Source organism: Croceivirga sp. ABH4_376 (genome assembly GCF_056160685.1).
Map to the genome: position 1 here is coordinate 461,243 of NZ_JBSWXQ010000001.1, position 115,343 is coordinate 576,585.

Below are 115,343 nucleotides of genomic sequence, written 5' to 3' on the forward strand. Positions count from 1 at the left end.
CTAAGACCCATTAGGGAGGTTGTACCGTCTTCAGAAAACTTATTTGGATCTAAGAAGATTTCTTCAGCACCATCTTCTTTTTTTCTATACACCACATATTGGTTTTGTAGCCCATCGTTCTTGTAGAAATAAGTGTATTTGCCCTCTTTAAAAGGCGAACCTAATTTTTCATAATTCCACAATTTTTCAAGACGATTTTTTAAATCGGTACGGAAAGGAATTTGTTCTAAATATCCAAAGGTGGTTTTATTTTGTGTCTTAACCCACTCTTCCGTTTCTGGGCTTCTATCATCTTCTAACCAACGGTAGGGATCTTTAACTTCTTCTCCAAAATACATGTCTACCGTATCTACTTTCTTAGTTTCTGGGTATGTCACAACAATAGGTTCAGATTTTGATTCATTTTTACAGGCCACTGCAGCACCAATGGCCAAGAGATAAATTAGTTTTTTCATGGTTGTTTAAGCAATTAGTCTATCTAAAAATACCATGAATAAGTCAATCTAATGATTGGGCAAGAATCTCTTAACTTTTTTTAACGTTCTAATAGTATTTATAATTAAAAAGGGACATGATTTAAAAACCACGCCCCTCATAATTTTTTGGATGTTAAACTTTTATACCAGTTTATTTGCTACTAAGTACTCTGCTATTTGCACGGCGTTGGTAGCTGCTCCTTTTCTCAAGTTATCGGCAACAATCCACATATTTAGAGTGTTGGGTTGCGTTTCATCTCTACGCATACGGCCAACAAAAACCTCATCTTTGTCATGGGCATATATAGGCATGGGGTAACTGTTGGCAGCAGGGTTATCCTGTACAACTATTCCTGGTGTATTGCTAAGAATTTCTCTTACTTCATTTAAATCAAAATCATTGCGAAATTCTACATTAACACTTTCAGAATGTCCTCCGGCAGTAGGGATACGAACCGCAGTAGCCGTTATGCTAAACGTTCTATCGTCTAATATTTTTTGCGGTTCACGCGCCAATTTCATTTCTTCTTTAGTGTAACCGTTTTCCATGAAAACATCGCAATGTGGTAAAGCATTTTTATTGATTGGATAAGGATAGGCCATTTCGCCTTTTATACCTTGTGCCTCATTTTCCATTTGTTCAACGGCCTTAACTCCAGTACCAGAAACTGACTGGTAGGTAGAAACAATAACACGTTTCATCCCATATTTTTTATGCAATGGGTTTAACGCCATAACCAATTGTATGGTAGAACAATTAGGATTGGCTATAATTTTATCTTCCTTTGATAATACATTGGCATTGATTTCTGGAACTACTAATTTTTTAGCTGGGTCCATACGCCATGCGGAAGAATTATCTACTACAGTGGTACCAACTTCTGCAAATTTAGGTGCCCAGGTTAAAGAAGTGTCTCCACCAGCAGAAAAGATGGCTATATCCGGTTTAGATTCTACAGCGGTTTGTAGCCCTATTACCGTGTGTTCTTCACCTTTGTAGGTTAATTTTTTACCCACGGAACGCTCAGAAGCAACCAATAACAATTCTGAAATAGGAAAATTACGTTCTGCCAATACTTTAAGCATTACTTCGCCAACCATACCGGTTGCGCCAACTACAGCTACTTTCATCAGTTTCAATTTTAAGGCCGTAAAGTTAAGTTTAGTAAAGTAGTAAACAAGTGTTTTCGATTGAAATATATAAAAAACAACAAAAAGTTATAAATATAACATTCAACCTAAAGCACAAAAAAACCGCCAACAGGGATTCCTGAAGGCGGCTTAAAGTTAAAAAATAGGTGTAGCGGTTGTCCTTCCCTAAGTTGGGAACGGCTACGATTATTTTTTCAACGCATCTCTAATTTCCATCAACAAGTCTTTTTCAGACGGTCCTGGATCTGGAGCTGGCGCTTCTTCTTCTTTTTTCTTCATGTTGTTAACGCCTTTTACGATCATGAACATTACAAATGCCACAATGATAAAGTCGATCACGTTAGTTAAGAATTCTCCGTACAATACGGCAACCTCTCCTACTGTTTCTCCAGCCTCGTTCACGGTACCTTCATTAATAATGTATTTTAAATCTTTAAAGTCGGCATTAAATATTAAACCGATAAGTGGGGAAACTATGCCACCAGTAAATGAGGCTACTACTTTATTAAACGCAGCACCCATAACGAAACCTACAGCGATATCCACTAGGTTTCCTTTCATTGCAAAGTCTTTAAACTCTTTAAGCATTTTTACAGATTATAATGGTTAATAGATGGCGAAAGTACAAAATTCACAAAAATTAAGAAGTGTTTAACAAAAAAACACTATAAAATTTTGCGTTTTACCCTAGCGCCAATGCCAGTAAGTAACTCGTAAGAAATGGTTTTAGCCGTGCCAGCCATTTTATCCGCACTATGGTTGGCACCAAAAAGTAAAACTTCATCTCCTTCATGGCAAGGTATACCGGTTACATCTACCATAATCATATCCATACAAACATTACCGATTATAGGTGCCCAATGCTGATGTATTTGTACAGCGGTTTTACCGTTTCCGTATTGTCTGCCAATTCCATCTGCATGGCCTATGGGTAAAGTTGCGGTACGCATATGCTTATCTGCGATAAAGGCGCGGTTATAACCAATGCTTTCACCCTTTTTTATGGAATGTATTTGAGAAATGACCGTTTTTAATGTAGCAACAGGTTTTAGCTCTTTATCGTATTTGGCTTCATTGCCATAACCATACAGGCCAATACCACTTCTTACCATATCAAAATGTGCTTCCGGATAATTTAATATACCAGAGGTGTTGCACATGTGCATCATAGGCTTGTAACCAATAAGTTCTGATAAAACATTGGTGTCTTTTACAAATTTTTCTATTTGGCGGAAGCTAAAGTTTTGCTCATCTAAATCTTCTGATGCGGCCAAATGGGATAAAACACTTTTAATGAAAACGCTTTCCGTTTGATTTAACTTACTGGCGATATTCTCAATATTTTCTGCTGTAAGCCCCAATCTATTAAGTCCTGTATTAAATTTTAGATGAACAGGATAGTTATTTAATCCTTTTTGTTCCGCTAAAAGAATAAAGTCTGCAACTATTTTTTCGCTATACAGGTTGGGCTCTAAATTGTGTAGAATAACCTCTTCAAAATTGGCTTTTAAGGGGTGCAAGACCAATATGGGTAAGGTTACGCCCGCGTTTCTTAACAAAACGCCTTCTTTGGCATAAGCTACGGCTAAATAATCTGCCCCAAGTTCTTCTAGCTTTGTAGCAATGGCAACCATGTCACTACCATAAGCAAACGCCTTGACCACGCCAAGAAATTTAGTGCCGTTGTCTATTTTAGATTTTAAATAATGGTAATTATGGCTTAGCGCATCTAGGTCTAAGAACAAGGTGGTTTCCTCAACATTACTCATTCGCAGCTTTATTTTTCTTGGCTATCTCTTCTGCCTGCACGTCCATTTTTTTAACCTTTTCTCGCAACATTGCCTTAAAAAAAGCAGCCCTGCTAAGCGGTTCATATTCTTCGGTCTCTCCTAATAAGACCAATTTATCGTCACTGGATTTTCTAAAACTATAATTGGCCAAGTTACCGGTTCGGGTACAAACTGCATGTACTTTAGTAACATATTCTGCAGTGGCCATAAGCGCAGGCATAGGACCAAAAGGATTTCCCTTAAAATCCATATCCAGACCGGCCACTACAACGCGTATGCCTTTGTTTGCCAAATCATTACAAACCGCTACAATTTCATCATCAAAAAACTGGGCTTCATCTATACCTACCACATCACAGCCATCTGCCAAAAGTCTAATATTTGCAGCGGCCGGCACTGGGGTAGAACGTATCTCATTAGCATCGTGGGAAACTACCATTTCCTCATCGTAACGGGTGTCTACCTGAGGCTTAAAAATTTCTACCTTTTGTTTAGCAAATTGCGCACGTTTAAGTCGCCTTATAAGTTCCTCGGTCTTACCAGAGAACATGGAACCACAGATTACTTCAATCCATCCAAACTGTTCTTTGTGGTTTACGGTGTTTTCGAGAAACATGTTGTATTTTTAATGCTTAATTACGGAAATGCCCTTATGGCACAAGAAGAACAAAGCTACTAAAAATTTACAGCGGATTAAACGTTAAAATTTAACCTTTTGTTCTCAATACAAATTCCGTTTTGGTATTACATTTATAGTTAAAGAATTAGTGCGATGAAAAGAAAGTTAAGGGAAGAATTGATTAAGCTGGCAACAGAGATAATTACTAGCCGCGAAGACAAGGAATTAGCTGCATTGTACGATACGGCCAAAAATCTGTACGAAAAGGTTGCCGTATTAAAATTTATAGACGAAAAACTGAACGATCTTGAAGTAGATGTTTCTAAAAACGCTATTGCCGCCAAGTTTGAGACCTTGGCAACAGCTGTTTTAAACGACAACAAACAGGTGCCAGAAAATAATCCACACGAAGAGGATATTATTACACCCGGTATGGACACCATAAAAGATATGGTTTCTGAAATGCCCAATGAAGCCTTGGAATACATATTTGGCGACTTTATAGCCAAGCCCCAGACCATGAAGAACGAAAAGGAAATCTTGGCTCCGGAAACCGCAACGCCGACCACGGCAAAATCCTTGAACGATAAGTTGAATAAGGAGCTACAAATAGGTTTAAACGATCGCTTGGCATTTGTGAGCCAATTATTTGGTGGTAGTATGGAAGATTATACACGGGTTATATCTCAATTAAACACCATTGGTTCAGAGGCAAAATCCATAGAATTTATAGACAACATGGTTAAGCCAGAATACAATAATTGGGCGGGCAAAGAGGAATATGAAACACGTTTTAAGCAAGTTATTCAAAGACGGTTTGCTTAACCACCACTTATTGCAATAAACTGTAAATAAAACAGGTATACCGTAACTATGGGAAAATTGTACTTGGTGCCTACACCAATTGGTAATTTGGAAGACATGACCTTTAGGGCTATAAAGGTTTTGCAGTCCGTAGACTTAATTTTGGCAGAAGACACCCGTACCAGTGGCAAGCTATTGGGTCATTTTGAGATTGATACTCCAATGCAAAGCCACCATATGCACAACGAACATAAGACCGTAGACCAACTTTTGAAAAAGTTACAAGCGGGCGTAGTTATGGCATTAATTTCAGATGCGGGCACACCTGCTATTTCTGACCCGGGATTCTTACTAACCCGGGCTTGCGTTGAAAACAATATTGAAGTTGAGTGTTTACCAGGGGCCACTGCTTTTGTACCCGCCTTGGTTAATAGTGGTTTGCCCAATGATAAATTTGTTTTTGAAGGCTTTCTTCCGGTAAAAAAAGGAAGGCAAACACGCCTACAATTATTGGCAGAAGAAACCAGGACAATTATTTTTTATGAAAGTCCGCACAAGCTGGTAAAGACCTTATCACAGTTTGGGGAGTTTTTTGGTGCAGATAGGCCAATTTCTGTTTCTAGGGAATTGACCAAAATGTACGAAGAAACTGTTAGGGGAACCGTTACTCAAGTATTGGAGCATTTTAAAACCCACGCACCAAAAGGTGAATTTGTTTTAGTTGTTGGGGGTAAGAAATGATTGATTAGACCTAATATTTTTTATTTTAAAAATCTCTTCTTCATTTAATTTGAGTAAAAGTAAAGAGGGTTAAATAATTCTTCTAGTAATTGTTAATTACTAATATTTACCTCCATCATGCTTCCCTTTCTCCCAGCCGTATTTTCCCAAATATTGTTGTCCGCTTTCCATTGCACCTTCTTCTATATCCGTACCCATAGAATCATTCCATCGATTTAGATAACCAAAAAGAGAAATAACACCTAATATTTCAACTATCTCACCAGCTGTCCAATGTTGGTGCAAACGTTTTTTTATTTCTGCGTTTACGGTGTTAGGTACTTGTGAGGCCGCTAAAGAAAAGTCTAGAGCCGCACGTTCGGCTTCAGAAAAAGCTGGATGGCTACGGTATTCCCATATATTATCTAATTGCTCCTGTTCTGCACCATAGCGCTCCGCGGCACGTATGGCATGCGCTTGGCAATACCTGCAACCAGTGGCATTACTGCTTACCCAAGCAATCATACGTTTTAGGGCCGAGGTAACCTTACCTTCATTGGCCATTACCGCTTTGTTCAGGTTTATAAATGCTTTAGAAATGGCAGGTCTGTGTTGCATGGTTAGGACCGAATTTGGGCAAAAACCCAAAGTCTCATTAAAAAAAGCTGCTAACTCCTTAGTTTCTTGATCGTGTTCTGGGTTTAGGGGATTAACTAATGCCATGTGCTTTTATTTAGTTTTGTTGCCGTATTTTTATTCTTTAACAAGAAACGAAATCTTATGGCAAATACAAATCATATTATTACAACTTGGTTAGGCAACATGGCGTTTGAAAGTACCAATCCGTCTGGGCATACCCTAAAAATAGACGCAGGACCAGATGATGGGGGCGAGGGTAGTGGTTTACGCCCAAAAGCTTTAATGCTTTCCGGTTTGGCCGGTTGCTCTGGTTTAGATGTTGCTTCCTTAATTAAGAAAATGAAATTAGAGGTTAAGGATTTTAGGATACACACCATTGCCAATTTAACTGATGAACACCCTAAGTATTACGATAAGGTGGTTATTGAATATCATTTTACGGGCAATAATCTAAACGAAGCTAAATTACAACGCGCCGTAGATTTAAGCGTTGAAAAATATTGTGGTGTAATGGAAATGTTTAGACGATTTGCAGATTTGGAAATCAAAACGGTTTTTACAAAAGGTTAATTTTATATGCGGTGGACCATTAAGCCCAAACCAGAACAAAAAATGGTCGATGCCTTGGCAACAGCATTAAATGTTGATGGTTTGGTAGCGCATTTACTGGTGCAACGAGGCATTACTAACTACGAGGAAGCCAAAAAATTCTTTAGACCAGAGCTAATACATCTACACGATCCATATTTAATGAAAGATATGGATAAAGCGGTGCATAGGATAATAAATGCTATGGAGCAAGGCGAGAATATTTTGGTTTATGGAGATTATGACGTGGATGGAACTACCGCAGTAGCTTTAATGAGTAGCTTTTTGCTAGAAAGATATCCTAAGGTGGCTACCTACATTCCAGACCGGTATACAGAAGGTTATGGGGTTTCTTTTAAGGGTATTGATTTTGCAGAGGATAATGAATTTACATTGATTATTGCTTTAGACTGTGGTATTAAAGCCTTAGATAAAGTAGCTTATGCAAAGGAAAAGGGCATTGATTTTATTATTTGTGATCACCACAGACCCGGAGCGAAAGTACCCACTGCAGTAGCGGTATTAGACCCTAAACAAGAAGATTGTGTATACCCCTACAAAGAACTATGCGGTTGCGGAGTAGGTTTTAAGCTAATACAAGCACTGGCTGCAGAAGAAGGTTTGGGTATAGAAGCCTTGCTACCTTATTTAGATTTAGTGGCAACAGCAATAGCTGCAGATATTGTACCTATGACCGGAGAAAACCGGGTTTTGGCATATTATGGGTTAGAAGTAATTAACAACCAACCTAGAACGGGAATTAAGGCCATAATTAATCAGCTTAAAAAGAATAAACTCACAATAACAGATGTGGTTTTTGTTATTGCTCCGCGCATAAATGCCGCTGGGCGTATGGAACATGGACAGCACGCAGTTAATTTATTGGTAGAGACAAACTATGGGCAAGCAGAGAAATTTGCAAAAGAAATAGAAGAATTCAATACAGAACGTAAAGGTTTGGATAGAACCATTACCGAAGAGGCGCTGCAGCAAATAGTAGCGAACAAGGAAGAAGAAAAGTATACTTCTGTAGTATATCAAGAAGACTGGCATAAGGGTGTAATTGGCATAGTTGCATCTAGGCTTACCGAGATTTACTACAGGCCTACACTAGTTTTTACAAAAAGTGGTAATAAACTGGCGGCATCTGCAAGGTCTGTCAAAGGTTTTGATGTGTATAACGCATTGGAAGCTTGTGCCGATTGTATTGAGCAATTTGGAGGTCATAAGTACGCGGCGGGCTTAACCTTGTTAGAAGCGCAATATGCAGAATTCAAAAGGAAATTTGAAGAAGTGGTAGCAACTAGTATAGATGCCAAATTACTAACCCCAGAGTTACATATAGATGCTATGCTGGAATTGAATCAAATAACGCCTAAACTAATGCGGATATTAAAACAGTTTGCTCCTTTTGGACCAGGAAATATGACGCCGGTTTTTATGACAGAGAATGTTAAGGATACCGGTTATGCTAAGGGAGTTGGGCAAGAAGAAGCCCATCTTAAGATGGCGGTCACAAAAAATGGAGTTGGGCCAATTAACGCAATTGGTTTTAATCTAGGAAAAAAGTTATCGCTGTTAAAAAATCAAAATTCTGTTGCTATTGCCTACACTTTAGACGAAAACGAATGGAACGGAATCGTAAGTTTGCAGTTAAAAATCAAGGATATTAAGTAATGCTATTTTTCTTTTATGTCTAAAAAATTAGACCCTTACGCAGCCCTTCGTTTTAAGGAGTTCAACATTTTTTTATTGGTGCGTTTTGCTATGGTATTTGCTTGGTCTATGCAGTTTATAGTTATAGAATGGCAAGTTTATAGTTTAACCAAAGACCCATTGGCCCTAGGTATAATTGGTTTAATGGAAATTATACCCGCTATTAGTATTGCATTGTTTGCAGGGCACTTTGTAGATCAAAATGAGAAACGAAACTTACTGGTAAAGTGTATTTTAGGCTTTACACTGGTAAGTCTAGGGTTATTTTTAATTAGCGCTCCTAGTGTGGCAGAAAAGTATGATCAAAAATCTATTTTATATGGCATATATGCCTTGGTGTTTGTTGGTGGTTTGGTACGTGCTTTTATAGGTCCAACCATTTTTTCCTTAATAGCTTTGATTGTACCCAAACGGATTTATCCAAATGCAGCCACTTGGAGTAGTTCTACTTGGCAATTTGCATCGGTTTTAGGGCCAGCCTTGGCAGGGTTTTCCATTAGTTGGATAGGTGTACACTGGTCTATGTGCGTTATTTTTGGTTTTAGTGTATTGGCTTTGCTATTCTTATCGCAAATCAAGAAAAAGCCAATTTTAAATCCAAAACTAGGAGAGCCCGTTTTACAAAGCCTTAAAGACGGACTCAAATTTGTTTTTAGTACCAAAGCCATACTAGGCGCTTTGAGTTTAGATATGATTGCAGTATTATTTGGAGGTGCGGTGGCCTTGCTGCCCATATTTGCCCAAGATATTTTAAAGGTAGGTTCAGAGGGTTTTGGTATTCTAAGGGCTGCACCTGCGGTAGGTGCATCTATTACCATGCTGGCAAGTACTCGTTTTCCTTTACATAAAAATGCGGGCAAGAAACTGTTATGGGCCGTTTTTGGATTTGGACTTTGTATCTTAATATTTGGTCTTTCCAAACTATTCTGGTTGTCTGTTTTAGCTTTATTCTTAAGTGGTGCGGTAGATGGTGTTAGCATGATTATACGGCAAACTATTTTGCAATTAAAAACACCGGACAATATGCGGGGTAGGGTGGCCTCCGTAAATTCTATCTTTGTTGGGTCTAGTAATGAGCTGGGTGCATTTGAGAGTGGGGTTACCGCAAAATTATTTGGTACGGTAAGAGCCGTAATATTTGGGGGTACTATGACGTTACTTACCGTTGGAGGCATGGCTGTTTTTTCACCTAGTTTTAGAAAACTAGACTTGTCTAAAGATGTTGAGGAACAAGAGGCAGAAAAATAAAAAAAATCTCTTTCTAGAAAGAGATTTTTTTCAGTAGGTAATTAAGATTTGGTTGCACCTTAATCCAAGAATTGGGGGATAGATCGTAGTGCTGTAGGTTAGTTCAAAAATTTGGTTTAACCATGTGTATAAGCTTATAGATTTGGAACTATTTCTAATTTGTTATACCAAAACTACAGCGTTAAAGAATTTTAAAGAATTTATTGTTGTGAAAGCATGGAAATAAGTTGTAAGATAATACTTACAATGATGTTTCAAGTTTATTGAGGAATAGTTCTTTGCCGTCAAATACCGCGTAGGTGTAATATTTAATCCAGTCTCCTAGATTTATATAGGTAGAATTACCATTTAATTCAATTTTCATGGGTAAATGTCGGTGGCCAAAAACAAAATAATCATAGTGTTGGGTTTCCAATTTACGTTTGGCATATTGAATGAGCCATTCTTTATCCTCGCCTAAAAAATTAGCATCTGCATCCCCAGAAATAACTTTATTGTTAACAGATAGGTATTGTGCAAGTTTAACACCCAAGTCTGGATGCAGCCACCTAAAGAACCATTTAGAAACCGGATTTACAAATACTTTTTTCATCAACTTAAAACCAGTATCTCCAGGTCCCAGACCATCGCCATGCCCTATAAAAAAAGAAGTATTGTTAATTACAAACTGCTTAGGCTTATGATAAACGGGTATATTAAGCTCTTCTTCAAAGTATCCATTCATCCAAAGGTCATGGTTGCCTACAAAATAATGGATTTGAATACCAGCATCTGAAAGCTCTGCAAGTTTGCCCAAAGTGCGTGTAAACCCCTTAGGGACCACTTTTTTATACTCAAACCAAAAGTCAAATAAATCACCCATTAAGAAAATAGCTGCCGCATCCTTTTTTATATGGTCTAGCCAAGCAACAAAACGCTTTTCTCTGGGTAGACTTTCTTTAAAGTTGGGGGCTCCCAAATGGTTATCACTGGCAAAGTAAACTTTTTTCCCTTCTGCTAAGTTTTTAATATCCATTGGAGGCAAAGATAGGATTTCTAGTTATGCCTTAACCAAGCCTGTAGGCCAAATAGGAAAATCCTATGACCAATAACGGCGATGCTATCATAAAAGTTATTACGCTACCGCGATACAAATCCCAAAAGGATAACACTTTCATTTTTGAAGTGTTCTTTTTATCATAAATAATGGATACCGTTTCATTAATTTCAAAAGGTGGCGGATAGGAATCTATTTTGCTGGTATACGTTTGTTTTTGGTTACGGTGGTCTGTATACTCAAACACTGGGCTGTAAAGCGTATTGTTTTCGCCACGTGAAGTTTCATATCCAATTATAGTTGCCTTAGTTTTAATGCCTGTTGCCAAAAGCTGTTTGGAATGCATAAATTGGGTATAGGCCATATAACTTAAACCAAGGCCTAGCAGCAGTAATAAACCATAAAAGAATACCCACCCCATTGATTTTGCCATTAAATTATATTTATCGCTTGTATTTTTTGTTATTCCTATATCTGGTAAAAATATAGACACCAATTACCAGTAGGGCCAAAAAAGGCATTACTAAGTCGCTATTTAATATATCTAATAGTTCCATTTATTTTTTCTTTAAAAATAGGGCTACAATGGCAGAAGTTACAACTCCCATAATTATAGCACCCAAAGCACTTTGAAATAGATAGCTGTTTAAATTAAAATAAGCTTCCATTTGGCCCCTATCTTGTCCTTGAGAAACAGCATGTTCAATAGCGTTAGAAAAATAATCTGGTGTTATAAAGCTATGTGTAAGATACTGACTTAACGGAGTTAATAATGCAACGAACAGGGATATAACAACTCCAGCAACAAAACCTTGTACCCAAGTCATGCGGCCATTAAGATCCTTGTCTCTTTTCTCTTTTAAGGCAAAAACGAATATGATTATGGCAGGTATGGCAAACAGGTTGGTATAAATTGCGTGTTTGGCAATCTGTTCATCATGCCAACCCAAAGCTTTTTCCAGCACCATCCATAGCAAGGCGGTTAGGGTAAAGATTATACCCCATTTAATTTCAGTTTTAATGGTTTTCATATGGTTTAGGTATTGGTTACCAACAAGGTAATACTATTTTTTAAATTTATCCAGCGCCTTTTTAGTAGCCTTGGATAAGGCAAGTTCACCGGTAATTTCCGCTCTTTGTAGCAGTAAGGAATCCCAGTTGCTCGTTCCTTCCCAAAGTATTTTCTTCATTTGTATTAAGGCATCCGGATTATATTTAGCAAGGTTTTGACTATGGAAGTCTAGTTCTTTATCCATTTCTGTAATAGTTTCAAAAACGCGTGCAAACAACCCTTTTTCTTTGGCCCAATAAGCATTTTTCCATTCGGTTGGTGCTAATGACAGTTCTGCTAAACCAACTTTACCAATTTTACGTTCTACCGCCGGTGCAATAACAAAGGGACCAATGCCAATAGAAAGCTCTGATAATTTTATAGAGGCCGCTTCCGTGGCATAAACATAATCACATGCAGCAACCAAACCAACGCCACCACCAACGGTTTTGCCTTGAACCCGACCTATTATTGGTTGCTTACAAACCCGCATAGCATTGATAACTTTAGCAAACCTACTGAAAAAAGTTTTGCCTTCTTCTAAATTAGAAACAGCAACAAGCTCTTCAAAAGATGCCCCTGCGCAAAAGGCACGTTCCCCTTCAGACTTTAGAATTATTAAGTGTACAGATGTATTAGCGGAAAGTTCTTTGAAAGATTTAGCCAAACGGTCTAATAATTCAGATACAAAAGAATTACTGGCAGGATGCCCAAACTCTATTGTGGCTAAATGGTTTTCTATGGTAACATATAAACTTCCGTTTTCTCTAGTGGTGCCCATGGTTTACTTTTCTTGTAAAATTAAGGGTTTTGCACTAGGGGTTTAAATTTCTTTCTAAATTGAAAAACTAAGGCCCCTCCTCTAATAGCCATCCAAACTACAAAGGCTATCCAAATAGCATAAAACCCACCTCCTAGAAATTTACCTATGTACAGTGTAGGGAAAAAACCTAAAAGGGTGGCTGCTAGTAATACGTTTCTTAGGTATTTCATTTGTCCCATTCCCTTAAAAATTCCATCGTAAATAAAAGCGATGGCATTCATTGGTAAGCCTAAGATTACAATAAAAAAGACACTGTAAAAGGCCGTTAGTACGGGTTGGTCATTGGAAAACAACCTTCCAAGCTGTTTGTAGAAAATAAAACCTAAGCCCATAAGAACAATGCTTATGATCCACCCATACAGAAATACTTTTTTGGCCAACTTCCATAGGCCTTTATAATCCTTAGCCCCCAATAGCTTACCGGCCATACTATTGCCTGCCGCAGCGTAGCCATCAATAAAAAAGGCAGAAAACATCCAAAGGTTAATAGCTATAGTATGTGCTCCAATGTAATTATTGCCTAGTAAAGTAGCCTCTCTAACGGCAACTATTAATGCTGCATTTAGAGCCAAGGTGCGTACAAATAGATTAAGGCTCATCCCTATTAAGTTTTTAATTTCTTTATTAAAGGGGAATCTAAGACTTAAAGAAATATTGGTTTTTAAGCGAAACAAGATTAGAACGGCAATAGCCATAACCGCTTGGGAAATTAGACTGGCGTATGCTGCTCCTTCTAAATAGAGAGCAGGTATAAAACCCTCTACTCCATAAACAAGCGCAAAATCTAAAACTATATTTAAAGCGGCGCCTGTAATGGCGATAACCATTGGATAAAATGTATTTTGTAAACCCCTAAAAATACCAAATAGGGCAAAGGTAAAAAGCGTTAAAGGTAGCCCCCAAACCCTAATGCGAAAATAGGATACACAATATTCTAATATTTGGCCAGACGCTTCAAAAAGACTAAAAATCTCTTCTGCAAAAATCAGACTTGTTAATAATAGTAATACACTCAGCGAAATGTTCAAAAAGATGGCTTGTGCGGGCATATCGGCAATTTTATTTAGCTGGTTAGCACCTAAATATTGAGAAATTAATGCAGAAATTGCACTCCTTGTTTGCCCTAAAACCCAAACCAGCATGGATAAGAAAGAACCCACTATACCAGCGGCAGCCAAGGACGCTACCCCATTCACGGGTATATTGCCCACAATTGCCGTATCTGTAATAGACAATAACGGTTCAGCTATGCCTGCAATAGTTGCTGGTATGGCTAGTTTATTGATCGTTTTAAAAGAAACGATGGTTTTGCTGTGCATGTTTACAAAACTAACTCATAACAGTAGAATGGAAAATTACTTTGTTTTGGAAAATAGATATTGCCTAGTTTTTGATAACCTCTTGCTTCATAAAACTTTTGATTTCTTTGGTTTTTAGAGAAGGTGTCTAAACGAACCGAGATAAAATTCTTTTGTTTGGCTAGATTTTCTGCAAAATCCATAAGCTTTTTTGCGTAACCTTTTTTTTGATACTCCGGATGTACGCTTAATCTATGTATATAAATGTTGTTGTTATTGGGCGTTAACCATTTAATGGGTTCGTATTCGTGGTCCATTAACGTAGAAATAACAATGGTACCTATTATTTTATCTTTTTCTGTAAGAACTAATAATTCTCCCCGTTCAATATCATTTAAAAAAGCTGTTGTGTTAGGATAATGATCATTCCATTGATAAATGCCGTTGGCTATCATGTGGTTAGCGCAGGCCCGGCAATTTTCCATGATTTTAGGTACATCGTTCTTGGTTGCTAATCGTATCATGTTAAGATATAATGTGTAAATTTAAACTATATTAAAATCAACCTAATTATGAAAAATATCTTGGTCCCGATGGGCACGTCCCCAAATGCAGTTAAAACCTTAGAATACGCAGTAGGATTTGCTGCGGATATGGGTGCCAAAGTATTTGTTATGGATGTATTTACAGTAGCAACGGTTGCTGGAAGTTTGTCCAATGTTACAGAAAAGGTTGCGTCTACAGGTAGAGAGCAAATAAAGGAATATATTAACCAAATAGATACTAAAGGCGTCTCTGTTAGTATAGCCTCTTATAATGGTGATATAATTGATGGCCTTAATCAAATAAACAAAGAGCTGGGAATAGATTTACTAATTCTTGCCCCTAAAAGTAATGATGTTAATGAAGAGTATTATTTAGGAAACACTACCGGTAGAATTATTAAGCAAACCAATATTCCTGCATTGATTGTACCTAAGGAATATGAATACATTACAGTAAAGAGCGTATTGGTAGCCTTTAAATCTGGTGTTTTAAAACGTAGCCGAATTTTACACCCTTTATTAGAAGTAGTAAACAATTTTAAGGCAAGCGTAAACCTGCTAATGGTGAAAACACCGGGTTATACAGATGACGATTTACAGATAAATACAGCCCTTTTAGATTTAAGCAAAAATCTAACAATTACGGAAAACCAGACTACTTATCACGGGGTGTTAGAACATTTTCAAGATAAGAAACCAGATTTGTTGTGTGTTTTTAGGCGTAAACGTGGGTTTTTTAAAAAGCTATGGGAAAAAAGCACCATTTTAAAGTCAGAATTTTATGCCCCGGTTCCGGTTTTAGTACTGAGCGTAAAAAAATATTAAACCAAAAAACTATTTTGATACTTATACAAAATGTAGTTCCTTTGCGAACTGCAATGGGGGATTAGCTCAGTTGGCTAGAGCGCTTGCCTGGCAGGCAAGAGGCCACCGGTTCGAATCCGGTATTCTCCACGGAAGCATATAATGTAAAAAGCCACATGTACATGTGGCTTTTTTCTTTTTGCTTTGTTGTAGTTTAAAGATTGCTCAAAATCTCGTTGAGGTCTTCTTCTGTAATGGGTTTTACAAAATAGTTGCTAACAATGTTAAGTTCTTTAGCCCTTTGGTGATCCCTTGCATCAATAGAGGAGCTTACCACGTAAACCCTTACCGTTTCTCTGTTGTGATTGGGTATTTTTACAAAATCTTCTAAAAATTCCCAGCCATCCATGATAGGCATGTTTAAATCTAGAAAAATAACCTGAGGTAGTTGCTCTTTGTTTTTTAAACGTTCTAGAAGACCATCAATTGCTTCTTGTCCATTTTTGAACACTAATAACTCATCGCTAAACCCAATTTTTTTAAGTAGAATTTTCATTCCAAAAATAAATATTGGGTCATCATCAACCACACAGGAAACCGCTAATTTGCTCATTATTTGTTGTTGTAAAATGTTAAATGAAACGTAGACCCAACCCCTTCTTTGCTTTCTACGCTTATCTCTCCATTCATTGATTCCATTTGGTTTTTAGAAATAAATAGTCCTATACCCCTTGCTTCTGAATGGTCATGGAACGTTTTATACATCCCAAATAATTTCTTTCTATGTTTTTTTAAATTAATTCCAATACCGTTGTCCTTAACACTTAAAATTTTACTGTCCTTGTTGGTTGTGTATTCTATGTTCAATTTTAAATCGCGTTCAGGGTGTTTATATCTAATGGAGTTGGAAATTAAATTTAATAATATGCTATCTAGGTATGCAGCAACTGCAGGAACCTTTGTGTTATCTGTTAAATTATGTGTCAACTTTGTGTTAGCGCCTTTTACGCTAACATCTATACTCTCTAAAACATTATCTAAAATAGGTTTTACCGCAATATTTTTCAGCTTTTCTGTGGCATTTGTTTTAACTTCTACAACCTCGTTAAGGTGTACAATGGTTTCGTTAAGATTTTTAGCTGCCGTTTTTAATAAATCAAGGGATTCTGAATTCGCACCAGAATCCTTCAAATCATCATCTAAAAAATTAGACAACATGGCAATATTGCTAGCATGCGATCTTAAATTATGAGAAACAATATGTGCAAAATTCAATAAGCCTTCATTTTGGCTGGTGGTTACCTTTAAAAGCTGTTTTAGGCGCGCTTCATTTTCTTTACTTTCTGTAATATCCCAATTGGAGCCAATCATTTTTGTGGGTTCACCTTTTCCGCCATAGACAATTGTACCTTGTGCTTTTAAATGTCTAACCCTGTTATATTTTGCTATTATTCTGTATTCTGTATTAAAGGGTTTAATACCCTGTTTGGCAAGTTGTAAATCTTTAACAACGCGCTCTTTGTCCTCTGGATGTAGCGTGTTTTCCCATGTAGTGTAATTGGGAACAAAGCTTTTTGGATTAATGCCAAAAAGTGAATACATGTTTTTATCCCAAATTATTTTCTCCGTATCAAATTCGTATTCCCAAATTCCAATTCTACCAGAGGTTGTAGCGGTTTGCAATCTGTTAGAGGTGCGTTCCATGGCAATCTCAGAACGCTTTTCTTTGTCTATGTCTTGAAAAGTCCCAAAAATTCGTACACATTCTCCGTTTACAAAGTCGGTCTCGCCCTTAGCTCTTACCCATTTTTCATTGCCCTTTGCCGTTACAATAATTAGTTCTTCGTTGTAAGATATCCCATACTTAATGGCGTTGTCTACCAATTGTTGTATTCTATGCCTATGTTCCCCCTCTTTATAGAACTTTAAACCCTCTTTTAGTTGTGGTACATAATGGTTTGGTACCTCATGAATTAATTTGGTAACGTCTGTCCAAAAAAGTTCGCTGGTTTTAATGTTTAGTTGCCACCCACCAACCAAAGCAACTTCTTCTACACGTGTAAAGAAGTCTTCCATTTGTTTTTGCTTGGAAACCTCTTCTAAATAAATAAGAAGCTTAATGGTTTTATCTTCCTTTATTCTAGGGGTAATACGCCATTTTAACCATTGTATATCATTCCGGTAGTTCACGTATTGCACGGCCGGGTTTTCATCGCCACACTTGTATACAAAACAATCGTTTATTGCCGTAAAAAATAAAGAAGGTAAAAAGGGAATGGCTTCTGCTACGTGCTTTCCCGTTAACTCCGTCTTTTTAGGCAAAAACTCATGCAACAAGTGTTCTGAGTAAGACTCAATTTCAAACCGATCATTTAATATAAGGGCAGAAATAGGTAGGTCTTTAAATAGGGTATTTTGGGTTTTTACTTGCAACTTTATGCGTAATTTCTTCCAAAATTATAACTTAATATTAATACAGGAAGGTTTAGTTATTAATTAATTATTTATCAATTTAATAAATCAAATTTTAAAATTGAGATATGTCGGTGAATAAAGTAGCATATATTACTGGAGGTAGTAAAGGAATAGGTTTAGGAATTGCACAAGTTTTGGTTAAGAATAATTACCGAGTGGCCATTAGTGGTAGACACAAGGATACCGTTGAAAAGGCAGCAAAATCGTTAGGAGATAGTAACGTGGCATTGGCCTTGGTGTCTGATGTAACCAAACTGGAAGACGAAAAAAATGCTGTTAAAAAGATATTGGAGCACTTTGGTCAATTAGACATTGTGCTAGCTAATGCGGGAGTTGGTATTTTTTCGCCTGTAGATGAAATGGCGGATGAAGAATGGCATACAATGATAAATACCAATTTAAATGGTGTTTTCCATACTTTAAAAGCTTCTGTAGATGCCTTAAAAAAATCTGAAGGATATTACATAACACTAGCGAGTTTGGCTGGGACCAATTTTTTTGCCCAAGGAGCAGGTTATAATGCCACAAAATTTGGAGTGGTTGGTTTTACGCAGGCGGCTATGTTAGACCTTAGAAAGTTTAATATAAAAGTTAGTACAATTATGCCTGGCTCAGTAGCTACGCATTTCAATGGTAACATACCATCTGAAGAAGATTCTTGGAAAATACAACCAGAGGATATTGGCAAATTGGTGTTGGATTTGTTAACCATGCATCCGCGAACCTTACCAAGTAAAATTGAGGTTAGGCCCACAAGACCGGACTTAAAATAACTAGGTTTCGTCCAAATCTATAAAAGGTACATCTGGGTCTAAAATAGCGCTTATTAAGGCATTTAGTTGTTGCTCAAAAGAGGTTAATAGTTCCAAATCTATATTTGGGTTACTTTTTTGGGCCCTGGGTGTGTCTTTTACCCCAAAAAGCATAGTGCCAAGTTTTAGGTTTTTTATGGGTAATATACCGGCTTTAAATTGGTTTATACTTTTTTCTTTGTGATACATTAGAGCATAACATAGTAATTGAAAAGCCTTTAAAGTAGTATCTGATGTAGTAATAGTATCAAAGTCTGCTGTTTTAACCTCAGAGGTAGTAACATTACCGGTTTTGTAATCCAAAATGTGTATCTCTCCGTTCACAGATTCAACCCTATCAATCTTGCCTCTCAAATACACAGGAAAGTCTTTAAAATGGGCTAAGGATAATTTTAGGTCTAACTCTAGACCTAGTATTATTACTTGATTGTTTTTAATTCGGTTTAAATCAAATTCAATTTGTTTAAAAACGTATTGTTCTACCACATGCAGCGCAATAAGGTTCTGCCCGCTTTTTAAATCTGTATCCGTGTAAAACTTTAAAAACTGCGTTTTAACAACCGCTTTAATTTTTGGTAACAGGGCTTGTAATAGTTCTTTGGTTAGGATTGAATTTACCAGGGGCAAATACAATTCTTCTAAACTATCATGAATAATGGTACCAAAGGTATTATGTGCAATTTGTTCTTCTACATGTTCTACATCTCTAATACGTAAAACGGATTGCAAGTAAAAGCTGTACGGGTTTTTAATGTAATTGGATAAAGATGAGGGAGAAAAACCACTTGCGGCAATTTCTTTAAGACAATGTATTAATAGTTCAGTCTTCTCTACTGAACGTTTTTCTTTTTTAAACGATGTAATTTTGGGTGTTCCCAACACTTCTTTCAGTTCAAATTGAAGAGAATCGTCGGTTAAAAGTTGTGAAATAAAGCGGCTTTTTTCATTGCCCAACAAAACGTCTGGTTCTGTGTTATAAGTAATATAAGCACTGTTACAGCGTTGTAACAAACGGTAAAAATGATAGGCGTATACGGCATCTTTTTCTTTATAAGTGGGTAGACCAAACTCCTTTTTTATCTCAAACGGGATAAAAGAGTTGTTACTTTTTCCTGCTGGTAAAATACCTTCATTAACAGAAACCAAAATCACCGTTTCAAAATCTAGATTTCTACTTTCTAACATGCCCATAATTTGTAATCCGTCCGTTGGGCTTCCTTTAAAATCTATTTGCTCGGTATCTATAAGTTCTAGATACAAGCTTTCTAAGGTTTTTAAATCTTTTATGTAAGATTTTCTAGTTTGGAGTAGGCCCAATTGGTTTACAACTTGTATAAAGCGCTTTAAGCTTTGAAGTTCATAAGTGTTTTCTGTAGCTATATAGATTTGCCTCAGCTTTTCCAACACTTCCTGTAAGTTCTCCACAAAAAGTTTAGGTGTATTGTTCTCAGAATTAAGGAAAAGATGTACGGTGCTTTCTTTATCAAACTGTTCCGCTATGGTAGCTACGGGCAAGAACAATATATTCTGTTCTTTAATATTTTTAATTAGCGAACTTAATTTGGTTTTTTCGTTAGGCTTTAGTAGCGTTTTAAAGTAGGTGTTAGAGGTTAACTGCATAACATCTTTATAATACCATCCTTTTTGGTTTTTGGTTTGATGCGTGCGTAGAAAGGTGCCAATAAAAGCATTTAACGCTGTTTTGGCCAGTGGAAGTCCCATTGTAATATTAGTTTGTGGTACTTCTTTAGGTAGGGCGTTTAAAACCGCTGGTAATAATGTTTCATCGCTCAACACTAAAGCAACGGGTGCTGTTTTCCTTGCAGGGTGGGTATAGATTTCTTTTAATAAGTTACCCACGTATTTTGCTTGAGCAATATTTTTTGGGGTACCGGTAACCGTTATTTTTTTAGATGTGGTATTGTAAAGGTTACTCGGTTCTATTGGGTTTTCTTTTAAAAATTTCCAGTTATGTTGATGCGAGCGAATAAAATAGCCGGCTTCATGTTGTTTGTCATTGTAAAAATGAGCGTCAATATCCCAGAATATTTTTGCGGTACCAGAATCTAGTAAGCACTTTATAATTTCTGACTCTGCCGTGTTCAAGGCGTTAAAACCAATGAAAAAATAATGCTGTACGGCTTTTTCGCTTATAAATAATTCTATTTTTTGGTAAGCGGTTCTATAGATAAGCCCTTGATAGCCAGTTTTGGAATTTAGTAGGGTCTTTTGGTATCTTGGATATAGTTCTGAGAGTCTGTTTATGAACTTTAAATTGCCTTTAATTAAATCTGTGGGTTCTTGGTTAGGATTCCATTGTTGAATTCTGGTTACAGCTGTAATGTAATTGAATAGTTCATCAGCATTACCTAGGTGTCTATCTATCTCATTAAAGTCTCCCAAAAGCGTAGTACCCCAGGTTAGAAAATCCGCTAAAGTTTCTTTTGGTTCTATTTCTAAATAACACTCATAAAGTTTAAGAAGAAGATCAAAGTTTGTTGTCTCGTTTAGTTCTGAAACTTCTAGTATAAACTCCTCAATACTTACAATTTTTGGACTTATTATGGGCTTGTTAAGCTGTTGTGCCAAATGTTTTTTAAGATAAAGCCCCGCTCTTCTACTTGGTAGAATAAAATACGATTGCCCTAGGTTGGGAGATTCTGCTACTATTTTTAGAACGGTTTCTTGAAGAAAAGATATCATGTCTAAAAATAAAAAAGCCCCGGCAAATGCCGAGGCTTTAATGTAGTTTAATTGCTTAAACTTATTTTACCAAGTTGATTTCAACTCTTCTGTTTTGTGTTCTACCTGCTCTTGTGTTGTTAGTAGCGATAGGCTTATCTTCACCGTAACCAATTGCAGTTAATCTGTCAGAACCAATACCTTTATCGATTAAGAAGTTTCTAACAGAGTTAGCTCTTTCTTCAGATAATTTTTGGTTCAATTTAGCACTACCTACACTATCAGTATGACCTTCAACTGTAAATTTAGCAGTTGGGTACTCGTTCAAGATTTGGATAATGTCTACCATTACAGAAGTAGATTCTGCTTTAATAGAAGATTTACCAGTATCGAACAAGATAGTTCTAGCGTAGTCATTTAATTGTTTTTGTACTTCTTCAGTAACTTCTGGACAACCGCTGTTTGCAACAGTACCAGCAACTTCTGGACACTGATCGTCCTTGTCTAGTACACCATCGTTGTCAGAATCTGGCCATGGGCATCCTTTGTTCTCAGCAGGACCTGCTTCGTTTGGACACTCATCTTTGTTATCAGCAACACCGTCACCATCAGCATCAGGACAACCAGCTAAAGCAGGAAGACCAGCAGTGTTAGGACAAGCGTCATCTTTATCAGCAACACCGTCACCATCAGCATCAGGACAACCGTTCATTTCTTTAGAACCGGCTTGATCAGGACAGCTATCTTTGCTATCTTCGATACCATCACCGTCAGAATCAGGACAACCGTTGAATGCTTCTAAACCAGCAACTTCTGGACAAGCATCATCTTTGTCATAAACACCATCACCGTCAGTATCAGTACCACCAAATTTGATGCTAATACCACCTAAGTGCTGGAAATGTTTTACACCGTAATCTTCAAATGCGTGCTTGTATTGAGTCTGTAAAGTTAAACCTACGTTTTCTGAGAACCAGTAGCTTAAACCGATACCACCATTAACAGTACCAGCGCCGATTTCATCAACCCAAGTGTAACCACCACCAATCTCTACGAAAGGATCAAGTTTGGTGTTTTTTAGGATGTTGTACTTAATAGTACCGTCAATAGCGTAGTGAGATAAATCGTCTACACTAACATCCCCTAACTTTTCGATTCTGTTTAAAGAACCTCTAGCTCCTACAGAGAAACCATCACCAACGTATCTAGATACAGATACATAAGAAATAGATGGGATGATGTTCCAGTGATCGGATACGTTGAAATACTCGTCAAACAAAGAGCTTGTCATAACACCGTCCGCAGGATCGGCATTGGTTGGGTAAACGTCTATCGCGTTCGCACCGAAACTAACCTGCCATGGGTTGTTCTCGTCTTGCGCGTGTAGGTTGTTTAACCCTAAAGCAAGTAAGGCAACAACTAAAAATTTGCTTAGATGTTTCATGTTCAAAATTTTAAGTTTAAGTGTTTATCAGCTGCAAATGTAAGTTGTTAGTAGTTATTAACAAAATATACCCAACATTTTTTTTTGAAGCTTTTTATACCGTTTTTAAGGGCTTATACTATTTTTAAATCTTTGCCAACCTTAGTAAATGCGGCTATTGCTTTATCTAAGTGCACTTTTTCATGGGCCGCACTTAATTGTACCCGTATACGGGCTTTGCCCTTTGGCACCACGGGATAAAAGAAGCCTATAACATAAATACCCTCTTTTAATAACGCGTTGGCCATTTCTTGTGATAATTTAGCATCATACAACATTACCGGCACAATGGCAGAGTCTCCATCTATTATGTCAAAACCTGCAGCCTTCATCCCTTTTTTAAAATAAGCGGTATTTTCTTCGAGTTTATCCCTTAGACTGGTGTCGTTTTTTAATAAATCGAACACTTTAATAGAGGCGCCCACAATAGCAGGTGCCAATGAGTTAGAAAAAAGATAGGGTCTAGAACGTTGTCTTAAAAGCTCAATAATCTCTTTTTTACCTGTAGTATAGCCGCCCATTGCTCCGCCCAATGCTTTGCCCAACGTACCTGTAATTATATCTATTCGGTCTAAAACACCTTTTTCTTCTAAAGTTCCCCTGCCCGTTTCGCCAATAAAACCGGCGGCATGGCATTCATCTATCATGACTAAGGCATCGTACTGTTCTGCCAGGTCACATATTTTATCTAGCGGTGCCAACAAACCATCCATTGAAAACACACCGTCTGTTACAATAATTTTAAAACGTGCTCCGTCTGTATTGGCCTGTTTTAAACTTTCTTCAAGTGCTGCCATATCATTATTAGCGTAACGGTATCTTTTTGCTTTGCATAGCCGTACACCATCAATGATTGAAGCATGGTTAAGTGAGTCTGATATTATGGCGTCCTCTGCCGTTAGCAAAGGTTCAAAAACGCCACCATTGGCATCAAAAGCGGCAGCATACAATATGGTGTCTTCAGTTTGGTAAAAATCCGCAATTTTAGCTTCTAAGGTTTTATGGATGTCTTGTGTGCCACAAATAAAACGAACAGAAGACATGCCAAAACCATGGGTGTCCATAGTGTCTTTTGCAGCTTGTATTACTTCTGGATGCGAGGATAACCCTAAATAATTATTGGCACAAAAGTTAATTACTTCTTCTCCCGTATCAATTTTTATGACAGCGTCTTGTGGTCCGGTAATAATTCGTTCTTCTTTAAAAAGGCCATCTGCTTTGATTTGTTGAACTTCTTTTTCTAGATGTTCTTTAATTTTTCCGTACATACTTATAGGAATATAGGTTTTACAGTTTTGTTTAAGTAGATAAGTATTTTTTGCGATACAAAGTACCCCATTTTTGATAAGATAGCTTCGTATTTCTGCAATTGTTTTTGATGGTACAAGCTTTCTTTTCCTGTTTTGTAATCCATGATTATGGCATTTTTTCCTACTACTACCAAGCGATCCAACCTAACTATTTGTCCAGTAGTATCTAATAATTCAACCTCGTTATAACTAATAGTATCACTTGCATAGAAGGGGGCTAGTTTTGGATGGCTCACCAAATTTTCTAACAAGGATTTAATAGAAAGAGCATCTGTCTTACTAACTAGGCCAAGATTAATATTTTTTTGAAGGGCGGGCTCTATATCTTTTTGGGTGCGAATGTCTTCTAAAATGGCATGTATGTTGTTCCCTTTTTCTACACTACTCTGGGTGTCATCGTCCCAAAAAATTGTTTGGGAAATAGAATAGGTATATGGAGGTTCTTCAGACCTATAGAGATAGGGAATAAAATAGTTGTTTTCTGGTTCTTTTACCGCAGCACCTGCTGGTATGTTACCAAATTGATATGTATGCTTATCTGAAGACCATAGGTTCTGTTCTGCAAGGTAACTTTCAAAAAAAGTACCGTAGCCATCCTTTTCTTTTTGGTCCGTATAAATAAAAAGCCCCTTTATTGGTCTGGTCAAGGCTACATAAAGAACATTAATGTTGTCTAATTCTGATAATTGGTATTCCCGTTCTAATATTGCAGCGCTATAAGCAGAATGGTTTAGTAAGTCTTTGTTGCCATTTACCAATAGTTTTTCTAAATAGGGAATTGCATTTTCTTGGTCAGGAATCCAAAGTTTATCAGTTTTAGCTTTATCATTTAGTTTACTAGTAGCAAAAGGAAAAAGTACAAATGGAAATTCTAGACCTTTAGACCGGTGTATGGTCATAATACTTACAGCATCTAAATTGGTTGGCACGGTAATGGCTAAATTATTTTTAGAATTCCAATAAGCTATAAAACCATATAAATCTGTATTTTCTTTCTCTTGGTAATCCATTATAACATCCAAAAAATGTGTTAGATGGGCATGAGAGGTTGGTGCCAAATCAAAAGCGGCAATAAGTATTTCTGCTATGTCTAAAACACTAAAGTTGGTAAGTAGATTGCAATCTAATTGATGCTTTTCTTGCAGAAAAGCATAGAGGTTTTCTAGATGCGCAATTATAAAATCATAACCTAGTTTATGCTTAGTAGCCAGATAATTCAAGATTTCAAAAGCATACGCTCTTTCTTCTGGTTCTAGTAAAAATTTTAAGAACGACAGTATAAAGGAAACCTCTTCGTTATTATCTAGTAGTAACGCTTCATTAGAAATAATGGGTATTTCTCTTTCTACTAGAAAATTGGCCACCTCTACCGCATGTTTGTTATTCCGAACTAAAACGCAGATATCCTTGTATTGATGCCCTAGGTTTTTTATTTGATCAATATCCGCTAAAACATGTTCACAATACGCAATCTCGTCTTGATCAGTAGCTAAAAAGCTAATTTGAACATAACCTTCTTTATGCTTGGTTGGTTCTTGACTACTTTCTGAAAGGTAAATAGTCCTAAAATCCTCATTATTTAAATACTTGGAAACATGTTGGAAAAACGTATTATTGAAATTTACTATGGTTTTATAACTACGGTAATTAGAAGCTAACCGGTGCGTTTGCACTGGCACCGAAAAAGGGACAGCGGTACCATTTAGCAATTGTACAAACTGTTCTGGATTACCGCCACGCCAACGATAAATAGACTGTTTTACGTCTCCTACCAAAAGCACGGAACCAGTTTCACCTTTTTCATTTAAACTTTCTAATCCATTTGCCATTAATGGAATAAGGTTTTGCCATTGCATAGCAGAAGTGTCTTGAAACTCATCTACAAAGAAATGCCGGTAACGTTCTCCTAATCTTTCATAAATATAGGGTACGGGCTGGTCTTTTATTTGTAAAGCTATTAGCTTGTTAAATTCTGCAATGTGGAGTTTACGCTTATTAACGGTAATGTCTTGTAACTCTTTTGCAATTTCGTTTAGGACGGTAAGTGGTAAAATGTTTTTGTAAACATTGGTATAAAATTGTAAATGGTAAAAACCGGCTTCAATCTTTTTAAAGTTTTCTGCAATTTTTGGTTGTAGCCCGTCTATTATTTCTTGTTTGTGGGCTAAACATTTTTTAGGGTATAGCGGTGCAGTGTCAATATTCTGAATCCATTGCGTTGTAAAAGACAGGTTAAAATCTGCCGCAGCAACCTTTGTTAAGAATTTTGGAAGTGACCCTCTAGAAAAATCAGAATGCTCTAATTCATTTTGTTCAAAAAGCGCAAGCAGTTCTGTTGCAAGACTTTTTAGGCCATTTTCTTGGGTGGCTATCTTTTCTTTTAGGGCGGTTTTTACAGCTTCAAAGTTGGATATAGTTAGATCTTGTAATTTTTCAATTTCTATAAAATGGTTTTCATTGAACAGTAATTGGCCAATCTTTTTTAAATCGAAGGTTACGTTCCAACTTTTTTGGTTGTCTACTTTTTCCAAAGCAAAAGAAACCAAGGTTTTTGTTAGCTGCTCATCATTACCTATTCTATAATATAACTGCCCAATAGCTTCGTCTAACAATTGGTCTGTATCCATGACCACTTCAAAATTTTGGGCAATTTTAAGGTCTTTGGCAAACGTTCTAACTATTTTATGGGTAAACTTGTCTATGGTAGCAACCTCAAAAAAGGCATAATTGTGCAAAATTTCCTTTAAGGTGAATTTAGCTTTTTTTTGTAATGCCTCTGGTGTTATACCCAACTCTTGGGTTAATTCCAGAAACATTGAATTTTCTTGGGTAAGGATTAAGTCCTTAGAAAAGGTATGCAGACTGTTTAAGATCCTGTTTTTCATTTCTGCAACCGCTTTGTTGGTAAAGGTAATTGCCAGTAGTGACCTAAAGCCTCTTGTTGTGCTATCTGCCAAGATTTTTTTAAGGTAAATTTTTACCAGTTGATAGGTTTTACCAGACCCTGCAGATGCATCTAAAATTTTAAATCCGTTCGTATTCAAGATAGAATTGTTGTTTAGCTAGTAATCTTACAATCTTGTTAACATACAAAATATGGTTTTTGTTTGTTAAAACAGTATTTTTGATAAACAGTAATAACATATAAAACACATAATAACATGGCTTTTGAATTACCTAAGTTACCATATGCATATGATGCTTTGGAACCAAATATTGACGCCCGCACAATGGAAATACACCATACAAAACACCATAACGGGTATACTACAAAATTAAATGGTGCAATAGAAGGCACAGATTTAGAAGGTAAAGATATTGAAGAAATACTTACCAATCTGGATATGAGTAATGCTGCTGTTAGAAATAATGGTGGCGGTTTTTATAACCACTCTTTGTTCTGGGAAGTTATGTCGCCAAATGGCGGAGGTAACCCAAGTGGAGCTTTAGCCGATGCTATAGATGCAGCCTTTGGCTCTTTTGATGCTTTTAAGGAAAAATTTAGCGCTGCGGCCGGTAGTAGATTTGGTTCAGGTTGGGCTTGGCTTTGTGTTCATAAAGGAGGTAAAGTAGAAGTTTGCTCTACACCTAACCAAGACAACCCTTTAATGCCAGATACGGGTTGCGAGGGTTATCCTATTTTAGGTTTAGATGTTTGGGAACATGCATACTATTTAAACTATCAAAATAGAAGACCTGATTATGTTAGTGCATTTTTTAATGTAATCAACTGGGATAAAGTTTCAGAATTATACGAAGCAAATAAATAATAGATAGAACTATTAGTTAAGAATTGAAGCGCGGCCTTAAGCCGCGCTTTTTTTATGTTTATATGTTGAGTTTTAAAAATAGAAAAGGGCGGAAATTAATCCGCCCTTTTCGTCCCAAATCTTACCATAAACTTAACCTACTTATGCTATGGCAAGACTAAATTACTGGTATTAAGTAGAATAACAAAAGAAAATTGAGAAAAAATATCGATGAAATGCAGCTTTTATTCAAAACCGAGGGGTAAGTAGTTGTGATTCAAAATAATAAAGAAGGCGGGTGTTGCCCGCCTTCTTTCCCCAAATCTTACCATGAACTTAACCTACTTATGCTATGGTCCTCCAAATGTAAGTTTAGCTTGTGGTTTATTCTATTCTATTGGTCAAAAGACGAATTAAAACGTTAAAAGGTGTGTGATAGGATAATGTCTTATAGGTATATTAAGAAAAGCCTTACTCCGTAAAAGTGTAAAATAAAAAAGGTGGAGAAGTTTCCACCTTTTTTGCCCCAAATCTTACCATGAACTTAACCTACTTATGCTATGGTAGTTATAAATTTAACGTAGTATTTATCTTACTAATTTTAAATATCGACAAAAGGTAAAAAACATCGATGAACAACGTTTTTCTTTCGATAACTAACCTAAAATTTAATACGCACGTTCGTTTTTACCTTCATAAAAGTTCATAAATGCCTTATTAACAACTCGGTTACCGCCTGGGGTAGGGTAGTCTCCCGTAAAGTACCAATCACCTGGATTGTCTGGACAGGCCACATGTAAGTTCTCTATGGTTTGGTAGATGATCTCTACTTTAGTACCAATATCCTGTGGACTCAATAGCTCTGCTATCTTTTTAGAAATTTCTTCAGGAGTAAATGCTTCGTATAGTTCTTTTACAAAATTCTCCGATTGGTCTGTAGCCTTTTCTGCTTGGGCCACACACTTGTTATAAATCTTTTCTAAAATGGATAAGGTGTCTTGTTCTTTGTGTAATTCTACGGCAGCTCTAAAAGCAATAAAATCCTCTAGTTTGGCCATATCTATACCGTAACAATCTGGATATCTAATTTGCGGTGCAGAAGATACAACTACTATTTTCTTTGGACTTAACCTATCTAACATTCTAAGAATGCTCTTTTTAAGTGTGGTACCACGTACAATACTGTCGTCAATAATTACCAGGTTGTCTTCTTTGCCAACCGACCCATAGGTTATATCATAAACATGGGTTACCAAATCGTCCCTACTACTATCTTGGGTAATAAAGGTCCTTAACTTAGCATCCTTAATGGCTACTTTCTCTATTCTAGGCCTAACATCTATTATCTTGTGTAATTCTTCTCTGGTAATATTGGGCCCTAACGCTAAAATTTGCTCTTCTTTTTTCTTATTTAGATAATTCTGGGCTTCTTTTACCATACCAAAGAATGAAGTTTCTGCCGTATTTGGTATGTAAGAGAATACCGTATTGGTTAAATCATCTTCTATAGATCGCAATATTTCTGGAAATACCAGTTTTCCCAACGTCTTTCTTTCTTGATAAATTTCTTTATCACTACCTCTAGAGAAATAAATACGCTCAAAGGAACAAGCTTTTCTTTCTAAGGCAGGTAATATTTCTTCTGTAGTAACTTTGCCATTTTTCTTGATAATTATAGCATTACCAGGTGTAAGCTCCCTAACATCTTCGTATTTTACATTAAATACCGTTTGTATTGCTGGCCTTTCTGATGCTACCACAACAACCTCATCGTCCATGTAGTAATAAGCAGGTCTAATACCAGAAGGGTCCCTAAGTAAAAAAGCATCTCCATGGCCTAAAAGACCACCCATAGCATAACCACCGTCCCAGTTTTTTGCTGCTTTTCTAAGAATCTTGGCTACATCTAATCTTTCTGCAATATGTGGTGAAGCTTCTCTTTTACTATAACCTTCTTTTTTTACCTTTTTGTAAAGCTTTGCTACGGCATCGTCCAAAAAATGACCTATTTTTTCCATTACCGTAACGGTATCTGCCATTTCTTTAGGATGTTGCCCTAGTTCTACCAAATTGCCAAAGAGCTCCTTAACATTTGTCATATTAAAGTTACCGGCAACAATAAGGTTTCTGTGCATCCAATTATTTTGTCTTAAAAACGGATGTACGCTTTCTATACTGTTTTTACCAAAAGTACCGTACCTAACATGTCCTAAAAATAATTCGCCAATGTAGGGAACATGTTGTTTTTGGTAAGCCACATCATCATGGGTTTTTGGATCTAGCGCCATAGTGTTATTGATCCGCTGGTTAATTTGCGAAAAAATATCTTGTATGGGCTGTGGTTGTGCGGACCTTACTCTACTTATGTAACGTTCTCCAGGTTCCATATTAAGTTTAATACTGGCCAAACCAGCACCATCCTGTCCACGGTTGTGTTGCTTCTCCATCATTAGGTACATCTTGTTTACACCGTAAAAGGCAGTACCGTACTTTTCTTTATAATACTCTAAAGGTTTAAGTAACCTTAAAAGTGCTATCCCACATTCATGTTTTATTGGATCGCTCATGTATAGAAAAAAATAATGCCCTGTTTTCACAGGGCAGGGTTATTTATTGTAGTTCGATATTAAATTGTGTTAACTCTTTAAATTGAAGCAATCGTTGGTCTACTTCTTCTCTGGTTAGAGAAACCATTCTTTCTGTTCCAAATTTCTCTACACAGAACGATGCCAGATTTGAACCTTGGATTACTGCATTTTTCAAATTCTCAAAAGAAATATTTTCAGTTGCCGCCAAATAGCCCGCAAACCCACCAGCAAATGTGTCGCCGGCTCCTGTTGGGTCAAAAACCTCTTCTAGCGGAAGGGCAGGTGCAAAAAAGATACTTTGATCGTGGAACAACAATGCGCCATGCTCCCCTTTTTTGATTACCACATATTTTGGTCCCATTTTCTCGATCTCTTGTGCGGCTCTTACTAAAGAATATTCTCCGGTTAATTGTCTTGCCTCCTCATCATTTAAGGTAATAACATCAATATGTTTTATAACCTCTTTCAATTCTTCCAAACTATTATCCATCCAGAAATTCATGGTGTCCAGGATAATTAATTTTGGTCTTTTTTCCATCTGGTTAATAACACTTAATTGAATGCTTGGGTGCAAATTGCCGAGCATTACAATGTCTGCATCTTTAAAACCTTCTGGAACAACCGGATTAAAATCTGCTAGTGTATTAAGTTCTGTTGCCAAGGTATCCCTTGTGTTCATATCTAAGTGATATTTACCGCTCCAAAAAAACGTTTTACCGCCCTTTACCACTTCAACACCATCTAGGTTTATTCCTTTTTGGGAAAGTATGTCCATATATTCCTGTGGAAAATCATCACCTACAACAGAAACCAAACCAGTTTCTACTTTAAAATTTGCAGCGGCAAGACCAATATATGTGGCTGCTCCGCCTAAAATTTTGTCGGTTTTTCCAAAAGGAGATTCAATAGCGTCAAAGGCAAGTGTGCCTACTGCTAATAATTTGCCCATTTACGTTTCAATTTTGCTGCAAATATACCGCATTATTTTCTACCAAAATCAGCAGGTATTTCTCCCCAGGCTTTGGTCTCCCATTTTACAATAGTAGTAGTGTAAGAATTGTTATGTAGCCACTTTTCCGCACGTTCTATTAGATCAAACAATTCTTTGTTTTTGGCAGAGGGGTCTAATTTGGTATTGCACTTTTTCTTTCGCACCCAGCTCATTGCTGTTCTGGAATCTGTATAAATTAACCTATTGCTGTTCTTCTGTTTTAAAAAAGCCAAGCCGTGAACAATGGCTAAAAATTCGCCAATGTTGTTTGTTCCTTGTTTAAAGGGTCCTTGCTTAAATAATACTTTTTTGGTTTTGGTTTCTACCCCTTGGTATTCCATTACTCCCGGATTACCGCTAGAAGCAGCATCTACAGATATGCTATTGTAATTGGGTTGTCCAATTTTTAACAAAGCTTCAGGGCTTAGACTACTACTTTTAGCTTTTTTTCCTTTATAATCGGCATAGTTACCTTTGTAAGCTGTTTTTGCCTCATCAAAAGTTGGGAAAGACTTGTATTGGGCTCCTTCTACCCCTTGAATTTGACTTTTACAATCTTCCCATTTTTCATATATCCCCGGTCTTTTTCCTTTCCAGACAACGTAAAACTTTTTCTTGGCCATTATGCAAAAAGTATTTGTTCTATCACTTTTGGAAAATGCTCGTATTCCAAGCTATGTACTTTTGCGGCAATACGTTCTGGGGTGTCTGTTGGGTTTAGTTTGGTACTGGATTGATGAACTATAGCACCCTCATCATAATTTTCGTTAACATAATGTATGGTAATGCCTGTTTCTGATTCATTGTTGTTTTTTACCGCTTGGTGTACATGGGCACCGTACATGCCTTTGCCCCCGTATTTAGGCAGTAATGCAGGGTGTATGTTTAAAATCTTATTGGGGAAAGCTGTCACAAAAGATTCGGGTATTTTCCAAAGAAAACCGGCCAAAACAATTAAATCTGGTGAAAAAGCTTGTAGCAAAGTAAGTATGGTATCGCTTTTTGAAAAAGCGGTTCTGTTAAAATAAAGTACGGGAATTTTTAGTCTTTGGCACCTATCTATAACTTTTGCATCTTTATTATTGGTAAGTACACAACGAATCTTAACTTGTTCGTTGTTTTCAAAATATTTGACAATATTTTCAACATTAGAGCCTGATCCAGAGGCAAAAAGCACTAGTTGCTTCATCTTGTAAGGGGTTAATTTGCAGTGCAAAAATAGCCGTAAACACAGATAATGAGGTAATTTACAGCACATTTTAACGACAAATAGTGTATTTAAACCAAAGTTTTATATTTTTGCCATCAATAAAATTTAAAAACCGATATAACTATGTCAGACATTGCATCAAGAGTAAAGGCTATCATCGTTGATAAATTAGGTGTAGATGAAAACGAAGTAGTACCTGAGGCAAGTTTTACCAACGATTTGGGTGCAGATTCTTTGGATACCGTTGAGTTGATCATGGAGTTCGAAAAAGAATTCGACATTCAAATTCCAGACGACCAAGCTGAAAATATTGCAACCGTAGGTCAAGCAATAAGCTATATAGAAGAAGCGAAGTAATTTTTTATGATATCTTATTAACGATTTTAAATTATCCATGTGGTAATATACCACATGGATATTTTTTTTAATTTCAGGCTAAATATAGTTCTATGCAATTAAAACGAGTCGTAGTTACGGGATTAGGAGCCTTAACACCAATAGGTAATAATTTACAAGAATATTGGGAAGGCCTTAAAAACGGAAAAAGCGGAGCTGCTCCCATCACATATTTTGATACTGAAAAGTTCAAGACCAAATTTGCTTGTGAGTTAAAGGGATACAACCCAACAGACTTTTTTGACCGCAAAGAGGCCAGGAAATTGGACCGCTTTGCGCAATACGCGCTGGTATCTTCTGATGAGGCAATCGCAGATGCTAAATTGGATTTAGATGCCGTGGATAAATTTAGAGTTGGCGTGGTTTGGGGTGCCGGTATTGGGGGTCTAGAGACTTTCCAAAACGAAGTTATTGGCTATGCCAGTGGCGATGGAACCCCGCGTTTTAACCCATTCTTTATCCCTAAAATGATTGCAGATATAGCTCCGGGTAATATTTCCATAAAACATGGTTTTATGGGGCCAAATTATACAACGGTTTCTGCCTGTGCATCTTCTGCCAATGCCATAATCGATGCCCTTAATTATATTCGATTAGGTCATTGCGATGTTGTGGTTACCGGAGGTAGCGAGGCTGCAGTTACCATTGCAGGTATGGGCGGTTTCAATGCTATGCATGCCCTATCTACAAGAAACGAAAGCCCAGAGACCGCATCCAGACCTTTTGATGCAACTAGAGATGGTTTTGTGTTAGGTGAAGGTGCAGGTGCTCTTATACTAGAAGAATATGAGCATGCTAAAGCACGTGGTGCTAAAATATATGCAGAAGTATTAGGTGGTGGCCTATCTAGTGACGCCCACCACATGACAGCTCCCCACCCAGATGGTATTGGTGTGGTTAAAGTAATGGAAAACTGTTTAGAAAATGCAGGTTTAAAACCAGAGGACGTAGATGCTATAAATACGCACGGTACCTCTACTCCGCTTGGAGATGTTGCCGAATTAAAGGCTATTTCAAAGGTTTTTGGCGATCACGCAAAGAATATCAATATCAATTCTACCAAATCTATGACAGGACACTTACTAGGTGCTGCAGGGGCAATAGAGGCAATAGCTTCTATACTGGCCATGGAGCATAGTTTAGTGCCGCCTACAATTAATCATAGTGAAGTAGATGAAAACATAGACCCTACCTTAAACTTAACGCTTAACAAAGCACAAGAGAGAGAGGTTAACGTAGCAATGAGCAATACCTTTGGATTTGGTGGCCACAACGCTTGTATTTTATTTAAGAAATTAAGTTAGTTAGGTTTCCAATGAAGTTTGCTCCAAAAATATTTAATTCCCATCCTAAGGAGGATGGGGATTTTTTTTTGGGTATTAAAAGAATACTTGGTTTTAAGCCAAAAGGCCTTCAAATCTATAAACGTGCTTTTTTACACAGAAGCATGAATAAAAAAGATGAAGATGGCAACCCCATGAATTATGAGCGTCTAGAATTCTTAGGAGACGCTATGTTGGGTACAATAATCTCTAAACATCTTTACAATCAGGTACCGGAAGGAGACGAAGGTTACCTAACCAAAATGCGGTCTAAAATAGTAAGTAGAAAGCATTTAAACGAGCTGGGTAAAGACTTAGGTTTACTGCAATACGTAGAGAGTAGAATACCTAGGAGCCACTTTGGAGATAACATTCATGGTAATGTTTTTGAAGCATTGGTAGGTGCTATTTATCTGGACCGTGGTTACCGTTATTGCGAAAAATTTATAATGGATAGGGTGGTAGAGCCTTATGTAGACATAGAGCAGTTAGAAGGCAAGGTTATTAGCTACAAAAGCTTACTCATAGAATGGTGCCAAAAACAAAAAAAGCCATTTAACTACAATGTTTATGAAGACACCGGTAAAGATGAATTAAAACATTTTGCCGTAAAGCTTTCGATTGATGGTAGGGTTATGGCAAAAGCCCGGGCAACTTCCAAGAAAAAGGCAGAAGAAAAGGCATCCAAAAGAGCCTACTATGCCCTACAGGATAAAATAGACAACTAATACTGTTTTAAGAAATCGTAAATAAAACGATTTCGTAAAAAATTAATTTGCTAAGCATTAATAATCTATAGGCAGGTTAATGTATTAATCCTATATTTACAATTCGCAAAATTTTAATGGCAGCAGTTTATAAAATATCTGAAGAGTTCTTTGATGATTCTTTTAGGTTGATAGCTATACATACAAACTTAGAAGGGTATCAACTAGCTTATTTTATAAATAGTATTAGCCAATTAAGATTAAAACGATCTTTTAAAGATTTGAAAATAAAAGAAGTAACTTATCCGTATTATGAATGGTTAGATGAGTTTACCGAGACAGAGTGGCTACTGATTACTAATAAAGTACTACAAGATATAGCGGTAGATTCCTTAGGGTTGTTTGGGCAAGGGAGCGCCCAAGCCACTAATTTTTTGGTTGCGGAACGTAAAGACGTTGACTTTTTTCTTAAAATAAATCTTGAGAACGAAACGCAAGTTTCAGAAATTCTAGAGTGTATTAAAAGCATTCCGCGAGTAAGAATGGCCTATAACCTAGAAGCAGAAACCTTAAAATCAAAGCAAAACCTAATTTTTTAATAATGCCAACAAGAAAGAAAACTAAAATAGTAGCAACACTAGGACCAGCCACTAGTAAAAAAGAGGTTTTAAAACAAATGATGCTGGCAGGGGTTAATGTATTTAGAATTAACTTCTCTCATGCCAATTATGATGATGTAACGGAAAGAATTGCTCTAATTAGGGAGTTAAATGAAGAGCTAGAAATTAATACTGCAATCTTAGCGGATCTTCAAGGCCCAAAATTACGTGTTGGCGTTATGGGCGGTGAAGTTGTAGTTGCTCCCGGTGATGAAATAACTTTTGAGACAGGAGAGCCTTTTGAGGGTAACGCAGAACGCGTTTATATGAATTATGATAGTTTTCCTAAAGATGTAAAAGCAGGAGAACGTATCCTTTTGGATGACGGTAAACTTATTTTTGAAGTAGTTTCTACTAATGGTGAGAATGCCGTAAAGGCAAAAGTTATTCAAGGAGGGCCGTTAAAATCTAAGAAGGGCGTAAACTTACCAAACACAAACATTTCTTTACCGGCATTAACAGAAAAGGACATCAACGATGCAATTTTTGCCATTAAACAAGATGTGGATTGGATTGCCTTATCCTTTGTTCGTTTTAGTCAAGATTTAATAGATCTTCAAAACCTGATAAAGGAACATACCGAACATAAAATTCCAATTGTTGCAAAAATAGAAAAGCCAGAAGCGGTAGAGAACATTGACCAAATTGTGGCTTTCTGTGACGGACTAATGGTAGCACGTGGCGATTTAGGTGTAGAGGTGCCAGCACACGAGGTTCCATTAATTCAAAAGCAATTGGTATTACGTGCCAAAAAAGCTAGGATTCCGGTAATTATTGCCACACAAATGATGGAGACTATGATAACTAGCCTTACCCCTACAAGGGCAGAAGTTAACGATGTAGCCAACTCTGTTATGGATGGTGCAGATGCCGTAATGCTTTCTGGAGAAACATCTGTGGGTAATTATCCGGTTCAGGTTATAGAAAAGATGGCCAGCATATTAGAAAGTGTAGAAAATTCTGAGCTTATAAATGTGCCACAAACGCCGCCACATGTTAAAACAAAAAGATACATAACCAAATCGGTTTGCTACCATGCGGCAACTATGGCCAATGAAATTAAGGCAAAGGCAATTTCAACTTTGACCAATAGTGGTTACACCGCTTTTCAAATTTCGGCATGGAGGCCAAGTGCTCACATTTTGGTATTCACTTCCAACAGGAGAATATTAAATAGATTAAGCTTACTATGGGGGGTAAAAGCTTTTTATTATGATAAATACGTTTCTACGGACGAAACCATAGAAGACGTAAACAAGATAGCTTGCCAAAAAGGATTTTTAGAACAAGGAGATATGCTTATTAGCCTTGCAGCTATGCCAATAAAAGATAAAGGGATGGTTAATACCCTTAGGGTAACAGAAATAGAGAGTTGTAACTTTTAAGCAACCTCTTTTTCAAAAGCTATAAAATTTACCAAAAGGCCTTCTGTATTAAATATCGGGAGGCCTTTTATCCAACATTTATAAGTAGACTTATCTTTTCTGTAATTTAGTACAGTGGCTTCAAAAGGTTTTTGCTCAATAATTGCAGACCTAATTGCATCTGATGTTTCTTGGCACGTATCCGGGCCTTGGAACATTTTTGGTTTGTTGCCCAAAACTTCCGCAACGTCGTAACCATTCATTTGCTTCATATTTCTGGTAGCGTGTACAATTCGTAATTGCGCATCTGTTATCACAACCACATGTTCTTTGTCCAATATTTCTTTAGGTAGGTTAAAGCTAGATGTCCAATTATTAGTGGTGGCTATTTGTTTTATACCTTGTAGCTCTTCTAATCCGCCTTTTACCTTATCATATTTTAAGGAATATATATCCCAGGCAACTACTGGTATGCTTTGTAAGCTTAACGTTTCATAAAAGCGTTGTGCGGCTACATCGTACTCTCTAAATTCTTTCATGGCTTTTACATTCTATTAGACCAAAGTATACAAATACCTTTTACCTTATTCGTTTGTCCAATAAATAAAGGCATTTACGTGCAAAGTATAACTGTAAGCTTAAACACAAAGGCAAGACTAAAGAGGGTAAATAGCTAAAAACATGGAAACTACGCGGTATCAATTTTATGAAGCAAAAGCAAATGCTTTTTTAGGATTTAGTACCGATATAAAGAAAGATGCTGGCAATTTCAGCGTAAAAGATAATACTATTATGCTTTTATGGAACCTGAATCAGGAGGCCCTTGAAATACAAATAGATGGTTATGTTGTAACCTTACTACCAAGACAAATTGCTTCAATCACCTATTTACAAAAAGTAAGCTTTGATAAAACATATTTACCACTAACCGCTTTTTCTTTTAATCGGGAGTTTTATTGTATAATAGATCATGATGAAGAAGTAAGCTGTAATGGTATTTTGTTTTTTGGCACCCAAGACCTGCCAATAGTAACTATACCAGAGCCCTTGTATAATAGGTTTTTAACCTTATTAAATGTTTTTGTAGAAGAATTCTCCATGCCCGATAAAATACAAGGGCAAATGCTACAAATGCTTTTAAAACGCTTAATAATTATGTGTACAAGGCTTGCAAAGGACCAATTAATTGTTAGGACGTTAGATAATGAGCAAATAGACGTAATTCGAAAATTTAATGTTTTGGTAGATACACATTATAAAACAAAACGTAAAGTAAGTGACTACGCAGCGCTTTTACATAAATCGCCCAAAACATTATCTAATCTCTTTGCTCTGTATAATCAAAAATCTCCCCAACACATTATTTTAGAACGATTGGCTTTGGAAGCAAAACGTCTTATTCGCTTTACGGACAAACAAAATCAAGAAATAGCCTATGAATTGGGTTTTAACGACCCAGCTCACTTTAGTCGTTTTTTCAGAAAAATGACACACTTATCTCCTTCGGAATATCGGAATTCCCAGATAGCGCATGCATAAGGGAAAAAGTGGCAAGTGGTCGGGAAATTCATCATAACGCTTGCCTCTGTTGCTGCCGCATCTTTGTAGTGTTCAATTATAAAAGCATTACAAATGGCACAGAATAAATTATTTAATCTCATTAACATTTTTACAAGGGCAAGACGCCCACAGGTAAAAGAAATCAATGCCGTAGCGCATTGTGAGAACCATTACCATCATGATTTTTATTGTGATGCAAAGAAACCTTTTGCAACAAATTATTAATAACGAATAACAAAATAACATGAGTACATTTTCACCATTACAACGAGATGAAGTAAGCGAAGGCAACCAGGCAATTTTTGATAATTTAGAAAAAGCTTTGGGGTTTGTACCCAATTTATACGCTACTTACGCACATTCTACAAATGCCTTGGCCAACTATTTAAATTTTACGAATGCTAAAACTTCATTAAGTGCTAAGCAAAAAGAAGTAGTTAACCTTGTGGTTAGCCAAGTAAACAACTGTGAGTACTGTTTGGCCGCCCACACCGCTATCGGAAAAATGAACGGTTTTACAGATTCACAAATTCTTGAATTAAGAAGCGGTAGGGCTTCTTTTGATTCTAAGTTGGATGCCTTGGCAAAATTAGCCCAAAATGTTACTGAGAAAAGAGGAGCAACCGATGAAAAAGTAGTAAACAACTTTTTGAAAAGCGGTTGGACTAAAGAAAACCTTATCGATGTAATAGTCCTTGTAGGGGACAAAACCATTAGCAACTACATACACAGCACTACTAAGGTGCCAGTAGATTTTCCTTCGGCGCAACCTTTAGAAGCAACAGTTTAACCCCTTTAATTAATTATACTTTAAAATATTATTCAATGAAAAATCTAATTTTATTTTTAGCCGTAGTTCTAGGTATAAACACAGCAGCACTGGCACAAGATCAGATGGAGGGTCAAAAAATAAAAACCATCACTTTAGAGCAGACACCAGGTGAATTTACCAAAAAACAATTGACCGTACCGGGAGGTACCTATGTATTTGAAATTGTAAACAATGGTATTGACCATAACGTTGGTTTTGTTTTGGTAGCCAAAGGTAAAGATATAAGTAAACCAGAAAACCACATACAAACCGCATATGTTACCGCACCTGTAGGCACAGATTCCAAAGAAACATCTAAACCAACAAGGTTAACCAAGGGTGAGTATATTTATTTCTGTCCTTTGAACCCAACTGCTACGGATAACACTTTATTGGTACAGTAAAAAGGGTTGTTACTTTAAAATAAAAAGCCTCCTTTTAAGGGGGCTTGTTCATTTATAGCAACTTAACATCTTGTAAAGCTATGGGAGCCATGGTTCTTGCTAAATGTATAGGCCAGTCATTCTCGTGAATATAGGTTTCGGTAATAGCACTTTCGTATAACAGGTAAATGGTTCCAGAAATCTTTTCTACTTCTGCTTTGGAAACATGTGCTACCGTTCTACCTACTATTTCACCTAAGAAAAAAAGCAATTCTTTTTTTTGTTGTTGAACCGTATTCCAAATCTCTACGTCTTCCGGGGTAATTTCACTTATTATTTTCTGGCCCCAATCACCCTTTAATTCTCCTGTTCTGTATAATTCCCTTAGGTAATCAAAAATGGCCAAAAGTTGTTGTTTGCTTTCTTGTTTCTCTGCTACAAATTCGGATAGCCCCTGCATAAAACTGTTGTGTTTATGTATCAGATAGGCAATACAAATGGCATCTTTAGATTTAAAATGATGGTATAAGGTGGCCTTTGCAATTTCACACGCATCAATTATTTGGTTAATACCTGTTCTGTTAAATCCCTTTGTATAGAACAGTTCTCCGGCGGTGTTTATAATATGTTCCTTAATATTTTTTTTCATACCTATAATAGAGGCAAATGCCTTTTTACAAATCAAATTTTAGTTGATAGGTTATGCTTTTATCTTCGGTCTTGGTCTTGGTCTCGGTATTAAGATTGGCAAGCGATATACCCAAAAGCCTAACAGAGTTTTCTAGGGGGGATTGATACAATAACTCTTTGGCGTTGTCCAAAATAAGACTTTTATCCGCAATAAAAAAAGGAAGGGTTTTACTTCTGGTTTGCAGGGTAAAGTCGCTATACTTAATTTTTAGGGTAACGGTTTTGCCGGCCAATTTTGATTTTTTAAGTCGCCTTTCTAGTTCTTGGGCTATATTCTCTAGGCGTTCCAACATAAAAATCTCACTGCTTAAATTTTCACTAAACGTACGTTCTGCACCTACGGATTTTGGAGTCCTACTGGGTTTTACGGTGCTAAGGTGAATACCCCTTACCACATTATAATAGTGTTGGCCGCTTTTGCCAAATTCTTGATTTAAAAAATCTAACGATTTCTTTTTTAAATCGGCACCGGTAAAAATGCCCAGTTGGTACATTTTCTCAGCGGTTACCTTACCAACGCCATAGAATTTTCTAATATCCAATGCAGATAAAAATTCCAAGACCTCTTCTGGGTTCACTGTTTTTTGGCCATTGGGCTTGTTGTAATCGCTTGCAATTTTTGCAATAAATTTATTTATGCTTATACCGGCAGAAGCGGTAAGTCCTGTTTTGTCCAGTATTTTTTGCCTAATTTCTTGGGCAATTAATGTTGCAGATGGGTTGCCTTTTTTGTTTTGGGTAACATCTAAATAAGCCTCATCCAAAGATAGTGGTTCTACCAAATCTGTATATTCAAAAAAGACTTGTCTTATTTGTTGCGAAATTTCTTTATACCGATCAAACCTAGGTTTAACAAAAATCAATTCAGGGCAATTTTTCTGTGCCAAGTAACCAGACATGGCACTACGCACCCCATATTTACGGGCTTCGTAACTAGCGGCAGAAACAACCCCTCTTTTAGAACCACCACCTACGGCAATAGGTTTTCCCTTTAGCTCAGGATTATCTTTTTGCTCTACAGAGGCATAAAAGGCATCCATATCTACATGAATTATTTTTCTAAGCGGAAAATCAAATTGCATACTCAAAATTAACCTATATTTAGCTAGATGGAGCACTTAGAAATAGAACGTAAATTTTTAATCCTTTCCGAGGCTTTTAAAGAAGAGGCAAAGCAAAAAGATAGGCTGGTGCAAGGCTATCTTAATACCCACCCGGAGCGTACGGTAAGGGTACGTATTATGAACAATGAAGCTTTTATGACGGTTAAGGGGCCTACCAATGTGGCCGGAACTTCCAGATTTGAATGGGAAATTAACATTCCCGTAGAGGAAGCCACCAACCTTATAGATTTATGTGAGACTGGAATTTTAGAAAAATATAGATACCGAGTACCTGTTGGTAAACATATTTTTGAAGTAGATGAGTTTTTAGGGGAAAACAAAGGACTCATTGTTGCAGAAATTGAACTACAGCACGAAGATGAACCTTTTGTAAAGCCAAACTGGTTGGGTAAAGAGGTTACAGGGGACAAGCGCTATTATAACTCTGCATTAACTAAAAAACCTTTTACACAATGGTAAAATATTTTTGTCTTGGCTGTTTTTTTATGCTTCTGGCTATTAGTTGTAAGCAAGAACGGACTGTTGATGATACATTGCGAGATAAAGTAATAAAAGCTAAGGCTGCAGCAAAAAGTAAGGCAGAATTGAAAGATTCTTTAACCAAAGCGGGCTATCAAATTTTCGATTATGTAGATGAAAAAACAAAAGATACGGTATTGATGCAGCAATACTTCATCGCCTTTTTAAAAAGTGGGCCCAATAGATCTCAAAGCAAAACGGAAGCAGATAGTTTGCAAACCTTACATTTAGCGCATTTAGGTAAAATGTATGAGCTGGGTTATGCCGATATTTCTGGACCTTTTGGAGACGATGGCGCTATACGCGGCATTACCATTTATAACGTTCCTACCCAAGAAATGGCAGATAGTTTGGCCAAGGCAGACCCTATGGTAAAAGCAGGGCGTTTACAAATTGAGATTCACCCGTGGTGGGCCGCCAAAGGTTTTGGATTAAGGTAGTTGGGTGTTTAAGGTTGTTAGCTCTTATATTTTCAGCTATCAAGCCCTAATCCCTTGTAAAGGAACAATAACGAGATGCTCTAGTAATTCCTCGGTAGTATAATTGTCAAAAAATTCACTGTGGGGCAATATAATTTCATCGGTACGTAAAAGGAATAATTCGCATATCAATTTAAGATTAAACCCTTGCCTAATTAGTCCTTTGGTTTTTGCTTCTTGCAATAAATCTAGAATATAGGTCCAGACAATTCCCTGCCTAAAATCATTATACAATTTAAAAGCTTCTGGATAGTATTTTTTGAGGCCAAAAAGAAAGGTAGGACTCAAGTTTCTTAATTCCTTAAGTCCTACCCTATATATCTGGATAATACGTTTAAACGGGTCGTTTTGCCCTTCACTTATTTCAAAAAAGTTACTCATTTTTAGATGGGTACGCTGTAACAAGTGGGCCACACTTTCTAAAACCAGTTCATTCTTTGTTTTGAAATGGTTGTAGAGTGTTTTTTTAGAAATACCAAGTGCATGGGCAACATCGTCCATACGTACCCTTTTACAACCATATTTGGTAAAAAGAGAGAGTGCTTGTTCCAGTACCGCTGTTCTTTCTTGCACTACGGTATTTTTATTGCCAACCTCCACCAAGAGCACGGTATAACTCTACCGTTGCACTAAGTTGACCGTATTTAGAATCGATGAGGTTTAGTTCTGAGTTCAAGGCATTTTGCCTTGCCGTTAACACCTCTAGATAATTAGCCAAACCATTGTTCAATAATTCTTCGGAATAATCTTCGGCCAAGGCATAAGAATCCAATTCTTTTTCCCTTGCAGCAAGTTTTTTGGTTTCTGCCTTATAGTTATACAAAGCATTTGAAACTTCTTGCCCTGCGGTAAGCAAACTCTTTCTATAATTTAAAAGTGCTTGTTCCTGTTGTGCCTTTGCTGCTTCTAATTGGGTTCTTAGTTTACGCTGGTTAAACAATGGCTGGGTCAAGGAACCAACCAAGGAGGAAAATAGGGAACTGGCATCTATAAAATTGTCCAATTCCAAGCTTTGAAAGCCTCCCTGCGCTGTAAGTGTTAAACTAGGATACATGCTGCTGCGCGCTACATTGGTCAATTCAAAAGCACTTACCAATGCATATTCTGCCTGTATTACGTCTGGTCTATTGGCTAGTAATAAAGCAGGAACACCAGTATTTAAATCCGTATTTATTTCTTGGTCTTCAATAGAAGTTCTTGCAATGGAATGTGGAGCTTCCCCTAGCAATAAACTAAAACTGTTCTCTAACAATTTAATATTGTTCTCCAAATCAATAAGAATAATTTCCGTGGTGTGTACCTGAGCTTCGGTCTGTTTTACCGCAACTTCCGTAACCTGGCCAGCATCTTTTAAGGCCATTGTGGTTTCTAGACTACTTTTGCGTGCCTCAAGTGTTTCTTTGGCTACTAATTTTTGACGGTCTAAAGCCAATAGCTGATAATACAAATCGGCAATGCTGGCCACCAGTTGCGTCTTAACCGCTTGGTGTGCTGCAACACTTTGTAGATAGTTGGCATTCGCGGCGCGTTTATTACTACGAATTTTACCCCAAACATCGGCCTCCCAAGAAAGGGTTCCAGATAGTTGGTATTGCTCAATGGCTTCGCTAAAAATACTACCAAACTGACTGTTCTCTGAGTTTTTGGTACGTGTAGCACTGGCCGTGGCAGATAAAGTTGGAAAATAACCTGCCTTTCCTTGTTTTAAATAAGCTTCTGCACTAACAATACTTTGCAGGGCTATACGTATGTCCAAATTATTGATAAGTCCCTTTTCTATATGCGATTGCAATTGGGCATCGGTAAAAATATCCTTCCAAGAAACCTGGGCCATAGAAACACTATCTTGTGGTAATTGGTCCGTTCTATACAGTTTCTGGGTTTCCAAATCTGGTCTTTCATAATTCTTGGCCACAAAACAGGATTGCAGCACAAGCGGAAGTACCAAAACGGCTATGAATTTTATATTGTTTCTTTTTGTCATTGTTTTGGGCTTAAGCATTAAAGGCTTTTTCTTGATTTTCGGTTTTTGGTGCTCCGCTAAAACGTTCTTGTAGGGCTTGGAAAACCACAAATAGAACAGGAATAACAAAAACTCCCAGAATGGTACCTATAAGCATACCACCAACGGCACTCATACCAATAGAGCGGTTACCTATGGCACCTACACCAGAGGACAGTGCCAAAGGAAGCAAGCCGAAGATAAAAGCAAAGGACGTCATTAAAATAGGTCTAAAACGTGCTTTGGCACCGTCAATGGCCGCTTCCCACAATCCCATTCCTTCCTTACGACGTTGCAAGGCAAACTCTACAATAAGAATGGCATTTTTTGCTAACAGTCCTATAAGCATGATCAAAGCAATTTGGAAATAAATATTATTCTCCAATCCACCCAAATTCACGAACAGAATGGCGCCCGCCAATCCAAATGGTAAGGAAAGCAAGATGGCAAACGGTAAAATATAGCTTTCGTACTGTGCACTTAACAAGAAATACACAAACACCAGACTCAAAATAAATATTACGATTGTGGTACCGCCAGATTTGCTCTCTTCTCGTGTTAATCCAGAGTACTCATACGTATAATTGTTGGGTAAAACCTGCGCCGCAACTTCTTCAATGGCAGTAAGGGCATCACCTGTACTATAGCCAGGATTTGGTACCCCGGTAACCTTTACGGAACTTAAAAGGTTGAATCGTTCTACGGATTCTGGTCCATATATCTTTTTTAAGTTCACAAACTGGCTTACCGCAACAGATTCGCCATTGGTGTTACGGACATAGATTTTATTCAAGCTATTTTCATTGGCGCGATCTTCAGGTTTTGCCTGGATCATTACACGGTACTGTTTCCCGAACTTGTTAAAATCGGTTGAATATATTCCCCCGTAATAACCTTGTAAGGCATTAAAAATATCGGTGGTTGAGAAACCAGCCATTTTAATTTTCTCTACATCTACTTCCAGTTCGTATTGCGGAAAATTAGGACTAAACTGTGAAATGGCGTATTGTACTTCCGGTCTTTGATTTAGGGCTCCTAAAAATTGATTTTTCACTTCGTCTATCTCTGCCCAATCTGCGCCACCCTTACTTTGGAGTTGTACTTCAAAACCAGACGAAGTACCAAATCCTTGTATACTAGGAGGTGTAAAGTAAATAATCTGGGCATCTTTAAATTGTGCCGAAACCGCAAATAGTTTGGCCAAGGTAGCTTCTACGGAAAGGGAGTCGGCCTCACGCTCACTCCAATCCTGTAATTTCATGATAGAGAAACCGTATGAACCGGCACTAACCCGGTTTAACAAACTGAAACCAGAAACGGTAAGACGTTTATCAATCACATCCATAGATGCATATATAGAGTCCAATTTCATCAAGGTTTCTTCGGTTTTTTCCAAAGTGGTACTTGGTGGCATGCTCACGTTGGCAAAAATGATACCTCTATCCTCGTTAGGCACAAATCCGCTAGGAGTGCTTTTAAAAAGGTATACGGCGAGACCGGAAAAAATAACCAACAATCCAACGGCTAACCATTTTCTCTTAATCAGCGTGTTTACCGCACCGGTATATTTATCGGTAATTGCATTAAAACCTCTATTGAAGCCGTTAAAGAAACGGTCTTTTAGATTCTGCTTCTTACCTTCTTCATGCGTATGTGGCTTAAGAAACAAAGCAGCCAAAGCCGGACTCAATGTTAAGGCGTTTAATGCGGAAATTAAAATAGCTACCGCCAAGGTAATACCGAACTGTTGATAGAATACCCCAGAAGTACCTTGAATAAAGGAAACCGGGATAAATACCGCAGACATAACCAAGGTTATGGAAATAATGGCTCCAGAAATTTCGCTCATGGCCGATTTTGTAGCGGCTTTTCCACTTTCGGCACCCTCTTCTAATTTGGCATGTACTGCTTCTACCACTACAATGGCATCATCTACCACAATACCAATTGCCAAAATCATAGCAAATAAGGTGAGCATGTTTATAGAGTAGCCAAAAATTTGCAGGAAGAAAAAAGTTCCCACAATGGCCACGGGCACCGCAATGGCAGGAATTAAAGTGGACCTAAAATCCTGAAGGAACAAAAACACCACAATAAACACTAGGATAAAAGCCTCAATAAGGGTTTGTACCACATGGTCTATGGAAGCATCCAAGAAATCTTTAGTGTTAAATGGAATTACATAATCCAGACCTTCTGGAAATTCCGCTTTACTTTCCTCTAAAATACTTTCAACCTCTTTGATTATTTCGGTAGCATTGGATCCCGATGTTTGGTATACACCCACCGCAACACCAGGAGCACCCATCCCATAGTTTTTACGCGCGTAATTAAATGCACCGAGTTCAATATCCGCTACATCTTTCAAGCGTAGGAACCCGCCATCTTCCGTAGTTTTTAGGATGATGTTTTCATATTCGGATACTTCGTCCAATCGGCCTTTGTACTTTAAAACATACTCATACACACCATCTGCATTTTCGCCAATTTTACCGGTGGCGGCTTCACGGTTCTGCTCTGCCAATGCTGCTTGAATGTCTGAAGGAACAATGTTAAAAGAAGCCATTTTGTCCGGGTCTATCCAAATACGCATGGAGTAGTCCTTAGAGCCAAAAACGTTAACGTTACCAACTCCGTAAACCCGTTTTAATTTGGGTACAAGATTAATTTTGGCATAGTTTTCTACAAAGGTGGCATCATAATTTTCGTTCTCTGAGAATATGGAGAAGAACAGCAAGGAACTGTTCTGCGTTTTTTGGGTGGTAACACCAGTTGCAATTACTGATTCTGGTAATACACTATTGGCCCTAGAGACCCTGTTCTGTACGTTTACCGCTGCAATGTCAGGGTCTGTGCCCAATTCAAAATATACGCTAATACTGGCAGAACCATCATTACTTGCCGTGGACGTCATATAAGTCATGCCTTCCACACCATTTATTTGCTCTTCTAGCGGAATTACGACACTATTAAGTACCGTACCGGCATTTGCACCGGTGTAGGTAGCCGTAACCTGTACTGTTGGTGGCGCAATTTCAGGATACTGTTCTACCGGTAAGGTAGTAAGGCCAAGGACCCCTAGGATTACGATGATAACGGATATTACGGTAGAAAGTACCGGTCTATCTATAAATTTTTGAAACATATGTCTGTCTTTTTAGGGGCTTTTATTTTGTGATAGGGGCTATTTTTTGACCACTTTTTAGCTTAGAAACACCTTCTGTAACCAAGGTATCGCCCTCTTCAAAGCCTTCTGTAACAATGTAGTTTTCCTGGGTTTGGTCTATGATGGTAATTGGCTTGCTGGTCACGGTATTATCATCGCCAACCACATATACCATTTTGTTGCCCTGCAGATCTACCGTGGCCGTCATAGGAATAACAAAAACGTCTTTCCGTTCTGCGGGAATCTTTATTTCGCCGGTACTACCAGAGCTTAAAATAAGATCAGGGTTCTTAAAATCTGCACGTAAGGTAACGCTACCGGTAGTACTATTGATGATATTGTTAACCATGGCAATTTTACCCTTGTGTTCATAAGGCTCACCATTAACCATGATCAGTTCTACTTCTGGAGCCCGGTTAACATCAATGGTACGGCCTTCTTTGGCCACACGTTGTTTAATTTCCAATAATTCTTTTTCGTTTAAGGAGAAATACGCACGTACCTCACTAATGTCAGAGACTGTAGTTAAAGGCGTTGTGGTGGTGGCACTAACCAGCGTACCCACTTTAAAGGGAATGTTGCCAATGTATCCGTTTACAGGGCTGGTAACCCGGCTATACCCAATATTGGCCGTGACGCTTTGGTAGCTGCTCTTGGCTTGTTCCAATTGTGCTTTGGCAGTTTCTAACTGTACGTTGCTAATAATGTTTTTCTCTACTAGCGGCTTTAGTTTATCTACCTCTACTTGTGCGGCATTTACAGCTGCTTTTGCTGCATTGGCATCTTGGGTTAAGGATTCTGTTTCCAATTTAAAAAGTAACTGACCCTTTTTTACTTGCTGCCCTTCTTCCACATAAATTTCTTGTACAAAACCAGAAACTTTTGGTCTAATTTCTACGTTTTGCTTCCCTTCCAAAGAAGTGGAATAAAGGTCATAAGTAGTAACATCCTGTTTTTTAAGTTGGGTTACTTTTAATGACGGTGCACTTTGTTGTGGAGGAGCTCCTTTTTGATCTTCCTTGCAACTAACAAAAAGGACAAGGCTGGCCAGTACGGTGTATATGGTTCTTACATTCATGATATCTGTTGTTCTGCTTTAGTCTTCTTTAAATGATTTAAGTTTATCAATACTTTGATTGAGCAATTTTTCGCTTTCGGTAACAAAGTTTAAATAGACCGATGTTTTAGGTTGATTCTTTTTATGTTTTTCCGGATTGTATTGCTCGTGGTATTCATTGATTTTGTAGATAATTTCTTTTTCGGCCTGAAATAGCTTTAACCGTTCTTTTAGTTTATTTAAAAAGAACGTACCACTTTCTGAAACCTTAAAGTAGCGCTTGCGGTCTCCTGGTTTTGTAAAATAGGAGATGATTTCCATTTTCAATAACAGGTTAAGAGCGCTAGAAATAGAACTTTTACTGGCACCTCTTCTGTGTTGGCAGTCTTCAAAAGTCAACCCTTCTTGCTCCGTTAAAACCAAGCTGGCATATAACCTAGCGGCCAATGGTGGAATTTGGTACATGTTTTCAAAATGCACCCCTAGGTCTTCTATAAGTCGCTTTTTTACTTCTTCTCTGGACATAATTTATTTAAATGTTGAGCAAAAGTACGGTTGGTTCGGTAAAAACCGAACTAATCAAAACTAAAGTTTTGTTAAACACTGTTATAATAAAGATAATTCGCTAGAGCTAGTAATTAATTTTAAGGATTGGAAGTGTTAATTAACCTTCGTAAGCTGGTTTTTCTTTCCATGCTTGCTTTCTGGCTTTAAGCATTTTAAGTGTAGGAAAAATAGCTCCGGATAGGAAAAGGCCAAAGGCAATTAAGAATAGATACAACGGATTACTTAGTGTATTTCCACTATTTAAAACGGCCATAACCAAAATAGTGGATAACGGAAAAGAAAGGGCTAAAATAGAAATGGCGAAGTTGCCATTAAAGGTTTTTTTATGGTTGTCTACCGCTTTTTCCATAGCTTCTATTGCGGCTATATGGGCATAGGGCCAAAAGCTACAAGCACTTAAAGAAAATGCTAATGCGAGCAATAGGGTATTGGTTTCCATTTTAATGAAAACTGCTAATAGGCCAATTATTAAAAAACTTACGGCGGCTCTTAATAGTAAAAGTGAAAGGAGTTGAGCAAATTGTTTTTTTTGAATGTTTACGGCCAAACCTATAAAGAGCAACACCAACGGGGTCATGAGTAGGCTAATTCTAGATAAACTTTCGGAGAGCGCAAAAGGTAGGTTTTCCATATGTAGCCCCAAAACCATTAAGATTAATGCCGCAGCGATAAATAGATTTACCGGCTCAAAAGCCAATACCTTCACTAAATCTAAGAGCTTTTCTTTGTTAAACTTAGTGGTTTGGGCATGTTTTTTTAAATACCATTGCATAGCAATCAAGTATAATATAATTAGCACGAATACTTTGTTTCCAAGATCGGCCATTGCAGCTTGCGCCAAATACGAATCGCCTAAAAATTCTAGAACAAATGGAAAACAAGACAACCCTGGGGCCAGTGAAGGAAAAAGAAGTCTTGCGGTGTTATAATTGGCGCTATTTTTTTCAATACCAATAACAGGTAACAATAGGGGCGCGGTAAAATAAAGTGTGAAATTTAGGGCCAATGCAAGCACTGGCAAAAGGAGCAGTTCTCCTTTTATATCAACACTTAGTAAAGCAATAAAAATGGTAGCGGGTAAGGCAAGGTTAAGTATTATTTTTTTTAACCCCGTTATTTCAGATTTTGACTTAAACTTGGTCTTTAGAACCAGACCTATCCCTATAAAAATTAAAAAAACTAAAATTTTCTGTAACCCCACCTCCTACAAATTTTAATTAGACGATTACTTTCTGTAAAGCATCTATAAATAGTTGCATCTCTGGCATTGTACCCATACTTACACGGCACCAATTTTTACCCATAAAGTTAAATGCCCTTACACCAACTTCTTGTGCGGCCATTTTACTTAAAAATTCTTTCCCTTCTAACGCGATAGGAAAAATGACAAAAGAGGTATGGGAAGGCACGTAGTCTATATCCATAGCTTTAAGATTGTCACAAACAAATGTTCTGGCTTCAGCATTGTTGGCTCTTGAAGAAGTAATGAATTCTTCATCGTCCATTGCGGCAATTGCAGCATGTACGGATGGAAAGCTAATACCCATACCGCCTCTGGTTATGTTTTGTATTTTATCTAAAGTAGCTTCTGGTGCAACCCCATAACCCACTCGTATACCTGCCATACCATGTATTTTAGAGAAAGTACGGGCAACTATAATGTCTTTTCCTTGTGCTACAAGATTAACCATGCTATGTTTGGCACCATCATCTAAATACCATAAATAGGCCTCGTCTACAAATACGGTTACCTTATCGGCAACTCTAGAGCAGAAATCCAATAACTTTTTGCTATCGGTAATAGTGCCGGTTGGATTGTTGGGATTGCAGATATAGACTAGTTTAGTTTCAGCATCAATGGCTTTTTCCATGGCATCTAAATCATGCGACCAATCTTCTTTCAACGGAACCGGTTTCCAAGTAGCACCGCAGGCTTCTGCCACCTTTATTAAAGACATGTAAGCGGGGTCTGCAGAAACCACGTTGCCACCATTTTGAAAGTAAACCATGGCGGCCTTTTCTAATAAATCCGAAGACCCGGGACCCATGATTATATTTTTAGCTTCAACTCCTTCAAAGGTTGCAATTTTATCCATTAGCTGAAATAATTCTCGCCATGCATACCTGTTGGCACCACTCACTGCGTCTGTCATTGCCTGTACGGCCATGGGGGAAGGACCATACGGATTTTCATTGGCATTTAATTTAGCTTTTAGTGGTTTAAACTCCGTGTGTGTAGCTATAAGGTATTCTTTAAAAAAAGGACTGTATAAAATATTCCCTTCTTGGTCTAAAGTTAACGGAATATTGGTACTAGTTTTAGCGAAGCCCAAATACGGAGCAGCTATTAATCCACTAGCGGTGATAGCAGATTTTTTAAGCCAATTGCGTCGGTTTAAAATAGGAGTGTTCATTGGAAGTTATTTTTGTGATTGTCAGCCTTTTAAAAGTACTGTGATTTCACTTTACTTCCAATGTCAATACAACAAAAATAAGTATCTCAGATTATGAATATCAAAATTTAGACACTACTATTTTTTATTATTCTTATTGCGCAAACACATTTACAGCAAGTTTTTGCCAAAAACACCTTTCAATTACTTTAACCATAGTTTTTTATGGGGTATTTGATAAAAAACATCTAGTTTTTGAATTTTAACACCCATATTTATGAGGTGCGCTGGATTTAAAGATGTTTATTCTGGTATAACGCCATCTAGATTTAAGACTGGAATTGGTTTAAGGTTTTTTTCTGCTACAGTATGCTCTGGGAAAACAAAACGTTTTTCAAAAAGCTTGTTTTCTGCGAAGAAGGTGACAAAAAATTCGTTTTTCAGGGCCAATACATCTTCTTGTACTAATTCTATTTTGGCAAAAGACTTTGCTGCTAGGGTGCCTATTCCGTGCCGCATAGTAGATGTTTTTTTATCCTCTAAATAGCCTTTAGAAACAACGAGTACCATTTCTATGGCATCTTTTCTGTTATTGATGATGTAGGCATTCCAATCCTTAGCTAAAAACTCTTTGTTCCATTCTTGTGCAATAACCACATGCACATCTTTAGCTATGGGAATTTCTATGTCTTTTTTCATGATAATTTAAAGGGCGCTCTTAAATTGTTTTAAGAAACGAATATCGTTTTCACTCAACAACCTAATATCTGTAATTTGATGCAGCAGCATGGCAATACGGTCTATACCCATACCAAAAGCGAAACCAGAATATACCTCTGGGTCTATACCGCAATTTTTAAGAACGTTTGGGTCTACCATACCGCAACCCATAATTTCTAACCATCCCGTACCTTTAGTCATACGGTAATCTGCTTCTGTCTCTAAGCCCCAGTATACATCTACCTCTGCACTTGGTTCCGTAAATGGAAAGTAAGAAGGGCGTAAACGAATTTTACTTTTACCAAACATCTCTGTAGTAAAATATTGTAAGGTCTGTTTTAAGTCGGCAAAAGAAACATCCTTGTCCACATACAAACCTTCTACTTGGTGAAAAAAGCAATGCGAGCGTGCCGAAATTGCTTCATTTCTATACACACGTCCTGGAGAAATGGTTCTAATAGGTGGTTTATTGTTCTCCATGTAGCGCACCTGTACGGATGAGGTATGTGTACGCAACAAAATATCTGGATTGGTTTGTATAAAAAAAGTATCCTGCATATCTCTTGCAGGGTGGTATTCTGGTAAATTTAGTGCTGTAAAGTTGTGCCAATCATCTTCCACCTCTGGCCCTTCGGACACATTAAAGCCAATTCTAGAAAAAATATCTATAATTTGATTTTTAACAATAGAAATAGGATGTCTAGCGCCTAATTCCAAGGGTTGTCCTGGTCGGGTTAAATCGCCATAAACACCAGCGGTATCTTGTTGGTCTTCTAAAGCCTCTTTTAAGGCATTAACCTTTTCTGTAGCTGCCTGTTTTAATTGATTGATAACTTGGCCAAACTCTTTCTTTTGGTCATTAGGAATGGTTTTAAAAGCGGCAAAGAATTCATTCATCAACCCCTTTTTACCAAGGTATTTAATCCTGAAGTTTTCTATTTCTTCTGGAGATTGAGAACTAAAGTTTTCAACGGCTACCAAATGTTCCTTTAGGGTATCTATCATTGTTAGATGGCTTTTAGAGAGCGCAAATTTAGCAAATTGTCCTAGAATATATGGGCAATTGGCCAATGAACAGTTGTTCTAAGTATACTATTAATGCAACTTTTTATTTACAATTCGGTTTTTAACCAACTTAAGCAAGCTTCAAAATTTGGAAAAACCTGTGTTTCTGGCACCAATTCTGGAAAAATATTAATCTTTTCCATCATTAACTTTGGTTGCTCTCGTAGGCCTACAACGGCCAATTTTACCCCATTGGTACATAGATTGAGCATCACATCTTCCAAAACGTTTAATCCAGATTTGTCTAAGTAAGGCATGCGGTCCATTCTAAACACTACAATATTTGCGGTTTCTGGTATCTGTGCAGATAATTGCTGTATTTCATTGGTAGAGCCAAAGAACAACGGACCATTAATATGTTTAATGAAAATTTTCTGGTCTATCTCTGTAGGTATTTGTTGCTCATCTTCCCACGTTTCTTCTAACGGTAATTGCCGTACGGCAGAATTTTTAGCGGTAAGGTCCCCTATTTTCTTCATAAAAATTAAAGAAGCCATAACTAGACCAATGCCCACGGCGTAAACCAAATTCCAAACCGAAGAAAGCACCATGACCACAAGCATAATCACCATTTCTGAACTCATTTTTATGGGTCCCAGTTTTATGTCTTTAGGCAAGTAGGGAATAGCTTTTAAACCTTTGTAATCAATAACTCCAATACCTACGGTGACCAAAATACCAGCTAATACGGCAGCTGGGATTTTAGAGGCAATAGGCCCTAGGGCAAGTAAAATTATGAGCAATAAAACGCCGGCAATCATTCCACTTAAACGCGTTTTTCCACCAGATTTTATATTAATTACGGTTCTTATGGTGGCGCCAGCCCCAGGAATACCTCCAAAAAGGGCGCCAATGGTATTACCAATACCTTGTCCCATTAATTCCTTATTAGGTTTATGTTTGGTATTGGTCATGTTGTCCGCTACAACAGAAGTTAATAAGGAATCTATAGCGCCCAATAAAGCTAAGGTGAGTGCTGTAAAAATGTACGGACTTATCGCACTAAAACTAAATTGAGAAAATATCTCGAAATGCGGAGTGGGTAGCCCAGCGGGAATTTCTTGAATGGGAATGTAAGGTAATTTAAAGCCCACGGCTACACCAGAAACTAAAATCAATGCTACCAAAGTGCTGGGTACAGCAGTTGTAATTTTTTTAAACCCGTAAATGATAGCAATGGTAGCCAAGGCTAATCCAAATTCTAACCAATTAATATGTTGTAGGGCTTTTGGTAAAATTTTTAAGGTACCAATAACCCCAGATGCTTTTTTACCTGCCAAATTCTGCGCTTCTTTAGCAATGTCCGTGGTCTTAATGGAAGATGCTTCTTCTATGGTTTGCTTAAAATGATTGAGCTCTAAAACGCCTTCGCCTTGATTATCTTTAAGCGTTTTGGCTAATAACTCCGCCTCTGCTTGTTGGGTAAAGCCCTCCACGTAAGCATCATCTTGTTTTGGATAATAACCAATGGCCGGCAATATTTGTGTGATTAAGATAATGACGCCAATAGCGGTCATAAATCCGGAGACCACGGGGTAAGGTATGTATTTAATATAAACACCCAACTTTAAAAAACCAAGCGCTATTTGTAGCAAGCCAGCCAATAGAAATACGGCTAAGATTATGGGTAAGGCTTTGTCTAAATTACCATCGTTTGTAGCCATTATTCCCGCAATTACCACCATGCTCACTGCTGTCATAGGTGCAGTTGGGCCAGAAATTTGGGTGTTGGTACCACCAAATAATGCAGCAAAAAAACTAATAAAAATAGCACCGTATAGACCAGCCGTTGGGCCTAGGCCACTACTAACTCCAAATGCCAATGCTAATGGTAATGCAACAATACCTGCGGTTAACCCACCAAATAGGTCGCCCTTTAGATGTTTAAACATAATATGTTGGTTGTAAAAAAAGAAAGATAGCTAATATTTTACATAAAAAAGGCCAACCTATTAAAGTTGACCTTTTGTTTATTTAGGAAGTTACTCTTAGTAGAATTCTACTTCGCCACTGGCAATGTCATACATGGCGCCAACAATTTTTATTTCGCCTTTTTCTTCCATTTCTTTTAAAATAACGCTTTGGCTACGGATATTCTCCAAGGTAAGCTCCACGTTCTTTTTAGAAACGGCATCTACAAATTCTAGGTTTTTAGAGTTGCGTTTCTCTTCTTCTTTTGGCTCCTTAACCGCAAAAACGGCAGGTTCTATTTTATTTATTAGTGCTGTTAGGTTACCCATTCTTGCATGGTCGCAAGCACCTTTAACCGCACCACAAGAGGTATGGCCTAAAACTACAATAGTTTTAGTACCGGCCAATTTACAAGCAAATTCCATACTACCAAGAATGTCTTGGTTTACAAAATTACCTGCAATACGTACACTAAAGATATCGCCAAGACCTTGGTCAAAAACCAACTCGGCAGAGACTCTAGAATCTATACAACTTAGTATAGTGGCAAATGGGAATTGCCCGTCTTTAGTATCATTAACTTGTTCTAATAAATTTCTATTGGCCTTAAGGTTAGCTTGAAAACGCTGGTTACCTTCTTTTAAAAATTGTATAGCCTTATCAGGCGTCATGGTGGCCTGTGTTTCTGCAGTATGTGCTTTCATATCTATGCTGATTGTTTCTTTTTTAAATTGAAAAATTCGATATAACTAGGCGGATTTTCTACCTCGCCACGTTCTGATATAATTTTAATATTGATATTTCTGTTCTTGGCTTTTTCTGAAAAATCTTCCAAAATTTCGATAATATCATTGTCTAGATACCTGGTTTTGGTAACATCTAGTTCTAGATAAGAGTTTTCTTCTAAACTATCTAGTTCTTTTAGGATGGCTCCTTTGTTAAAGAAGGTTACTTCTTCTGCCAAGGTCATTTTAACCTTTTTGTGGTTTTCAGATTCTTCTATATGTAAGAAGTGCGAGTTTTGATAACTTTTGATAAGGATAACTACAATGCCTACAGCCAAACCTAAGCCAATACCTACCAATAAATCCGTAAAAATGATTCCTAATACAGTGACTATAAATGGAATAAACTGTTTCCAACCTAAGTTGTACATTTTTTTGAAAAGCGACGGCTTTGCTAATTTAAACCCTACAATGAATAACACTGCCGCCAATACAGAAAGCGGAATGTTATTTAGTAAAGTAGGGATTAAGATTACGGAAATTAACAAAAAGAAACCGTGTACAATAGCAGAAAGCTTGGTTTTACCGCCAGATTGTATGTTAGCAGAACTACGTACAATAACCTGCGTAATTGGCAAACCACCAATCATTCCAGAAATAATATTACCGGTACCCTGAGCCATTAACTCCCTGTTGGTAGGGGTAACACGTTTCATGGGGTCTATTTTATCTGTGGCTTCTACGCAAAGTAAGGTTTCTAAACTTGCTACCAAGGCAATAGTAAAACCGGTAATCCAAATCTGTGGGTCACCAATGGCACTAAAATTTGGGAAGCTAAACTGCCCTAAAAAAGAATCAAAAGAATCCGGTACGGGAACACTTACCAAATGATCTTTGGAAATGCCCAAAGTAGCATCATCCTTAGTTAACATGTAAAAGATAATACCAAGTGCAACAGCCACTAATGGGCCTTGAACTAATTGAAATATTTTTCCTTTTTTACTCAGAACCTTATCCCATAGAATAAGAATAGCCAAACTAACAATAGCTATTAAGGTGGCGCCCACACTTAAATTTCCTGCTACAATACCACTTATGGTATTGAATATTTCTGTAAAGGTATTTTCACCATCTATTTGAAAATAGGAGAAGTCGCCCTCGGGGTCGTTATCAAATCCAAAAAAGTGTGGAATTTGCTTTAATATTATAATGATTCCAATACCGGTGAGCATTCCTTTAATTACGGAAGAAGGAAAGTAGTATCCAATAACTCCCGCCTTTAGGATGCCAAATAGAATTTGGATAACACCTCCAATAACTACGGCCACCAAAAAGTTTTGGTATCCCCCTAGGGTGCTAATTGCTGCGAGTACAATTGCGGCTAAACCTGCAGCAGGGCCGCTTACGCCAATTTGCGAGCCACTTAAGGCACCTACGACAATACCTCCTACAATACCCGCTATTAAGCCAGCAAATAATGGGGCGCCACTGGCTAGCGCAATACCCAAACATAAAGGCAGGGCTACAAAAAATACGACAATACTTGCCGGTAAATCGTTTTTAATATACTTAAACATTGTTTTAAATTTTTATTATTGGTATAGGTAATGGTGTATTAGTTTACAGGTAGTTAACACCATTGTATTTTGGTTAAAACTTAAAACAAGTTTTCGGGTGGAGGTGATAATACCTCTATGGCAATGTTTAGATTAATTACCGATAAAATATTATTAAAATCCAGTTTGCGATGAAATACCCTAGCCATAATTGGTAAAGTACTATCCTTAAGTACAAACGGTTTAATTGAATCTTCGGTTTGGTTTTCTTGTTGTTCTTCTTCAGATAGGTTTTGTACAATTGGGCAATCCAAACTTGCTCTGATCACCGGTAAAAAAGATGAAGAGAGAAGGGTAAGGCAAAAGAAGAGCGCTAATTTATAATGCATAAAACCGTTAATATCCCAAATTTAATAGGATTGAATTGATATGTACTTAACGAATTTAAAAATCTTTTAGAGATTTCAAAACGTTCTGCTCTACCCAACCTGTTTGGCCGTCAGAAATTTTAATCTTTTTCCAACTATCCAATGTGGCTTCAATATTAACTTTAGTACCCTCATGTAAAGCAAATAAGGACTCACTTCTTTTATTGGGCTCTGCTTTAACGGTAATTTCTCTTTTTAAAATAATGGCCGGGTTATCCTTTTTGTAGTCTTGAAGATTTAAATAACCCAAAAATAAACTAGAAACACATAAAATTAAGGCAATAATACTAGTTACAAAGGCTATACGCTTTGGCATAGAGGCAGAAAGTAAATAGTAAACGATATAACACAAGACAAAAAGAATTACAAATACAATTGCGAAATAGCCCCACTGATTATAATTAAATAGTCCTACAACTTGATCGTGAACACGTGCCATAAAAGTTTTAGGCACCGTAGAAATTGCATCTAATCTCATGTTTTCCGCATAGGCCAAGTTATTCTTAATTTCTTGGTCCGTTGGGTTCAGTAACAAGGCTTTTTCATAATAATAGATACTTAAGCCTATTTCGTCCAATTTATAATAACAGTTACCTAGGTTAAAATAGAGCTCAGAAGAGTGCTTGCCGTTATTTAATATTTTGGTATAGAGTTCAATGGCATCACTATATTTAGCCTTGTTGTAAGCTTCTGTAGCTTTGCTAAAAAGAACCTCGTTTTGCGCGTTAGCTCCATGGCCAACCGCAAACAAAAACAATAGTATAACGATTAGTTTTTTCATAGTTGCTTATCTAGTTTTGAGATAACCATACTAGCTTTTTTGTAATCTTCTTGCATCTGTACGTTAGAACTTGGGCTATATCTAGCCAACTCACAACTTGTAAGTAGCGCATTAAATTCTAGAATTGTTTGTTCTTCTACAGTTTTTGACGCAAGTAGTTCATGTATTTTGTCTTTACTAAAATCTGACGTTTCTATTTTAAGCTTGGCTTTTAAATAGTTGTGTAAAGCCCTTTCCAAAGCATCATAAAAAGCTTCTTTATTGCCCAACTGTTTTTTAGCCTTGCCCAAATATTTACGGGCCAACCTATTGGCTGTGCGTAACCTATTGCCTTCTACATCTAGGGATTTTTCCTTTCTCTTTTTCCTAAAGAGAATAAATAGGGGTATAAGCGCTAATGGCCCCAACAATAGACCTAAGAAAAGCTTTGAGCCAAAGAATGGTTTCTGGCCAATAGCGACTAGATTGGGGTTTACTTTAATAAAATGAAATTGATTGGTATTGGTGTTTATCGCAATTTTTTGAGCTCCGTTGCTGGTTGTTGTATTGGAATCATTAGCTGTAGGACCTTCTACCACATTGATCATTATTTCATTGGAGGTAATGGTCTTATAACTTTTGGTTTCTGGATCAAAATAACTGAATTGAATTCCAGGAATAGGGTATTTACCTCGGTAAGCAGGTACAATGGTATAGTTGTTTTTTACGGTACCGCTCATTCCGCTAGATGTGGTACGAACGTTCTCGTCGTATTCTGGTTCATAAACCTCTAAAGCACTTGGAAGTTCTGGCTCTGGTAATTGAAACAACTTTAAATTTCCTTTTCCACTTACTTCAACGGTAGCTTGTAAGGATTCTGAAGCATTTAAGGAAGTTTTACTGGTTTTTACATTAAAGTCGAACTGGCCAACGGCACCACCAAAATTTTCTGGCTTTCCAGTTTCTGGCAAGGGCTTTACGTTTAGAATTCGTTTGCCGGCAGAGACGGTTTTGCTAGCTTGGGCATAGACCCTTCCGCCAAAAAAATCTCGTCTATTGGTTGGTACATCTACATAGACCTCTAAGGCTAAAGGTTCTATGTCTAATTTTCCTGTTTTCTGTGGATAAAGAACCACACGTTTTAGTACCACACTGCGGTACGGTTTACCATTGTAAGTGCTATTAACGGTATTGTACTTGGTTACCGGAATATCTTGGCTCCAAAAGTTATTGTATTTGGGGCTATCCAAGGGCCTAAAATTGGTTACGGAAATATCTGGGCTAATGTATAATTTATAGACAACCGTAACCGCTTCGTTAAGGTACGGGTTGTTTTGTGAAACTTCGGCAACCAAATGTAAGCTCTCATCGGCAACGTCATCTGCTGTTTTAGGTGCGTTAGGGTTGTCTACCGCTTCGGTAACCGTTATGGTTTTTTGTAATGTTTTATAGGTTTCACCATCTATTTGAATCGTGGCTTGGCCTATGTTAAATTTACCTTGGGCCGTGGGTTTTAAAACATAACTATAAGTTTTACTATAGCTTCTTTTGCCATTGATCCAGGACGATTTTATAGATTGGGACGGCCCCATCACTACCTGAAAATCTTCAAAGCTAGGAGGGTTAAAATTGTCTCCGTCTTTATTCATGGTAAACTCAACGCGTAGTCTCTCATTAAGCCCTAATTTTTCTTTGCTTAAGTTTACGGTAAAAGTAACTTCATCCTGCGCATAGCTAAAACCACTAAAAGCTATACAGCATAGTAAAAGAATAAACCTATATGTGTGTGTAACTAGTGCCATTACCAATCTTTCTCGTTCCTAACTTTTGCTCCTTTTACTTTTTTGGCATCTATTTTTTCCTGCACTTTCTTTTCTTCGTTTTGCATGGCTTCTAACAGATTTTGAATCTGTTGTTTAGAAAGTTGGTTGGGTCTAGGGCGTTCTTGTTTTTTGGGTTCCTCTCCTTGGTTAGGTTGTTTTTTCTGTTCTTCTTTTTTATCGCCTTCTCCTTCTTTATTTTCTTCGGGTTTTTGGTCGCCTTGATCTCCCTGATCGCCTTGGTCTTTATTTTGGTCGTCCTTTTGGTCACCTTCTTGATCTTTATTTTGATCGCCTTGGTCTTTGTTCTGGTCTTGGTTGTCCTTGTTTTGGTCCTTATTTTGATCTTTGTTCTGGTCTTGGTTGTCCTTGTTTTGGTCTTTGTTTTGCTCTTGTTCTTTTTTAAGCATTTCTTTGGCTAAAGCCAGATTATACCGTGTTTCATCGTCTGTAGGATTATTGCGTAAGGCCTCTTTATAGGCTTCTACCGCATTTTTATAATCTTTTTGACGCATAAAAACGTTACCTAAATTGTGATAAGATTTGTGCTTAGTTTCTTTGTCTATTGCTTTTTCACCTGCTTCCTTAAAGCGGGTAAATGCTTCTGTCATACCTTCCCTATTGTAATAGGCCCTACCTAAATTATAAGGTGCGGTCGCGTTTTTATCGCTTTTAGAAATAGCTTTTCTATAATCGGCCTCAGAGGCAATAAAATTGTTCTCTACGAGAGCCTTATTTGCTTCAAAAGTTAAATTTATGGAAGCATCTAGGTTTTCTTTAGTTAGTTCTGTTGTTTCCTTGTCCTGTTGGGCAGTTAACAAAACAGTTTGCCCAAGAACACTTAAAAGGAGTAATACTTTTATCTTATTCATGTTCTTTTTCATTAAAAAGATTCAACTTTTTAAGCCATTGTGTTTTTCTATCCAATAGAAAAATATCTAAAAATAGAAATAGTAGTCCTAAAGCCAAGAACCATTGAAACTGGTCTTTATATTCTGCAAATTGCTTGGCCTCAAATTCCTTTTTGTCCATTTTTGCCAATTCTTCTTTTATAAAGGTAACAGCATCTTCCGTGTTGGCCCCATTAATATATACACCGTTACCAACATTGGCTATTTCGGTTAAAACGGGTTCGTTTAGCTTGGTAATTACTACCTCACCTTCGTTATTTTTCTTTAAACTCTCTACAACTCCGTTACGTTTTATGGGTATTGGCGCCCCCTTGCTTTTACCCACACCTATGGTATAGATTTTAATACCGTTTTCTACGGCTTTTTCAAGGGCATCTATAGTATTGCCTTCAGAGTGGTCTTCACCGTCAGAAATAATAAATAAAACACGGTTGGTTTGTTCACTATCATTATAAAATGTACTTGCTAAATCTATTGCAGAATTGATAGCCGTTCCTTGAGAAGAAAGCATATCTGTATTCATGCTTTGCAAAAACATTTTTGCGGCCCCGTAGTCTGTTGTAATCGGCAATTGCGGATACGCCTGACCGGCATATGCTATAATACCAATACGATCACTTGCCAACTGGTTAATGATTTCAGAAACCAATCTTTTCCCTTTTTCTAAACGATTAGGGGCAATGTCTTCTGCCAACATACTTTTTGATACGTCTATGGCAAAAACAATATCTACCCCTTCTCTTTTAACGGTCTCTAGTTTGGTTCCTATCTTAGGATTTGCAAGAGCAATTACCAAGAACGAAATGCCAAGCAACAGAAAGACCAATTTTAGGGTAGATTTAAAGACAGAACGGTCTGGTGCTAGCCTTTTTAAAAGCCTTTTGTCCGCAAACTCTTTTTGTTTGCTTTTTTTCCATACCAAGACCAATAGATACAAAAGCACAAGAACCGGGATTATACCCAGCAAATAGAAATATAATTTTTCGTCAAACTGCACCATCCTTAAATAAAGCTTTTAAATATTGTTGCACGCAAAAGCCATTCTATTAATAGCAAAGCACCTGCCAAAAGCACCAAAGGCCTAAATTTTTCCTCGTATTTATAATATTTGAACTCCTCTATTTCGGTTTTTTCTAGTTTATTGATTTCGTTATAAATTTCTTCTAGCTCTTCATTGTCCGTGGCCCTAAAATATTTGCCGCCGGTAACCTCTGCTATATTTTGCAATAATGCTTCATCCAATTCTACAGGCCTCATACCATATTGAAAGGAGCCGTCTCTTTTGTAAGAAACAGGTGTTAGTGCGTTACCGTTGGTGCCCAAACCAATGGTATAGGTTTTAATTTCATATTCTACCGCTAAATCTGCCGCAGTTTGCGGTTCTATAAAGCCGCTATTATTTACCCCATCTGTTAGAAGAATTATGACTTTACTAATGGCTTTGCTCTCTTTTAATCTGTTAACGGAGGTGGCTAGGCCCATACCAATTGCAGTACCATCTTCTAACTGTCCGTAGCGTATGTCTTTAAGCGCAGAAAGTACAATAGATTTATCGCTGGTAATGGGTGTTTTGGTGTAACTCTCACCGGCATATGCAACTAAGCCAATACGATCATTGGGTCTTTTTTTAATAAACTCTGCCGCAACTTCTTTAAGTGCAGAAAGTCTATTAGGAGTAAGATCACGGGCCAACATACTAGAAGAAACGTCTATTGCCATAACAATGTCTATTCCTTTTGTTGTTTTGGTCCGTGTAGAAATATCTTCGGTTTGTGGTCTGGCCAATGCGGTAATAATACTTGCAAGGGCTAATAAGCGTAATGCCCAAAGTGAAGGTCTTAGTTTAGACCAAATACTTTTAGTTTTAAAGGCATTTGTACTGGATAATTTTAAAGACGCAGTTTGTTTTTTACGGGTTAGAACAAACCATAATAAGGCTACTGGGAGCACTAAAAGCAACCAGAAAAACTCAGGATTGGCAAATTCTATATTCTGTAACATTAACCTTGCGTATTAGTATCGACCGTGGCCAATATACGTTGTACAATTTGTTCTGCGTATTCATCACCTTCTTCCCAGGTAACAAATAATTGTTGTATAAAACCGTTACCCGCAAAAAGGATTACGGTGTATTTAATTCGTTTACCGTCTGTCTCCCCTTCTTTTGTATATAAACCAGACCCGTAAATTTTGGCGCCAGGCTTACCGGAGTTGGTATAAAATTCATCCTGTTTCGGGATGATGTTTTTTACGCCTTTACTTTCTAAATCTTTTAAGATGCCCGTAACGGCAGCCTCTGCATCTACTTCCTTTTTCTCTTTAAATGTAGTAACGTTTGCCCTTATATAAAGTTTGTCCGTTATACTGCCGTAGTCAAAAGTTTGAACGTTTTCAATTTGTGCTGCTTGCTCACCTGTTGTAGCGGTTTCTTTTCTAACCAATACCTCTGGTGTTTCTAAAACCAAGATTGGAAAGCCATATTCGCTTTTAACCCACTCTCCTTCTAAGAGCGTTTTGGTTGGGTAACCAAAAACCGTGTCTTTTACCGTTTTAAAACCAAAATAGGCTATGGAAACACTGGTGCCTAAAACCAAGATACCCGCTAATATTCCGCCAGCGATGAGTAAACGTTTTTTCTGTTTTTTAGCTTGTAATTCTTCTAAATAATCTTCATTGGAAAGTAGCTCTTCTTCCGTAGGTTCTGGTAGTGCTTCTTTGGTTTTTATTACTATTTTTTCTACTGCTTTTCTATCGTCTTCTGCTACGGAAATAGGAGGTTTGGACTTGGCAAATTTTACCAAATCTGCTGTCTTAAAAACTTTTTTGAACTGTTCTAAGGTTTCGTCGTCCAGACTAAGTTCTCCAGCGTCTTTTAATAACTCCAAGCGCTCCAACAACTGGTCCGTTGTGCTTTCCAAGGCGGAAATATGCACATCTTCTTCCAAATAAGACCTAACGATGTCCGTTAGTTCAGAATAGTATTTTTTGTATTCGTCTTGAATTAAATATCTAGAGTTCTCCAGTTCGTGCAATTGTTTAATGGCCCTTTCATATGGAGGTAGTAATGCAATTTTTTCTTCTTCTGTCAGGGGTTTGTTGCGTACCACAAAATAGTAGAGTAAACCAGCAATTATAAGAAGCGCCAAAAATGCCAAGAGAATTATTTTGAACAATTTGCCTCTTTGCTTTTCTACAGACACCAAGGCTTTTATATCATACATTTTTTGCTTGGTAGTATCTACGGCTACGTCTCCAACCTTAATGGAAAAAGAATCGGTCATAAAGGGTTGCTCATCTATGGCGATACGTTGTGGTGGAATTGTATATGAGCCACTGTCAAACTGGGTTAACGCATATATGCGTTGTAAGGTTATGCGGTCTTTGTTTTTGGTGGTATCTATTTTTAGGGCTTCAACCATTTCTAAAGGCGAAAAGGTTTGGTCTTCTGGAAAATACACAAGGTTTAAAGAATCGGTTTCTACCGTAATGGTATACTTTATTTGTTCTCCAATTTTTATTTGTGTTGTATCTATTTCTGCTTTTACCGTAGTGTTTTCTTGGCTATTGGCAAAAAAGCTCAAAAGCAAAACGAACAACAAAAGCGAAGCGTGGAACAGCTTATTTATTATATGTAAAAAGACCCTCTTCATGCTTACCCTCTTCTTTTAAAATAGCCCAACAGTTTCTTTACATAGCTTTCATCTACACGGCAACTAATGGTGCCACTACCAGATTTTGTAAAAGCATCTTTAAAATAATCTACACGCTCCAAGTGGTATTTCCAATACTCGTTTCTAATTTTTTTAGAACTGGTGTTTACCAATTGCAATTGGCCAGTTTCTGCATCCTCAACTTGAATCATCCCTAAATTTGGAATGTACTCTTCTTTCTCATCAAAAACACGAATACCGGTAACATCGTGTTTATTGCCCACTATTTTTAACGTATCGGAATAATTATCTGTTATAAAATCAGAAAGCACAAAAACGATTGCTTTCTTTTTCATAACGTTTATTAAAAATTTTAAGGCCTCTGAGATGTTGGTTTTGTTGCTTTTGGGTTCAAACTCTAGTAGCTCACGGATTATACGTAGGGCATGGCTTTTGCCTTTTTTAGGTGGAATAAACAATTCTACTTCGTCAGAAAAAAGAATCAATCCCACTTTATCATTATTCTGTAAAGCAGAAAAAGCCAAGGTGGCAGATATTTCTACCAGAATTTCTTTTTTAAATTGATTAGTGGTTCCAAAAAGTTCCGAGCCACTAACATCTACCATAAGCATCATGGTTAGCTCACGTTCCTCTTCAAAAACCTTAACATACGGTTCATTGTAGCGTGCGGTAACGTTCCAGTCTATGTTACGCACATCGTCTCCAAATTGGTACTGTCTTACTTCACTAAAAGTCATACCACGCCCCTTAAAGGTAGAGTGGTATTCTCCTCCAAAAATATGATCAGACAACCTACGTGTCTTAATTTCTATTTTACGTACTTTTTTTAGAAGCTCTTTTGTATTCATTTAAGTTGTAAACAGTTTGGGCCTAATTTGGTTTTTAGTTGGTTAACGTTATAGGTACATAAACCTAGTGTTTACCTACTAAGGCACTTCTACTTGGTTTACAATTTTATTTATAATCTCTTCAGAGGTAATATTTTCTGCTTCGGCCTCATAGGTTATACCAATTCTATGTCTAAGAATATCGTGTACTACGGCTCTAACATCTTCTGGTACCACATAGCCCCTTTGTTTTATAAATGCATAACATTTAGAAGCGGTTGCTAAGTTTATACTTCCCCTTGGAGATGCGCCAAAGCTTATTAAGGGCTTAAGGTTTTCTAAGTTGTACTTTTCTGGATAACGTGTGGCAAATATTAAATCTAGGATATATTTTTCAATTTTTTCATCCATATAAACCTCCTTAACCGCTTTTTGCGCACTAAGAATTTGTTCTGTTGTTACCACAGGGTTTACCACGGTCTTTGCCCCAGATAGATTTTGTCTTATGATTAACTGTTCTTCTGTAAGTTTAGGATAATCTATTACCGTTTTTAGCATAAACCGGTCTACCTGCGCTTCTGGTAGGGGGTAGGTACCTTCTTGTTCTACCGGGTTTTGGGTTGCCATTACTAAAAAGGGCGCATCTAACTTAAAGGTTTCGTCCCCAATGGTAACCTGTTTTTCTTGCATGGCCTCTAAAAGTGCAGATTGTACTTTGGCAGGAGCCCTATTGATCTCATCTGCTAATACAAAATTGGCAAAAATAGGTCCTTTTTTAATAGAGAAATCATTCTCTTTCATATTATAAATAAGGGTACCCACCACATCTGCCGGTAGTAAATCTGGTGTAAACTGTATTCTACTAAAAGAACCTTTTACCGCTTTACTAAGCGTATTAATTGCTAATGTTTTAGCCAAACCTGGCACACCTTCTAGCAAAATATGGCCTTGCCCCAACAAACCGATGAGCAAACGCTCTACCATGTGTTTTTGGCCTACGATAACCTTATTCATTTCCTGCCTAAGCAAATCTATGAATGCGCTTTCCTTGGCAATTTTTTCATTAACGGCAGCAATATCAATCGTAGTATTTTCTTCCATACGTTAGTCTATATTAACTAAAAAATAATCTAGAAATTTAACATTCTGCAAAATGAAAATTAATTGTAAATCGGTCTGTTAATTAATGGTTAAAATAAGTTGGCAAGCCTTAGTTTTGTGAAGGTTTTAAGGTAATTATCTTTAATTTTCTAACCCTATGACAAATAAACTGAGATATTCTAAAATTGCGGCGGGCACCATGACCTGGGGTAGTTGGGGCAAAGGTTTAAATACAAGCCAAATGGTAGATTTAATGCAACATTGTGTTGCTAATGGTGTAACCACATTTGATCATGCAGATATTTATGGCGATTATGGTAACGAAGGACTTTTTGGTAAAGCTTTAAAAGAAAGTGAAATAGCAAGGGAATCTATACAGCTAATTTCCAAGTGTGGTATACAAATGACCAGTGGAAGGGAAAACAAGGTAAAACATTATCAGTATGATGCCGATTACATTGTATATTCTGCAGAGCGTTCTATAAAACAATTAAATGCGGACTATTTAGATTTATTTCTATTACATAGACCAAGCCCGTTAATGCAACCTGCAGAAGTAGCAGCGGCATTTACAAGTTTAAAATCTAGTGGTAAGGTAAAGCAGTTTGGGGTTTCTAACTTTACGCCTTCTCAAATTGCTTTATTAGAAAAAGAAGTTAAGATTGAGGCCAATCAAGTAGAGTTTTCCATTACACATTTAAACCCTATTTATGACGGAACTTTTGATGATTGTATCATCAATGATAGAATCGCCATGGCATGGAGCCCATTAGGAAGCTATTTTAGGGAAGATAATGAGCAAAACAAACGATTAAAGGTAGTTTTAGAAAAGTTAGTCCAAAAGTACAATGTAAATGAAAGCATGCTGCTATTGGCTTTTATTATGAAGCATCCGGCACAGGTTATGCCGGTTGTGGGCACGGCCACAAAAGAACGTATTACAGCTAGTTTAAAAGCCGCCCAAATTCAATTGGATTTACAAGATTGGTTTTTGTTGTTAGAAGCATCTAATGGTAACGAAGCACCCTAATATGAAGAAGACTATTTTAATTACAGGCGCCACTAGTGGCATAGGTAAAGCAACCGCAATATATTTTGCAGCGGCCAATGGGTTTAGGTTAATTTTATGTGGCAGAAACCAAAAGGAACTAGTAAGACTACAAGAAGAGTTGGGTAAAACCACCGAAGTAACTACACTTTGTTTTGATGTGCGTGACAAAGACAAAGTTTTTAAGTTGATTGAAAGTTTAGAAGCTCCTTTTTCCCAAATAGATATTCTAATAAACAATGCAGGTAACGCCCACGGTTTAGATCCCATAGATAAAGGTAGTATAGAAGATTGGGATGCAATGATGGATATAAACGTAAAGGGTTTATTGTATGTGAGTAAAGCTGTAATTCCGCAAATGGTAGCACGCCAAGCGGGGCATATTATACATATTGGTTCTACCGCAGGTAAAGAAGTATACCCAAATGGTAATGTTTATTGTGCCAGTAAACATGCAGTAGACGCCATAAACCAAGGAATGCGAATAGATTTAAATGAATATGGCATTAGGGTAGGTGCCGTAAACCCAGGGTTAGTGGCCACGGCCTTTAGCGAAGTTAGGTTTAAAGGGGATACGGATAGGGCAGATAATGTATATAAGGGTTACCAGCCCTTGAAGCCAGAAGATATTGCAGAGATTATTCATTTTGTGGTTACCAGACCATACCATGTAAATATTGCAGATTTAACGGTGATGCCAACAGCACAAGCTTCGTCTACACTAATTAATAAAAGCGTATGATTAACAAACGTCTCCTCATTAAAAACCTCTTGGCACATAATGACGAGAACAGTTTCTATGATAAAAAACGCTATATATCTATTGGAGAAAAAGAGGGCAAGGCCAAGTTTTTAAAGCACGTTTGCGCGCTGGCCAATAGCAATCCTAAAAACAATTCTTTTATAGTAATTGGGGTAGAAGATGAGGACAATAAAATTGTTGGAGTAGATTTTTTTGACGACAGTAAAATTCAAAACTTAGTTAATGCGTATTTAGATAACCCTCCCTTAATTGCCTATGAGAATATTCCTTTTCCGCATTTGCCAGAAGGTAAAGTAGTTGGTTTGGTAACCATAACATCCAACGGTAAGGTGTGTGCTTTGCGCAAGAATATTTGGAAGTACTACGGTGGGTCGGTTTTTTTTAGGGAAGGTAGCATAAGCTTGCCCAAGGTATTTGATATAGAACTAAAAGATATCAACTCAGAAAAGGTAGCCACTATAGAACAACACGCCCGTAATAACATAGAACTAACTTTAGATGGTGTGGTAGATTTTATTCATTTTAAACATGCCGATTTAACCAGCCATTACAAAGTCTTTAAAGAACAATTTGTGGTTTGTTGGGCGGGTCATACCAAGCGGGTAAAAGACCAAATTTATTTTTCTAGGGTAGATATAGAATTGATTAACGAACAAGTAAAACTTTTTTATTCGGCTTTAGATGAAATTTCTATCCATTATGATGAAAATTCGTTCTCTATTTTAGAATACGTCCACTTGGGTCTAGGTAAACGCCAGAAATATTATCAACTAGAAAAAGTAACCATACGCTTTTTTGAAAACGGTAAGTATAAAATAGAAAGTGAGCTTTTGTTTGAGCCGCCTCAATATGATAAAAAAACCTTGTACCACCTTTACAACAGCAATAATAACATTACCACTAAATTGATAAAAGGAACGCCACTAAATGCTTTGGAGGAAAAAGACCTTTTAAGCTTGCCAGACACCTATCTTATTTGCTATTTAAATGGTTTTGAGGAGTCTAAAGAGCAAATGGAAGAATTAAGACCTTATTTAAAGAGGCACAACAAAGCGGTATATCAAGAATTAAAAGAGGCTTTACGTGTTATACGTAAAGTAAAATATAATTAAGCTTGTAATTGTTCTAAGCTAGGTAATGCAATAATAGCTCCATATTGGGTTGTAGTAATGGCACCAGCCTTATTTGCCATGCCCACCATGTCACACAACAAATCAAAATTAGTAGCTAAGCTGCTAGGGTCGTCCAATTTGGCTATTTGGTATAGTAAACAGCCTATAAAAGCATCACCAGCTCCGGTTGTGTCTACAGGATTAACAGCAATACTGGCAATGGTTTTTTGGTTTTGTGGCGTGCTCACATAGGTGCCGTCTTTACCTAGGGTAACCGTGATTATTTCTGTGCCCACCTCATGTAGTTTAATACAGGCCTCCTCTACCGTTTCTTTACCAGATAGCAATAAGGCTTCTTCTAAACTAAATTTACACAGATGCGATTTTTCTACGTATGCAAGACTTTTTTTAATGAAGGTTTCTTCTTTGTCTTTCCATAAATCTACACGGTAGTTGGGGTCAAAACTTATAAAACAATCTTTAGTTATAGCATCAAATAAATAATGACCATAAGCCTCTTCTAAACCGCCACCTAACAAGGCGGTAGCGGCACCAAAATGCACCATGTGGCCTTGAAATTTGTTTCTTATGGTAGAATCATATTTTAATTCCTTGTCGGCCCCACGGCTAAATACAAAATCACGTTCACCATCTTCTGCAATAGATACAAACGCCAAGGTTGTAAATTTTTTACTTCTTTGGGCAAGACTTATATCTACGTTTTCTTGGTTAAGTACGTTTAACAGAAAAGTACCGAACGGATCTTTGCCCACGCAACCTATAAAGTTACTTTTACCACCTAACTTGGCAATTGCACAGGCTACATTGGCAGGTGCACCACCGGCTTTTTTAGTAAACTCATTGGCCAAAGACAAATCACTGCCTTGATTTTCTGCCACAAAATCTATCAATAACTCTCCTATGCAAAAAATACGTGTCATGCTTAACATTTACTAAGGTTGGCAAGGTACACAGAAATTTATTTACTCCAATAGTGCACCAAAACTTTACCTTAACTTTTCGTTCTTTGGTAATTAAACCAATAATATTGTATCAAATTGTACTATGAGAACATTAGTTATTGGAGATATACATTCTGGTGTTAGGGCACTGGAGCAGGTTTTGGAAAGAGCAATGGTTTCTACTACAAATGATCACTTAGTTTTTCTGGGAGATTACGTAGACGCTTGGAGCACCGCTTTTGAAACGGTTCAATATTTAATTGAGTTGGATAAAACCCATAATTGCACCTTTTTACGGGGTAATCATGACGAATTGTGCCGGGATTGGATGCTTACAGATAAGGACAATCCAACATGGTTAATTCATGGAGGGGCCGCAACAAAGGCCTCTTATTTAAACGCAAACAGGTCTGCTTGGGAAGCTCATTTAAACTTTTTTGCAAGTCTAAAAAATTACTATTTGGACACTAAGAACAATTTGTTCTTACATGCTGGCTTCACCAATTTAAAGGGAATAGAACATGAATATTTTGAACAGTCTTTTTATTGGGACAGGACGCTTTGGGAACTAGCCCAGGTAGTAGATGGTAATTTGGATGTTTCAGATAAAAAGTATCCTAAAAGGTTAGCCAGTTATAACGAAATATTTATTGGGCACACGCCTATCTCCAAAACAGGTGTAGCTACCCCTAAAAATGGCGCCAATGTTTGGAATGTAGATACGGGAGCGGCCTTTAAAGGACCATTAACTATTATGGACATTGCCACCAAAGAATTTTGGCAAAGTGATCCCGTGCACACGTTGTATCCATCAGAAAATGGTAGAAATTAGGTTTTTTTTAAGGTGTTTTAAGAATTTTATAAGGAACTTTACTTAAAATAGCTATTTATGTCCCTTAAAAATATTCGGTTAGAAGTGATGCAAACCATAGAGCCTAAAGTACAAGGGTTTATGGATCAATTTTTAATGCCGATAGAAAAAATATGGCAACCCACGGATTTCTTGCCAGATTCACAAAGTGAAACTTTTTTTGATGAGGTTGAGCAGTTAAGAGAAGAAGCCAAAGAATTAGGATATGATTTTTGGGTAACCCTTGTTGCAGATACCATTACCGAAGAAGCATTGCCAACTTATGAAAGTTGGTTAATGGACGTAGAAGGCGTAGACCAACATGATGGAAAGGAAAATAGTTGGTCTAAATGGGTGCGTGCTTGGACTGCAGAAGAAAATAGGCATGGAGATGTGTTGAATAAGTACTTATACTTATCTGGTAGGGTAAACATGCGCGAAATTGAAATTACCACCCAGCATTTAATTGCAGATGGTTTTGATATTGGTACGGATAGAGATCCTTATAAAAACTTTGTTTACACCACTTTTCAGGAGTTGGCAACCAATATTTCGCATAAACGTGTAGGTAAATTGGCCAAGCAAAAGGGTAATGCCCTTTTGGCTAAAATGTGTAACATCATTGCCGGAGACGAAATGCGCCATCATTTGGCCTATCGTGAGTTTGTAAAGACCATTATGGAATATGATCCAAGCGGAATGGTTTTAGCTTTTGCGGATATGATGAAGAAAAAAATTGTAATGCCCGCGCATTTTTTAAGGGAAAGCGGTGGCAGTATGGGCGAAGCATTTGAGCAGTTTTCAAATTGTGCTCAACGTTTAGGGGTTTATACCGCTCAAGATTATATAGATATTTTAAAGAAATTAAATGCTGCTTGGGATTTAGAAAATGTAAGAGAACTTTCTGAACAAGCGGATAAGGCTAGAGAGTATTTGTTGAAATTACCAGGGCGTTTACAACGTATACAAGATAGGATGCGATTCTCCATGGACCCTTACAGGTTTAAATGGGTAGAAGCAAACGGAATGTTATAAAAAAAGCCGGTCTAATAGTAGACCGGCTTTTTAGTTTTAAAGCTTACCGCCTTTATGTTCATCTTGCCATTTTACCAATTCTAGCCATTTGCCTTCATAAGCCATTTTGGCTTGTAGTGGCCAAGAACCAGGATTGTGTATTCTGTAGCGTTCACCACCAGAATTAAGCACTTCTTGACATTTTTCTACAGAAGTCTCAGAAAGGGCTTTCCATGTTTTAATATCAAAATTGTGGAAAAGGCTTTCAATTTTTGGGCCAATGCCTTCAACTATTTTTAAATCGTCTTGTTTAATTTTTTTACCGTAAGCACTCTTGGCAGCATCGGCATTAAAGGCTAAGGCCGTTGCCCCACTTGCTGCTAAGGAAGAGACCACATTTGTGGCGGAGGCACTTTTAAGTTTGCCCTTACAAGCGTCTAAATCTACCTTTAATTGTGCATTTTCATCCTGTAAAGTTTTTAATTGTGTAGTATGATCCGTAACAGTTGCAGCGCCAAGTTTACTTTGGGCGGCATTTAGTTCCGCTTGTAATTTTGTATTCTTATCATTTAAGCTTTTAAGCTCCGCAGAATTGTCTATTACTTCTGTCTTGCTATTGCCTTTGCCCCAGAGGTAGCCTAAAATTGCGCAAATTGCGCCTACCAATAATGGAATTAACCAGCACCAGATATTATCAAAGTTCATTTTTTAAAGTTTAAGGGTTATAGAGATTATTTAAGTGTTACAACAGTTCTTCTATTTTGAGACCTGCCTTCTTCGGTAGCATTAGAAGCTATCGGAGCATCAGGTCCCTTTGAGTTAGATACAATTTTAGTACTTGGAATGCCATTTCTAATAAAATAGGCCATTGCAAAATCTGCTCTTTCTTGTCCAAGCGTTATGTTGTTGATGCGGTTGCCGGTATTATCCGTATGGCCAGTAACAACACACTGTGCTTCTGGTACCTGATCTAGATAATGGGCTATGTCTGCAATTTTTTGGCGCTGTTCCGTACTCAGGTCAATAGAGGCTTCTCCGGTCTTAAAATGCAAAATCAATGGATCATCCGTAATTTTTTTATATAAGTCTGCCAGTTGTTCTTTAGATTCTACCTTTTTGTCGTCTAAATCAAAAGAGATTGGCCCTAAGAATATACTATCCTTGGGGATAAGATTGTCCATAAGCTTACCGGTAATTTGGGTCTGGCTAGAGGGTACGCCTAATTGTACCAAATGATTTTTTACGCTATTGGCACGGGCTATACCTAAATTAGGCCATGCAGAATTGTTGGTTTCTTCTGAGGTATACAATCCGGTTATGGTAACCCCTTTATCTGAATTATCTTTTAAATAGGACCCTAAACTATCCGTTGCCATAGTAAGCATGGTAGACAATGGGGTTAGGTAATCTGCATCAGAAAAAGAAAAATTAAAGTTCTCTTGAGCGGTTAAGCTAAAGTCATCTCCATTAACGGTAAACGGAAATGCAGTTGGTTCTGGTGTTTTTGGAGTTTCAATTTTTTCCGATTCGGATAAAACTTCATCGGAGCTGCTAGTGACTAACCTGCAATCACTGCAAAGTGTAAAATAAAGAAACGTACCCAGAACAATGGTGAAAATAATACCTATTAAATAGGTCAAATTTCTGGTCATCTTGTTAATAATTAGTGTTATAGCCCACAAATTATAAAAAAACCAAAGAAAAAGTTAAAAAATATAAGAAAATATTGATTAGCAGGTGTTTAATGCCCTATCCCTTATTATGCACGAGAATAGCGCATATTGGCAGGTTGTACAGAAAAGCGTACCAATTATGCAATTTTAGCACATAAAAACTATGATTATTGCTTACTTGTATAGCGTTTTAAATATAAAACCCTATTTCTCCCGACAAAGATCCGGCATTGAAATAGGGTTACCTTATTTAAGTTTGAGTTAGTTAAGTTGGTTAAAGCCGGTGCTTATTAAAAGCAACGGCTTTTTATTTTATAAATTAAACTTGATTCCTTGTGCAAGGGGAAGGTCAGTAGTGTAGTTGATTGTATTGGTTTGTCTACGCATATACACCTTCCAAGCATCAGAACCACTTTCTCTACCACCGCCGGTTTCTTTTTCGCCACCAAAGGCACCGCCAATTTCGGCCCCAGACGTTCCTATATTTACATTGGCAATGCCACAATCACTACCCGCAACAGATAAAAAGCGTTCTGCTTCCCTAAGATTATTGGTCATTATTGCAGAAGATAGCCCCTGTGCCACATTGTTTTGCTGGTCAATGGCATTGGTTACATCGCCGCTATACTTTAATAAATATAGAATTGGCGCAAATGTTTCTTGCTGAACAATTTTATAATCATTCTTAGCTTCTACAATTGCTGGTTTTACATAACAACCACTAGTGTAACCATTTCCTTCTAAAACACCACCTGGCACTAGAATATTTGCCCCTTCCTTAACAGCTTGGTCCAATGCATTTTGATAATTGGCTACCGCATCCGTATCAATAAGTGGCCCAACATGGTTGTTCTGGTCCAATGGATTACCAATCTTTAACTGGCCATAGGCATTTATCAATGCCTCTTTTACCTTTTTGTACATGCTTTCATGAACTATAAGCCTTCTAGTTGATGTACAACGTTGGCCTGCAGTACCAACTGCCCCAAACACAGCCCCAATTATCGTCATTTTTATATCCGCATCCGGGGTAACGATAATGGCATTATTTCCACCCAGTTCTAATAGCGATTTACCTAGACGGCCGGCAACGGTTTGCGCAACTATTTTACCCATTCTAGTAGAACCTGTTGCGGATACCAAGGGTACACGATTATCCTGTGACAAAAATTCGCCAACCTTATAATCACCATTTATAATACAAGAAATACCTTCTGGCAAATTGTTGTTCTTTAATACGGTTGCAATTATGTTTTGGCAAGCAATACCGCATAAAGGTGTTTTTTCAGATGGTTTCCAAATACATACATCACCGCAAACCCATGCAAGGGCGGTATTCCATGACCATACCGCAACAGGAAAGTTAAAAGCAGAAATGATACCCACTAAACCCATTGGGTGGTATTGTTCATACATACGGTGGCCAGGTCTTTCAGAATGCATGGTTAAACCATGAAGCTGTCTAGACAAACCAACGGCAAAGTCACAAATGTCTATCATCTCTTGTACCTCGCCCAAACCTTCTTGGTAAGATTTTCCCATTTCGTAAGAAACAAGCTTGCCCAAGGGCTCCTTTAACTCACGTAACTTATCACCAAACTGTCTAACTATTTCTCCCCTTTGTGGAGCGGGAAGGCTACGCCAAGTCTTAAAAGCTTCTTGTGCTTTTTCCACTACTTGTTCATAATCTTCCTTAGTGGTGGTACTAACTTTAGCTATAAAAGCACCGTCTACAGGAGAGGTAGAACTTAACATAGAACCAGAACCAAACCAAAGGTTACCAGTAGATGTTCCATTGTTTTCTTGTTGTATTCCTAGTTGTTCAAGAGCTTCTTGTATTTGAAAACTTTGAGCTGTTTCTGACATTTATAACATTTTTAGCATTGATTGTTACAAAAATACAAATATTGTAGAGTTGTAGGTATTTTAATTTTTTGTGGCTTAACCAAATAGATTTCCTATACAGGCAAGTATACCTAACAAAGCAGGAATACCCTGTACGTAAAAGATGGTTTTTGATGCTGTATAGCCACCATATATCCCTGCAATACATACACAACTAAAAAAGAAAAACGCTACGTATATAGACCAAAGTGAATCTATTATAAAAACACTCCAAATTAAACCTGCCGCTAAAAAACCATTGTATAATCCTTGATTTGCCGCCAATGTTTTAGTGGGCTCAAATAAATGTTCTGGCATGGATTTAAACACTTTTTTTGCTTTTGTGGTCCATGCAAACATCTCTAAGTACAGAAAGTATACGTGTTGTAGCGCAACTAGTATAGCCAAGATTTTATAAAGAAAGCCCATATTATTCATTTTCTGCTACAAACCGTGGGTCTGTAGGCATTACCGTTCCACAAGAATTACAGGTACGGAGTTCTTTACTACTATAAAATTGTTTAAAATGCTTTAGAAAGTCTTTTTCAATATCATTTAAAGTAAAATAGGCTTCGTACAATTTGTTATTGCAATTGTCGCAGAACCATAAAAGGCCATCTTTTCCTTCTAAATCGTTACGTTTACGCTCTATTACTAGACCTATAGAACCTTCATGTCTAACAGGAGAATGGGGTATTTTGGCCGGATGTAAATACATATCTCCTGGGCCTAATACCATAGTTCTTTTTTCTCCTTCTTCTTGTATATGTACCTCTATGTTGCCCTCTAATTGATAAAAAAGCTCTTCGGTTTCGTTGTAATGGTAATCTTTTCTTGCATTAGGCCCTGCAACTATCATTACAATGTAATCACCAGCATCTTTGTACAGGTTTTTATTACCAACAGGAGGTTTTAAGAGTTCTCTATTTTCTTCTATCCACTTATTTAGATTAAAAGGAGCTTTAATGGCCATTATTTTTTTAAGAAAGGTACAAAAAAAGCTTTGTGCTTTAAAAGTAAAAAGGGCTGCCATTGGCAACCCTTTTTAAAAACACTTAACTTAATTTCTATAATCTATTCTTTATAAAAGATTTGTGTATAATACAAATCTCCTGTATTGCTTTCAGTTATACTTAAAGTGGTATGTGTATAATCTCCCTCTATGGTCTTCTTGTGCGAATTGCTTGACATCCACCCATCAAAAGCCGAAACTACATCATTATAATTTCTAGCAACATTTTCCCCTACCTTTTTTGCTTTTGTTTTCTTGGCAACTTTAGAAGCTCTTTCGTTAAAGTTATTATGACTTAAAGCATCATTGGTGATCATATACATATTGTGTTCTTCTGCCACTTCGTAAATTACTGCGTTGAACTCCAAACGGGCTAATCCTAAATCTTCTCTATGATTATTTATTATATCTAATAAGGCCTGCTCATTATCAGAAAGAACCAAACTTACTGCCTCAGTGGTGTTCTCTTCATACAAAGCAGTTTCCTCTTCCGTTGGGATTGTGCTGCAAGATGTAATACTAATTACAAGAATAAGTACAAGGGGGAATAAACGTTTCATTTTCAAATCGGTTTTCATTGTTTGTTCTCACTGCGAATGTATTTTAGAATGTTACCGAAACATGAAATTATCCTTAACTACCCATTTTTTTCGATAAGCCGTAAGATTAAGTGAAACAGGGGTTTATCGACGAAATACACTTGCATTTTATCGATGAAAAATGTAATATGTAGGAAAATACCTATTTTTATTGGGGCTGCGGTAGGTTTCTTTTAAACCGTTAGTTATAAGTTATTAAAGCGAAATGTAGGTTTCTTTTTCTTCCTTGTCTTCGTGGTCTAACTGTTCGTTTTCAGAGAACACCTTACTAAAGACCAGCGCTCCAATGTCCCTAACCGGACCATAAAGAATAGAATCGGTCTGATCTTCTTTGTCTATAAAGTTGAAAGAAGCGGTTGCTTTTTCAAAAAAAACTAAAAGTGCACCAACAATAATAGCTACCTTAAGTGCTCCAAAAATGCCACCTGCTATTTTGTTTAACAAGCCTAACATGGCAAAATCTGCAATCTTGGTAAGTAGTTTACCTGCAAAATGTACTACAAGTACTATTATTATAAAGGTTATTAAAAAAGATGCTATTTTAACGTAACTAGGATTCCACTCTGTATTGTTTTCTATGTAGGCACCGGCTATGTAGGAGAAATGTATAGTGCCATAAATACCAGCTATAAGGGCCACTAATGAGGCTAGTTCTACAAAAAGACCATTTTTTAAACCCTTATACAAACCCCATATAAGTAATAGCCCTAAAACAATATCTATAAAAGTCATGGTACGTGTTTAGGCAAATATAGGATATTGCGTTTTACCTTTGTAGTTTTAAAGGTATGACAGGAAATAGTAAGTTAAAGGAGCAGTGGGAGCTATTGGTAAAAAAGCTATCGGATAAATTTGCGGATGGAGATACTTTGGATCTGGACGGTATTATCTATTTAGTGGGTGTACAAGAATTAGGGCAATTAGGGCGCACTTTTAAAAAGGATGAAAAAGTGAACCTTATGCATATAGCTATTTGCAGGTTGCTAGAACCGTATGGTTTTTACGAATTTGATTTTTACGACCCAGACGGCTGGCCACATTACAAGGTAAAAGAACAATTACCCAACCTAAAGGCCGGTGAACAAGCTATTTTAATGAAAGAAGCTTTGGTCAATTATTTTTTGGAAAAAGCCTATATTTCTTAATCTAGCTTTTCCGTAAGTTTCTTAAATGCTTTTTTGGGGTCTTTATTTTCGTATAGGATACTGTACACCGTGTTGATAATGGGCGTTTTGGATTTTTTTTCTAGTTTGTCCATCAATATATGGGCGCTTTTGGCCGCATAATAGCCTTCTGCTACCATATTCATTTCCATCATTGCACTTTTTACCGTGTACCCCTTGCCAATCATGTTTCCAAACATTCTATTTCTACTGAATACAGAATAGCCTGTAACCAATAAATCACCCAAATAGGCACTATCGTTAATGTTACGTTTCATTTTATGGACTTTACCAATAAAGCGTTTCATTTCTCGGATAGCATTACTCATTAACACGCTTTGAAAATTATCGCCATAACCAAGGCCATGGGCAATTCCGGCAGCAATGGCATAAATATTCTTGAGTACGGCGGCATACTCCGTACCTATAATGTCGTCAGAAGTTTTGGTATTAATATACTCGTTGCGTAAATCTTTGGCCAATGTCTTTGCTTTGGAATCATCGGAACAAGCAATAGTTAAGTAAGATAGTCGTTCTAAAGCCACTTCTTCCGCATGGCAAGGACCGGTAATTACACCAATTTGGTCATAAGGTATGCCGTACTCAAAATGAAAATGTTCCCCTACGATTCTGCCAGTCTCCGGAACAATACCTTTAATGGCCGAAAAAATTATTTTTTCTTCCGGTAAATTTTTTAGTTGCGTTAATTCTGAGGCTAAAAACGCCGAGGGTATAACGAAGATTAGGACATCTGCACCCGTTACCGCTTCGTTAATATCTGTAGTTAATTGTAATTTATCTAGTTGTAATTCTACCGAACTAAGGTAATTTGGGTTGTGGTGCTCTCGCTTTAGATGTTCTACGGCGTACACGCTACGCATGTACCAATGTATGGTGTTATTGTTTTCAGTTAAAATTTTAACCAAGGCAGTTGCCCAACTACCACCACCTAAAACAGCGTATTTTGTTTTTGCTTTCATTCTTCTTTGTCTGCGCCAAAGTTAAATATAGATTTTGATATTAGGTTAAACCCTTGTTATTAGTGGGTTATCCATTTTGGCACAATACTTGGTTTTATAATAACGAATCGAAAAACGAATGATTATGAAAACAAAAAGTATACTATTAGGAATTTTAAGTTTAGTTTTTTTGAGCTCTTGTTATACCGAAGTTATCATAGAAGACGATTATTTGGTAGCATCTCCCGTACATACGGATGATGTTTTACAATCTTTTGATTTATGGTACGTAGATATTAATGCCACGGACGGTAATGGAGAGGTACCTTTTCTTCAAAATGCGTTCACTGTAAGTTTTAAAGATGGGGTTGTATATGCCAATAACAATATTGTAGGATTAGGAAAAACAGGGAACGGCCTTGGTATAGACGTTGGTAGCTATGGTACTTTTACGGGCCAAATAGAGATAGATCATGATGTAGACGGCCTTTGGTTGTTAGATTTATATGTAGTAAACAACAACACCTTGGAAATGCATGATCCGCGTTCTAACACCAGTTATTTTTTAAATGGATATCAAAGAAGAAATTTTGATTACGACCGGATGTTTTATGAGAACCTTACCTACTTTTTACAGGAATATACGGCTTGGGAAAAAACGTTTACTAGTGAGGAAGGAGCCATAAACGATTTTGATGCAGAAAATTATATGCGGTTTTTTGATGATGTTGGAGGCGTCTTTCAATCTTCCCAAGATGCCAATGGTACCGCATTAGGTAATTTGCTTTGGGACTATGAAGGGGCTTACCAAATATATGATACCAATGAGCCCACTTTAAAAACTTTAACACTGGATTATGACTATCTAGGCAATGAATACTTTGAGTTGTACGTTATAGATGATAGTACAATAGAATTGTACCATGTAGCCAGCGGTACGCTTTATGAGTTTAGTGGTAGAGGCTACATACAATATTTAAAATCTGATGATAAAACGGGTAAAAAACGTTCAAAATCCAATAATAAAAAAATGGACGTATCCCGTGCTAGAAGTCTGTAAGGAAACTGTTTCCTAAACGACTATATAAACGTTTTTTGGTTGGTTATTTAGTTAGAAATCGCCTCGCTGTATCCTTTGGATTACACGGGGCGGTTTTTTTTGGCCAATTTTAATTACGATTTAATTTTCTAATTGCTCGTAGGGCTTTGTAAATGTTTAAATATGATGTTTTTAGATTGATAAATTCTTAAAAATGATTCCTTTACTAGCTAAACCCGCATTTAGTGTTAATTTTGCCGGCTTAATTAGGAAACATGAAAAAGTACCTAAACCTTTTCGATTTTAGTCAGAAAGTAGATTACAAAACAGAGATATTGTCTGGTTTAACAGTGGCATTGGCCTTGGTGCCAGAAGCTATTGCCTTTGCATTAATTCCAGGTTTCTCTCCATTAACTGGTCTGTATGCAGCTTTTGTAATGGCATTGATAACATCTATTTTGGGCGGTAGACCGGGAATGATTTCTGGCGCAACCGGTGCCGTGGCGGTAATATTTGTTGGGCTTATTTTAGAATTGAAAAATACGTTTCCGGGTATAGAACCCGTAACCATTCTTAATTATACGTTTGCTACCGTAATTCTTGCAGGTGTATTGCAAATTTTAGCAGGTGTATTGCGTTTGGGTAAATTTATCCGCTTAGTACCACAACCCGTAATGTTTGGTTTTGTAAATGGTTTGGCCATAATAATTTTTATGGCGCAGTTTCCTAATTTTTACAATAAAGAAACTGGAGAATTAATGACGGGCAGCTCTATGTACATAATGTTGGGCCTAACCTTGCTTACCATGCTTATTATCTGGGGGTTACCAAAATTAACCAAGGTGGTGCCTTCATCTTTGGTGGCTATAATAGTTGTTTCGGCTATAGTTATTGGTTTTGGGGTTAACACTTTAACGGTTGCCGATATTATGAGAGAAGGCGAGACCATAAAAGGTGGTTTTCCTCCTTTATCTATTCCGCAAATTCCATTTACTTGGGCCACTTTTAAGATAATTATTCCTTACGCAGCCATAGTTGCTGGGGTTGGGTTAATAGAAAGCTTATTAACGTTAAATATTGTAGATGAGATTACCCAAACCAGAGGTAGGGGTAATAAAGAATGTGTAGCACAAGGCGTTGGTAATATTTTTTCTGGCTTTTTATCTGGAATGGGTGGTTGCGCTATGATTGGCCAGAGTTTAATTAATACCTCTTCTGGAGCAAGAGCAAGATTATCCGGTATTACCGCGGCAGTTATGTTGTTGGTGTTTATAATGTTTGGTAGTAGTTTAATAGAACGCTTACCTATGGCGGCGTTGGTGGGTTTAATGTTTATGGTTGCCATTGGTACGTTTGAATGGGCCAGCTTTAAAACCTTTGGTAAAATGCCTAAGTCAGATGTGATCGTCATGGTTTTGGTAACACTAATTACTGCTATAACACACAATTTGGCTGTGGCCGTTTTATTAGGAGTGATAATTTCTGCACTTGCTTATTCTTGGGAGAATGCAAAGCGTATCCGTGCACGTAAACATACAGATGGGAATGGTGTTAAGCATTACGAAATATACGGTCCTTTATTCTTTGGTTCTACCACCTTGTTTGCAGAAAAATTTGATGTACAAGATGACCCAGAAGAAGTAATTATTGATTTTAAAGAAAGTAGGGTAGCAGATATGTCTGGGATAGAGGCATTGCACAAAATTACCGAGCGTTACGCTAAGGCAGGTAAAAAAGTACATTTAAAGCATCTGAGCAACGATTGTAGAAGGTTGTTACAAAACGCAGACAGTATTATAGAAGTTAATGTATTGGAAGACCCAACCTATAAAGTGGTTTCAGACAAGTTTTAGCGGTTTAGTCGTTTAACTTACCTAAAAAGACATTCACTTTAGGGTTTATAGGATTTCCGGCGATCCTGCGTAAGAGAACTACTTGTCCGGTGTGGTAAATAGCATCGGAAAGTTGCCCGTTTAGAAGGTTCCAAAATGGAAATGAAACGCGATTTTCTCCCCGCTGAAAAGTCACGTTTAATTTTTCAAATTCGGTCGCTGTGGCAAGCTTATAGGCATCACTTGCTTTTTTTAAATTACCAAGTGTTTCTAGCCTAAGTTGTTCAAGGGTATATTCTATTTTTGTCTCTTGCCGTACATTAGGTTGTTGTTCTACAGCGTTGCGCACAGCTTTAGAAAGTTGTAAAATGTGTTCTAAAGTAGTTTTAATATCTCGGCTGTCTTTGGCAGCTGCAAAAGTCAACTCTTTTTGTGTTAAACCTTCGGTTGCCCAATAATATCTAAATCCTAATCCGTCTATGGTTCTAGACACTATTGCTCCAGTGGTATAGTTTTTTTCTGGTTCTGGAAGGGTCGCAAATGGTAGGGATTCTTGCGCCATAGCTGTAAATAACGTTAACAAATAGAATGAAATAAAGACGGTTACTTTAACTTTTTGGTGCATTAATACATGGTGTTGGTATTGGCAGAAGTTTTAGGAATTTGTTGTATAGCATCCCAATGCTCAACAATTTTACCTTCAGCATCAAACCTAAAAAAATCCATAGTAATATATTGGTCATTTCCGGGCCAAGTCTGGTGCGTATGCAACGCCACTAAATCGCCTTCTGCTATACATCTTACAAATTCAATAGACTTTTTAGGGTACTCTTGTTGCATTCTTTCAAAATAGGCAATAAAGCCCTCTTTACCGTCTTCTACATCTGGGTTATGTTGTATGTAAGTTGCTCCTACATATAACTTAACCGCTTCTTTAGGGTTGCCTAAGTATGCCATTTTATAAAAGGCAATAGCGTTGTTCTTGTTGTTTTCTAGATTCATAAACTAGATTTGCTGAATTTTTCTGCCATTTTATAGGCTTTATATGCATTGAGAACTTTTCCTGACTTTGTGATATTGGAAAATGGGATGCTATCCTTTGCATAGGTATTAACCATCATATCATAAGATGTTCCACTCTCCATTAGAATACGTTTTAATTCTTTTGCGGATAATTTTGGAAAGTGCGATTTTAGCATAGCAGCAACTCCTGATGTTATGGCTGCTGATACAGATGTTCCGCCGTTACCTGGAAAATATTTGGAGTCTTTCTTGGAAGTAGTGGTTATATTTTCACCAGGTGCCAATAAGTCCACGCTTTCAGCACCAATATTTGCCCATTCGGCGAATACTTGTTTTGGGTTTTCGTTGGAAGCGGAAACGTGTAATACATTATTAAGACTATCACCTTTTTCATTATAATCTATAGGGTAATATTTTAATATGGATTTTGCATCAACATCATCACCACTGTTCCCAGAGGCTATTACCACTAATACATCGTGTTGTTCGGCGTATTCAAGAGCTTTGTAATAATACTCTGGATGAACTGGAAGTCTGGACCCACTACTATAATTAATAATTTTGGCCCCATTGTCTACGGCATATTTAACGGCCGCATAAAAGTCCTTTTCGGTTTCCCCTCCTTCTTCCGCCCAGATGGCCAATGGCATGATTTTTATTTTATTTGATATTCCCCTTATACCAAGTCCATTACCCCTCTGGGCTGCGATTACACCAGCCAATTGTGTGGCATGGTCTTCCTCATTGTTTGAATCAATTAAATTACTACCATAGTTTAGATCACTTAAATCGTTCGCTTTTTCTTTAAGTTTTAACCGGTCGTTGTAACCAATGGTATTGATAGTGGATTTCTTAATCCAATATAACCTTTCATTCCTTTGTAACTCTTTGTAGGATACTCCATTTTGTAAAAACATCTTTAAGTTAAGGAGAACCACTTCTTCTTTGCGATTATTGAAGGTTACGGTGTCTAGTTCCTCTTTGGTATACCCATCGATTAAGGGAATCCTATCGGATAACAGTGCTAACTGGTTTCTGTATATTTGATAAAAATCATCGCGCGTAGCATGGGAAATTTCTTCTTGTTCTTTTCTATCCTCATGCTGTTTAACAGCAAATTGATACATTTCATAAAGTTCTTTGTCCTCAGGTCTTATTTCAGTTGAATCGACTCCTTTAAAACGGCTTTGATAAGCATTTATAAATCGAGTATCGGAATAGTTGGTGTATTTAACAGAGTTGTACCTATCAATCCCTAAAAAATTCCAACCATTTATATCGTCTACATATCCATTGGCATCATCGTCTATACCGTTATTTGGTATTTCTCCTGAATTAATGTGGATTTGGTTCTTGATGTCCTCATGGAATAGGTCAATCTGACTATCTATCAAGGCAACAATAACATCTTGTCCCCTATTCTCTAGGTCATATTCACTATAAAGGCGTTCTAGGGAAATTCCCGGAACAGAATCTTTTTCCAAATCCTTTAGGTGCCATGATATGTCTTCCTCAATTCTTAGGTGATTGGATTTTTCGTTACAAGAAATAAGAAAACAAATAACATATAAAAAAAGAAATGTACGATTACAGTTCATCTATGATATTTTAAAAAAAAAGCTGTTATCAAATCCATTTACAGATTTATAACAGCTTTTCTAAGAATTGGTTATTAGTAATTTTTATAGTGTTCTAAGATACTCTGCCAATTCTCTAGCTTGATCTTCTGTTAAATTTTGGTTTAACATGATTGCGTTGTTGTACTCTTTTAAAAGCGCTTTTGCAATTGGGTCTTCCTTAAGCATCCCATCTGGATTTAAAATCATGTTCATAACCCATTCTGGACTTCTGCGCTCATATACCCCTTTCATTGCGGGGCCAATCATTCTTTTGTCTACCATATGGCACGCAACACAAACAGAATTAAAAGTAGCTTCACCTTTTGCAGCTAATTCCGTATCAATTTCATCTGCAAAGTCTACATTTTTAATAGGGCCAACACCTTTGTTATCTAAATCTACGGGTACGCCACTGCTTTCAGCATCTGCCTTAGTGGTTTCGGTTTTAGTCCTATTTACTTCAAAACCTTCTTTTTTCTCTTTCTTTTCACCACAACTAGCTATTAAAGCGCCAAGTGCCAAAAAAAGTACTACTTTTTTCATGGGTATTTATGTTTGTTCTTCAGTTTTTACAAGCACTAAATATAATGAAAAAACAAAAGAGAATACTTCTTAATAGCTAAAGGATAGGTTAATAAAATAACTACGGCCAAAGCCATACCAATATTTAGGAGCAAAGGAAGGGTTGTCTCTTAAGTTATCTGTTTGTAGTTGTTCAAAATTTCCATTTCTACTTTGCTGGTAACCGCCTGAAATATAGTCTGTATCAAAAAGGTTATTGATGCTAATAAAGAGGCTAATGTATTTTCCGTTTTTTAGCCAAGATTTACCACCAACAAGATTTAATAAGTAAAACGGATTTTCTTTATGCTGTTTTAGAAGTTTTGTTATAGCTTCCTGGGTGGCAGTAGGAAAGGGCCTATTGGTTTCTGGGTTAAGGGTAAAGCTGGCAGTTCTAATAATACTACTCAGGCCAACGTAATTTTGGTCTAAATAATTAGTTGTTGCTCCTAGCCACCAGTACTTTGGATCTCTATATTCAATGCCAAGGGAATATGTTTTTTGTGGTCCTTGACTTAAACGTAAGTCTTTAAGATTGGCTTTGCCTAAATCGATAAAACCATTTACATCCAAGGGCTCTTCGTCTGCATTGGCCGTATCAAAATTTATAGTAACATCTGGGTTGTTGGCATACCTATACACGCCTAAATTTGCCACGGCACTTAGCTTAACTTGTGGGGAAGCATGGTAAGAAACACCTATTTCCAAGCCTTTGTGCAGATGGTCCATATTGGTTACCACCTCTTGTACAAAATCTGAACCCACACCAGCATCGACATAAAAATAATTTACTCTAGATAGGTCTTGAAATCGCGTATAGAACGCGGTTATTCTACCATCAAAATCTGGATATTTAAAAGTGTAACTGATGTCTGTTGCGGTTATACGTTCTACCTTTGGTTGGGCTATAATTTGGTTATTTTCCCGTGGGTTAACAAATAGCCGTTGTAAACTAGGAGCCCTATTTAAACGTGCTGCATTTAGGTGTATCCAATTTCTGCCATTGAGTTTATAAGTCAATTGTAATTTGCCGCTCAAACCTAAAAGGGTAATAGGTTCACTGTCGCCTTCAGAATTATCTAAATATCGTTGATTTTGAAAATAACCTGTTCTTTGTGTTTTTAATTGATTAATAGCTAGGCCCAAGCCATAATCAAAAGATTTCCATTGCCCTTGTAGTTGTGTAAAAGCGTTTATAACATTGGATTGTAATTTGTAATGGTAGTTGAATTTATCTCCTTTTGTAATTTGTAAAGGACCATTGGTGTTGTTTAGGGTGTTAGAAAAAGGGTCTATATCTTCATGAAAGGTTGCGCCTAGAAGGTCTGTTGCCTCCGAATAGAAAGTGTTGGCCTCATTCTTGTAGGTTATGCCGGCATCTAATTTCATAGCAGTGTTCAACTTTATATTGACTGTGCCATTAAGGTTTAGGGTGTTGGTTTGGTTAACATCATCTAACAACACATATGCAGCTTTACCGATTAAACTCGGATTTGTATTGGCGGTATATAAATGGGTCCAATTTAATTGGGAGTTTTCTAGAAAACCTTCTCTCGCCAAACTAGCATTGGTAAAATCTGCCCCAATAGCATTATTAATATAATAGCTGGGTAAAAACCTATAGTAAGTAGGGTCTGGGTTTGGTGCATTATAATAGGCTAGCCTACTTCTTTTGTTAAATCCTGTTTGTAAAGAAATACCAGAGGTGAATTTTAGAGTATTTCCCTTATAAAAATAATTTAGCATAGCTATTGGCTCCATTATTTTTCTTGTACGGCTGTTTCTAATTTTTCCATTTTGAAATCCCCAATAAGGATTATATTGCTTTCCCTTTAAATTGTAAACCTCTTGTGTTATGGCGGAACTTCTACCTCTGGTATTTTTAGCCAGGATAAAGGTTCCTAAAAGGGAATGTTTTTTATTAAATTGATATTCAAGTGCGCCGAATGCGGCATAAGCATTATACAAGGTGCCATCCACATAGCCTTCTTTTGCCCATCTTTTAGATGCAGAGACACTATAAGCAAATCCCGTTTCATTATTTTGATGGGTGTATGTAGCCATTAACCTTCCGGTATATGTTCGGTTAGAATAGGAAGAGGTAAGGCGCATTCCCGGTCTAAAACCGGAAGGTCTTGTATCTATATTGGTTGTACCGAGCACGTTTCCAAATGCTCTTGAATTAAAATCTAACCCATTGGAAAAGGTTTGGTTTCTTGTTACGTCATTTAAACCACCCCAATTATTCCAATCAGGTCTACCATTTAGCAGTTTATTCATGGCAATACCATTAAACAAAACAGTTCCCTCTTGAGAATCGTAACCTCTAACTTTGAAAAATGCCTGCCCAAAGTCAAAGGCGGCACGCTGTAAAAAAATATCTCTTGTTGCCTGCAATAAGCCTTGAGATGCGTTTAGGCTATTGTTTTCATCGGAAAGCTCCAAATCTGTAAGGCTTATTAAGTTGAGGTTTTGTTCTTGTGTTACATCAGGCATAAGAAAAATATTGCCTAGGCTAATTTTTTCTTCTTCTAAAAAAACTTCTATCCTTTTAGTTTGGTAACCATTACGTATAAAATGGATTAGAATACTGGTTTCTGAAATTTTATGTTGTAGAATAAATTCGCCATTATCACTTGTATGGACTAGATGTAGGTTGCTTTTAACAGCAACTTCAACACTTTCTAAAGGTTTTTTGGTTACATAATCATATACCTTACCGGTTACTATTAATTCTTGTGATATCAATATGTTTGAACATAGTAAGATGTGTAGAAATATCCAAAAGTATTTCATAATCAAGTTAGTGTGTGCTATAAGATTACAAAAAATAATAGTATTATAGTGGTATGGACTTGAAAAATAATGCTACTAATCGTCAGTGCTTTAGAATTATAATCTTATCTATAACAGTTATTAATGTATTTAGCGCCAATGCTCAGGAGGCTTATCGCATTAGAACAGTTGCTTTTTATAATTTGGAGAATTTATTCGATATTGAGAACGACTCTTTAGTTCATGACGATGATAGGACACCTACCGGAAAATACAATTGGACGCAAGAAAAATACAAGGCAAAATTAAATGCAATAGCAAAAGTCTTGTCTGAAATTGGTAGGGACAAGGCAGGAACAGCTCCAGATATTATTGGGGTTTGCGAAGTGGAGACTAAAAAAGTACTGCAAGATTTAATTTCTACAACATCTTTAAAAAGTCATGGTTACCAGATAATTCATTTTAATAGCCCGGATGAAAGGGGAATAGATGTAGCATTACTTTATAAGGAAGATAGTTTTTTACCAATAGCCTTTAATAGTCATCGATTATTATTATTTAATGAGGAAGGTTTTAGGGACTATACCAGAGATCAATTGGTTGTATCTGGTATAATGGATAACGAAAGGCTAAGTTTTATTGTAAATCATTGGCCATCTAGAAGCGGTGGTGAAAAACGGAGTAGACCCAACCGTATAAAAGCGGCACTACTTAATAAAAGAATAATAGATTCCATAAGAAAGGAAGATTCCTTGGCCAAAATAATTTCTATGGGCGATTTAAACGATGATCCTAGAGATGCTAGTTTAAAAACAATTTTGCGTACCAAGGGTAAGATTAAAGCCTTGGATAGCCTTAGTCTTTTTAATCCCATGGAAAAACTTTACAAGCGGGGCTTAGGAACGTTGGCATATAGGGACAGATGGAATTTGTTTGACCAGTTTATCTTAACCCAAAGTTTAGTCACCTCCCATAAAAAAGGCCTACATTATTGGCAGGCCCATATATTTTCACCAGATTATTTAATGGTTCAAGAAGGGAGGTACAAGGGTTACCCTTATAGAACCTATGTGGGTACCACTTACCAAGGAGGCTATTCAGATCACTTTCCTGTTTATCTGTATTTACTTAAAAAGGTTGTGGATTAAAGTGATTATAGCCATTGGCCCCAAGGTATTCTGCTTAGTATGGCCAATAAGCCCAAACCATAAAATATGGCTATGCGTCTAAACTTTAAAGTAGCGTCTACTGTTTTTTTGTGCCTAGACCAACCTATGGTAATCAAAACAATTGCAATTATGTTGATAAATGGATGTTCTACCGCTAGTAAACGAGCGGCAGAATTTAACCCGCCCATACCTAGCGTTTGTATAGCTTTAAAGCCATTGGCAGAAACAAAGTATAAGATTAAACCTACCAACAATTGAATATGGGACATAATTAAAGCAAAAAGACTAATGCGTAAGTCTTTTTCAAAACGGAATTCTTTTTTGCCAAACCACCCAATTAGCGCATTAACAACCGCTATAATTAGGATAATTAAAACAAGGTAAGCTAAATAAGAATGAAGGTTTTTTACTATTTCCATGTTGTTGGTTTAAAGCGTAAAAATAAACATTTTAAACCATAAAAAAACCCCTGCATTTGCAGGGGTTTTAAAGGTTATAATTCTTTTGTGTTTAGAAGTTATAACGTAAACTGAAGTTCCAAGTTGTACCGAAACCAAACCATACATAATTAGTGTTATCTACGCCATTATAAAGGGTAGAATCAGATGTTGCGTGTACATTTGTGTTAGACTCAGCAATATAAACTTCATCAAATAGATTGTTAATATTTAATCTCGCAAAAAGATTAGAACCTCCAAAATCAAATGTATAATCTAAGCCTAAGTCAAATAAATTATATGTTGGCAATTTAAGTGCTCCAGGATTATCTTGAGTTAGGAATGTATCATCTTGAGAAACATCAAAATCTGCGTACAAATCTGCTGCATTTCTCCAGCTAAAATCAACATTAAATCTATCAAATAATTCATATTGTGCAGAAACATATGTAGTGCTTTGTGCTGCGTCTCCGACTTTTACATCTTTAATAAATAATGTTGATGATCCTACTTGTTGGTTACTATCATTAAATACATTTGCAGTAATATCCTCTTTATATCTCCAGTTACCAAGGGATAGCATTCCTTGAAGTTTAAGGCGGTCAATAGGTCTTGCAGTAACTTCAAGTTCCAAACCTTGATGTAATTGATTAACTCCGTCAAATTGAGCGGTTCCTTCAATACCACCATCTAAAGTTACACCTCTAGAAATGAATCTATCTTTCCAAGAAGTGCTATAAAGATTGAAGTCTACTCTTAATGCGTTTGATCTATATCCATATCCAATTTCAAAAGAAGTAATTTTTTCAACACCCACTTCCTCATTTATATCATTAGCAAAACCGGGGAAAACTGCGTCAAAAAGTGGTTGACGTGCTATATAACCTGTGTTAAAAAACACATTATTCTTTGTGTCTATATTAAAGTTAGCTCCACCTTTAACGTATCCACCAGTAATATTTTCTCTTTCGCTCTCTACATTATTGGTTTGGTCAAAATAGTCTATTCTTTTATATCCTTGATTAGAAATTCCAGCTTGTAAAACAGCTGATAGATTCTTTTGATTTTTATATTCAACAATGCCATTAAAACCAGCCCATCTAACATCTCCTACGTTGTAGTAATCGATTTTATCGCTTTTTAAACCAGTATCATTGAAGGGAGAAGCATCTATTGTCTCAGTTAGAATGGTACCGTTAACTAGATTTTCATTGCCAGTGCTGTAATAAGCGTCTAGCCCTAATAAATCATTCAAAACTCTATAGTGGTATCCTTTATATTGTCTTAGGTCGACACCTAAACCAAATGTCCAATTGTTTTTTTCTATCTTAAGATTAGAAATTGCACCATACCAATCATGGGAGTTCATGGAGGCTCTTCTAATAAGAACAGCTCTATTTACCTCGTCTTCATTAAATCCATTAGAACCAATTCTTAAGCCAGAATAAAAATCATTAGCGCCAATATATGGATTAGTTGTTGCTCGGTTAACATTAACAACATTATCAAAATTAATGGATCCGTCAGCATTTCTTGAAGCGGCACCATTTCCTTGATTTAATAGATGCTCTGTCAAATCAATTCTAAACGGAAATAAATTTATATCACCATTTCGGAAATTATTACCTCTTGGGCCAGTTCCTCCTCCACGTCCCCAAGAACCGTAAAAAGAAGAGGATAAAGAAATATTATCACTTATTTGATAATCCCAATTTAAAGTTCCAATGGGTTTGTTATAGAAATTTCTCCTTATGTTGTATTCTTCACCGTCTTTTGTACCCCAATCTAAATTGAATTTTCTATTTACCTCATCGTTACCTCCAAAATTTTGATAGTCTCTAATTGATAACCATGAAGATCTTTGGTGGTGCCACTGACCAGCTCCCGTAAAAGTAAAATTAAACGCATGTTTATCTGACGGTTTATATCCCAAAGAGAATAAATACGTATAACCTTCTCCTTTTGTACCATCAACGTATCCATCACCTGACCATCTACCAAGTAAAACACTTGTTGCCCAACCTTTATCGTTTACACCGGTGTTGTATGCAGCGACAGTTTTTACATAAGAATCATTACCTGTAGTTGCTCCTACAAATCCGCCTTCTTCTTTATCGGTACTCTTAGTTACAATAGTAACTGTACCCCCAACAGACGGAACGGCTAATTTAGAAGCTCCAAGTCCTCTTTGTACTTGCATTCCAGAAGCTATATCTGAAAGACCTTGCCAGTTAGACCAATAAACCCAACCATTTTCCATATCGTTAACAGGCTGTCCATTGATTATGAATGCCGTATTTCTTTGGTCAAAACCTCTAACGGAAATTCTGGAATCTCCATAACCTCCTCCTTGTTTAGTAGCATATACAGAAGGAGTGGTGTTAAGAACCTCAGGAAATTCCATGTTACCAACCTTTGAAACGATTTCTGATGCAGTTATTGTGCTAACAGCAACAGGTGTTTCTCTGTCAGTAGCTAAGTCAATCACTCCTGTTCCAACAACAACTACTTCGTTAAGTTGTTGTGCATCGGGCTTTAGCGAAATGGTTCCCACGTTGCCAGCAGTGCTGAATGCAACTGATTTAGGCACGTATCCAATATAAGAAATCTCTAAAGTACCGGAGCTCTTACTGGTTTCAATAGTAAATTTTCCATCGAAATCAGTTGTGGTTCCATTACTTGTTCCTTTAATCACAACGCTAGCTCCTGGTAGTGGATCTCCTAGGTCTCCATCTACAACTGTACCAGTAACTGTTTGTTGCGCAAATGCAATAGTGGTCATAAAAACAGCCACTAATGCCATGTAGAATTTTTTCATTTTTAAAAATGTTTAATTGTTCAATTAGCACTGCAAAAGTGCTGCATTATCCTTTTACCATTGTTAACTAATCGTTAAGTTATGCAATGTTAAAGCAAAAGAAAAGCCCTTGATTTTCAAGGGCTTATAGTTAACTGTTATTTTTTAAAAAATCATCTAATTCTTAAATTTTTGTAAAAGTTGCATTGTAGAGGTGTCATGTTTGGTAATCTCTGAATTTTCAATGTCTTTTAATATGGTTTTGGCAAGTTGCTTGCCCAACTCTACGCCCCATTGATCATAACTAAAAATGTTCCAAATTACCCCTTGCACAAAGATTCTATGCTCATATAGTGCAACCAGAGCACCCAAAGATTTAGGCGTTAATTGGTCTATTAAAATGGTAGTGGTAGGTTTATTGCCTTCAAATACCTTAAAAGGAGCAAGTTTGTTTATTTCGTTTTCTGCTAAGCCCTGTTCTTTTAGCTCCGTGGTTACCTCGGTCAGTGTTTTACCATTCATTAAGGCTTCTGTTTGTGCAAAAAAGTTGGCCATTAATTTATTATGATGATCTGTTTTACCATGAAGGGATTTTTTAAAACCTATAAAATCTGCAGGTATTAACTTCGTACCTTGGTGTATGAGTTGAAAAAAGGCATGTTGAGAATTGGTACCTGGCTCTCCCCATACAATATTTCCGGTTTGATAAGCGGTTGCATTCCCAGAACGATCTACACTTTTACCATTGCTTTCCATTATGCCTTGTTGTAAATAGGCAGGTAATCTATGTAAGTATTGCGTATAGGGTATTACTGCTTCTGTATCTGCACCAAAAAAGTTATTGTACCAAACGGTAATTAGCCCTAAAATTACAGGAAGGTTATCTTCTAACGGGGTTTCTTTAAAATGGCTATCCATTTCTTGGGCACCATCTAATAAAGCTTCAAAATTGGTGTATCCTATTGCTAATGAAATAGACAAACCAACGGCGCTCCATAAAGAGAATCTGCCACCAACCCAATCCCACATAGGAAAAACATTTTCATCTGCAATACCAAATTGCTCTATCATTTTGGTATTGGTAGATACGGCGGCAAAGTGTAGCGCCACATCTTTTTGCGTTGCAGTTTGTAAAAACCATTCTTTAATTGTTTCTGCGTTGCTTAACGTTTCTTGGGTGGTAAAAGATTTGGAAACAATTACAAATAAAGTGGTTTCTGGGTTAAGTTCTTTTATGACCTCTTGTACATGATCACCGTCTACATTGCTTACAAAATGCGTTTTTAAATGATTTTTGTAATACTGTAAAGCTTCGGTTACCATTACTGGACCTAAATCTGAACCGCCAATTCCTATGTTTACAACATCTGTGAACGCCTTTCCGGAATACCCTTTCTTTTCTCCAGAAACAACGGCATGGGTAAATGCTTTTATTTGTTCCCTTACTTGGTAAACTTCAGGAATTACGTTTTCACCATCAACCTTTGCAATTGAAGATTTTTTAGACCTTAGGGCGGTGTGTAGCACAGCTCTACCTTCTGTTTCATTGATGATGTCACCAGAGAAATAAGCATTTATGGCATCTTTTAAATTTACTTCATTGGCTAAATCTAAAAGTAACTTTTTGGTTTCCGTGTTAATTCTGTTTTTAGAATAATCCACAAAAAAATCGTTCCAAGTAAGACTTAGTTCTTTGGCCCTATCTGGGTTAGTTACGAATAAATCTTTTAAATGGGTGTTTTTTAGGGTATTAAAATGGGCTTTTAATGCGTTCCAGGCATTTGTGTTTTCTGGATTAATTTTGGGTAAGGCCATTAGTGTTTTCGTTGTATGTGATTAAATCTTCCTTTTCTGATTTTGCAGACGCATCTAGTGCATCTAATTGTGCTCTTAATGGTTTAACATGCTCAAAGTACTTTGGCTGTAACGAATCTTTAATAGGTTCTGCCGTAGGCAATTTTTCTCTAAGTGGGTCTACTTGTTTGCCGTTTTTCCAAAATCGGTAACAAACGTGTGGTCCACCAGTATTACCGGTCATACCTACCCAACCAATAACATCTCCCTGTCTTACAAATTCGCCTTTTTTAACTTTTTGCGATTTCATGTGTAGGTACTGGGTACTATATATACTGTTATGTTTTATTTTAACATACTTTCCGTTACCGCCTCTACGGGTAGATTCTGTAACCGTTCCGTCTGCGGTGGCAACAATTGGCGTGCCTATTGGTGCGGCGTAGTCTGTGCCTCTGTGCGGCCTAACCTTATAACCATAATAAGCAATTCTTCGTTTTAAATTGTATCTAGAACTTAAACGATATCCAAATTTAATTGGAGCTTTTAAAAATGTGCTTCTTAGATTATTGGCGTCTTGATCAAAGTAATCTTCTATGTTTTTAATAGAATCCGTTATGTATGGGAAGGCGTAAATAGGTCTACCCTTATGTTCAAAATAGGCCGCCTTAATAGGGCCACTCCCAGCATATAGCGTATCATTAATATATCTTTCGTCATAGATAATCTTAAACTTATCACCAGCATCTAACCTAAAAAAATCAATGGTCCAAGCATATACCTCAGATAGTTTAATGGTCATTACGTAATCTACTCCTAAACTATCTAGGGTTTGGCTAAGGCTGCTATTAATGGTTCCGGCTACTTCTCTTTCTACAAAACGAACCGGTTTTTTTCCTGTGTAGGCTTTTACCGAATCTCTTAAGTCTACCACCGTATAATTAATACGATCGTTTTGATAAATAAATACTTCGGCTTTTTCTAAGGTGTCCTTAGATTTTAAAATGAGATACGGTTTGCCAACCATTATACGCCTAACATCAAAAGTGTCCTTGTATTTTTCGGTTACGGTATAAATTTTAGGATAGTCAACATGGTTTTTTAACATGAGTTCTCCAAAACTGTCTCCACTTCTAATGGTGTCTTCAACCACATTGAACTCGTCAAAGTTAAATCCGTAAGGTTTTTTTATAGGTTTTTCCACTGGTTCTTCAAAAGCAGTGGTTTCAACTTCTTTTTTGTCTGCTTTACAAGCTATTAAAAGCACTATTACCAGAACTGTTGCCCAATATTTATACATAAACCTTACTTGTGTTTTTGTGGGTTAAATTGATGTTCTACCCATTCTTTGCCCCAATCTTCTACTTCTTTTTGCGAATACAAATTTGGGAAAAATATTATTTTCTGGAAACTAGGTGGCAAATAGGCTTTCCAATTGGTGCCTCCGGTAGCATCTATGGTTTCTTTGTCTTTAGATAAATATCTATAAGCAGACCCCATATGCATTAAGGGCCAATTTACATTGGCATTGATATCTAGTTTTTTCAAGGCCTTTATAAGTGCCGTGTTTTGCTTGTCCTGTTCTGGTAAATTCTGGTACTTATGATAAATTGTTTTGCCTTTTACTTGGTTGGCAATACGCAAAAACCGTGGTGTATACCTAAACTCAAACTGTTTTAGAGTTAAGGTCTTTTCTCCTGTTTTAATATCTGTAGCGCCTTTTTTCCAATAAATATGTTCAAAAAGGGTTTCAATACTACTGTTACTAGTATAGGTGTTTCTTTCTGTGTGATGAATTAAATTTTCTAATGGCGTAGCATAAAGTTCAATCATTCTATATTGTGCAGATTGAAACCCACTTGCTGGCAATAATGCCATACGGTAACGCAAAAATTGTTCGCGTTGCATACCATTGATCATTATGCTAAAAGAAGAAATTAAAGCTTTGTAGTAATTGTTAATTCTTTCTACCCGTTCAATAAAGAATTCAACTTGATTGGAACGGTCTTCTACCAATTGCTTTTCTTCATGTAAGATAAGCTTAAAATAGAGCTCCGTAATTTGGTGGTACATGATAAATATTTCCTCATCTGGAAAATGAGTTCTAGGTACCTGAAGGCTCAATAAGGTATCTAAATGTATATAGTCCCAATACGTTAAGTAACGTTGGTAAAGTAAACCGTCTAAATATGAGCTTAAATCTTGACCGGAGTCTTTAAATTTTTCTTCTAGTTTGTTTATTTGGGATTGGATCTTCTCTTGGTTCTCCATTTTTAAATTTAAATCAATCCATAATAATCTTGAACTGATTTCTTAACCCGTTATAACCATCTAAATCTGCTTTAAGAGATCCAACGGCCAAATCAGCCTTTATGCGGACCGGTATTTTGTTTAAATCATTGGTTACCCAAAGCGAAAGGCTTTCTTGTTCCTTAAAAACCCTACCAGACTGCACATAGGGTCTAAATTTAAGACATTCTACTTTGCCGAACTTTGTTTTTAAGATTTCCTTACCTAAATATTTTAATTTGAATTGAAATACACCATCATCATCAAATAACATGTCCATATTTAGGGTTTGGCCATCTTCAAAAGATTCAAAATTGTACTTACTTCTTAAATAGTATGCGGCAGAGATTAAGTCTTGTATATTGTCATGAACAGGAAACTCCATTTCTTTCTTGTTCTTGTTATCGGTAAGTAGGGCAGATTGCTTTTCGTAATCAAAATCTATTTCAATGTCTTTGGTGTAACCACCTTCATCTATTTTTCTAATAAATTTGTAGGGCTTGCCGTTGTTCTTGCTAAAATAACTTTCATAAGTATCGTCTACCTTAAAAAATATACTGGCAAAGCCAGTGGTTTTGCCTTTGCCCACAACATGGTAAACCGGTTTATTGTTAAGGGTCTCTGATTTTAAATGAAGCGTGGCATAGCTGGCGTTCAAAAATCCGTAATGAATCCTGAACTTTAACCATTCCCCAGATTTAAATGCGGGTGTATCTTGTGCATTAATGCATAGAGTTGTAGACAGTAGAATTAAGAGAAAAAGATTTTTCATAGCGGCAAATTCTATATTAAAGGTATTAAAACCAATGGTTTTGCAATGGTATTTACAATTACTTAAACAAATCTTATACCAAAGTATTGTATAAAAAAAGCCCTGATGTGTTCATCAGAGCTTTTCCTAAATAACCAACCAAACTTTAAATTATGAAAAACCAATACTTAAAGTTATAAGGGAACCACCCCTTATGCCAACAAAGATACGGCGTTGGTTGGGTTGCCATATAGTATTTAACCAACTTTAACCAAAGTGTTGTTTTTTTTAGAATTCTTTAAAAGAAATACTGCAAAATTAGAACCAAAAGCCAACGCTAAAGAACAAATGGCTATCGTTGCGTTGTGGTGTCCAAGTGTAATAAACCTGTACAGGTCCTAGAAAAGATTCTAGGCCATAACCAATGCCAAATCCAGTGTAATCTGGAGCGGTAAACCATTCACCTGTCCTAAACAAGTCGTCATCTATGTTAGCCATATTAGCTTGTAGCAATAAATGGTTTTTTCTGGCAAATTCATAGTCCAAATTAGCTTTGGCCTTAACAAAGCTATTGCCGGTTAAACTTAAAAAATCGTACCCCATAAACGGAATTAGGTTGTGAACCCTATGGTTGCCAAAACCACCCATGATAAAATCAAAAGTTGCAATTCTAGAGGTTCCTAGCTTAAAACCACCTTCAGTATCTAGATTTACAGAAAGGTTGTGTGTAATTGGTACGGCCATGCCCATTTGGGCTTTTGCAATAGCAAAGTCTTGAAAATCGCCTTTTAAATCAGGATTATAAAGGTAGTAGTTTAGATTTCCATTGAAATACAATCCTCTTGTTGGAAAATATTTATCGTCATAGGTGTCTAGTCTTAGATTGGCAAAACCACTAAAATAATTGCTGTTTTCAAAAAAGATGCGACCATCTTTATTTTCTAAGGATTCATTTTCATCTACTAAAGGAAGGTTGTTAAACGTAGTTGTACTAAATCTAATGAACCTATGTTCTAATCCTGTTCTAAATGCAAATTCTTCGCGAACTACTGTTTGTAGATAGATTTGGTTTGTAAGGTCTGAAAAGTCTAAATTGATTTCGCTAAGATTTTCACCTCCGCTAATATTGAAGTTTTCTTGTATAATATTGAAATCTACAGCTTCATCAAAACTGTTGAATTTTGAATTAATTCCAAAACTCCAGTAAAAGCCTTTATCAATATAATATTGAAAATTATACCGAATGTGGTCTCCTAAGATAAAATCAAACGAACCTACATCGTCCTTAAAAATTAAATTTTTGCGTGTTAAGTTTATAAGCGCGGCACTTTTATACAGGTCATCATAATGTGCGCCCATTTTAATAAACATCTTTGTGGGGTTTTCCTTTAAGTTTAATATTAAATCCGTACCCAAACCGTTAGAAACCAATTTATAGCGTATGGCTTTAAAATTGCCTGTAGCGGCCATGTTCCCCAATCCTTGTTGTAATCTTTTAAAGGTGATGGTATTGCCTAATGTAAAACGTAATTTACCTTTTATGTAACCCCTTGTGTAGCGTTCGTTACCCTTTATTATTAAACGATTAATGGTTAAGCTATCCTTAGCTTTTTCTATAGGCTTAGATTTACTTGCCCCTTGCAAACGTGCTACATCTTTAAGGTCTTGTTGTTTTAATTTAGCAGCTTTTACCCCTTCTGCTATAATGCTTTCTGTCTCTTCAAAATCAATTACGGTGTATTTAGCAATATTAGGTTTTATGTAAATATCTGTTTCTTCCCTTTTGGTGTTCATTTCGTTCACCGTACGGTAGTTGTTTATCTGAAATAAAATTTCGGTTGCAGAAGAAAGAGATTCTCTTTTTGCCAAATCATCTTGTACATCTATACCAATTATAATATCCGCCCCTTTTTTTCTCACCTCATTTATAGGGTAGTTATTTACTACGCCTCCATCTATTAAAATTTGTCCATCAATCTCAGATGGTTCAAAAAGGGAAGGCAATGTGCCACTTGCCATGATGGCTTCTGGCAAATACCCCTTATTCATTAACACGGGCTTGCCGGTTTCTATATTGGTGGCAATACAAATAAAGGGTATGGGTAGCTCATCAAAATCTTCAACGTCTTTTACGTGGTATAGTAATCTTATAAACTCGTTGTAAATGTTCTGTCCGCCAGAAATAGCCTCTGGAAAGCTCACTTTAAAATTATCGAAAGGTAGTGTAAGGGCGTACCGTTCCGCATCGTCCTTTTCGTAAAATGTCTTAGCGTTTCTGGGTAAATTATCGGTTATTAATTGCGATAGGTTAGTAGTTTTGAATATAGAATCTAACTCATTTGCAGTGTATCCTGCGGCATATAGCCCGCCAATAATGGCTCCCATACTTGTGCCACCTACATAGTCTATTTTAATTCCTGCTTCCTCTATAACTTTTAAGGCACCTATGTGTGCCATGCCTTTAGCGCCACCACCACTTAAAACAAGGCCAACTTTTGGTTTTTTTTGAGACCAAGCCAAACTTGAAATTAGCAGTAAAAGAATTGTACAATAGTGCTTACCCATATTAGTTAAAATTCTGATATACTTTCTTTGCTTTATCTATGCCAATGGTTTGGGTTAGGCTTTCTATAGAAGCTTCTTTAATCCTTTTAACGGACTTAAACTTTTTTAGCAGCTGTTCTGCTGTTTTGCTACCTATACCATCTATGCTTTCCAGCTCTGTATTTATAGCGGCCTTACTTCTTTTTTGCCTATGGAAGGTAATTCCAAATCGGTGGGCTTCGTTACGTAACTGCTGTATAATTTTTAAAGTTTCGGATTTTTTATCCAGGTATAACGGAATTGGGTCTTCTGGAAAGTAAATCTCTTCCAAACGTTTTGCAATGCCAATTATCGCTATTTTGCCTCGTAATCCTAACAAATCCAAGCTTTTTAGCGCAGAAGATAATTGCCCTTTTCCACCATCAATAACAATAAGTTGCGGTAAAGGTTCATCTTCGTTCAAAAGTCTTTTATACCTTCTAAAAACCACTTCTTCCATAGAGGCGAAATCATCGGGGCCGTCTACGGTTTTTATATTAAAATGCCTGTAATCTTTCTTAGACGGTTTACCATTCTTAAACACCACGCAGGCGGCAACCGGATTGGTGCCTTGGATGTTGGAGTTGTCAAAACATTCTATATGTGTTGGTTCTGTAGAGAGTCTAAGGTCTGCTTTCATCTGAGCCATTAAGCGCTTGGTATGCCTATCTGGATCAACAATTTTCATTTGTTTAAATTGTTCTTGCCTAAAAGCTTTTGCGTTGTGTAAGGATAGGTCTATCAATCGTTTTTTGTCGCCTAATTTGGGAACGGTTACCCTTACCGGCAGTTCTAATTTTATAGGAAAAGGGAGGTATAGTTCTCTAGAATTGGATTTAAAACGTTGCCGTATTTCTATGATGGCCAAACGCAGCAATTCTTGGTCTGTTTCTTCTAGCTTCTTTTTTATTTCTAGGGTGTGAGACCGTATTATTGCCCCGTTCATAATTTGTAAAAAATTAATATATCCAGCGCTTTCATCAGAAAAGATGGTAAATACATCTACATTGTTGATTTTTGGATTTACAATGGTAGATTTTACTTGGTAATTTTCTAGAACATCTATCTTATCTTTTATTTGTTGGGCCTTTTCAAATTCCATTTCCTGGGCTAGGCGCTTCATTTCTTGTTTAAAGAAGGTAAGGCTACTTTTAAAATTACCTTTTATAATTTCTCTAATATCTGCAATTTGTCTGTTATAGGATTCGGAAGATTGAAGGTCTTCACAAGGAGCTAGACAATTGCCAAGGTGGTACTCTAAACACTTTTTGTACTTATCGGCTTCAATTTTCTCTTTGGATAAATCGTAATTGCAGGTTCTTAAAGGATAAACACTTTTAATAAGGTCTAAAAGTGTTCGTACTGTTTTCATACTCGTATAGGGACCAAAATATTCAGAACCATCTTTTATGAGTTTTCTTGTGGGGAATACTCTTGGAAAACGTTCGTTTTTAATACAAATCCAAGGATAGGTCTTATCGTCTCTTAAAAGTACGTTGTAGCGAGGCCTGTATTTTTTAATTAAGTTATTCTCCAATAAAAGTGCATCGGACTCAGTAGCTACTACAATATGTTTTATAGCTACTATTTTGGAAACTAGAACCCGGGTTTTTCCAGAATCATGTTGCTTGGTAAAATAGGACGAAACTCTTTTTTTAAGGTTTTTTGCCTTACCTACATATAGTATTTTATCTAATTTGTCATAAAACTGATATACCCCGGGGCTATTGGGTAACGTACTTAGCTGAATATCTATAGGGACGGTTTTTGACATATTGCTAAATCAAGCGTTGATTTTTGATTTTAAGTTACGTTCTTTTTTACAAAAATCAGTAGAAATTGTGGAAGCCTAAAAAGTGTTAAGATTGTTTAACTTTTAAATGTTTTGTTTACACGTATGCCTAAAAAATAGTAACAACACCATGTTTGATGTTAAAAATTTTGTAAAAAACATGTATTTCATCGATAAAATTGTGTCTTTCATAGGATTTTAATTCGGTTTATTGTTATATTTAGGGAAACAAAAGATTAATACATGGAAAATTATTTAATTGTTTTGGGCATGTATTTGATTTTGATGTTATTTTTCAAAATATATTTTGCTGTCTCTACAAGAGAGTAGTATTGAGAGAATAAAACCCGAAAAAATCAAGTAACCCCCAAAAGCTGTTTTGCTATAAAGATTTTATAGTTGACTAAAAATGAACTTAGAGTAGATTATAAGAAGAGGAGAGACCTACTTAACTCTACTATAATTGAAGAAAAAAGTATTCAAATTGCCAATAAGGTATTACTGCTACCTATTTGGCAATTTTCTTTTTTTCATATATTCCTGCCCATTCAAAAGCAAAAAGAAATAGATACCTCCCCTTTGTTGTCCCTCTTGCAAGGAAAGGATAAGCATGTAGTGGTGCCAAAGATGGAAAATAACCAAGATTTAATCCATTATCTACTATTGGATAATACCACTTTTAAAACCAATAAGTGGGGTATTCCAGAGCCCCAAGATGGAATTTCTGTTGACGAAGAAAAATTAGATGTTGTCTTTATACCGTTATTGGCCTATGATGTAAAGGGTAATAGGGTGGGTTACGGTAAAGGCTTTTATGACCGCTTTTTAGCTAAATGTAAACCAGAGGTATTAAAAGTAGGCCTGTCTTTTTATGAACCGGAACAATTTATTGATGATGTAGGAGCTACGGATATACCTTTAGATTATTGTATAACTCCAGAAGCGATTTATAAATTCTAGGCCTCGTTTTTAGACGGGGAAGCAAATGCTTTTTTGTTGAAAAGAATTAATACGGCAACACCAACACTTATTGCGCTATCCGCTATATTAAAGATTGGTTCAAAAAACCGGAAACTTTTACCGCCATATTTTGGAACCCATTCTGGCCATGTGGTATCTATCATTGGAAAGTAAAGCATATCTACCACTTTTCCATGAAAAAGCTTTCCATAAGGTTCGCTAGAAAATAGCGTAGCTACTTGATGGTTGCTGTGGTCAAAAATTAAACCGTAAAATACAGAATCTATAATATTGCCTAGCGCACCTGCAAAAATTAAAGATACGGCTAGGATTAAAACCTTTGGGGCTTTCTTCTTAATAATGTCAAAAAGCCAATAGCCTATACCTACAATAGCAAATAACCTAAAAATAGTTAAGAATAGTTTTCCGGCACTATCGGATATAGGCAAGATATCACTCAGCTTTGTACCCCAAGCGGCGCCTTCGTTTTCTATAAATAGGATTTTAAACCAACTAAAAACCGTTACCGATTCTCCAAGTATAAAATTGGTTTTAATATATATTTTACTGATTTGGTCTATCAGTAATACTATGATAATTAGGATTAAGGATTTCTTTAAACTCATCTGTGAACGTAAAATCAAACGCAAAAGTAGCTATATTAATCGACTCTATTAATCCAAATATCGCCTTCTATACTACTAAGGTTAAAAGTGCTGTAACCTTGCACATCTTTTTCTTTGTAAACCTTACCATATTTAGAACTGGCTGCAATAGTTCCATTGCTGTTATTTACATTAATGGAACCTTTCTGGGTCTTAACCTTTACTTGGCCAACAACCTTATTTAAGTTACAATCACCATCTGCCAAAACCACGTTTAATTTTTCAAAAATTCCGGTTATAGTAACATTGGAATTGGTGCCGTGAATTTCTATTTGTTGGGCTTTTGGTAAGCTTATTTGTAAGGAAATAGATATTACTTTGTGGGCGCTTAGCTTATCATTAGGTGCGGTAAAGGTGGGTAAAAAACCGGCGCTGATAAAAATGTTCTGCCCATCTTCTTCTAATTTAATAGCAAGGTCTTTGGCATATTCTCCTTCAATTTTACCCTCAACTATGGCTTGGTTACCTTCTATGGTTTTTACGGTAATTGCATAGCAGTCTGCGGCATCTACATGAAAGTATTTGGTATCTGTAGATGCAAAGGACTTGTGTACCACTTTTTGCGCATAGCAATGGCCAATGCAGCAAACTAGAAATAGGAGTAAACTTCTCAACGGTAGAAACAAAAAAAACGCCCTAAGGCGTTTTTTATTTTTGCATGTTTTTAGCCTCTATACTTAAAGTTGCATGAGGTACTAATTTTAACCGCTCTTTGTTAATTAGTTTACCGGTAACACGGCAAATTCCGTACGTTTTGTTTTCTATACGTAGGATGGCATTTTTTAAGTCGCGTATAAACTTTTCTTGTCTAATAGCCAACTGGGTGTTTGCCTCTTTGCTCATGGTCTCAGAGCCCTCTTCAAAAGCCTTAAAGGTTGGTGAGGTATCATCGGTACCGTTATTACCATCGTTCATATAAGAACTTTTTAAAAGTTCCAAGTGTTGCTTGGCCTTTTCAATTTTAGCCTCTATCAATTCCTTGAATTCGGCCAAATCTTTATCTGAGTATCTAACTTTTAAATCTTCTGCCATTTTTAGTGTTTTTTAATAAACAGTTTTGTATTCACATCGTCAAAAGTTACCGTTGTGCCTTCTTCCAAATTATCTGCCAACATTAGACTTTCCGTCAATGTTTCGCTTTTTAGATAAGCTTCGTTCTGGGTAACCGCTTGTTCTACAATTCCGTCTTTCAATATTTTTAAATCTATCTTATCGGTAACTTCAAATCCTGCGTCTTTTCTAAGATTTTGAATTCTATTCACCAATTCTCTTGCAACCCCTTCTTGTCTAAGGGCATCGTTTATGGTTACATCCAAAGCCACCGTAATAACTCCTGAACTGGCAACCAACCACCCTTCAATATCTTGAGAGGTTATCTCAACATCTGAGAACTGTAAATTAATACTTTTATTTTCTAATGAAAGTGATATTTCGCCTTCTTGTTCAATTTTTTGGATATCTTTTTGTTCTAGCTTGGAAACGGCTGCCGCAATCTGCTTCATTTCCTTGCCGTATTTTGGGCCTAAGACCTTGAAATTAGGTTTTATTTGTTTTACCAAAATGCCAGAAGCATCGTCCATAATTTCTACCTCCTTAACGTTAACTTCGGATTTTACGAGTTCTGAAACTGCCAAAACTTCTTCCTTTTGTTCTTGGTTAAGTACAGGCACCATTACCTTCTGCAACGGTTGTCTTACCTTAATTTTTTCTTTTTGTCTTATAGAAAGCACCAAAGAAGAAATCTTTTGAGCCGTATGCATTTTGCTTTCTAGCTCTTTGTTTACCAAACTTTCATCGTACTCTGGAAAATTGGCCAAATGCACACTTTCCAAGCCTTCTTTGTTGGTTGCGGCATCTAGGTCTTTATACAACCTATCCATAAAAAATGGAGCAATGGGTGCGCCCAGCTTGGCAACGGTAAGTAAACAGGTGTATAGGGTTTGGTATGCAGCAATTTTATCTTGCTGATAGTCTCCTTTCCAGAACCTTCTTCTACCTAGACGTACATACCAGTTACTTAGGTTTTCTTGAACAAAATCTGAAATTGCCCTGGCGGCTTTTGTGGGTTCATAATCCGCATAGGCCTCATCTACCTTTTTAATTACGGTATTGAGTTCGGACAAAATCCACTGATCTAATTCTGTACGTTCCAAAACAGGTATTTCTGCCTCGGAATAATCAAAACCGTCTATGTTGGCGTACAAGGCAAAAAAGGAATAGGTGTTATACAACGTACCAAAAAACTTACGTTTTACCTCGGTTACCCCTTCTATATCAAACTTAAGGTTATCCCATGGGTTTGCGTTGGCAATCATGTACCAACGGGTGGCATCTGCACCATGTTCTGGCAAGGCCTTAAATGGGTCTACCGCATTGCCCAGGCGTTTAGACATTTTTTTACCTTCTTTGTCTAAAACAAGTCCGTTAGAGACTACATTCTTATAGGCTACGGAATCAAAAACCATAGTGGCAATGGCGTGCAAGGTATAGAACCAACCTCTAGTTTGGTCTACCCCTTCAGCAATAAAATCTGCGGGGTAGCTAACACCATTGTCTACCAGTTCTTTGTTCTCGAACGGGTAGTGCCATTGGGCATAGGGCATGGAACCACTATCAAACCAAACATCAATTAAATCGCTCTCTCTACGCATGGGTTTGCCACTTGGCGAAACCAAAGTAATTTGGTCCACCACGTTCTTGTGTAGGTCTACTTGCTCGTAGTTGGCATCAGACATATCGCCAACCACAAAATCTTTAAATACGTCTTCTGCCAACACACCGGCAGCTACCGCTTTTGCCATTTCTTCTTTAAGCTCTGCAACCGAACCAATTATTAGTTCTTCTTGGCCATCTTCCGTTCTCCAGATAGGTAAGGGAATACCCCAGTATCTAGACCTGGACAAGTTCCAATCGTTAGCGTTGGCCAACCAGTTACCAAACCTACCTTCTCCTGTAGCTTTTGGTTTCCAGTTTATGGTTTGGTTTAACTCAAACATACGGTCTTTTACATCCGTAACTTTTATAAACCAAGAATCTAATGGGTAATATAAAATAGGCTTATCGGTACGCCAGCAGTTAGGGTAACTGTGTACGTATTTCTCTACCTTAAAGGCTTTGTTTTCGGTCTTAAGTTTTATGGCAATTTCTACATCTATAGACTTGTCTGGTGCCTCACCATCTGTGTAATATTCGTTTTTAACATATTTACCGCCAAACTCTTTTAGCTCTGGCCTAAACTTACCTTGCAGGTCTACCAACGGAACGGGATTGTTGTTTTGATCTAAAACCAACATGGGAGGTATGGGCGGATTGGCTTGTTTGGCCACAAAGGCATCATCCGCACCAAAAGTAGGCGCAGTATGTACAATACCGGTACCATCTTCCGTGGTTACAAAATCGCCCCCAATAACCCTGAAGGCATTTTCTGCATTCTCGTACGGAAGTACATAATCTATAAGCTGCTCGTATTTAGATTCAATTAAATCGGTTCCTTTTACTTCTGCCAGTACCTGATAAGGGATTTTTTTGTTTTCTGGCTTAAAGTTGGTAAAATCCTCATTGGATTCTGCTGCAAAGAATTTACCAGAAAATTGCTTGTTTACCAATGCTTTTGCTACAACAACTTTGATAGGTTCATAGGTATATTGGTTAAAGGATTGAACCAAGACATAATCTATTTTTGGCCCAACGGTCAATGCCGTGTTAGAAGGCAGTGTCCATGGAGTAGTGGTCCAGGCTAAGAAATAAATGGCTCCGTCAAAAGCTTGCAAGGCCTGTGGCAAACTTTCTTTTACCGCTTTAAACTGTGCTGTTACCGTAGTATCCGTAACGTCTTGGTAGGTTCCTGGTTGGTTTAGCTCATGAGAACTAAGACCGGTACCTGCCTTTGGTGAGTACGGTTGTATGGTGTACCCTTTATAGATTAAGCCTTTATCATAAATCTGTTTTAGCAACCACCAAACAGATTCCATGTATTTAGATTTGTAGGTAATGTACGGGTCGTCCATGTCTACCCAATACCCTACCATTTCTGTCATTTCGTTCCAGACATCGGTATAACGCATTACCGCTTTTTTACAAGCTTCGTTATATTCTTCTATGGTGATTTTTTTACCAATATCTTCTTTGGTGATGCCCAGCTCTTTTTCTACTCCAAGTTCTACCGGTAGGCCGTGGGTATCCCATCCTGCCTTACGTTTAACCTGAAAGCCCTTCATGGTTTTATAACGCGGAAAAATATCTTTAATAGTCCTGGCCATTACGTGGTGGATTCCCGGCATACCGTTAGCAGATGGCGGTCCTTCAAAAAACACGTAACTCTCTTTTCCTTCTCTGGAAGTTATACTCTTTTCAAAGATTTTCTCGTCCTTCCAAAACTTTAAAACTTCCGTTGCGGTCTTTGGTAGGTCTAAACCTTTATATTCTCTAAACTTCTTCTCCATGGGCCTAATAAAATAAGTCTGCGAAATTAAGAATTTTAAAGTATTTACAGGTTTGTAAAAAGATAAAAAGCCCCTACTAAAAGGGGCTTTTATTCAGATTTTTAGTAAGATAGGATTATTTACTACCGGTAATGGTAACATTAACGTTATGTTGCAAAGCAGACGTAAGGGATAATGCTCCTAAATTTAGCCCGGTAGAAGACTCAGCCTCTAGTATGGCTGTAAGTTCTACATTGCCACTGTTCTGGTTTTTATTGTAACCTACAAAGACCAATTCGTACTCACCTTCTTCTACAAAATTTAAACTATAGGCATTGGTAAGCCCACTAACCTCTACAATAGTAACGGCATTGGCAAAGGTTACGTTGCTGCTACTAGAACCTTGTGTTTCGGTTTCTGCATTAAAGGTTTCTTTTTAGTAATCAGAGTTTAGTAATCAGAGAGCCAGCAGATTAAAAATGCTGTATTTTATCGTTTTTAGGGGAAAAAGAATATTTATACGTGACCTTTACCCTATTTTTGTTTCTTAACACTAAAACTATTTAACATGAAAAAATTTGTATTGGCCTTATTGGCATTAACATTAACCACTGGAACATTGGTATCTTGTAAGGAAGCAGCAAAAAAGGCTGAAGAGGCAAAAGAAGCTACTGAAGGAGCCATGAAAGAAGCTGGCGAAGATTTAAAAGAAGCCGGTGAGAGTGTAAAAGAGGCTGGTGAAAATGCTATGAACGAGGCAAAAGAAGCTGGTGAAGGTATGATGAAAGAGGGCGAAAAAGCTGTAGACAGTATTAAAGCTGCTGGCGAAAAAGCCATGGATAGCGCTAAAGAGATGGGTAACGATGCTATGGATAAGGCAAAAGCTGCCGGCGAAGATTTAAAAGAAGCTGCCGATAAAACAGCTAAAGACGTAAAAGACGCAGTTAAAAACTAAGTACTACATTACTGGTTTAAACGGATAACCCTTGGCTACGGCCAAGGGTTTTTTTGTTAGAAAGTGTAGGTAAGCCCTAAAATTAAATTGGTGCCCGCTGCGGCAATACCAGAAGAATAAGACCTATACCTTTGGTCAGTAATATTTTCTAAGGCCATATTGCCTTTAAACTGACCATTGAATTGATAACTTCCCCTAAAATTTAGCGTGTACCAAGATGGGGCATAAGGTTTGCCATTTTGGTCTTGTGCATAAATATAAGTTTTGCTTCGTTCAGAGATGGCGAGGTCATCATAAGCTATTTCTGCATTGTAATTTAAAAACAAGTCTGTAGCAAACTTATCTTTCTTCCATTTTAAATGAGCATCTGCAAAGGTTGGGGCCACGTGTCTGGCAGGTGAGTCGGTGCCATCATCGTCTTCTTCTACACCTTCCGTAAACGTTAAATTGCCTTCTAGCTGCCAGTGGTCGTTTAAAAAGGCCTCTGCTCCAAATTCAAAACCATAAACGTAAGCTTTCGCCGCATTTTGTATGGCTTGTACGTTACTCTGTTCGCCATTATAAATTATTGTTGTTTGGCCATTGAAGGTAAAATCACGCCTTACCAATGCATCCACTAAATAGGTGTAGTACGTGGTTGCTTTAAGCATTAATTTATCATTAAAATTTCTGCTAATACCAAAGTCAACATTATAAGCGTATTCTGGCTTTAAATCTGGGTTTGGTACCACCACGGAGCCGGGTTCAGAATCAAAAATCTTTCCTACATCATCAATATTAGGCGCCCTAAAACCGGTAGAACCATTAAGCGTTACTTGTAGGTTGGCCGTTGGAAAATAGCTTAAGCCCAAACTTCCGGTAAGTGCACCTGTTATAAGGTCTGCTTCTTCAAAGGGGAACGGGTAATACGTAGTATCAAAGGTAGCATCTACCCAAACCTGACTGTAGCGTAAACCGGACAATAGGGTTAAATTGGGTTTTAATTGGTACGCTCCACTTACATAGCCGGCAAAGGTTTGCCAAGTAGCCCCGTCTGGATATCTAGATGCCGTTGGCTCCGTTTCTCCGCTGCTTAAATTTAACTGACTTCCAGTAGAATTAACTTTGTTAAAAACATAGCCCAGCCCGTAATACAGTCTTAAATCCCCTATTTTTTTGTTTTCAAAATCCAGGTTTATGGATAGTGCATCTACCTTTTCTTGGGTGGTATACCTAATAGCATCGCCAAAACCCCTATCGTTACGGCTTTCTTCAAAAAATTGATAGGCCGTGGTAAGTTTTACACCGTCGTAAAATTTGTTTTTTCCTTTTTTGGTGATTTGCGAATTGGCCATAAACCACTTTTGTGGACCGTAATACCATTCTGCGGACCTAAGCCCATCTCCAGAACCGTTGGGTCTTATGAGCCGGTCATAACGCGAAAAATTCGTTGTTTCGGAATAATATAAACCAAGATCGTACTCCCAATTGGAGTTGGGTTTGTATTTAAATTTTTGCAGGGCATTAATTTGGTTGTATCCGCTGGTTACTTGCTTTTTAGGGTTTTCATTAGTGGTTAAAACATCCGTACCATTAACCGTGGTTACAAATGTGTTTCTTAAGTAACTGTCCGGGCCGTGGCTACCCATGGTTAAATCACCAAAATTATTATAGCTAAGGCTAGTGTAGCTGGCCCACTTTTTAAAACCTAAGTTTACCGCAGCATGTGCGGTATTTTCATTGCTGGCCGTACTAAATCTGTAGGTGGCTTTGCCCGTAACCGTTGTGCTATCCGTATAGCTTAGTTTTGGGTTTTTGGTATAAAAATTCATGACCCCACCAATAGCATCGCTACCATAGATTACAGAACCGGGACCAAAAATTACCTCGGTGTTTTTAATGCTAAAGGGGTCTATGCTAATTACATTTTGGAGGTTGCCGCCTCTAAATATGGCGTTGTTCATACGTACGCCATCTACGGAGATTAGCACGCGGTTGGTGGCAAAACCACGGATCATGGGGCTGCCCCCGCCCAACTGACTTTTCTGTACAAACACCTTACCACTTTGTTGTAGCAGGTCTGCGGCGGTTTGAGGGTTGGTAAAAGCAATGTCCTTGGCGTTTATAGTTGCAATTTTCTGTGGCACGTCTTTTTTTTGCTGTTCCCATTTAGATACGGATACCACAATTTCTTCTAATTGCTCTGGGTTGGGTTCCAAATAAATGCGGTACCCTTTTTTGGCCAAATTCTTTTTTAAACTCGTGTAGGGTTGAAAAGACAGGTGTTTAAAATAAATGAGTTCATTTCTGGTAAACGCCTTTAAACTGGCCTTACCCGATAAATCTGTTATGGTAGTGGTAGATTTATCTTGGTTGTAAATGGCCACGTTCATAACCGGTTGCCCATTTTCTGCATCTAGAACGGTTACCTCTTGTGCATTGCTAACCAATAGGCCAAATAAGAGAATTAATAGTGTTAGGTTGTTTTGCATTCTTAATTAAAAACTGCGTTTAATACCGCTAGTGATTTTGGTTGCCTAAAGCCGTGCACATGCAATTCATAATACAAAAGCAGTTTTTTAAGCAATTCTTGTCGGTTGGTTTTTGTAATAGTTATCTGCGGTAATGCATCAAAATTTATGCCTAACAGCCTTTTAAAATCATAAATAATAGGTTTTTCTATAAGTGGGTTTAAAGAGGGCGATGCAATGAATTGGCCTTCAAGCAAATCAAAATAATCCAGGGCTTGCTCGGTATCTTCTGGGTAAAACCCCAAGTATTTAGAAAGCTGTAGCATAAACAACAGATGGTAATGGCCCAATTTATCGGTTTTATCCAATAATTGCAGGGATTGTTCTAGGTATTTAAAAAGGCTGGGATCCGCATCACTTTCTTGCAATACATTGGTAAGCAGTTCTGCCAAGAACAGCACTAGACTGTTTTTTAAAATTTCTGCATGTATGGTTTTATACGGAAAATAGACTTTTGCTTCGCGAATGGATTCTAAGGTGCCTTTGTTTTTATGGTTGGCCACCAATTCTAGTTGAGTTAGCGGTTGAAAAAGCGCTGCCTTTAATTTCCCTTTTTTACTAGCCAAGACCCCTTTTAACAAATAGGCTTTTAAACCATCTGTTTGGGTGTACGCCTTAACAATAAGGCTGGTGTCTCCGTATTTTAGGGCAGACAACACAATGGCTTTGGTATGGGTTAGCATTACAAGAAACTTCTAAAAAAGTAAAGATAGTAGAAGCGGTTAAAAAACGGGGCTTAGGCAGGGTTTTGTTTTATGGTTTGGCTAGAAGTCTACTGGATATGCTCACCAAAGGTTGAAAAAAAGAATTTATAGCATTAGAATTTGTAGTTTTATACGAAACAGATATGCGTCTTATGACTGATATCGAATCGTTACAAACAATTTAATTCAAATTTTGCGAAATGAAGAAACTGTATTTATTACTTGGAATTTTAATTGGTCAACTATTTTTCTCTTGTACGTCTGATGACAATTCAAATACACAAGAAACAGATTCAGAAGAACAGGAAGAAAACGACTTATTATTAACCCGGATTGTCTCAAGAAGTATAGAATCTGGAACTGAGAATAGGATTCTTTTTGAAAATGGGCGGCGTCATTTGGACTCTTTGAATTTTGGAGTTGGCACATGGAGTTATTCCAACGGACTATTGGAGAACTACACAATTGTGGACTTTGATGGGAATATTATACAAAGCACTGATTTTGAATTTGACAACCAGGGACGTCTGATCAATTTTAAAGTAACTGACGACCAAGGAAATCTAAATACCAACTCTATTGTATATAGCGACTCAGGGATAACTGCCACTAGGACTGATGACCAAGGCGAGGAATTTCAAATCGACTATATGATAAACGAATTAGGACAAATAATTTCCAATGGAATTGTCGAAGTGACTTTTGAAAATGGAAACGTGAGTTCAGCTACATTTTTTAATTCAAGTACAACGAACTATGAGCATAACACGGAGCTGGAAGTTGCGCCTGCCTACAGAAGCAGGTATAGTATAAATGGTAGTATTAACAATTTCATTATTTGGACAGGAAATTTTGAAGACCGAACAGATGTATACGATAAAAATTATCTAATCAAAGAAATAAGAGAAGACATATTAACTTACGATTTTAGATTTGAGGATGATTTGCCCACTAGTCGTTCCATAAGTATAGCCGACGACAATCAAGAACAACCTGAATTAATTATTCAAGAGCAATTTTTTTACGAATAAAACTGTTTGTAACACCGGCTATAATTCATTGTGGCGGATTTCCTAAAACGGAAATCCTTACTTTTAAGTTAAGGTTAGATTTCGGGCGGAATGTTCACTGCTTGAAATTCCACAACGAAATCATAGCCCAAACGTTACCACACATTTGAGAAAACCAATGATTGAACAATTAATTCAAAGAACAAATACAACAGAGTTCTATCAAAATGGACATTTACATTTGACTAACCTGAATGGTCAAATTGGTCAATTTAAAACAATGGAATTCAATTTTGTTGTGGAAGAATCAGACGATTTCGGAAAAATGCATAATGTGGAACATTGGAGATTAATCGCACATAAAACAATAGATTTTAATGGAATTTATGCCGACTTATACCTTCCATACATAAAGTTGAAAATTTTAACTGACCATCCATTACTTTGGACTTACAATAAAGCGGAATTAGAATGTGAGTTGACAAAGTTTCCTGAAAATCCCAGCGAATTTATTGGCGATTTATTCTTTGAATATGAAAAAGTTACTGGGAATTGGATTTCGCTTCACAAACATTTTTGGTCGTTAAACCAATATTACAAGAAAAACGGAAAAAGACATATATCAATACCAAAATCTTTAAAAGAATCGATTGAAAAGGTATGTAAAAACCACAAAGTGGAATTTAAAATAAAGAAAGAAATTGACGGATATGACAAAGGTTATGCTAATCGACCAAATGCAAAACTCTTGATTTTTGGAAACGAAGATGTTAGTCCAAACGATTTTAGTTTAGGTCAGCCATATATAATAGCAGATGAATTTATTGCAAACCGAAAATAAAAAACGTGTGGTAACATTGTGTATAAGTAATAGGGGTTTGGGTGCTTAAATGATACAAAATGAATAAACTAAAGGTCTGTTATAATCTGAAAAGTTAGTGCATAAAATCTGCTACTTTTCATATACAAGACCATTGTGCTCAATAAAATCTAACTGAACAAAATGGGAATAATTTTTCCACTTATTACTGGCCTACTTCTTTTCTATGCCAATTTCCAATCAGGGAAAAAATTAAAGAAAAATGTTCATGGTCAGTTTCATCTTAGGCTGAACAAGAGTTATAAATGGATTGGGATTGTTTGTTGCATTATCGGTTCATTTCTATTGAATGCCGCAATTAGTCATTGGAATGAGGAAATTGCATTTTTCGCTCCGCTTGCTGTATTAATATTCTTCGTAATGGGAATTGTTATTTTGGTATGGTACTATAATTATCAATTGGTTTTCGACGATAGGAGAATAATTTCAACGAACTGG

107 protein-coding genes and 1 tRNA gene (2 of these 108 running past the window's edge) are annotated in these 115,343 nt (G+C 37.0%); 34 read left to right on the plus strand and 74 right to left on the minus strand.

The annotated features are described in order from the left end of the window. From ACXAGS_RS01995 to ACXAGS_RS02015, 5 genes are all read right to left on the minus strand, one after another. On the minus strand, positions 1–455 hold the start of the coding sequence (locus ACXAGS_RS01995; RefSeq protein WP_474904085.1) for a prolyl oligopeptidase family serine peptidase. It extends 1,699 nt beyond the left edge of the window; only the first 455 of its 2,154 coding nucleotides appear in the window; its start codon is at positions 453–455; its stop codon lies off the left edge, out of view. Positions 456–617: 162 nt separating this feature from the next. Further along, a complete protein-coding gene (locus ACXAGS_RS02000) occupies positions 618–1,607 on the minus strand; it encodes an aspartate-semialdehyde dehydrogenase (RefSeq protein WP_474904087.1) in 990 nt (329 codons plus the stop codon). A 207-nt stretch (positions 1,608–1,814) separates the two neighbouring features. Beyond that, the gene (mscL, locus tag ACXAGS_RS02005; protein ID WP_474904089.1) at positions 1,815–2,216 is read right to left on the minus strand and encodes a large-conductance mechanosensitive channel protein MscL; all 402 of its coding nucleotides are present in this window, start codon (positions 2,214–2,216) and stop codon (positions 1,815–1,817) included. A 77-nt stretch (positions 2,217–2,293) separates the two neighbouring features. Further along, positions 2,294–3,397: an alanine racemase gene (alr, locus tag ACXAGS_RS02010; RefSeq protein ID WP_474904091.1), complete on the minus strand. Its 1,104-nt coding sequence runs from the start codon at positions 3,395–3,397 to the stop codon at positions 2,294–2,296. Next, complete coding sequence (locus ACXAGS_RS02015) at positions 3,390–4,034, minus strand: thymidine kinase (protein ID WP_474904093.1); 645 nt, start codon at positions 4,032–4,034, stop codon at positions 3,390–3,392. Before ACXAGS_RS02015 ends, alr begins: the two co-directional genes overlap by 8 nt. Before the next feature lie 156 nt (positions 4,035–4,190). On the opposite strand from ACXAGS_RS02015, the gene ACXAGS_RS02020 reads away from it, so the two are divergent. Both ACXAGS_RS02020 and rsmI read left to right on the plus strand, forming a co-directional pair. Continuing rightward, positions 4,191–4,862, plus strand: coding sequence for a hypothetical protein (locus ACXAGS_RS02020; protein WP_474904095.1), 672 nt, complete (start codon positions 4,191–4,193; stop codon positions 4,860–4,862). Between the two features lie 48 nt (positions 4,863–4,910). Further along, on the plus strand, positions 4,911–5,582 hold the full coding sequence (gene rsmI, locus ACXAGS_RS02025; RefSeq protein ID WP_474904096.1) for a 16S rRNA (cytidine(1402)-2'-O)-methyltransferase: 672 nt from the start codon (positions 4,911–4,913) through the stop codon (positions 5,580–5,582). A gap of 99 nt (positions 5,583–5,681) precedes the next feature. Here the strand turns inward: rsmI and ACXAGS_RS02030 are convergent, their stop codons facing one another. Beyond that, entirely contained in the window at positions 5,682–6,284 is a 603-nt protein-coding gene (locus ACXAGS_RS02030; RefSeq protein ID WP_474904097.1) for a carboxymuconolactone decarboxylase family protein, read from the minus strand. Between the two features lie 57 nt (positions 6,285–6,341). On the opposite strand from ACXAGS_RS02030, the gene ACXAGS_RS02035 reads away from it, so the two are divergent. Genes ACXAGS_RS02035 through ACXAGS_RS02045 form a run of 3 tightly spaced genes read left to right on the plus strand, consistent with a single transcriptional unit; the run spans position 6,342 to position 9,752 of the window. Next, the gene (locus ACXAGS_RS02035; RefSeq protein WP_010519550.1) at positions 6,342–6,770 is read left to right on the plus strand and encodes an OsmC family protein; all 429 of its coding nucleotides are present in this window, start codon (positions 6,342–6,344) and stop codon (positions 6,768–6,770) included. Positions 6,771–6,776: 6 nt separating this feature from the next. Further along, positions 6,777–8,465, plus strand: coding sequence for a single-stranded-DNA-specific exonuclease RecJ (recJ, locus tag ACXAGS_RS02040; protein ID WP_474904099.1), 1,689 nt, complete (start codon positions 6,777–6,779; stop codon positions 8,463–8,465). A 15-nt stretch (positions 8,466–8,480) separates the two neighbouring features. Next, complete coding sequence (locus tag ACXAGS_RS02045; RefSeq protein WP_474904100.1) at positions 8,481–9,752, plus strand: MFS transporter; 1,272 nt, start codon at positions 8,481–8,483, stop codon at positions 9,750–9,752. A 241-nt stretch (positions 9,753–9,993) separates the two neighbouring features. Here the strand turns inward: ACXAGS_RS02045 and ACXAGS_RS02050 are convergent, their stop codons facing one another. The 6 genes from ACXAGS_RS02050 to ACXAGS_RS02075 all read right to left on the minus strand — a co-directional run bounded on the left by ACXAGS_RS02050 (position 9,994) and on the right by ACXAGS_RS02075 (position 14,484). Continuing rightward, entirely contained in the window at positions 9,994–10,767 is a 774-nt protein-coding gene (locus ACXAGS_RS02050) for a UDP-2,3-diacylglucosamine diphosphatase (RefSeq protein WP_474904102.1), read from the minus strand. A 31-nt stretch (positions 10,768–10,798) separates the two neighbouring features. Beyond that, on the minus strand, positions 10,799–11,221 hold the full coding sequence (locus ACXAGS_RS02055; RefSeq protein ID WP_474904103.1) for a DUF3592 domain-containing protein: 423 nt from the start codon (positions 11,219–11,221) through the stop codon (positions 10,799–10,801). A gap of 124 nt (positions 11,222–11,345) precedes the next feature. Next, entirely contained in the window at positions 11,346–11,819 is a 474-nt protein-coding gene (locus tag ACXAGS_RS02060) for a DUF4199 domain-containing protein (protein ID WP_474904105.1), read from the minus strand. 33 nt (positions 11,820–11,852) lie between these two features. Continuing rightward, positions 11,853–12,620 carry an enoyl-CoA hydratase/isomerase family protein gene (locus ACXAGS_RS02065; RefSeq protein ID WP_474904107.1) on the minus strand — a complete coding sequence of 256 codons (768 nt, stop codon included), beginning with the start codon at positions 12,618–12,620 and terminating at the stop codon, positions 11,853–11,855. A 20-nt stretch (positions 12,621–12,640) separates the two neighbouring features. Next, positions 12,641–13,981, minus strand: coding sequence for an MATE family efflux transporter (locus ACXAGS_RS02070; RefSeq protein ID WP_474904108.1), 1,341 nt, complete (start codon positions 13,979–13,981; stop codon positions 12,641–12,643). A gap of 2 nt (positions 13,982–13,983) precedes the next feature. Continuing rightward, the gene (locus tag ACXAGS_RS02075) at positions 13,984–14,484 is read right to left on the minus strand and encodes a GNAT family N-acetyltransferase (RefSeq protein ID WP_474904110.1); all 501 of its coding nucleotides are present in this window, start codon (positions 14,482–14,484) and stop codon (positions 13,984–13,986) included. Positions 14,485–14,532: 48 nt separating this feature from the next. On the opposite strand from ACXAGS_RS02075, the gene ACXAGS_RS02080 reads away from it, so the two are divergent. Both ACXAGS_RS02080 and ACXAGS_RS02085 read left to right on the plus strand, forming a co-directional pair. Beyond that, the gene (locus tag ACXAGS_RS02080; protein ID WP_474904111.1) at positions 14,533–15,330 is read left to right on the plus strand and encodes a universal stress protein; all 798 of its coding nucleotides are present in this window, start codon (positions 14,533–14,535) and stop codon (positions 15,328–15,330) included. 55 nt (positions 15,331–15,385) lie between these two features. Further along, positions 15,386–15,459, plus strand: a tRNA-Ala gene (locus tag ACXAGS_RS02085). 64 nt (positions 15,460–15,523) lie between these two features. Here ACXAGS_RS02085 and ACXAGS_RS02090 read toward each other — a convergent pair. Both ACXAGS_RS02090 and ACXAGS_RS02095 read right to left on the minus strand, forming a co-directional pair. Continuing rightward, complete coding sequence (locus ACXAGS_RS02090; protein ID WP_474904113.1) at positions 15,524–15,922, minus strand: response regulator; 399 nt, start codon at positions 15,920–15,922, stop codon at positions 15,524–15,526. Next, positions 15,922–17,742: a sensor histidine kinase gene (locus tag ACXAGS_RS02095; protein ID WP_474904115.1), complete on the minus strand. Its 1,821-nt coding sequence runs from the start codon at positions 17,740–17,742 to the stop codon at positions 15,922–15,924. The genes ACXAGS_RS02090 and ACXAGS_RS02095 overlap by 1 nt, the downstream gene beginning before the upstream one ends. A 107-nt stretch (positions 17,743–17,849) precedes the next feature. Here ACXAGS_RS02095 and ACXAGS_RS02100 point away from each other — a divergent pair, with 107 nt between their 5' ends. Then, complete coding sequence (locus ACXAGS_RS02100) at positions 17,850–18,557, plus strand: SDR family oxidoreductase (protein ID WP_474904117.1); 708 nt, start codon at positions 17,850–17,852, stop codon at positions 18,555–18,557. Here the strand turns inward: ACXAGS_RS02100 and ACXAGS_RS02105 are convergent, their stop codons facing one another. The 4 genes from ACXAGS_RS02105 to ACXAGS_RS02120 form a co-directional block, all read right to left on the minus strand. Next, positions 18,558–21,299, minus strand: coding sequence for a PD-(D/E)XK nuclease family protein (locus tag ACXAGS_RS02105; protein ID WP_474904119.1), 2,742 nt, complete (start codon positions 21,297–21,299; stop codon positions 18,558–18,560). A 61-nt stretch (positions 21,300–21,360) separates the two neighbouring features. Beyond that, entirely contained in the window at positions 21,361–22,722 is a 1,362-nt protein-coding gene (locus ACXAGS_RS02110) for an OmpA family protein (protein ID WP_474904121.1), read from the minus strand. A gap of 113 nt (positions 22,723–22,835) precedes the next feature. Next, positions 22,836–24,029 (minus strand): glycine C-acetyltransferase, encoded by a 1,194-nt coding sequence (gene kbl, locus ACXAGS_RS02115; RefSeq protein WP_474904122.1) that lies wholly within the window; start codon positions 24,027–24,029, stop codon positions 22,836–22,838. 2 nt (positions 24,030–24,031) lie between these two features. Next, positions 24,032–27,115 (minus strand): UvrD-helicase domain-containing protein, encoded by a 3,084-nt coding sequence (locus ACXAGS_RS02120; RefSeq protein ID WP_474904124.1) that lies wholly within the window; start codon positions 27,113–27,115, stop codon positions 24,032–24,034. 117 nt (positions 27,116–27,232) lie between these two features. On the opposite strand from ACXAGS_RS02120, the gene ACXAGS_RS02125 reads away from it, so the two are divergent. Continuing rightward, positions 27,233–27,841, plus strand: coding sequence for a superoxide dismutase (locus tag ACXAGS_RS02125; RefSeq protein ID WP_474904126.1), 609 nt, complete (start codon positions 27,233–27,235; stop codon positions 27,839–27,841). Positions 27,842–28,488: 647 nt separating this feature from the next. Here the strand turns inward: ACXAGS_RS02125 and ACXAGS_RS02130 are convergent. From ACXAGS_RS02130 to purN, 4 genes are read right to left on the minus strand one after another with little or no spacing between them, the layout of a single operon-like run. Next, positions 28,489–30,387 (minus strand): amidophosphoribosyltransferase, encoded by a 1,899-nt coding sequence (locus ACXAGS_RS02130; RefSeq protein ID WP_474904128.1) that lies wholly within the window; start codon positions 30,385–30,387, stop codon positions 28,489–28,491. A gap of 43 nt (positions 30,388–30,430) precedes the next feature. After that, on the minus strand, positions 30,431–31,357 hold the full coding sequence (locus tag ACXAGS_RS02135; RefSeq protein ID WP_474904129.1) for a PfkB family carbohydrate kinase: 927 nt from the start codon (positions 31,355–31,357) through the stop codon (positions 30,431–30,433). A 32-nt stretch (positions 31,358–31,389) separates the two neighbouring features. Then, a complete protein-coding gene (locus ACXAGS_RS02140) occupies positions 31,390–32,022 on the minus strand; it encodes a ribonuclease H1 domain-containing protein (protein ID WP_474904131.1) in 633 nt (210 codons plus the stop codon). After that, positions 32,022–32,588, minus strand: a complete 567-nt coding sequence (gene purN, locus ACXAGS_RS02145; RefSeq protein WP_474904132.1) for a phosphoribosylglycinamide formyltransferase — start codon at positions 32,586–32,588, stop codon at positions 32,022–32,024. The genes ACXAGS_RS02140 and purN overlap by 1 nt, the downstream gene beginning before the upstream one ends. A gap of 144 nt (positions 32,589–32,732) precedes the next feature. Here purN and ACXAGS_RS02150 point away from each other — a divergent pair, with 144 nt between their 5' ends. The 5 genes from ACXAGS_RS02150 to pyk all read left to right on the plus strand — a co-directional run bounded on the left by ACXAGS_RS02150 (position 32,733) and on the right by pyk (position 37,078). After that, positions 32,733–32,966: an acyl carrier protein gene (locus ACXAGS_RS02150; protein ID WP_010519573.1), complete on the plus strand. Its 234-nt coding sequence runs from the start codon at positions 32,733–32,735 to the stop codon at positions 32,964–32,966. A gap of 92 nt (positions 32,967–33,058) precedes the next feature. Further along, positions 33,059–34,309, plus strand: coding sequence for a beta-ketoacyl-ACP synthase II (fabF, locus tag ACXAGS_RS02155; RefSeq protein WP_474904135.1), 1,251 nt, complete (start codon positions 33,059–33,061; stop codon positions 34,307–34,309). 11 nt (positions 34,310–34,320) lie between these two features. Then, complete coding sequence (gene rnc / locus ACXAGS_RS02160) at positions 34,321–35,055, plus strand: ribonuclease III (RefSeq protein WP_474904136.1); 735 nt, start codon at positions 34,321–34,323, stop codon at positions 35,053–35,055. A 116-nt stretch (positions 35,056–35,171) separates the two neighbouring features. Next, complete coding sequence (locus ACXAGS_RS02165; RefSeq protein WP_474904138.1) at positions 35,172–35,633, plus strand: IPExxxVDY family protein; 462 nt, start codon at positions 35,172–35,174, stop codon at positions 35,631–35,633. Positions 35,634–35,635: 2 nt separating this feature from the next. After that, positions 35,636–37,078 carry a pyruvate kinase gene (pyk, locus tag ACXAGS_RS02170; protein ID WP_474904139.1) on the plus strand — a complete coding sequence of 481 codons (1,443 nt, stop codon included), beginning with the start codon at positions 35,636–35,638 and terminating at the stop codon, positions 37,076–37,078. On the opposite strand, the gene ACXAGS_RS02175 is transcribed toward pyk, so the two are convergent. Continuing rightward, positions 37,075–37,596: a PAS domain-containing protein gene (locus ACXAGS_RS02175; RefSeq protein ID WP_474904141.1), complete on the minus strand. Its 522-nt coding sequence runs from the start codon at positions 37,594–37,596 to the stop codon at positions 37,075–37,077. The genes pyk and ACXAGS_RS02175 overlap by 4 nt on opposite strands. A 142-nt stretch (positions 37,597–37,738) precedes the next feature. On the opposite strand from ACXAGS_RS02175, the gene ACXAGS_RS02180 reads away from it, so the two are divergent. The 4 genes from ACXAGS_RS02180 to ACXAGS_RS02195 all read left to right on the plus strand — a co-directional run bounded on the left by ACXAGS_RS02180 (position 37,739) and on the right by ACXAGS_RS02195 (position 39,832). Next, complete coding sequence (locus ACXAGS_RS02180; RefSeq protein WP_474904142.1) at positions 37,739–38,596, plus strand: helix-turn-helix domain-containing protein; 858 nt, start codon at positions 37,739–37,741, stop codon at positions 38,594–38,596. Positions 38,597–38,689: 93 nt separating this feature from the next. Continuing rightward, positions 38,690–38,842 carry a hypothetical protein gene (locus ACXAGS_RS02185; protein WP_474904144.1) on the plus strand — a complete coding sequence of 51 codons (153 nt, stop codon included), beginning with the start codon at positions 38,690–38,692 and terminating at the stop codon, positions 38,840–38,842. Between the two features lie 19 nt (positions 38,843–38,861). Further along, positions 38,862–39,407 carry a carboxymuconolactone decarboxylase family protein gene (locus ACXAGS_RS02190; protein WP_474904145.1) on the plus strand — a complete coding sequence of 182 codons (546 nt, stop codon included), beginning with the start codon at positions 38,862–38,864 and terminating at the stop codon, positions 39,405–39,407. Between the two features lie 35 nt (positions 39,408–39,442). Further along, positions 39,443–39,832, plus strand: a complete 390-nt coding sequence (locus ACXAGS_RS02195; RefSeq protein ID WP_474904146.1) for a cupredoxin domain-containing protein — start codon at positions 39,443–39,445, stop codon at positions 39,830–39,832. Positions 39,833–39,884: 52 nt separating this feature from the next. On the opposite strand, the gene ACXAGS_RS02200 is transcribed toward ACXAGS_RS02195, so the two are convergent. Both ACXAGS_RS02200 and dinB read right to left on the minus strand, forming a co-directional pair. Then, the gene (locus ACXAGS_RS02200) at positions 39,885–40,460 is read right to left on the minus strand and encodes a TetR/AcrR family transcriptional regulator (protein WP_474904148.1); all 576 of its coding nucleotides are present in this window, start codon (positions 40,458–40,460) and stop codon (positions 39,885–39,887) included. A gap of 25 nt (positions 40,461–40,485) precedes the next feature. Continuing rightward, positions 40,486–41,583, minus strand: coding sequence for a DNA polymerase IV (dinB, locus tag ACXAGS_RS02205; protein WP_474904794.1), 1,098 nt, complete (start codon positions 41,581–41,583; stop codon positions 40,486–40,488). A 27-nt stretch (positions 41,584–41,610) separates the two neighbouring features. Between dinB and ACXAGS_RS02210 the strand changes: the two genes are divergently transcribed. Beyond that, a complete protein-coding gene (locus ACXAGS_RS02210) occupies positions 41,611–42,084 on the plus strand; it encodes a CYTH domain-containing protein (RefSeq protein ID WP_474904150.1) in 474 nt (157 codons plus the stop codon). Then, on the plus strand, positions 42,078–42,584 hold the full coding sequence (locus ACXAGS_RS02215) for a YciI family protein (protein ID WP_474904151.1): 507 nt from the start codon (positions 42,078–42,080) through the stop codon (positions 42,582–42,584). Before ACXAGS_RS02210 ends, ACXAGS_RS02215 begins: the two co-directional genes overlap by 7 nt. 39 nt (positions 42,585–42,623) lie before the next feature. On the opposite strand, the gene ACXAGS_RS02220 is transcribed toward ACXAGS_RS02215, so the two are convergent. The 21 genes from ACXAGS_RS02220 to ACXAGS_RS02320 all read right to left on the minus strand — a co-directional run bounded on the left by ACXAGS_RS02220 (position 42,624) and on the right by ACXAGS_RS02320 (position 67,303). Further along, a complete protein-coding gene (locus ACXAGS_RS02220) occupies positions 42,624–43,196 on the minus strand; it encodes a TetR/AcrR family transcriptional regulator (protein ID WP_474904153.1) in 573 nt (190 codons plus the stop codon). A gap of 10 nt (positions 43,197–43,206) precedes the next feature. Then, positions 43,207–44,607, minus strand: a complete 1,401-nt coding sequence (locus ACXAGS_RS02225) for an efflux transporter outer membrane subunit (protein WP_474904155.1) — start codon at positions 44,605–44,607, stop codon at positions 43,207–43,209. A gap of 10 nt (positions 44,608–44,617) precedes the next feature. Then, complete coding sequence (locus tag ACXAGS_RS02230) at positions 44,618–47,770, minus strand: efflux RND transporter permease subunit (protein ID WP_474904156.1); 3,153 nt, start codon at positions 47,768–47,770, stop codon at positions 44,618–44,620. Positions 47,771–47,792: 22 nt separating this feature from the next. Beyond that, entirely contained in the window at positions 47,793–48,869 is a 1,077-nt protein-coding gene (locus ACXAGS_RS02235; RefSeq protein WP_474904158.1) for an efflux RND transporter periplasmic adaptor subunit, read from the minus strand. Positions 48,870–48,887: 18 nt separating this feature from the next. Continuing rightward, positions 48,888–49,373: a GbsR/MarR family transcriptional regulator gene (locus ACXAGS_RS02240; RefSeq protein ID WP_474904159.1), complete on the minus strand. Its 486-nt coding sequence runs from the start codon at positions 49,371–49,373 to the stop codon at positions 48,888–48,890. 139 nt (positions 49,374–49,512) lie between these two features. Further along, positions 49,513–50,616, minus strand: coding sequence for an AEC family transporter (locus ACXAGS_RS02245; RefSeq protein ID WP_474904161.1), 1,104 nt, complete (start codon positions 50,614–50,616; stop codon positions 49,513–49,515). 16 nt (positions 50,617–50,632) lie between these two features. Next, positions 50,633–51,829 (minus strand): pyridoxal phosphate-dependent aminotransferase, encoded by a 1,197-nt coding sequence (locus ACXAGS_RS02250; RefSeq protein ID WP_474904162.1) that lies wholly within the window; start codon positions 51,827–51,829, stop codon positions 50,633–50,635. A gap of 282 nt (positions 51,830–52,111) precedes the next feature. Next, the gene (locus ACXAGS_RS02255) at positions 52,112–52,507 is read right to left on the minus strand and encodes a hypothetical protein (RefSeq protein ID WP_474904163.1); all 396 of its coding nucleotides are present in this window, start codon (positions 52,505–52,507) and stop codon (positions 52,112–52,114) included. Between the two features lie 6 nt (positions 52,508–52,513). After that, positions 52,514–53,533 carry a phenylalanine--tRNA ligase subunit alpha gene (gene pheS, locus ACXAGS_RS02260; RefSeq protein ID WP_474904164.1) on the minus strand — a complete coding sequence of 340 codons (1,020 nt, stop codon included), beginning with the start codon at positions 53,531–53,533 and terminating at the stop codon, positions 52,514–52,516. A gap of 107 nt (positions 53,534–53,640) precedes the next feature. Further along, positions 53,641–55,485, minus strand: a complete 1,845-nt coding sequence (locus ACXAGS_RS02265; RefSeq protein WP_474904165.1) for a SulP family inorganic anion transporter — start codon at positions 55,483–55,485, stop codon at positions 53,641–53,643. A 96-nt stretch (positions 55,486–55,581) separates the two neighbouring features. Beyond that, positions 55,582–56,208 (minus strand): carbonic anhydrase family protein, encoded by a 627-nt coding sequence (locus tag ACXAGS_RS02270; RefSeq protein WP_474904166.1) that lies wholly within the window; start codon positions 56,206–56,208, stop codon positions 55,582–55,584. 2 nt (positions 56,209–56,210) lie between these two features. Beyond that, complete coding sequence (locus ACXAGS_RS02275; protein WP_474904167.1) at positions 56,211–57,806, minus strand: SulP family inorganic anion transporter; 1,596 nt, start codon at positions 57,804–57,806, stop codon at positions 56,211–56,213. Positions 57,807–57,886: 80 nt separating this feature from the next. Next, a complete protein-coding gene (locus ACXAGS_RS02280) occupies positions 57,887–58,174 on the minus strand; it encodes a hypothetical protein (RefSeq protein ID WP_474904169.1) in 288 nt (95 codons plus the stop codon). A 55-nt stretch (positions 58,175–58,229) separates the two neighbouring features. Further along, positions 58,230–58,994, minus strand: a complete 765-nt coding sequence (locus ACXAGS_RS02285; RefSeq protein WP_474904170.1) for a tetratricopeptide repeat protein — start codon at positions 58,992–58,994, stop codon at positions 58,230–58,232. After that, entirely contained in the window at positions 58,991–60,775 is a 1,785-nt protein-coding gene (locus ACXAGS_RS02290; protein WP_474904171.1) for a BatD family protein, read from the minus strand. Before ACXAGS_RS02290 ends, ACXAGS_RS02285 begins: the two co-directional genes overlap by 4 nt. After that, the gene (locus ACXAGS_RS02295; protein ID WP_474904172.1) at positions 60,775–61,665 is read right to left on the minus strand and encodes a tetratricopeptide repeat protein; all 891 of its coding nucleotides are present in this window, start codon (positions 61,663–61,665) and stop codon (positions 60,775–60,777) included. Before ACXAGS_RS02295 ends, ACXAGS_RS02290 begins: the two co-directional genes overlap by 1 nt. Continuing rightward, the gene (locus ACXAGS_RS02300) at positions 61,658–62,704 is read right to left on the minus strand and encodes a VWA domain-containing protein (RefSeq protein WP_474904173.1); all 1,047 of its coding nucleotides are present in this window, start codon (positions 62,702–62,704) and stop codon (positions 61,658–61,660) included. Before ACXAGS_RS02300 ends, ACXAGS_RS02295 begins: the two co-directional genes overlap by 8 nt. Before the next feature lie 2 nt (positions 62,705–62,706). After that, positions 62,707–63,705 (minus strand): vWA domain-containing protein, encoded by a 999-nt coding sequence (locus tag ACXAGS_RS02305; protein WP_474904175.1) that lies wholly within the window; start codon positions 63,703–63,705, stop codon positions 62,707–62,709. Further along, a complete protein-coding gene (locus ACXAGS_RS02310; protein ID WP_474904177.1) occupies positions 63,705–65,354 on the minus strand; it encodes a BatD family protein in 1,650 nt (549 codons plus the stop codon). Before ACXAGS_RS02310 ends, ACXAGS_RS02305 begins: the two co-directional genes overlap by 1 nt. A gap of 2 nt (positions 65,355–65,356) precedes the next feature. Then, complete coding sequence (locus tag ACXAGS_RS02315) at positions 65,357–66,223, minus strand: DUF58 domain-containing protein (protein ID WP_474904178.1); 867 nt, start codon at positions 66,221–66,223, stop codon at positions 65,357–65,359. A 78-nt stretch (positions 66,224–66,301) separates the two neighbouring features. Continuing rightward, a complete protein-coding gene (locus tag ACXAGS_RS02320; RefSeq protein ID WP_474904179.1) occupies positions 66,302–67,303 on the minus strand; it encodes an AAA family ATPase in 1,002 nt (333 codons plus the stop codon). Positions 67,304–67,460: 157 nt separating this feature from the next. Here ACXAGS_RS02320 and ACXAGS_RS02325 point away from each other — a divergent pair, with 157 nt between their 5' ends. Genes ACXAGS_RS02325 through ACXAGS_RS02335 form a run of 3 tightly spaced genes read left to right on the plus strand, consistent with a single transcriptional unit; the run spans position 67,461 to position 70,226 of the window. Then, positions 67,461–68,333, plus strand: coding sequence for an aldo/keto reductase (locus ACXAGS_RS02325; RefSeq protein WP_474904181.1), 873 nt, complete (start codon positions 67,461–67,463; stop codon positions 68,331–68,333). A 1-nt stretch (position 68,334) separates the two neighbouring features. Continuing rightward, positions 68,335–69,093, plus strand: a complete 759-nt coding sequence (locus tag ACXAGS_RS02330) for an SDR family NAD(P)-dependent oxidoreductase (RefSeq protein WP_474904182.1) — start codon at positions 68,335–68,337, stop codon at positions 69,091–69,093. Further along, positions 69,090–70,226, plus strand: a complete 1,137-nt coding sequence (locus tag ACXAGS_RS02335; RefSeq protein WP_474904184.1) for a DUF5929 domain-containing protein — start codon at positions 69,090–69,092, stop codon at positions 70,224–70,226. The genes ACXAGS_RS02330 and ACXAGS_RS02335 overlap by 4 nt, the downstream gene beginning before the upstream one ends. On the opposite strand, the gene ACXAGS_RS02340 is transcribed toward ACXAGS_RS02335, so the two are convergent. Then, positions 70,223–71,167 (minus strand): carbohydrate kinase family protein, encoded by a 945-nt coding sequence (locus tag ACXAGS_RS02340; RefSeq protein ID WP_474904186.1) that lies wholly within the window; start codon positions 71,165–71,167, stop codon positions 70,223–70,225. The genes ACXAGS_RS02335 and ACXAGS_RS02340 overlap by 4 nt on opposite strands. A 124-nt stretch (positions 71,168–71,291) precedes the next feature. Between ACXAGS_RS02340 and ACXAGS_RS02345 the strand changes: the two genes are divergently transcribed. Both ACXAGS_RS02345 and ACXAGS_RS02350 read left to right on the plus strand, forming a co-directional pair. Further along, positions 71,292–72,020 carry a metallophosphoesterase gene (locus ACXAGS_RS02345; RefSeq protein ID WP_474904187.1) on the plus strand — a complete coding sequence of 243 codons (729 nt, stop codon included), beginning with the start codon at positions 71,292–71,294 and terminating at the stop codon, positions 72,018–72,020. A 57-nt stretch (positions 72,021–72,077) separates the two neighbouring features. Further along, positions 72,078–73,073, plus strand: coding sequence for an acyl-ACP desaturase (locus tag ACXAGS_RS02350; RefSeq protein ID WP_474904189.1), 996 nt, complete (start codon positions 72,078–72,080; stop codon positions 73,071–73,073). A gap of 36 nt (positions 73,074–73,109) precedes the next feature. On the opposite strand, the gene ACXAGS_RS02355 is transcribed toward ACXAGS_RS02350, so the two are convergent. The 7 genes from ACXAGS_RS02355 to ACXAGS_RS02385 all read right to left on the minus strand — a co-directional run bounded on the left by ACXAGS_RS02355 (position 73,110) and on the right by ACXAGS_RS02385 (position 78,952). Continuing rightward, the gene (locus tag ACXAGS_RS02355; protein WP_474904191.1) at positions 73,110–73,757 is read right to left on the minus strand and encodes a hypothetical protein; all 648 of its coding nucleotides are present in this window, start codon (positions 73,755–73,757) and stop codon (positions 73,110–73,112) included. Between the two features lie 26 nt (positions 73,758–73,783). Further along, a complete protein-coding gene (locus ACXAGS_RS02360; RefSeq protein WP_474904193.1) occupies positions 73,784–74,704 on the minus strand; it encodes an OmpA family protein in 921 nt (306 codons plus the stop codon). A gap of 333 nt (positions 74,705–75,037) precedes the next feature. Further along, positions 75,038–76,591, minus strand: coding sequence for an L-piperidine-6-carboxylate dehydrogenase (amaB, locus tag ACXAGS_RS02365; protein WP_474904194.1), 1,554 nt, complete (start codon positions 76,589–76,591; stop codon positions 75,038–75,040). A 75-nt stretch (positions 76,592–76,666) separates the two neighbouring features. Next, positions 76,667–77,038 carry a DUF1304 domain-containing protein gene (locus tag ACXAGS_RS02370; protein WP_474904195.1) on the minus strand — a complete coding sequence of 124 codons (372 nt, stop codon included), beginning with the start codon at positions 77,036–77,038 and terminating at the stop codon, positions 76,667–76,669. A gap of 1 nt (position 77,039) precedes the next feature. Then, the gene (locus ACXAGS_RS02375) at positions 77,040–77,582 is read right to left on the minus strand and encodes a 3-hydroxyanthranilate 3,4-dioxygenase (RefSeq protein ID WP_474904796.1); all 543 of its coding nucleotides are present in this window, start codon (positions 77,580–77,582) and stop codon (positions 77,040–77,042) included. A 101-nt stretch (positions 77,583–77,683) separates the two neighbouring features. Further along, positions 77,684–78,181: a CAP domain-containing protein gene (locus ACXAGS_RS02380; RefSeq protein WP_474904197.1), complete on the minus strand. Its 498-nt coding sequence runs from the start codon at positions 78,179–78,181 to the stop codon at positions 77,684–77,686. Positions 78,182–78,415: 234 nt separating this feature from the next. Continuing rightward, a complete protein-coding gene (locus ACXAGS_RS02385; protein ID WP_474904199.1) occupies positions 78,416–78,952 on the minus strand; it encodes a CvpA family protein in 537 nt (178 codons plus the stop codon). A 56-nt stretch (positions 78,953–79,008) separates the two neighbouring features. Here ACXAGS_RS02385 and ACXAGS_RS02390 point away from each other — a divergent pair, with 56 nt between their 5' ends. Continuing rightward, a complete protein-coding gene (locus tag ACXAGS_RS02390) occupies positions 79,009–79,365 on the plus strand; it encodes a hypothetical protein (protein ID WP_474904200.1) in 357 nt (118 codons plus the stop codon). Here the strand turns inward: ACXAGS_RS02390 and ACXAGS_RS02395 are convergent. Next, complete coding sequence (locus ACXAGS_RS02395) at positions 79,362–80,363, minus strand: NAD(P)H-dependent glycerol-3-phosphate dehydrogenase (protein ID WP_474904202.1); 1,002 nt, start codon at positions 80,361–80,363, stop codon at positions 79,362–79,364. The two genes, ACXAGS_RS02390 and ACXAGS_RS02395, sit on opposite strands and share 4 nt — an antisense overlap. Before the next feature lie 124 nt (positions 80,364–80,487). Here ACXAGS_RS02395 and ACXAGS_RS02400 point away from each other — a divergent pair, with 124 nt between their 5' ends. After that, complete coding sequence (locus ACXAGS_RS02400; protein ID WP_474904204.1) at positions 80,488–81,402, plus strand: nicotinic acid mononucleotide adenyltransferase; 915 nt, start codon at positions 80,488–80,490, stop codon at positions 81,400–81,402. Positions 81,403–81,656: 254 nt separating this feature from the next. Next, the gene (locus ACXAGS_RS02405; protein ID WP_474904206.1) at positions 81,657–83,234 is read left to right on the plus strand and encodes a SulP family inorganic anion transporter; all 1,578 of its coding nucleotides are present in this window, start codon (positions 81,657–81,659) and stop codon (positions 83,232–83,234) included. A gap of 4 nt (positions 83,235–83,238) precedes the next feature. Here ACXAGS_RS02405 and ACXAGS_RS02410 read toward each other — a convergent pair whose 3' ends face one another. The 5 genes from ACXAGS_RS02410 to ACXAGS_RS02430 all read right to left on the minus strand — a co-directional run bounded on the left by ACXAGS_RS02410 (position 83,239) and on the right by ACXAGS_RS02430 (position 89,164). Then, positions 83,239–83,838 (minus strand): DinB family protein, encoded by a 600-nt coding sequence (locus ACXAGS_RS02410; RefSeq protein ID WP_474904207.1) that lies wholly within the window; start codon positions 83,836–83,838, stop codon positions 83,239–83,241. Further along, complete coding sequence (locus tag ACXAGS_RS02415; RefSeq protein WP_474904209.1) at positions 83,838–84,215, minus strand: nuclear transport factor 2 family protein; 378 nt, start codon at positions 84,213–84,215, stop codon at positions 83,838–83,840. The genes ACXAGS_RS02410 and ACXAGS_RS02415 overlap by 1 nt, the downstream gene beginning before the upstream one ends. Next, positions 84,212–85,834: a S8 family serine peptidase gene (locus tag ACXAGS_RS02420; RefSeq protein ID WP_474904211.1), complete on the minus strand. Its 1,623-nt coding sequence runs from the start codon at positions 85,832–85,834 to the stop codon at positions 84,212–84,214. The genes ACXAGS_RS02415 and ACXAGS_RS02420 overlap by 4 nt, the downstream gene beginning before the upstream one ends. A gap of 84 nt (positions 85,835–85,918) precedes the next feature. Further along, a complete protein-coding gene (locus ACXAGS_RS02425; protein WP_474904213.1) occupies positions 85,919–86,398 on the minus strand; it encodes a c-type cytochrome in 480 nt (159 codons plus the stop codon). Between the two features lie 69 nt (positions 86,399–86,467). Beyond that, a complete protein-coding gene (locus ACXAGS_RS02430; protein ID WP_474904214.1) occupies positions 86,468–89,164 on the minus strand; it encodes a TonB-dependent receptor in 2,697 nt (898 codons plus the stop codon). Between the two features lie 101 nt (positions 89,165–89,265). Here ACXAGS_RS02430 and ACXAGS_RS02435 point away from each other — a divergent pair, with 101 nt between their 5' ends. Beyond that, complete coding sequence (locus ACXAGS_RS02435; protein WP_474904215.1) at positions 89,266–90,339, plus strand: endonuclease/exonuclease/phosphatase family protein; 1,074 nt, start codon at positions 89,266–89,268, stop codon at positions 90,337–90,339. 5 nt (positions 90,340–90,344) lie between these two features. Here ACXAGS_RS02435 and ACXAGS_RS02440 read toward each other — a convergent pair whose 3' ends face one another. The 8 genes from ACXAGS_RS02440 to uvrC all read right to left on the minus strand — a co-directional run bounded on the left by ACXAGS_RS02440 (position 90,345) and on the right by uvrC (position 102,782). Further along, the gene (locus tag ACXAGS_RS02440; protein WP_474904216.1) at positions 90,345–90,779 is read right to left on the minus strand and encodes a hypothetical protein; all 435 of its coding nucleotides are present in this window, start codon (positions 90,777–90,779) and stop codon (positions 90,345–90,347) included. A 91-nt stretch (positions 90,780–90,870) separates the two neighbouring features. Continuing rightward, positions 90,871–93,615 (minus strand): TonB-dependent receptor, encoded by a 2,745-nt coding sequence (locus tag ACXAGS_RS02445; RefSeq protein ID WP_474904217.1) that lies wholly within the window; start codon positions 93,613–93,615, stop codon positions 90,871–90,873. Positions 93,616–93,771: 156 nt separating this feature from the next. After that, positions 93,772–95,409 carry a glucose-6-phosphate isomerase gene (pgi, locus tag ACXAGS_RS02450; RefSeq protein WP_474904219.1) on the minus strand — a complete coding sequence of 546 codons (1,638 nt, stop codon included), beginning with the start codon at positions 95,407–95,409 and terminating at the stop codon, positions 93,772–93,774. After that, the gene (locus ACXAGS_RS02455; protein WP_474904221.1) at positions 95,390–96,685 is read right to left on the minus strand and encodes a peptidoglycan DD-metalloendopeptidase family protein; all 1,296 of its coding nucleotides are present in this window, start codon (positions 96,683–96,685) and stop codon (positions 95,390–95,392) included. Before ACXAGS_RS02455 ends, pgi begins: the two co-directional genes overlap by 20 nt. 5 nt (positions 96,686–96,690) lie before the next feature. Further along, complete coding sequence (locus ACXAGS_RS02460; protein WP_474904223.1) at positions 96,691–97,656, minus strand: tryptophan 2,3-dioxygenase family protein; 966 nt, start codon at positions 97,654–97,656, stop codon at positions 96,691–96,693. Positions 97,657–97,669: 13 nt separating this feature from the next. After that, positions 97,670–98,446, minus strand: coding sequence for a DUF3108 domain-containing protein (locus ACXAGS_RS02465; RefSeq protein ID WP_474904224.1), 777 nt, complete (start codon positions 98,444–98,446; stop codon positions 97,670–97,672). Between the two features lie 297 nt (positions 98,447–98,743). After that, positions 98,744–100,990 carry a patatin-like phospholipase family protein gene (locus ACXAGS_RS02470; RefSeq protein ID WP_474904226.1) on the minus strand — a complete coding sequence of 749 codons (2,247 nt, stop codon included), beginning with the start codon at positions 100,988–100,990 and terminating at the stop codon, positions 98,744–98,746. 1 nt (position 100,991) lies between these two features. Further along, a complete protein-coding gene (gene uvrC / locus ACXAGS_RS02475; RefSeq protein ID WP_474904228.1) occupies positions 100,992–102,782 on the minus strand; it encodes an excinuclease ABC subunit UvrC in 1,791 nt (596 codons plus the stop codon). Between the two features lie 417 nt (positions 102,783–103,199). On the opposite strand from uvrC, the gene ACXAGS_RS02480 reads away from it, so the two are divergent. Then, positions 103,200–103,760 (plus strand): 5-formyltetrahydrofolate cyclo-ligase, encoded by a 561-nt coding sequence (locus ACXAGS_RS02480; protein WP_474904230.1) that lies wholly within the window; start codon positions 103,200–103,202, stop codon positions 103,758–103,760. Here ACXAGS_RS02480 and ACXAGS_RS02485 read toward each other — a convergent pair. The 4 genes from ACXAGS_RS02485 to ileS form a co-directional block, all read right to left on the minus strand. Continuing rightward, the gene (locus ACXAGS_RS02485; RefSeq protein ID WP_474904231.1) at positions 103,757–104,386 is read right to left on the minus strand and encodes a lipoprotein signal peptidase; all 630 of its coding nucleotides are present in this window, start codon (positions 104,384–104,386) and stop codon (positions 103,757–103,759) included. The two genes, ACXAGS_RS02480 and ACXAGS_RS02485, sit on opposite strands and share 4 nt — an antisense overlap. Before the next feature lie 35 nt (positions 104,387–104,421). Beyond that, positions 104,422–104,982: a DUF4097 family beta strand repeat-containing protein gene (locus ACXAGS_RS02490; RefSeq protein WP_474904233.1), complete on the minus strand. Its 561-nt coding sequence runs from the start codon at positions 104,980–104,982 to the stop codon at positions 104,422–104,424. A gap of 91 nt (positions 104,983–105,073) precedes the next feature. Beyond that, the gene (locus tag ACXAGS_RS02495; protein WP_010519053.1) at positions 105,074–105,457 is read right to left on the minus strand and encodes a TraR/DksA family transcriptional regulator; all 384 of its coding nucleotides are present in this window, start codon (positions 105,455–105,457) and stop codon (positions 105,074–105,076) included. A gap of 2 nt (positions 105,458–105,459) precedes the next feature. Beyond that, positions 105,460–108,867 (minus strand): isoleucine--tRNA ligase, encoded by a 3,408-nt coding sequence (ileS, locus tag ACXAGS_RS02500; RefSeq protein WP_474904235.1) that lies wholly within the window; start codon positions 108,865–108,867, stop codon positions 105,460–105,462. A 547-nt stretch (positions 108,868–109,414) separates the two neighbouring features. Here ileS and ACXAGS_RS02505 point away from each other — a divergent pair. Beyond that, positions 109,415–109,801 (plus strand): hypothetical protein, encoded by a 387-nt coding sequence (locus ACXAGS_RS02505; protein ID WP_474904237.1) that lies wholly within the window; start codon positions 109,415–109,417, stop codon positions 109,799–109,801. 56 nt (positions 109,802–109,857) lie between these two features. Here the strand turns inward: ACXAGS_RS02505 and ACXAGS_RS02510 are convergent, their stop codons facing one another. Further along, positions 109,858–112,272, minus strand: coding sequence for a TonB-dependent receptor (locus ACXAGS_RS02510; protein WP_474904239.1), 2,415 nt, complete (start codon positions 112,270–112,272; stop codon positions 109,858–109,860). 2 nt (positions 112,273–112,274) lie between these two features. Further along, positions 112,275–112,994: a DNA repair protein RecO gene (gene recO, locus ACXAGS_RS02515; RefSeq protein WP_474904241.1), complete on the minus strand. Its 720-nt coding sequence runs from the start codon at positions 112,992–112,994 to the stop codon at positions 112,275–112,277. Between the two features lie 419 nt (positions 112,995–113,413). Here recO and ACXAGS_RS02520 point away from each other — a divergent pair, with 419 nt between their 5' ends. The 3 genes from ACXAGS_RS02520 to ACXAGS_RS02530 form a co-directional block, all read left to right on the plus strand. Further along, positions 113,414–114,046 (plus strand): hypothetical protein, encoded by a 633-nt coding sequence (locus ACXAGS_RS02520; RefSeq protein WP_474904244.1) that lies wholly within the window; start codon positions 113,414–113,416, stop codon positions 114,044–114,046. Positions 114,047–114,203: 157 nt separating this feature from the next. After that, a complete protein-coding gene (locus ACXAGS_RS02525; protein WP_474904246.1) occupies positions 114,204–114,866 on the plus strand; it encodes a hypothetical protein in 663 nt (220 codons plus the stop codon). A gap of 162 nt (positions 114,867–115,028) precedes the next feature. Continuing rightward, positions 115,029–115,343, plus strand: the 5' portion of a protein-coding gene (locus ACXAGS_RS02530; protein WP_474904248.1) for a hypothetical protein. Its footprint extends 201 nt past the window's final position; 315 of the gene's 516 nt are visible here — the first part of the coding sequence; it begins with the start codon at positions 115,029–115,031; the stop codon falls past the right edge of the window.

Bases quoted from the DNA above. Each gene is read 5' to 3' on its own strand.
- ACXAGS_RS02000 (WP_474904087.1), bottom strand. From the start codon at position 1,607: ATGAAAGTAGCTGTAGTTGGCGCAACCGGTATGGTTGGCGAAGTAATG.
- mscL (WP_474904089.1), bottom strand. From the start codon at position 2,216: ATGCTTAAAGAGTTTAAAGACTTTGCAATGAAAGGAAACCTAGTGGAT.
- alr (WP_474904091.1), bottom strand. From the start codon at position 3,397: ATGAGTAATGTTGAGGAAACCACCTTGTTCTTAGACCTAGATGCGCTA.
- ACXAGS_RS02015 (WP_474904093.1), bottom strand. From the start codon at position 4,034: ATGTTTCTCGAAAACACCGTAAACCACAAAGAACAGTTTGGATGGATT.
- ACXAGS_RS02020 (WP_474904095.1), top strand. From the start codon at position 4,191: ATGAAAAGAAAGTTAAGGGAAGAATTGATTAAGCTGGCAACAGAGATA.
- rsmI (WP_474904096.1), top strand. From the start codon at position 4,911: ATGGGAAAATTGTACTTGGTGCCTACACCAATTGGTAATTTGGAAGAC.
- ACXAGS_RS02030 (WP_474904097.1), bottom strand. From the start codon at position 6,284: ATGGCATTAGTTAATCCCCTAAACCCAGAACACGATCAAGAAACTAAG.
- ACXAGS_RS02035 (WP_010519550.1), top strand. From the start codon at position 6,342: ATGGCAAATACAAATCATATTATTACAACTTGGTTAGGCAACATGGCG.
- recJ (WP_474904099.1), top strand. From the start codon at position 6,777: ATGCGGTGGACCATTAAGCCCAAACCAGAACAAAAAATGGTCGATGCC.
- ACXAGS_RS02045 (WP_474904100.1), top strand. From the start codon at position 8,481: ATGTCTAAAAAATTAGACCCTTACGCAGCCCTTCGTTTTAAGGAGTTC.
- ACXAGS_RS02050 (WP_474904102.1), bottom strand. From the start codon at position 10,767: ATGGATATTAAAAACTTAGCAGAAGGGAAAAAAGTTTACTTTGCCAGT.
- ACXAGS_RS02055 (WP_474904103.1), bottom strand. From the start codon at position 11,221: ATGGCAAAATCAATGGGGTGGGTATTCTTTTATGGTTTATTACTGCTG.
- ACXAGS_RS02060 (WP_474904105.1), bottom strand. From the start codon at position 11,819: ATGAAAACCATTAAAACTGAAATTAAATGGGGTATAATCTTTACCCTA.
- ACXAGS_RS02065 (WP_474904107.1), bottom strand. From the start codon at position 12,620: ATGGGCACCACTAGAGAAAACGGAAGTTTATATGTTACCATAGAAAAC.
- ACXAGS_RS02070 (WP_474904108.1), bottom strand. From the start codon at position 13,981: ATGCACAGCAAAACCATCGTTTCTTTTAAAACGATCAATAAACTAGCC.
- ACXAGS_RS02075 (WP_474904110.1), bottom strand. From the start codon at position 14,484: ATGATACGATTAGCAACCAAGAACGATGTACCTAAAATCATGGAAAAT.
- ACXAGS_RS02080 (WP_474904111.1), top strand. From the start codon at position 14,533: ATGAAAAATATCTTGGTCCCGATGGGCACGTCCCCAAATGCAGTTAAA.
- ACXAGS_RS02090 (WP_474904113.1), bottom strand. From the start codon at position 15,922: ATGAGCAAATTAGCGGTTTCCTGTGTGGTTGATGATGACCCAATATTT.
- ACXAGS_RS02100 (WP_474904117.1), top strand. From the start codon at position 17,850: ATGTCGGTGAATAAAGTAGCATATATTACTGGAGGTAGTAAAGGAATA.
- ACXAGS_RS02105 (WP_474904119.1), bottom strand. From the start codon at position 21,299: ATGATATCTTTTCTTCAAGAAACCGTTCTAAAAATAGTAGCAGAATCT.
- ACXAGS_RS02110 (WP_474904121.1), bottom strand. From the start codon at position 22,722: ATGAAACATCTAAGCAAATTTTTAGTTGTTGCCTTACTTGCTTTAGGG.
- kbl (WP_474904122.1), bottom strand. From the start codon at position 24,029: ATGTACGGAAAAATTAAAGAACATCTAGAAAAAGAAGTTCAACAAATC.
- ACXAGS_RS02125 (WP_474904126.1), top strand. From the start codon at position 27,233: ATGGCTTTTGAATTACCTAAGTTACCATATGCATATGATGCTTTGGAA.
- ACXAGS_RS02130 (WP_474904128.1), bottom strand. From the start codon at position 30,387: ATGAGCGATCCAATAAAACATGAATGTGGGATAGCACTTTTAAGGTTA.
- ACXAGS_RS02135 (WP_474904129.1), bottom strand. From the start codon at position 31,357: ATGGGCAAATTATTAGCAGTAGGCACACTTGCCTTTGACGCTATTGAA.
- ACXAGS_RS02140 (WP_474904131.1), bottom strand. From the start codon at position 32,022: ATGGCCAAGAAAAAGTTTTACGTTGTCTGGAAAGGAAAAAGACCGGGG.
- purN (WP_474904132.1), bottom strand. From the start codon at position 32,588: ATGAAGCAACTAGTGCTTTTTGCCTCTGGATCAGGCTCTAATGTTGAA.
- ACXAGS_RS02150 (WP_010519573.1), top strand. From the start codon at position 32,733: ATGTCAGACATTGCATCAAGAGTAAAGGCTATCATCGTTGATAAATTA.
- fabF (WP_474904135.1), top strand. From the start codon at position 33,059: ATGCAATTAAAACGAGTCGTAGTTACGGGATTAGGAGCCTTAACACCA.
- rnc (WP_474904136.1), top strand. From the start codon at position 34,321: ATGAAGTTTGCTCCAAAAATATTTAATTCCCATCCTAAGGAGGATGGG.
- ACXAGS_RS02165 (WP_474904138.1), top strand. From the start codon at position 35,172: ATGGCAGCAGTTTATAAAATATCTGAAGAGTTCTTTGATGATTCTTTT.
- pyk (WP_474904139.1), top strand. From the start codon at position 35,636: ATGCCAACAAGAAAGAAAACTAAAATAGTAGCAACACTAGGACCAGCC.
- ACXAGS_RS02175 (WP_474904141.1), bottom strand. From the start codon at position 37,596: ATGAAAGAATTTAGAGAGTACGATGTAGCCGCACAACGCTTTTATGAA.
- ACXAGS_RS02180 (WP_474904142.1), top strand. From the start codon at position 37,739: ATGGAAACTACGCGGTATCAATTTTATGAAGCAAAAGCAAATGCTTTT.
- ACXAGS_RS02185 (WP_474904144.1), top strand. From the start codon at position 38,690: ATGGCACAGAATAAATTATTTAATCTCATTAACATTTTTACAAGGGCA.
- ACXAGS_RS02190 (WP_474904145.1), top strand. From the start codon at position 38,862: ATGAGTACATTTTCACCATTACAACGAGATGAAGTAAGCGAAGGCAAC.
- ACXAGS_RS02195 (WP_474904146.1), top strand. From the start codon at position 39,443: ATGAAAAATCTAATTTTATTTTTAGCCGTAGTTCTAGGTATAAACACA.
- ACXAGS_RS02200 (WP_474904148.1), bottom strand. From the start codon at position 40,460: ATGAAAAAAAATATTAAGGAACATATTATAAACACCGCCGGAGAACTG.
- dinB (WP_474904794.1), bottom strand. From the start codon at position 41,583: ATGCAATTTGATTTTCCGCTTAGAAAAATAATTCATGTAGATATGGAT.
- ACXAGS_RS02210 (WP_474904150.1), top strand. From the start codon at position 41,611: ATGGAGCACTTAGAAATAGAACGTAAATTTTTAATCCTTTCCGAGGCT.
- ACXAGS_RS02215 (WP_474904151.1), top strand. From the start codon at position 42,078: ATGGTAAAATATTTTTGTCTTGGCTGTTTTTTTATGCTTCTGGCTATT.
- ACXAGS_RS02225 (WP_474904155.1), bottom strand. From the start codon at position 44,607: ATGACAAAAAGAAACAATATAAAATTCATAGCCGTTTTGGTACTTCCG.
- ACXAGS_RS02230 (WP_474904156.1), bottom strand. From the start codon at position 47,770: ATGTTTCAAAAATTTATAGATAGACCGGTACTTTCTACCGTAATATCC.
- ACXAGS_RS02235 (WP_474904158.1), bottom strand. From the start codon at position 48,869: ATGAATGTAAGAACCATATACACCGTACTGGCCAGCCTTGTCCTTTTT.
- ACXAGS_RS02240 (WP_474904159.1), bottom strand. From the start codon at position 49,373: ATGTCCAGAGAAGAAGTAAAAAAGCGACTTATAGAAGACCTAGGGGTG.
- ACXAGS_RS02250 (WP_474904162.1), bottom strand. From the start codon at position 51,829: ATGAACACTCCTATTTTAAACCGACGCAATTGGCTTAAAAAATCTGCT.
- ACXAGS_RS02255 (WP_474904163.1), bottom strand. From the start codon at position 52,507: ATGAAAAAAGACATAGAAATTCCCATAGCTAAAGATGTGCATGTGGTT.
- pheS (WP_474904164.1), bottom strand. From the start codon at position 53,533: ATGATAGATACCCTAAAGGAACATTTGGTAGCCGTTGAAAACTTTAGT.
- ACXAGS_RS02265 (WP_474904165.1), bottom strand. From the start codon at position 55,485: ATGTTTAAACATCTAAAGGGCGACCTATTTGGTGGGTTAACCGCAGGT.
- ACXAGS_RS02270 (WP_474904166.1), bottom strand. From the start codon at position 56,208: ATGAAAGCACATACTGCAGAAACACAGGCCACCATGACGCCTGATAAG.
- ACXAGS_RS02275 (WP_474904167.1), bottom strand. From the start codon at position 57,806: ATGTTTAAGTATATTAAAAACGATTTACCGGCAAGTATTGTCGTATTT.
- ACXAGS_RS02280 (WP_474904169.1), bottom strand. From the start codon at position 58,174: ATGCATTATAAATTAGCGCTCTTCTTTTGCCTTACCCTTCTCTCTTCA.
- ACXAGS_RS02285 (WP_474904170.1), bottom strand. From the start codon at position 58,994: ATGAAAAAACTAATCGTTATACTATTGTTTTTGTTTGCGGTTGGCCAT.
- ACXAGS_RS02290 (WP_474904171.1), bottom strand. From the start codon at position 60,775: ATGGCACTAGTTACACACACATATAGGTTTATTCTTTTACTATGCTGT.
- ACXAGS_RS02295 (WP_474904172.1), bottom strand. From the start codon at position 61,665: ATGAATAAGATAAAAGTATTACTCCTTTTAAGTGTTCTTGGGCAAACT.
- ACXAGS_RS02300 (WP_474904173.1), bottom strand. From the start codon at position 62,704: ATGGTGCAGTTTGACGAAAAATTATATTTCTATTTGCTGGGTATAATC.
- ACXAGS_RS02305 (WP_474904175.1), bottom strand. From the start codon at position 63,705: ATGTTACAGAATATAGAATTTGCCAATCCTGAGTTTTTCTGGTTGCTT.
- ACXAGS_RS02310 (WP_474904177.1), bottom strand. From the start codon at position 65,354: ATGAAGAGGGTCTTTTTACATATAATAAATAAGCTGTTCCACGCTTCG.
- ACXAGS_RS02315 (WP_474904178.1), bottom strand. From the start codon at position 66,223: ATGAATACAAAAGAGCTTCTAAAAAAAGTACGTAAAATAGAAATTAAG.
- ACXAGS_RS02320 (WP_474904179.1), bottom strand. From the start codon at position 67,303: ATGGAAGAAAATACTACGATTGATATTGCTGCCGTTAATGAAAAAATT.
- ACXAGS_RS02325 (WP_474904181.1), top strand. From the start codon at position 67,461: ATGACAAATAAACTGAGATATTCTAAAATTGCGGCGGGCACCATGACC.
- ACXAGS_RS02330 (WP_474904182.1), top strand. From the start codon at position 68,335: ATGAAGAAGACTATTTTAATTACAGGCGCCACTAGTGGCATAGGTAAA.
- ACXAGS_RS02335 (WP_474904184.1), top strand. From the start codon at position 69,090: ATGATTAACAAACGTCTCCTCATTAAAAACCTCTTGGCACATAATGAC.
- ACXAGS_RS02340 (WP_474904186.1), bottom strand. From the start codon at position 71,167: ATGACACGTATTTTTTGCATAGGAGAGTTATTGATAGATTTTGTGGCA.
- ACXAGS_RS02345 (WP_474904187.1), top strand. From the start codon at position 71,292: ATGAGAACATTAGTTATTGGAGATATACATTCTGGTGTTAGGGCACTG.
- ACXAGS_RS02350 (WP_474904189.1), top strand. From the start codon at position 72,078: ATGTCCCTTAAAAATATTCGGTTAGAAGTGATGCAAACCATAGAGCCT.
- ACXAGS_RS02355 (WP_474904191.1), bottom strand. From the start codon at position 73,757: ATGAACTTTGATAATATCTGGTGCTGGTTAATTCCATTATTGGTAGGC.
- ACXAGS_RS02360 (WP_474904193.1), bottom strand. From the start codon at position 74,704: ATGACCAGAAATTTGACCTATTTAATAGGTATTATTTTCACCATTGTT.
- amaB (WP_474904194.1), bottom strand. From the start codon at position 76,591: ATGTCAGAAACAGCTCAAAGTTTTCAAATACAAGAAGCTCTTGAACAA.
- ACXAGS_RS02370 (WP_474904195.1), bottom strand. From the start codon at position 77,038: ATGGGCTTTCTTTATAAAATCTTGGCTATACTAGTTGCGCTACAACAC.
- ACXAGS_RS02375 (WP_474904796.1), bottom strand. From the start codon at position 77,582: ATGGCCATTAAAGCTCCTTTTAATCTAAATAAGTGGATAGAAGAAAAT.
- ACXAGS_RS02380 (WP_474904197.1), bottom strand. From the start codon at position 78,181: ATGAAACGTTTATTCCCCCTTGTACTTATTCTTGTAATTAGTATTACA.
- ACXAGS_RS02385 (WP_474904199.1), bottom strand. From the start codon at position 78,952: ATGACTTTTATAGATATTGTTTTAGGGCTATTACTTATATGGGGTTTG.
- ACXAGS_RS02390 (WP_474904200.1), top strand. From the start codon at position 79,009: ATGACAGGAAATAGTAAGTTAAAGGAGCAGTGGGAGCTATTGGTAAAA.
- ACXAGS_RS02395 (WP_474904202.1), bottom strand. From the start codon at position 80,363: ATGAAAGCAAAAACAAAATACGCTGTTTTAGGTGGTGGTAGTTGGGCA.
- ACXAGS_RS02400 (WP_474904204.1), top strand. From the start codon at position 80,488: ATGAAAACAAAAAGTATACTATTAGGAATTTTAAGTTTAGTTTTTTTG.
- ACXAGS_RS02405 (WP_474904206.1), top strand. From the start codon at position 81,657: ATGAAAAAGTACCTAAACCTTTTCGATTTTAGTCAGAAAGTAGATTAC.
- ACXAGS_RS02410 (WP_474904207.1), bottom strand. From the start codon at position 83,838: ATGCACCAAAAAGTTAAAGTAACCGTCTTTATTTCATTCTATTTGTTA.
- ACXAGS_RS02415 (WP_474904209.1), bottom strand. From the start codon at position 84,215: ATGAATCTAGAAAACAACAAGAACAACGCTATTGCCTTTTATAAAATG.
- ACXAGS_RS02420 (WP_474904211.1), bottom strand. From the start codon at position 85,834: ATGAACTGTAATCGTACATTTCTTTTTTTATATGTTATTTGTTTTCTT.
- ACXAGS_RS02425 (WP_474904213.1), bottom strand. From the start codon at position 86,398: ATGAAAAAAGTAGTACTTTTTTTGGCACTTGGCGCTTTAATAGCTAGT.
- ACXAGS_RS02435 (WP_474904215.1), top strand. From the start codon at position 89,266: ATGGACTTGAAAAATAATGCTACTAATCGTCAGTGCTTTAGAATTATA.
- ACXAGS_RS02440 (WP_474904216.1), bottom strand. From the start codon at position 90,779: ATGGAAATAGTAAAAAACCTTCATTCTTATTTAGCTTACCTTGTTTTA.
- ACXAGS_RS02445 (WP_474904217.1), bottom strand. From the start codon at position 93,615: ATGAAAAAATTCTACATGGCATTAGTGGCTGTTTTTATGACCACTATT.
- pgi (WP_474904219.1), bottom strand. From the start codon at position 95,409: ATGGCCTTACCCAAAATTAATCCAGAAAACACAAATGCCTGGAACGCA.
- ACXAGS_RS02455 (WP_474904221.1), bottom strand. From the start codon at position 96,685: ATGTATAAATATTGGGCAACAGTTCTGGTAATAGTGCTTTTAATAGCT.
- ACXAGS_RS02460 (WP_474904223.1), bottom strand. From the start codon at position 97,656: ATGGAGAACCAAGAGAAGATCCAATCCCAAATAAACAAACTAGAAGAA.
- ACXAGS_RS02465 (WP_474904224.1), bottom strand. From the start codon at position 98,446: ATGAAAAATCTTTTTCTCTTAATTCTACTGTCTACAACTCTATGCATT.
- ACXAGS_RS02470 (WP_474904226.1), bottom strand. From the start codon at position 100,990: ATGGGTAAGCACTATTGTACAATTCTTTTACTGCTAATTTCAAGTTTG.
- uvrC (WP_474904228.1), bottom strand. From the start codon at position 102,782: ATGTCAAAAACCGTCCCTATAGATATTCAGCTAAGTACGTTACCCAAT.
- ACXAGS_RS02485 (WP_474904231.1), bottom strand. From the start codon at position 104,386: ATGAGTTTAAAGAAATCCTTAATCCTAATTATCATAGTATTACTGATA.
- ACXAGS_RS02495 (WP_010519053.1), bottom strand. From the start codon at position 105,457: ATGGCAGAAGATTTAAAAGTTAGATACTCAGATAAAGATTTGGCCGAA.
- ileS (WP_474904235.1), bottom strand. From the start codon at position 108,867: ATGGAGAAGAAGTTTAGAGAATATAAAGGTTTAGACCTACCAAAGACC.
- ACXAGS_RS02505 (WP_474904237.1), top strand. From the start codon at position 109,415: ATGAAAAAATTTGTATTGGCCTTATTGGCATTAACATTAACCACTGGA.
- ACXAGS_RS02510 (WP_474904239.1), bottom strand. From the start codon at position 112,272: ATGCAAAACAACCTAACACTATTAATTCTCTTATTTGGCCTATTGGTT.
- recO (WP_474904241.1), bottom strand. From the start codon at position 112,994: ATGCTAACCCATACCAAAGCCATTGTGTTGTCTGCCCTAAAATACGGA.
- ACXAGS_RS02525 (WP_474904246.1), top strand. From the start codon at position 114,204: ATGATTGAACAATTAATTCAAAGAACAAATACAACAGAGTTCTATCAA.